Source organism: Streptomyces sp. JW3 (assembly GCF_052216785.1).
Lineage (GTDB): Bacteria > Actinomycetota > Actinomycetes > Streptomycetales > Streptomycetaceae > Streptomyces.
Map to the genome: position 1 here is coordinate 1 of NZ_JBQOUX010000023.1, position 82620 is coordinate 82620.

The window sequence follows — 82620 nt, forward strand, 5'->3', positions numbered from 1 at the left end:
GCAGATAGGCGGCGCCGGCCAGCAGCGCGGCGGTGATCAGCGCGGCGGCCCAGCCGGGCAGCCCGATCGCCAGCGCGAGACCCACGGCGAGTGCCACGGCCGCGCCCGCGTAGAGCGCGGCGGCGCCGGACGCCGCGTACAGCGTCGCCGTACGACGCTGCTTGCGGGTCTGCTCGCGCAGCTCGTCCCGGATGGTCTCCCGGGCCACCTGGGCCAGTTCGTCGACCAGGTGCTTGTCCAGATGCTCCAAGTGTGCCATTCGGTCGTCCATGGCTGCCGGGTACCCGCAACCCGGCGGTCCATGGGCGGGGCGCCGCCGACGCCAACTAGGCTTTTCCGCATGGACATTCTGGGAGCCACCCTGCGCATCTACGTCGACGACCTGGACAAGGCGATCCCCTTCTACGAGGGTCTCGCCGGCGGCCGAGCCATGCGGTTCGAGCGCGGCGGCGTCCAAGTGGCGGCGGTCGGCTGCTTCTTGCTGATGAGCGGCCCGGAGTCTCAGCTGGAGGTGTTGCGCAAGGTGGTCGCGACGATCGCCGTGACCGATGTGGAGGAGACGGCCCGGGTGCTGACCGAACTCGGCGGCGAGGTCGTCGCGGGCCCGCTGCCGACCCCCGCCGGCCGCAATCTGATCGCCCGTCATCCGGACGGCGCGGTGTACGAGTACGCCGACCGCCGGGCCTGACACGGCCCCTGCGCGGGACCGCCGGGCCTGACACAGTCCCCGCGCGGATCAGCCGGACGGGACCGTCTCGGCGGTGATCGCCCACCGCTGGTGGTCCCGCCAGGCCCCGTCCACGTGCAGCATCCGGGGTGAGAAGCCCTCCAGCCGGAAGCCGCAGGCGCGGGCCAGCGCGATGGAGGCGGCGTTGCCCGGCTGGACGTTGATCTCCAGCCGGTGCAGCCGCATCGGCCCGAAGGCGTACCGCACGACGAGGCCGAGCCCTTCGCGCATCAGCCCGCGCCCGGCGGCGTGCGCGAACGCCCCGTAGCCGAGCGCGCCGCTGAGGAAGCCGCCCTCGACGATGTTGTTGATGTTGATGAACCCGGCGATACCGCCGTCGCCCAGGTCGCACACCAGGAACCCGGCCTTGCTCGGGTCCTCGATCAGCCGGCCCGCGTACTGCGCGTACGCCTCGGCGCTGTCCGGCGGGAACAGCCAGGGGTGGTGCAGATCCTTGCTCTGTCGGGTCCGGGCGGTGAACTCGGCGCCGTCGCCGAGCGTGAAGTGACGTATGCCCACCCGGGGGCCCGCGGCGAGGTAACGGCACGTGTCGTACGGCATCCCGTCACCCTACGCCGCACCTCAGCGCAGTGCCGGTGCGGCCAGGACCAGCGTGCCCGCGTCCGCGTCCAGCTCGGCCCGCACCCCGAACGGCATGGTCAGCGCGCCTTCGCAGTGCCCGAACCCGAAGTCCTCGGCGATGGGCACGCCGAGGCCGCCGAGCCGGTCCAGGAGCAGTGCCCGGACCCGGCCGGGGCTCTCGCACCCCTCCCAGGAGCCGAGCAGCACCCCGCGCACACCGTCCAGCCAGCCGGCCCGCAGGAGTTGGGTGAGGTAGCGGTCGAGGCGGTACGTCTCCTCCCCCACGTCCTCCAGGCAGAGCAGTCCGCCGCGCGCGCCGGGCCGGGCGTGGGCGGTGCCCAGTTCGGCGGCGAGCAGGCAGAGGCAGCCGCCGAGGGTGACGCCCCGGGCCCGGCCGGAGACCAGCGGCGTCCCGCCGGAGGTGATCGTGCGGACCGTCTCCGGGGCGAACAGGGTGGCCTTCAGGTGCTCCTGGGCCCGGCCGTTCTTCAGGAAGTCGACGCCCGCCGCCATCGGCCCGTGCAGGGTGACCAGGCCGAGCCGGACGGCGAACGCCTCGTGCAGCGCGGTGATGTCGCTGAAGCCGACGAAGACCTTGGGTCCGGCGGCGCGCAGCGCGTCCCAGTCGAGCAGGTCGACGACGCGCTGGGCGCCGTAGCCGCCGCGGGCGCACAGCACCGCGTCGATGGACGGGTCGCACCAGGCGCTCTGGAGGTCGGCGGCCCGGTCGGCGTCGGCGCCGGCCAGGTAGTCGAAGGTGCCGTGCCGGTCCAGGACGTGCGGGGCGAGCACCGGGTCGAGGTCCCAGCCGCGCAGCACGTCCAGGCCGGCCTGGAGCCGCTCCTCGGGCACCGGTCCGCTGGGCGCGACGACGGCCACCCGGGCGCCGGGGGCCAGTCGCGCGGGCCGGGTCAGGTCGTTCACTCGGTCAGCTCCAGGGTGGGGATGCCGGGCACCTTCAGCCCGAACACCTGCGCGTACAGGGAGAGTTCCGCCTCCAGGGCGCGGACCAGGGTGGCCGCCTTGCGGAAGCCGTGCCCCTCGCCCTCGAAGGTGAGGTAGGCGTGCGGCACGCCGCGGCCGGCCACGCGGGCCAGGAACCGTTCGCACTGCGCGGGCGGGCAGATCACGTCGTCCAGCCCCTGGAGCAGCAGGAACGGCGCGGTGACCCGGTCGGCGTGGGCGGCGGGCGAGCGCTGCGCGTACCGGGCGGGCACCTCGGCGTACGGGCCGATCAGGGACTCCAGGTAGCGGGACTCGAAGTCGTGGGTGTCACCGGCGCCCCAGCTGGTCAGGTCCAGGACGGGGTACAGGATCGTGCCGCAGGCGTAGACGTCGGTGGTGGCCAGCGAGGCGGCGCCGGTCCAGCCGCCCGCGCTGCCGCCGCGCACGGCGAGCCGGCTGCGGTCGGCGGTGCCCTCGGCGGCGAGGGCGAGCGCGACGGCCGCGCAGTCCTCGACGTCGACCACGCCCCACTGCTCGCGCAGCCGCTCGCGGTACTGGCGGCCGTGTCCGGTGGAGCCGCCGTAGTTGACCTCGGCGACGCCGATGCCCCGGGAGGTGAAGTAGGCGATCTCCAGGTCGAGGACGAGCGGGGACCGGCTGGTGGGGCCGCCGTGCGCCCAGATGACGTACGGCGGGAGTTCGTCGGCGGGGGCGACGCAGCCGGGGTGGTGCGGCGGGTAGACGTGCGCGTGCACCTCGCGGCCGTCGGGTGCGGTGAAGGTGCGGATCTGCGGCTCGGGGTAGTGGGCGGGGTCCACGGCGTCGTCGTGCGCGGCGCCGATCACCCGGGCCCGGCCGGTCCGGGCGTCCAGTTCGACCACCTCGTAGGCGCTGCGCGGGCTGGCGCCGACCGCCGCGATCCTCCCCCACCCTACGGTCGGGGGGACCCCCATCTCGCTTCGCTCGCCGTACGCGGCGATCCCGGCGGCGAACTCGGTCCACGGGCCGGCCGCGTCGACCACCTCGCCGGTCTCCGGGTCGAGGACGCCGAGGGCGGTGGCGCCGCGCCCGTGCACGACGGCGACCAGGCCGTTGTCCAGCGGCGCGAACCAGCGCAGGCCCAGCTTCCACAGCGGCCCGCCGAACTCCTCCTCGCGGGGGCACAGCGGCCGGCCGTCGCGGTACAGGTTCCACCAGCCGGTGCGGTCACTGGAGTACAGCAGGTGGCCGTCGCGGTCCCAGTCGGCCTGCGCGATGGACTCCTCGGGGCCGCCCGCGACGGTCCGGGCCGGGCCGAAGGTGCCGTCGGCGGCGACCTCGGCGACCAGCAGTTCGGTGCCGTCCCAGGGCATCCGGGGGTGGTCCCAGGCCAGCCAGGCCGCCTGCCGTCCGTCCGGGGCGAGCCGGGGCCCGGTGACGAACCGGTGCCGCCCGTCGCTCAGTTCGCGTACGGCCGCGCGGTCCTCGGCGGCCGAGCCGTCCAGCGGTACGGCGGCCAGGACGCGGCGTACGTCGCCGGGTCCGGCGCCGGTGAACTCCTCCAGCACGCACCACACCTCGCCCCGCGCCGGCAGCGGCTGCGGCTCCGCCCAGCGCAGTCCGCCGCCGACCGCCGAGACGGGGGTGAGCGGGCGCGGCGGACCGCCGCCCGGCCGCCACCGGTACAGCCGCTGGTCGGCGAAGTTCACGAACACAACCAGCGGACCGTCACCGTCCGGCACCGCCGCCCAGGACCGGCCGCCGTACTCGATGACCCGGCTGCGCACGTTCCACGGGGCGGGCAGCAGGTCCTCCTCGGCGCCGTCCGCGCGCCGCCTCACCAGGGCCCGCCGGCCGCCCTCGGCGGGCCGGGGCTCGGTCCACCACACCTCCGCGCCGACGAAGCCCACCTCGTCGGGGCGCCCGTCGTGCGCGGCGGCGAGCGCCGCGTCGATGGGCGAGGGCCACGATCCGTACGCCAGGGTCCGCACTGTCTCCCCCACTCGCTAAGCCGTCCGCAGGAACCGGTCGAGCACCCGCACCCCGAAGTGCAGCGCGGCCACGGGGACCCGTTCGTCCACCCCGTGGAAGAGCGCCTGGTAGTCGTAGCCCTCGGGCAGCCGCAGCGGGGTGAAGCCGTAGCCGGTGATGCCGAGCCGCGAGAACTGCTTGGCGTCCGTGCCGCCCGACATGCAGTACGGCACCACGTGCCCCTCCGGCGCGAACTCCTCGACGGCGGCCCGCATCCGGGCGTACGTCGGGGAGTCGACCGGCGACTGGAGGGCGACCTCGCGGTGGGCGAACTCCCAGTCCACGTCGGGTCCGGTGAGCCGGTCCAGGGTGGCCCGGAACTCGTCCTCGCCGCCGGGCAGATAGCGTCCGTCGACGTAGGCGGTCGCCTCGCCCGGGATGACGTTGAGCTTGTAACCGGCGTCCAGCATGGTCGGGTTGGCGCTGTTGCGGACGGTCGCCTCGACCAGCTTGGCAGCCGGCCCGAGCTTGTCAAGGAGCGCGTCCACGTCGCCGAGGTCGGTCTCGATGCCGTACAGCGCGGCGAGTTCGGTGAGCGCGGCGCGGACCGTGGGGGTCGGCCGCAGCGGCCACTCGTGTTCACCGATCCGGGCGACGGCGGCGGCCAGCCGGGTGACCGCGTTCTCCCGGTTGACCTTGGAGCCGTGGCCGGCCCGGCCGCGCGCGGTGAGCTTCAGCCAGCCGGTGCCGCGTTCGCCGGCCGCGATCGGGTAGAGCTGCCGGCCGGCGCCGTCGTGGAAGGTGAACGCGCCGGACTCGCTGACCCCCTCGGTGCAGCCCACGAACAGCTCGGGATGGTGGTCGGCGAGGAACCCGGAGCCGTCCTCGGCGCTGGCCTCCTCGTCGGCGGTGAACGCGATCACCACGTCCCGCCGGGGCCGCACCCCGTGCCGGGCCCAGCCGCGCACGACGGCCAGGATCATCGCGTCCATGTTCTTCATGTCGACCGCGCCGCGCCCCCAGACGACGCCGTCGCGGACCTCGCCGGAGAACGGGTGCGTGCTCCAGTCGGCGGCCTCGGCCGGCACCACGTCCAGGTGGCCGTGGAGCAGCAGCGCGTCGGCCGCCGGGTCGGTGCCCTCGACCCGGGCCACCACGTTCGTACGGCCTTCGGTGCGCTCCAGCAGGACGGGTTCGAGGCCCGCCTCGGCGAGCCGCGCGGCGGCGTACTCGGCGGCCGGGCGCTCCCGGCAGTCGCCGCCGCCCCGGTTGGTGGTGTCGATCCGGATCAGGTCGGAGGTGAAGCGGACGACCTCGTCGAGGGCCTGTTCGTCAGCCATAGGTCTCCTCCACGGCGGCCGAGGCGATCGTGGTGACCGCCTTGAAGGTCCGGATGCCCTCGTACATGGTGCCGGTGGTGTACGCCACCTTGCGCTCACCGACCCGCTCGACGCCCGGCACCACGGTCGAGGCGGCCGCCAGGTGCTCGGCGTCGAACTCGACCGCGACGGTGAACGGGCCGCCGTCGACCGGCTCGTGCCGCACCGCGAGCGACGCCGCCTCCTTGGCCGCCGCCCGGATGTCGGCGGCGGTCCGGGCGGGCGTCCGGCACACCGCCGCGTACCGCGAGACATGGTCCTTGACCGCGACCTTCAGCGCCTCGGGCGCGTATCCGAGGGCGTCCTCGCAGGCCACGTCGTCCCCGGTGACCAGCACCACCGGGACGCCGTACTCCGCGACGACATGCGCGTTGAGCAGCCCCTCGCTGGCCCGTACGTCGTTCAGCCAGACGCCGGTGATCTGGTTGGCGAGGTAGGTGTGGGCGAGCACGCCCTCCATGCCCGCGCCCGCGTGGTAGCCGACGAAGGCGATGCCGTCCACGTCGCCGTGCTGCACGCCCTCCACCATGGACAGCGCCTTGTGACGGCCGGTGAGCATCTGCGCGCGTTCGTCCAGCCGTTCGAGGAGCAGGTTGCGCATGGTCCAGTGCGCCTCGTTGACGAGGACCTCGTCGGCGCCGCCGTCCAGGAAGCCGCGTACGGCGGCGTCGACGTCCGAGGTGAACATCGACCGGCACCGCTCCCACTGCGGCGTCCCCGGCAGCACGTCGGCCGGCCAGGTCACCCCGGTGGCGCCCTCCATGTCGGCGCTGATCAGGATCTTCATGCACAGGACGCTACAGGCCGCCGAATGGGGTGGCCAGGGCATCGGGGTTCAGCGTTGCCGCTCCGGGAGGCGGCGGACGAAGTCCAGCAGCAGGGCGCAGAACACCGTGGGCTGTTCCAGCGGCGCGAGGTGCCCGGCGGCGGGGATGACCACGGCCTGGCCCGCGCCGAGGTCGCGGGCCAGTCCCTCGCCGCCCTCGAAGAAGTCGGGCATGTCGTGTTCACCGACGCCGACCAGGGCGGGGACGGTCAGGGTGCGCAGCGCCGCCGTTCCTTCGCCGAGCGGGTCCGCCGCCAGTGGCGGCTCGCCGTGGGCGAGTTGTTCGCCGAGCCGGCGGCGGAGCATACGGGCGGTGTGCGCACGTACTTCGTCGCTCGCGCCGGCCGAGGTCCACGCCTCGACGCCGGCTGTCACCGCCGCGTCCAGGTCGCCGGCGGCGAGCGCCGTCCGTTCGGCGTCCCAGGCGGCTCGCAGCCGTGGGGAGGCCGGCTGGTCGTGCGGCCGGTATCCGACGAGCACCAGGCCCTCGACCCGCTCGGGTGCCGTGACGGCGGTCTGGAGCGCCACCAGGGCGCCGAGCGAGTTCCCGGCCAGGACGAAGCGGTCGGCGCCCAGGTGGTCGAGCGTGTCGAGGACGTCCGTCCAGGGGGCCACCGCACGGTCTTCGGGCACGAGCGCGTCGCCATGGCCGGGCAGGTCCAGGGCGATGGCCCGCACCCCGGCGCCGGCGAGCAGGGGCAGATGGGCGGCCCACATGGTGCGGTCGGTGGGACGAGCGTGCAGCAGGACGACGGGACGGCCTCGGCCCGCTTCCTCGGAGGGCAGCAGCATGGCAGCTCTTCTCTTCGGCAGGAAAAAACAGGAAAAAAGGGGGGGGACAGGAGGCGAAGGAGGCGGGAGGCCCGTCGCGCCCCCGGAACGGCCGTTACGCCGCGGCGGTCAGTTCGTCGGTCTCCGCGTCGGTCAGCCGCAGGGTCGCCGCCGCCAGGTTCTCCTCCAGGTGCGCGACCTTGGAGGTACCGGGGATGGGGAGGACGACCGGGGAGCGGGCCAGCAGCCAGGCCAGGGCCACCTGCGACGGGGCGGCGTGGTGGGCGGTCGCGATCCGGTCGACCGGGCCGCCGGGGCGGGCCAGTCCACCGGCGGCCACCGGCGCCCAGGGAATGAAGCCGATGCCGTGGCGGGCGCAGTACTCCAGGACGTCGGCGGAGCCGCGGTCGGTGAGGTTGTAGCGGTTCTGGACGGTGGCGATCTCCGCGATCGTGCGGGCCTGCTCGATCTGGCCGACGGTGACCTGGGACAGTCCGATCGCGACGATCCTGCCCTCGTCCTGGAGCTTCTTCAGCTCGCCGACCTGGTCCTCCAGCGGGACCCGCGGGTCGACGCGGTGCAGTTGGAACAGGTCGATGTGGTCCACGCCGAGCCGGCGCAGACTCATCAGGGCCTGCTGGCGCAGGTACTCCGGGCGGCCGACCGGCGGCCACGCCGCCGGACCGAGGCGCACCAGTCCCGCGTCCGTCCTGATCACATCGGGCCCGTTGCGGGTCAGCCCGGCCTTGGTCGCGATCAGCACGTCGTCGCGGTAGGGATGGACCGCCTCCCGGATGATCTCCTCGCTCACATACGGGCCGTAGGAGTCCGCGGTGTCGATCAGCCGCACGCCGGATTCGACGGCGCGGCGCACCACCCGGACGCACTCCTGACGGTCGTCGGGCTCACCCCACACCCCGAGTCCGGTCAGCCGCATGGCGCCGAAACCGAGCCGGGGGACCTGCTTGCCGGCTATCTCGAAGGTACCGGCGGCGTCGGACAGAGCGGCGGTCATGATCGGGACACTCCTTCCTCCGCGGCAGCGGCCCGGTCCGTCACGGCCGCTTCCCGCTCGGCCGGCCGGCGGAGCAGGACCAGGGCGTCGGCGTCGGCGCTGCCGGGTTCCGCGCTGTAGACGGACAGGTGCTGTCCGGGAGCGCTGGTGACGGCGAGCGCCTCGAAGTGCAGCCGCATCTCCCCGACCCGCGGGTGCCGGAAGTGCTTGTCCTCGTGGGTACGGGGGCGGACCTCGTAGCGCGCCCACAGGCCGGTGAACGCGGGGCTGCGCACGCTCAGTTCGCCGACCACCCGCTCGATCCGCTCGTCCTGCGGGAACTGCGAGGAGGAGGCCCGCAGGTTGCCCACCGCGATCCGGGCCGCGTGGTCCCAGTCGGCGTAGAACTCGCGCGCGAAGGGGTCCAGGAAGATCATCCGCAGCAGGTTGTCGTACCGGACGAAACCGCCGTACAGCTCCCGCGCCATCGCGTTGGCCGCCAGCACGTCCTGCGCGGCACCGACCACGAAAGCCGGCTCCTCGCGCATGCCGTCCATCATCCGCAGCAACTGCGGGGCGACAGTCGTCGCGGCGGCCGCCGTCCCGAAGGCGGACCGGCCCAGCCGGAAGAGATGGGCGGCCGCCGCGTCGTCCAGCCGCAGCGCCACGGCGATCGCCCGCAGCACCTGCTCGGACGGGTGCCGCTCACGGCCCTGCTCCAGTCGGATGTAGTAGTCCGTGCTCACCCCGCCCAGCAGCGCCACCTCGTCACGCCGCAGCCCCGGCACCCGCCGCGGCCCGTCGTCGGGTACCCCCACGTCTCCCGGCGCGAGGGCCGCCCGGCGGGCGCGCAGGTAGTCACCGAGTTCGTTCACGCTTTCCATGACCGCCACGCTAATCGCGGCCGGTCATCGGGGCGTGGGTGCGCCGCACCCACCCGGCGGGCTCAGGGTGCCGAGCGCAGGGTGACGGCGGCTTGCCGGACGAGCCAGTGCTCGGCCTGGTCGAAGGTCCAGCCGTTGTCGTCGACCAGCGTGAAGAAGCCCGCGTAGCCGAAGTAGAACCACAGCACGTCGGCCGCCTGCCGCACCGTGCGGCCGGGGTGCAGGCCGCCGACCTCGTGGAGCCGCTCGGCGAGGGCGAGGACCGCCTCCCGGTACCGCCCGGTCGCGACGCGCAGCCCCTCGGCGACCGCGGTGTGGTGCGGGGCGGTGGCCAGTGCCACCCGCATGATGTCCCCGTACTCCTCACGCATGCTCCGCACCGTGGCGGCCGCGTTTCGCAGGATCTCGTCCGGGTCGGTGAGTTCCGCCCCGCGGCGGCGGGTCTCCGCGACGATCGGGGCCTGGCTCCACAGGTCGACGAGCGTACCGATCAGCCCCTGCTTGCCGCCGCCGACCGCGTAGACGGTCGCGGGCGCGACCCGGGCGGCTTTGGCGATGTCCTCGACGGTGGTCGCGAAGTACCCCTGCTCGGCGAAGATCCGGCGGGCCGCGTCGACGATGGCGGCGCGGGTCGCTTCCGCGTACTCGGCGCGCCTGCTGGTGGGCGATGAAGTCATGGTCCGGCGAGCTTAGCCGGTGAGGTGCTTCCAGAGCTGTCAGCCATTGATCAGAGATTGACTCCAATGAGCCGAGCGATACTCTGAAACCCGTCAGCGACCGCTCTTCGAGGCGAAGGCAGCCCCCGTGACCACATCGACGAACGAACCGGCCGACAAACGGACGGCCCGGCTGGCCGACACCCTTCGCCGCACCGTCGACGTCGACCGGATCGTCACCTCCGGGCCCGCCTACGACGCCGGCGTGCACGTGTGGAACGGCGCGGTCGCACACCGCCCCGGCGTGGTCGTCCGCTGCGCCGGCGCCGCCGACGCCCGAGCGGCGGTGCTGGCCGCCCGGGAGCACGGTGTCGCGTTCTCGGTGCGCGGCGGCGGGCACGACTGGGCCGGCCGGGCGCTGCTCGACGGCGGCCTGACCATTGACCTGTCCGGCCTGCGCTCGGTGCGGGTGGACCCGGCCACAGGGGTGGCCGAGCTGGCCGGCGGCGCGACCGGCGCCGACCTCGCCCGCGCCGCCCAGCCCTTCGGCCTGACCGCGGTGACCGGCACGGTCGGCTCCGTCGGCATGGTGGGCCTGAGCCTCGGCGGCGGCTACGGGCCGTTGAGCGGCCGGTTCGGGCTCGCCCTGGACAACGTGCTGTCCGCGGACGTGGTGCTCGCCGACGGCTCACTGGTCACGGCCGACGCCGAGCACGAGCCGGAGCTGCTGTGGGCGCTGCGCGGCGGTGGCGGCAATTTCGGTCTGGTCACCGCGATGCGCGTCCAGCTCCACCGGCCCCCGACGCTGCTGTCCGGCCGCATCCTGTTCCCCTGGGCGCAGGCGTCCTCGGTGCTGGCCCGGCTCGCCGAGCTGGTGCCCGAGGGGCCCGACGAGCTGACCGTGCAGTGCGGCTTCCTCGCCGGCCCGGACGGGGCGCCCGTGGTGTTCGTCATACCTACGTGGAGCGGCGACGACGACCGGGCCGGCGAGGCGACGCTGGCCCGGCTCACCGCCCTCGGCGAGCCGCTGGTCGCCCGGCTCGGCCGCACCACCGGCCTGGACCTGCTGGCCGGCACCGACGCGATGTTCCCGTTCGGCAAGCACGTCGAGATCCGCCCGCGGACGGTCCCCGTCCTCACGCCCACCGTGCGGGCGGCCCTCGTCGACGCGGGCGACACCCTGACCTCGCCGCTGTCCGCCGTGTCCCTGCACAGCCTGCACGGCGCCGCGTCCCGGACGCCCGCGACCGACACGGCGTTCGCACACCGCGCCCCCCATCTCATGGTGGAGACCATCGCCCGCTGGGAACCAGGCGATCCCCGGGAACCGGAACACCGCGCGTGGGCCCGTGACCTGTCCACGGCACTGGCGGCCGAGGCCGCGCCGGGTGGTTACCCCAATCTGCTCGGCCCCGACGAGACCGAGCAGATCGCGCACGCCTACGGACCGAACACCGAACGACTGCTCGCGGCGAAGCGCCGATTCGACCCCGACGGGGTGTTTCACGCGACTCCCCTGCCGGTCCTGACCGGCAGGACCGAACCGGGTCCGGGTCATGACGTGACGAACAAGACGAACAAAGGGTGAGGCATGAACGACGACGTCGAGCAGAACGACGATCCGCTGGCCGTCCTGGAAGGGCAGGCATGGGCGTTCGCCGCGGCGGTCGCGACCTTGCGGGAGGCCGGCACGGGCTCGTTGGAGAAGGCGCTGGCGGCCGACCCGGCACGCACCGCGGTGCTGGAGGCCGCGGGTGTGGTGCGCCGCGAGGGGGGCGAGGCGGTCGCCGTGCCCGCGCTGCGGGTCGGCGCCGGCTCCTCCAACGCGGCGTCCGCCCGGCTCAGTTCCCTGCGGCAGGCGCTCGCCGCCGCCGACGGCGAGGCCGCGACGGGGTGGGCGGCGCAGAGCGACGACGTACTGCTCGATCAGGGGCGTGCCTCCGCGGCCACCGGGCACGCGCTCGCCACCCGTCTGGTGCCCGCGCTGCCGGGACTGGCCGAGCGGGTCGCCGGCGCGGGCAGCCGGGTACTGGACATCGGCACCGGGACCGGGGCGCTCGCCCTCGCGCTCGCCCAGGACCTTCCGCACGTACGGGTGACCGGGATCGACAGCCTTGAGCGGGCGATCCGGCTGGCCCGCCGAGCACTGGACGCGGCGGGACCCGGCGCCGACCGGGTCGAACTGCGGCACCAGAACGCCGTCGATCTGCGCGAACAGGATCTCTACGACCTGATCTGGCTGCCCGCGCCGTTCCTCTCCCCCGACACGTTGCGGGCCTGCCTGCCACGCGTGGCGGCCGCCCTCACCGAAGGGGGGTGGCTGGTGGCCGGCACCAACCCGGCACCGCGCGAGCCGCTGCTCGCGGCCGTCGCGGACTGGAACGCGGCGCGCAACGGCGGCAGCGCCCTGACCTCGCACCGGATGACCGAGCTACTGGACGACCTCGGGTTCCAGGACCTGCGCCAGATCCCCACCGTGCCCGGCGGCCCGGTACTCGTGGCCGGCCGCTGCCCCGACCGCACTGCCGCCCGGGTGGTCGAACCGAGCTGAGCCGGGCCGAAACCTCGGTCACCCCGCGCGCCCGGCGACCAGCCAGATCGACGGCAGTTCGATCCGGGTGCCGTCCGGCCGGTACTCCGTGGTGATCAGCGGCAGTTCGCCCTGTCTGAGCACCTCGAGGCCGGCCGCCCGCAACTGCTCCGGCACCGCGTCGTCGACGAGGGTGCCGGGCGCGATGCCGTGCCGCAGCACCGGCACCAGTTTGGGCGGTGGCCCGTCGGCGTCCTCGGCGAGCCCGGACAGCACGGTCACCGCCGCCTCGGACGGCTCGACCAGGAAGGCCCGGCCGCGTGTGCCGAGCAGGGCGGCGAGTCCGTCGGCCAGCGGCTGCCGGTCCTCGGGTTCGCACTGGTGCAGTACCCCGCGCAGATAGACGTTGGCGTCGCCCAGTTCGGCGTGCAGCGTCTGCACCTCGGTCTTGTCGGCGGCGTCCAGTTGCCGGTACCCGGCCTGCCCCGCCGGGTCGGCGCGCCGGGCATGGTCGAGCGCGGCGGCGGACAGGTCGGCGCCGACGACGTGCGCGAAGCGGTCGGCGAGGTAGCGGGTCTGGGTGCCGTTGCCGCAGCCGAGGTCCACCATCGGCAGGCCGGGATCGGTCAGGTGCGGTTCGAAGAGGGCGAGATGACGGCCGGCGGTCAGGGCCGGTTCCGCGTCCCAGAACACCGCGTGCGGCGCGTCGGGTGCCTCGCGCCAGAACCCCTCCCAGGCGTCCCGGTACCGTCTTGCCACGCTCATGCCCGACTCCCCAGGGTGCGACGGTCCGGCCCGTCCCGAGTGACGGACCAGTACGGTCTACCGCGCACCGGACCGGGCCACAAGCGGACCTCGGTTTCCTTCACGGGTCCTTCGACGTCGTTCACCGTCGGGAGGGACGGCGGGGCAGGGTCAGTTCACACCAGACGGTCTTGCCGGTGGCGGTGCGGCTGGTGCCCCACTCCCGGGCGAGGGTGCTCACCACCAGCAGCCCGCGCCCGCGCTCGTCGCCGGGGCCGGCGTCGAGCAGGGTCGGCAGTTCGTGGTCGTCGTCGTCCACCTCGCACAGCAGGGTGTCGCCGCACACCAGGCGCAGCACGACGGGGCGGTGGGCGTGCCGTACGGCGTTGGTGACCAGCTCGCCGACCAGCAGTTCGGCGTGGTCGACGAGCGGCGCCAGGTCCCAGGCGCGCAGCTGTTCGCGGACCGCCGCGCGGGCCCGGCGGACCTCGGCCGGCTCGCGCTGAAGGCGCCATTCGGCGACCGCGTCGGGGGCGATGCCGCCCAGCCGGACCATCAGCAGGGCCACGTCGTCCTTACGGCCGCCGCGCGAGGCGAGGGTGCGGGTGATGGTGTCGCAGGCGTCGTCCATGGCGGCGGCCGGGTGCGCGGCGGACGCGCAGAGCGTGGCCAGTCCGACGCCGATGTCCTCGCCGCGCACCTCCACCAGGCCGTCGGTGCACATCACCAGCCGGTCGCCGCTCGCCACCGGCACCCGGACCGCCTCGAACGCCACCCCGCCGACGCCGATCGGCGCCCCGGTGGGCAGGTCGATCAGCTCGCTGCGGCCGTCCGCGGCGCGCACCAGGACGGGCGGGATGTGTCCGGCGTTGGCGAGGTGCAGTTCGCCGGCGATCGGATCGTAGACGGCGTACAGGCAGGTGGCGAGGTAGGTGTCGCCGAGCCGCTGGGCGAGGTCGTCGAGGCCGCGCAGCAGTTGCGCGGGCGGCAGGTCGAGGCCGGCCATGGTCTGTACGGCGGTGCGCAACTGGCCCATCATGGCGGCGGAGTTGAGGCCGTGGCCCATGACGTCGCCGACCACCAGCGCGGTGCGGGCGCCGGGCAGTTTGACCGCGTCGAACCAGTCGCCGCCGACCCGGCCGAGCAGCGTGCCGGGCAGGTAGCGGGTGGCGATGTCGCAGCCCGTCATGCGGGCCGGGATGTGCGGCAGCATGCTGTCCTGGAGCGTCTCGGCGACGTTCTCCTGGTGGGTGTACATCCGCGCGTTGTCCAGGACCAGGCCGGCCCGGGCGGCGAGTTCGGCGCCGGTCACCCGGTCCATGTCGTTGAAGACGGTGCGGTCGGGGTGGCGCAGCAGGATCATGAAGCCGAGGACGACCTGCCGGGCCTTGAGCGGGACGACCAGCATGGACCGGCCGGTGATCAGCGGCCGGATGTCCCGCTTCTCGAACTGGGAGGCGACGGCGTGGCCCATCTCCTCGGTGATCCGGGGCACCAGGACGGGGTCGCCGCTGGTCATGCACTGGAAGAACGGGGTGTGCGCCGGGAACGGCATCGCCTCGCCGACCGGCACCACGTCGTCCCAGCGGCCCGGTTCGTCGGTGTGTTCGAGGGCGACCCGGTGCCACAGGGTGGTGGTGTCGGGCACACCGTCGGGGAAGCCCTCGCCGGCCACCACCTGTTCGCGCAGATAGGTACCGGCCACGTCGGTGAAGCGGGGCACGACGGCCCGGCTGACCTCGACGATGGTCTCGGCGAGGTCCAGGGAGGTGCCGATCCGGCCGCTGACGTCGTTGAGGAATTCAAGGCGCTCGCGGACGGCGGCGTACTCCAGGTCCTGCGTCTCGTCCAGCGGTTCGCCGGGCGGCGGTGGCTCGCCGGGGGACGGCGGCCGGGCGGTCCGCTGCCGGACGGCCCGCCGGGACACTCCCCAGTCGGGCGTGACGGGCACCCGGTGGTCCTGGCTGAACTCCAGCACGGGATAGCCGAGTTCGAGGATCTGGGCGACGATGCGGGCGCCTTCGCCGACGCTCATGCTGGGCAGGATCTCGGGCAGCCGGCGGGCCAGTTCGTCGGCGCCGGGGAAGTCGGTGTGCAGGGCGAAGCCGGGGGCGATCCGCTCCGCCACGGCCGCCGCGCCGCCGTCCGCCGGGCACAGCGCGCCCGCGTCGGCGGCGAGCACCAGCAGCCGCTCCCGCCCGGGGCCCACCAGCGGGTACGCCCACCACAGGACGTCGATGCGGCCCCGCTCGGGAACGGTGAGCCGGGCCCGGCCGGCGGACGGGTAGGACAGCCGTCCGCCGAGGGCGGAGGACTCCAGGTCGGGGCCCAGGGAGTCGTAGCCGGGGTGGCAGCCGAGCGGGAAGGGGTCGTCCGCCTCGGGCAGGGCGCCGGAGACGGGCAGCAGGTCGAGGGCCGGGCGGCCGATGGCCGCGTCCTTCGGGAGCGTGAACAGGCGCCGCGCGCCCCGGCTCCAGTGGGAGACCAGTCCGTCCCGGTCCACCACGGCCACGGCCAGCGGGATGCGGCCGGGCGCGGGCTGCTCGGTGCCACGGTCCATGGCGTCAGGCCCTCTCTCCCCGCGGCTCGGCAAGATCTGTGCACCGCCCTCACCACCGTAGAGCCGCGGCCTTGCGGGATGTGCGGGGAACCGGAAATCGGCGGCGCGGAAAAGCACCGGCGCGCGCCCCGCGCGCCGGTGGCACGGCGCGGTCCGCTCAGTCCTCGTGGCCGAGCTGGAGGTCGCGTTCGGTACGGCCGCCGCCGGCCACCTGGAGCACGGTGGCGACCGGCGGGTAGCCGGCGGCGATGACGGTGTACTCGCCGGACGACAGGTCGACGAACCGGAAGGTGCCGTCGGCCCCGGTGGTGAGGGTGTCGACGACGTTCCCGGCGGCGTCCAGCAGGGTCACCCGGGCGTCCTCGACGGGCCGTCCGCCGCCGGCCCGGACGGTGCCCTTGAGCACCGCGCCGCCCGCGAGTTCGATGTCCTGCCTGGTCTCCCGGGACGCCTGGACGGTGACCGGCAGCGCGGCCGGGCGGAAGGCGGGAGCGCTGCCGGCCAGGGTGTATTCGCCGGCGACCAGTTCGGTGATGACGTAGCCGCCCTCGCGGCCGCTGCGGGTCGAGGCGACCACCTCGCCGTGCACGTTGGTGAGGGTGACCATGGCGTCCCGCACCGGGGTGCCGTCGGCGGTGGTGACGGCGCCCGCGAGGCGTCCGGCGCCGCCGAGGACGACGTCGAGTTCGACCGGGCGTTCGCCGACGGTGACGGAGACGGCCTGCGGCTGGTGGCCGCCGGCCGCGGCGATCAGCACGTAGGACCCGGTGCCGGGGGTGGCCAGCGCGTACCGTCCGTCACCGCCGCTGGCGCCGCGCCCGATCTGCTGCCCGGCGGCATCGATGAGGGTGAGCGCCGCGCGGGGCACGACGGTGCCGTCGGGATGCTGCACCGTGCCGCAGACCGGGACGCCGCCGGGGTAGGGCGAGCGAAGCGAGGTGGGGGTCCCCCCGCCCGAAGGGTGGGGGAGGGCGGGCGGGACCGGAGCCATGGGCTGCGCGGTCTCCGTCGTCTCGGTCACGGGCGCGTTGTGGGACACGAGCGGTTTCTCCTTGAGGAAGAAGGCGAGGAACAGGCCGAGCACGAGCACCGGCACGAGGTACAGGAAGATCCGCGGCATGGCGTCGGCGTACGCCTGGATGTAGGCGTCGCGCAGCGCGGGCGGCAGCGAGTGGACGAGTTGCGGGGTGATGGCGTCGGCGTCCGGCAGCCCGGCACCGGCCGGCAGCCGCTCGGCGAGGGCGTCGGTGAGCCGGCCCGCGAACAGCGTGCCGAAGACCGCCGCGCCGACGCTGCCGCCGATCTGCCGGAAGTAGTTGTTGGCGCTGGTGGCGGTGCCCAGGTCGGCGGGGCGCACGGAGTTCTGCACGGCGAGCACCAGCACCGGCATCACCATGCCGATGCCGGCGCCGAGGACGAACATCCAGACGCTGTACTGGAGTCGGGGGGTGTCCACGTCGAGGCGGGAGAGCAGCCACATGCCGACGACGGAGAGGGCGCCGCCGAGGATCGGGTGGATCCGGTAGTGCCCGGTACGGCTGATCAGCTGTCCGGAGACGACCGAGGCGCCGACGATGCCGCCCATCATCGGCAGCATCAACAGCCCGGACTCGGTGGCGGAGGCGCCGTCGACCATCTGGAGGAAGGTCGGCAGATAGCTGGCGGCGCCGAACAGGGCGACGCCGACCACCAGGCCGACCAGTCCGGTGATGGTGAAGACGGAGTCACGGAACAGCCGCAGCGGGATGAGGGGTTCGGCGGCGAACCGCTCGGCGGCCAGGAAGAGCAGGGTGGCCGCGAGCGCCCCCGCGCCGAGCCCGAGGATGACCTCGGAGCCCCAGTCGTACTCGACCCCGCCCCAACTGGTCAGCAGCACCACACAGGTGGAGGCGGCGGCCAGCAGCAGCGCGCCGAGGACGTCGAGGCGGGCCCGGACGCGTGGCTTGGGCAGCTTCAGGACGACGGCGACGACGACCATGGTGAGCAGGCCGAAGGGGACGTTGATGTAGAAGCACCAGCGCCAGGAGAGGTGGTCGGTGAAGTAGCCGCCGAGCAGCGGTCCGGCGACCGAGGCGAGGCCGAAGGCGGCGCCGATCAGGCCCATGAACCGGGCGCGTTCGCGGGGCGGCACGATGTCCGCGATGATCGCCTGCACGCCGATCATCAGGCCGCCCGCGCCGACGCCCTGCACCGCGCGGTAGGCGATCAGCTGGTCCATGGTCTGGGCCCGGCCGGCCAGCGCGGAGCCGATGACGAAGACCAGGATGGCGAACTGGAAGACGCCCTTGCGGCCGAAGAGGTCGCCGAGCTTGCCGTAGATGGGCAGGCCCACGGTGGAGGTGAGCAGGTAGGCGGTGATCGCCCAGGACATCTTGTCCAGGCCGTGCAGCTCACCGACGATCTTCGGAAGCGCGGTGGCGACGATCATCTGCTCCAGCGCGGCGAGCAGCAGCGCGAGCATCAGGCCGATGAAGACCAGCCGGACCCGGCGCGGGCTGAGCGCGGCGGCCGGCGGCGGGGCGGTCGGGTCGGGGGGCGCGACGACGGCCGGCTCGTCCTGCACCAGAGTGATCCCGCCCACGTACCGCTCCCCTTAGTCGCAATTCGTCGCCTGAGCGCACCATTTCCGCTCAGGCGACAACTGCGAACACATGCGAGGGGTTACGGCGTCCGGCGCGGCCGCGCGCAGATCACTCGAACCGGTGAGGCGGCCGCCAACGGCCGCCCCACACGCGGCTCTTGGCTACTTCTCCACCTCGGCGGCGAGCTTGGCGAGCTCCGCGTCGTAGATCCGGGCCAGGCCCTTGGGGGCGAAGGTCTTCTCGAAGAAGCCGCCGATGCCGCCCGCGCCGTTCCACACCGTGGTGACGACGACGCGCGAGCGGCCCTCGCCGGACGGGGTGACCCGCCAGGTGGTGACCATCGAGGAGTTGCGGTCCTTCTCGACCAGTTCGCCGTCGGAGGGTTCGGTGACCTCCAGCAGGCAGTCGCGGATCCGCTTGCTGGTGGCCTGGAGCTTCCAGTGCACGACGGTGCCCTCGCCGTCACCACCCTCGCGGACCTCGTACTCGCTGAACTGCTCGGGCAGCAGTTTCGCGCGGGTGCCGCTGTAGTCGGCGAGCGCGTCGAACACCGTCTCCGCGTCGGCGGCGACGATCCGCTCGGTGGTGGCCTCGACCTGCGCCATCGGGTTCCTCCAGGGCCTGGTGCTGAGGGGTCGGGGCAAGCCAACCACCCCGCCGCCCGGCCACCAAATCGAAGGGCGTCCGGCGGCCAGGGGCGGCCCCCGGACCTCGGACCGCACGATCAAGGGAACGTATGTTCTATTCTGTGTTCCTGCACTACCGAGGAGGCACCATGCGCTGGGAGAACCTCTCCGAGTCCGGTCACGGCCGGGCGGCCGACGCCGCGCTGTTCGACGCGGACGCGGTCACCACCCGCACCTTCGAGGCGCCGGAGTTCCAGGGGATCACCTTCCACGAGGTGCGGGCCCGCTCGATCGTCAACCGGGTGCCGGGCGCCTCCCGGCTGCCGTTCGAATGGACGGTGAACCCCTACCGGGGGTGCACGCACGCGTGCGTCTACTGCTTCGCGCGCAAGACGCACAGCTATCTGGACCTCGACACGGGTCTGGGTTTCGACAGCCAGATCGTGGTGAAGGTGAACGCGCCCGAACTGCTGCGCCGCGCCCTGTCCTCGCCCTCCTGGCGGGGCGAGCACATCGCGATGGGCACCAACGTCGATTGTTACCAGCGGGCCGAGGGACGCTACCGGCTGATGCCGGGCATCATCGACGCCCTGACCGAGCGCGCGAACCCCTTCTCGATCCTCACCAAGGGCACGCTGATCCTGCGCGACCTGGACGCGCTGACCCGGGCCGCCCGAGTGACCGACGTCGGCATCTCCGTCTCGGTCGGCTTCACCGACGCCGCCCTGTGGCGCACCGTGGAGCCGGGCACGCCCGCGCCGGAGCGGCGCCTGGACGTCGTACGGGCGCTCGGGGCGCGCGGCATCGGCTGCGGGGTGCTGATGGCGCCGGTGATCCCGTTCCTCGGCGACGACCCCGGCCAACTGCGGGCGACGGTCCGGGCGATCGCGGCGGCCGGGGCGACCTCCGTGACGCCCCTCGTGCTGCATCTGCGGCCCGGCGCCCGGGAGTGGTTCATGGCCTGGCTCGGGCACCACCACCCGCACCTGGTGCGCCGCTACGAGCGGCTGTACGCGGAGGGCGCCTACGCCCCGAAGTGGTACCAGCGCCGGATCACCCGGCAGGTGCACGACCTCGCCCGGGAGTACGGCATCGGGCCGGCCCGCGCGGGAGCCTCCCGGCAGCTCACGGAACCGGCTGCTCCGGTACCGCCCGAGCCGACCCAGCTCACCCTGCTGTGAACTCTCACCCCGAGATCATTGGAGGGCAACAAGCGACCCGATTGGGTCAATTATTGGCAGGACATGTTCTGCAGGAGCGCTTGCTTTGTCGCGGACATGACCCCCCTGCCCGACACCTGTCTGTTGGCTTCGTCGGCCGTCCAGGTCACCGCATCGTGTCCGGCGTCCGGCGTCGTCCTCGTCCGCCCGGAGTTCCTGGTGACTCCTCCCCCTCATGAAGGAGGGGACTTCTCGCTAGGCCGGGTTGGCGTTGCGACGGACCAGCCCGGCCCGTAGGACGTTCAGGGCGCCCACTGTGTCCGCGTGCGCCTGGTGGCGGACTGTCGGACTGCCGGGCTGACGGGCCTGACGCCTCAGTTCCGTCGTGAGGGCAGCCGTTTCAGCGCCCGTACCGCCGCCGCCGCCAGGGCCGGGTGGGCCAGGGCCTCGTTGAGGACCGGGGCGGCCCGGGGGTCGGCGAGGGTGCCGAGGCCCTCGACGCAGGCGAGTGCCACCCGGCGGTACGGGTCGTGCGGGCGCAGCCGGCGGCGCAGGGTGGTGATCAGCGCGGGGACGGACTCGGGGGCGCGCAGTTCGGTCAGCAGGCGGACCGGGTGCAGGGCGTAGGCGACGCGCAGCTCGTTGGTGGCGAGCGCGGCGGCGGCGCGGGCGGTGCGGGGGTCGCCGAGCCGGGCGAGGGCGTACGCGGCGCTGGCACAGCGCGGCGGGTCGCGGTGGTTGAGCAGCAGTACGAGCGCCTCGAAGGCCCGCCGGTCGCCGGCCACGCCCAGCCGGAACGCGGCCAGTTCCCTGGCCCACAGCGGCTGTCCGGGCCCGGTGAGCACCTCGGCCAGTTCGCCGTGGTCGCCGGTCGCCACCAGCCGGCCGAAGGCCGGCGAGCCCCCCGACTCCGCCCGTAAACGCTCCGTGAGCGTACGCAACTCTTCGTCCATGGGACCGAGGCTAGAGGGGTCCTCGGCGGTATGGGACGTGGATCACCAACCCGGAGGTCTGGCGCGCTCGTTACCCGCAAGTTAGGCTCAGACGAGCGAGTGACCCACTCGTGTTCGTCTCGCGGCGGTCTGGTGACGCGGCCGCCGTGGGAGCAGTGCGACTCGGCCCGGGGACTGGGCCGGTCGGTCCGCCGGGCGTGCCCGCCAGTGAGCCCGGTGGCACCCAGTGCCGCGGTGTGGACGCTGTCGCAACGGCTGCCGCACCCCGCATGCCCCGCACCTCTCCCGTACGCCCCCGCGCGCCGTCCGGCGTGCCGGGCGCGTTTCCGTCGTCACCTTCCTGGAGTCCCGCGATGGCCGCTCCCCGCTCCGACGCTCCGCTCTCCGACACTTCCCGCGCCGCCACTCCCCCGTCCCCGCTCCGGACCGTCGCCGTGGTCGGCCTCGGCACCATGGGCACCGGCATCACCGATGTGCTGGCCCGGGCCGGCCGCGAGGTCGTCGGCATCGACATCGGCGAGGCCCAGGCCGCCAGGGCGGTCGCCGCGCTGGAGACCTCCACCGCCCGGTCCGTGGCCCGCGGCCGGCTGACCGAGCGGGAGCGCACGGACGCCCTCGCCCGGGTCCGGGTCGCCACCGACCTGCGGGCCGCCGCCGACGCCGACCTGGTGATCGAGGTGGCGCCGGAGTCGTACGAGGTCAAGCAGCGGATCTTCCGGGAACTGGACGGCATCGTGCGGCCCGGCACGATCCTGGCCACCGGCACCAACGCGCTGTCGGTGACCCGGCTGGCCGCCGACTCCGCGCACCCCGAGCGCGTGCTGGGCCTGCACTTCTTCAACCCGGCCCCGGCGATGAAGCTGGTCGAGATCGTCTCCTCGGTGCTCACCGCGCCCGGCGCCGTCGCGGCCGTCACCGACCTCGCGCTGGACCTCGGCAAGGAGCCGGTGGCGGTCGGCGACCGGCCCGGTTTCGTCGCCGACGGCCTGCTGTTCGGCTACCTCAACCAGGCGGCGGCGATGTACGAGGCGCGGTACGCCTCCCGGGAGGACATCGACGCGGCGATGCGGCTGGGCTGCGGCCTGCCGATGGGCCCGCTGGCCCTGCTCGACCTGATCGGCATCGACACCGCGCGCACCGTCCTGGAGGCCATGTACGCCGCCTCCCGCGACCGGCTGCACGCCCCCGCCCCGATCCTGCGCCAGCTCAGCGAGGCCGGCCTGACCGGCCGCAAGGCGGGCCGCGGCTTCTACACCTACGACGGTCCGGGCGGCACCACCGTCGTCCCCGACCCGCTCACCCCGAGCGAGAGCGCCGCCCCGGTCCCCGGCCGTGCGGTGCGCGCGGTGGGCGTGGCCGGTTCGGGCACGATGGCGTCCGGGATCGCCGAGGTGTTCGCGAAGGCCGGGTTCGAGGTGGTGCTCGCCGCCCGCAGCGCGGCGAAGGCCGAGGCCGCCCGGGCCCGGATCGGCAAGTCCCTGGCCCGGTCCGTCGACAAGGGCCGGCTGACCGCCGAGGCCGCCGCGCGCACGCTGGACCTGATCACGCCCACCGGCAGCTACGACGACTTCGCCGACGTCGACCTGGCGGTGGAGGCGGTCGCGGAGGACCTGGAGGTCAAGCGGCAGCTGTTCGCCACCCTGGACAAGGTCTGCAAGCCCGGCGCGGTGCTCGCCACCACCACCTCCTCCCTGCCGGTCGTCGCCTGCGCCCGCGCCACCTCGCGCCCGCAGGACGTGATCGGCATGCACTTCTTCAACCCGGCGCCGGCCATGAAGCTGGTCGAGGTGGTGCGCACGGTGCTGACCGCCGACGATGTGCACGCCACCGTCCGGGAGGTGTGCGCCAAGGTCCGCAAACACCCGGTGGACTGCGGCGACCGGGCCGGGTTCATCGTGAACGCGCTGCTGTTCCCGTACCTGAACAACGCGGTGAAGATGGTGCAGGAGCACTACGCGACCCTCGACGACATCGACGCGGCGATGAAGCTCGGCGGCGGCTATCCGATGGGCCCCTTCGAGCTGCTGGACGTGGTCGGTCTGGATGTCTCGCTGGCCATCGAGAAGGTGCTGCACCGCGAGTTCCGCGACCCGGGGCTGGCGCCGGCGCCGCTCCTGGAGCACCTGGTGGCCGCGGGCTGCCTGGGCCGGAAAACGGGCCGCGGTTTCCGCGAGTACGCCCGCTGACCGGGGCCGGCGCGGACCGGGGTTCTCCCGCCCGGGGGACCCCGGCCGTGCGCGGCGAGCTGGGCACATGCAGTACGTTCATGTTCATGTCCCAGCCCGCCAAGTCCACACGTACCCCAGCCGCGTCCGACGCGCCGGAGACCGCCGCCGGTGGCCGAGCCGCCGCCCAGCGGCTGAAAATGCGCCGGGAACTGGCGGCCGCCGCGATGGAACTGTTCGCGACGAAGGGGTACGAGGCCACCACCGTCGACGAGATCGCGGCCGCGGCCGGGGTCGCCCGCCGCACCTTCTTCCGGCACTTCCGGTCCAAGGAAGAGGCGATCTTCCCGGACCACGACGACACCCTGGTGCGGGCCGAGGCGGTGCTCAACGCCGCCCCCGCGCACGAACACCCGCTGGACACGGTGTGCCGCGGCATCAAGGAAGTCATGAAGATGTACGCGGCCCACCCGGACATCTCGGTGGCCCGCTACAAGCTGACCCGCGAGGTGCCCACCCTGCGCGAGGCGGAGATCGCGTCGGTGGCCCGCTACGAGCGCCTGTTCACCCGCTATCTGCTGGGCCACTTCGACGAGCACGTGCACGCCGACGACGCCAACGACGACCCGCTGCTCGCCGAGGTCGCCGCCTCCGCCGTGGTCACCGCCCACAACCACGTGCTGCGCCGCTGGCTGCGGGCGGCCGGGCAGGGCGACCTGGAGGCCCAGCTCGACCACGCCTTCGCCATCGTCCGCAAGACCTTCGGCACCGGCATCGGCGCCGGCCGCACCACCCCGCCCGCGGCGACCGCCTCCTCGGAGGGCGAGGTGCTGGTGACCGTCGCGCGCACCGACGCCCCGCTGGACGAGGTCATGCGCGCCATCGAACAGGCACTCAAGGAACGCTGACCGCTGGCATGAAAAAGGCGGCCACCCCTGCCGGGGTGGCCGCCTTTTTCATGCCCCCATTTTTCATGCCCCCATACCACCTTCTGATCGATCATCGCTCATCTGTTACGTAAAGATTTCATCTGAGAGCATTTTCTGGCACCGAGTGCCTTGCGGGGTGACACGGGGTGCCATACGTTGAAGTGGTCCGGGCAGTCCCCGCGGGGCCGTCGTCCCCGCGTCCCGGACGCCTGCGTCACAGGCACCCTTCCGACCCTCAGCAGCAGCACCGCACCGCCGGAGGCAACACCGTGACCGTGAAGGACATCCTGGACGCGATCCAGTCCCCCGAAGCGACCCCCGCCGACTTCGCCGCTCTGCCGCTCCCCGAGTCGTACCGCGCGATCACCGTGCACAAGGACGAGACCGAGATGTTCGCGGGCCTGGCCACCCGCGACAAGGACCCGCGCAAGTCGATCCACCTGGACGAGGTGCCGGTGCCCGAGCTGGGCCCGGGCGAGGCCCTGGTGGCCGTGATGGCCTCCTCGGTCAACTACAACTCGGTGTGGACCTCGATCTTCGAGCCGCTGTCCACCTTCGGCTTCCTGGAGCGCTACGGCCGGCTCAGCGAACTGACCCGCCGGCACGACCTGCCGTACCACGTCATCGGCTCCGACCTCGCGGGCGTGGTGCTGCGCACCGGACCCGGCGTCAACTCCTGGAAGCCGGGCGACGAGGTGGTCGCGCACTGCCTCTCCGTCGAGCTGGAGTCGAGCGACGGGCACAACGACACGATGCTCGACCCGGAGCAGCGGATCTGGGGCTTCGAGACCAACTTCGGCGGGCTGGCAGAGATCGCACTTGTCAAGTCCAACCAGCTGATGCCCAAGCCGGACCACCTAAGCTGGGAGGAGGCCGCCGCGCCGGGGCTGGTCAACTCCACCGCCTACCGGCAGCTCGTCTCCCGCAACGGCGCCGGCATGAAGCAGGGCGACAACGTGCTCATCTGGGGCGCGAGCGGCGGACTCGGCTCGTACGCCACGCAGTTCGCGCTGGCCGGCGGCGCCCACCCGGTCTGTGTCGTCTCCAGCGAGCAGAAGGCGGAGATCTGCCGTTCGATGGGCGCCGAGGCGATCATCGACCGCACCGCCGAGGGCTACAAGTTCTGGAAGGACGAGAACACCCAGGACCCCAAGGAGTGGAAGCGCTTCGGCAAGCGCATCCGCGAACTCACCGGTGGCGAGGACATCGACATCGTCTTCGAGCACCCCGGCCGGGAGACCTTCGGCGCCTCCGTCTTCGTCACCCGCAAGGGCGGCACCATCACCACCTGCGCCTCCACCTCGGGCTATATGCACGAGTACGACAACCGCTACCTGTGGATGTCCCTGAAGCGCATCATCGGCTCCCACTTCGCCAACTACCGCGAGGCGTGGGAGGCCAACCGCCTCATCGCCAAGGGCAAGATCCACCCGACCCTCTCCAAGGTGTACTCCCTCCAGGACACCGGCCAGGCGGCGTACGACGTGCACCGCAACCTGCACCAGGGCAAGGTCGGGGTGCTGTGCATGGCGCCCGAGGAGGGCCTCGGGGTGCGCGACGAGGAGAAGCGCGCCGTGCACGTCGACGCCATCAACCGCTTCCGGAACGTCTGAGGACACGCACATGAGCGACCGTCAGAAGGACCGGCCGTGGCTGATGCGGACGTACGCCGGCCACTCCACCGCCGAGGCGTCCAACGAGCTGTACCGGCGCAACCTCGCCAAGGGCCAGACCGGTCTGTCGGTGGCGTTCGACCTGCCGACCCAGACCGGCTACGACGCCGACCACGTGCTGGCCCGCGGCGAGGTGGGCCGGGTCGGGGTGCCGGTCGCGCACCTCGGTGACATGCGCCGGCTGTTCCAGGACATCCCGCTGGAGCAGATGAACACCTCGATGACCATCAACGCCACCGCCATGTGGCTGCTGGCGCTCTACCAGGTGGTCGCCGAGGAGCAGGGCGCCGACCTCACCAGGCTCAGTGGCACCACGCAGAACGACATCGTCAAGGAGTACCTGTCCCGGGGCACGCACGTCTTCCCCCCGGGCCCCTCGCTGCGCCTGACGACCGACCTGATCGCGTACACGGTCACCCACCTGCCCCGGTGGAACCCGATCAACATCTGCAGCTACCACCTCCAGGAGGCGGGCGCCACGCCGGTGCAGGAGATCGCGTACGCGATGTCGACGGCGATCGCCGTGCTGGACGCCGTACGCGACTCCGGGCAAGTGCCGCAGGAACGGATGGGCGATGTCGTCGGCCGGATCTCCTTCTTCGTCAACGCGGGGGTGCGCTTCGTCGAGGAGATGTGCAAGATGCGCGCGTTCGGCCGCATCTGGGACCGGATCACCCGTGAGCGGTACGGCATCGAGGACCCCAAGCACCGCCGCTTCCGCTACGGCGTCCAGGTCAACTCGCTCGGGCTGACCGAGGCGCAGCCGGAGAACAACGTCCAGCGGATCGTGCTGGAGATGCTGGCCGTCACCCTGTCCAAGGACGCCCGCGCGCGGGCCGTGCAGCTGCCCGCCTGGAACGAGGCGCTCGGCCTGCCCCGCCCCTGGGACCAGCAGTGGTCGCTGCGCATCCAGCAGGTGCTGGCGTACGAGAGCGATCTGCTGGAGTACGGCGACCTGTTCGAGGGCTCGACGGTGGTCGAGGCGAAGGTGTCCGAGCTGGTCGAGCAGGCCGGCGCCGAGATGGAGCGGATCGAGGAGATGGGCGGCGCGATGGCCGCCGTCGAGTCCGGCTATCTGAAGTCGCGGCTGGTCGCCTCGCACGCGGAGCGCCGGGCCCGGATCGAGTCCGGCGCGGAGAAGATCATCGGGGTCAACGCCTTCGAGTCCACCGAGCCCAACCCGCTCACCGCCGACCTGGACACCGCGATCCACACCGTCGACCCGGCGGTGGAGGAACGGGTCGTCACCGCCCTCCAGCACTGGCGGGACACCCGGTGGCAGCCGCCGTTCAACCATCCGCGGTGCAGTTCGGCGCTGGACCGGCTGAAGGAGGCGGCGCGCGGCACCGGCAACCTCATGGAGGCCACCTTGGAGTGTGCCCGCTGCGGGGTCACCACCGGCGAGTGGGCCGGGGCGCTGCGCGAGGTGTTCGGCGAGTTCCGGGCGCCGACGGGCGTGTCGGCGGCGCCGGTCGCGGTGGCCGCCGAGGCGGGCTCGGCGCTCGCGGAGGTCCGCCGCGAGGTCGAGGCGACCGCCCGTGACCTGGGCGTCGGCAAGCTGCGCTTCCTGGTCGGCAAGCCCGGTCTGGACGGGCATTCGAACGGCGCCGAGCAGATCGCCGTACGGGCCCGGGACGCCGGCTTCGAGGTGGTCTACCAGGGCATCCGGCTGACCCCGGAGCAGATCGTGGACGCCGCCCTCGCCGAGGACGTGCACGCGGTCGGCCTGTCGATCCTGTCCGGTTCGCACGCGCGGCTCGTTCCCGACGTGCTGGAGCGGCTGCGTGTGGCCGGTGCCACAGATGTCCCGGTGATCGCCGGTGGCATCATCCCCAGCAGTGACGCCGCGGCGCTGCGGGAGGCCGGAGTGGCTGCGGTCTTCACCCCGAAGGACTTCGACATCACCGGCATCATCGGCCGGATCGTGGACGAGATCCGCCGCGCGAACAAGCTCGACCCCCTGGAGGTCCCCGCATGACGACCGTCGACCGTCTCCGCCCCCGGCGCTCCTGCCTGGCGGTACCGGGCTCGAACCCGCGTTTCCTGGAGAAGGCCCAGGGCCTCCCGGCCGACCAGGTCTTCCTGGACCTGGAGGACGCCTGCGCGCCGCTGGCCAAGCCGGAGGCCCGGCACACCATCGTCAAGTTCCTCAACGAGGGCGACTGGACGGGCAAGACCCGGGTGGTGCGGGTCAACGACTGGACCACCGAGTGGACCTACCGGGATGTCGTCACGGTGGTCGAGGGCGCGGGCCCCAACCTGGACTGCATCATGCTGCCCAAGGTCCAGGACGCCCAGCAGATCGTCGCCCTCGACCTGCTCCTCACCCAGATCGAGAAGACGATGGGCTTCGAGGCCGGCCGGATCGGCATCGAGGCGCAGATCGAGAACGCCCGCGGCCTGAACAACGTCAACGCCATCGCCGAGGCGTCCGGGCGCATCGAGACGATCATCTTCGGCCCGGCCGACTTCATGGCGTCCATCAACATGAAGTCCCTGGTGGTGGGCGAGCAGCCGCCCGGCTACGACGCGGACGCCTACCACTACATCCTGATGAAGATCCTGATGGCCGCCCGCGCCAACGACCTCCAGGCGATCGACGGCCCCTACCTCCAGATCAAGAACGTGGACGGCTTCCGCACGGTGGCCGGCCGGGCCGCCGCCCTCGGCTTCGACGGCAAGTGGGTGCTGCACCCGGGCCAGGTGGAGGCGGCCAACGAGGTGTTCTCCCCGTCCCAGGAGGACTACGACCACGCCGAGCTGATCCTGGACGCGTACGAGTACTGCACCTCCGAGGCGGGCGGCAAGAAGGGCTCGGCGATGCTCGGCGACGAGATGATCGACGAGGCCAGCCGCAAGATGGCGCTGGTCATCTCGGGCAAGGGCCGGGCGGCGGGCATGCGGCGCACGTCGAAGTTCGAGATCCCGGAGGGCTGAGGGCGATGCAGTTCGGACGCACCTACGAGGAGTTCGAGGTCGGCGCGGTCTACAAGCACTGGCCCGGCAAGACGGTCACCGAGTACGACGACCACCTCTTCTGCCTGCTCACCATGAACCACCACCCGCTGCACATGGACGCCAACTACGCCGAGTCCACGACCGACTTCGGCAAGAACGTGGTGGTCGGCAACTACGTCTACTCCCTGCTGCTCGGCATGTCCGTCCCGGACGTCTCCGGCAAGGCGATCGCCAACCTGGAGATCGAGTCGCTGAAGCACGTGGCGCCCACCTTCCACGGCGACACGGTCTACGGCGAGACCACCGTGCTGGACAAGTGGCCGTCCCGGTCCAAGGACGACCGGGGGATCGTGCACGTGGAGACCAGGGGCTACAAGCAGGACGGCACGCTGGTGTGCGTGTTCCGCCGCAAGGTGATGGTGCCCACCGAGACGTACATCAAGGAGCGCGGCGGGGAGCAGCCGGGCCGCCCCGAGCCGAGGGAACAGGGGAAGAAGTAATGGCGCGACTCGCCCGGACGGCCGGTCTGACCGACGTCCAGCAGGAGATCCTGTCCACCGTCCGGGACTTCGTCGACAAGGAGATCCTCCCGGTCGCCACCGAGCTGGAGCACCGCGACGAGTATCCGCAGGCCATCGTCGACGGCCTGCGCGAACTGGGCCTGTTCGGCCTGATGATCCCCGAGGAGTACGGCGGTCTGGGCGAGTCCCTGCTGACGTACGCGCTGTGCGTCGAGGAGATCGCCCGGGGCTGGATGTCGGTGTCCGGCATCATCAACACGCACTTCATCGTGGCGTACATGCTCAAGCAGCACGGCACCCAGGAGCAGAAGGACCACTTCCTGCCCCGGATGGCCGCCGGTGACATCCGGGGCGCGTTCTCGATGTCGGAGCCGGCCCTCGGCTCGGACGTGTCGGCGATCACCTCGAAGGCGGTCAAGGACGGCGACGAGTACGTCCTGACCGGTCAGAAGATGTGGCTGACCAACGGCGGTACGTCGTCCCTGGTGGCGGTACTGGTCCGCAGTGACGAGGGTCACCCGGAGGGCACCGCCCCGCACAAGTCGATGACGACGTTCCTGGTGGAGAAGGAGCCCGGGTTCGGCGAGGTCCGCCCCGGGCTGACCATCCCCGGGAAGATCGACAAGATGGGCTACAAGGGCGTCGACACCACCGAGCTGATCATGGACGGACTGCGCATTCCGGCCGATCGGGTGCTCGGCGGCCGCACCGGCCGAGGTTTTTACCAAATGATGGACGGTGTCGAGGTGGGCCGCGTCAACGTGGCGGCTCGGGGCTGCGGCGTCGCCCAGCGCGCCTTCGAGCTCGGCATCGGCTACGCCCAGCAGCGGCACACCTTCGGCAAACAGATCGCCCAGCACCAGGCCATCCAGTTCAAGCTGGCCGAGATGGCTACCAAGGTGGAGGCCGCGCATGCGATGATGGTGAACGCTGCACGCAAAAAGGACTCCGGCGAACGAAACGACCTGGAAGCGGGGATGGCCAAGTACCTCGCGTCCGAGTACTGCAAGGAGGTCGTGGAGGACGCCTTCAGGATCCACGGCGGGTACGGCTTCTCCAAGGAGTACGAGATCGAGCGTCTCTACCGCGAGGCGCCGATGCTGCTGATCGGTGAAGGGACCGCCGAGATCCAGAAAATGATCATCGGTCGCAGGCTGCTCGAGGACTATCGATTCCAGGGCTAGATGTCCGGATACGGGGTGTTTTCTTGGAGAAGAAGATCACACCCCGTAGGCGTGTCTCGGCCTTCGACTCCACTTCCTGGCTTACCCAGTTGTGGCACGTACCCGCTACGATCGCGAGAAAGCCGCCGTCCCCCGTTTCCGAAGCGCGGCATCATCCGCTACGAAGGTCATCCATGCCCCACAGCCAAACCTCTGCACCCAGCGACCGCCTCGCCGGCGTACGCCTCGCGCGCGGAGCATCGCCGTGGCTCCTGCCGACCGTCGCGACCGCGGCCGTCAGCCTGGTCCGCGCCCGCCGCTCGGGTGTCGCCAAGGCCGTCGCCGTCCCCGCCACCGCGCTCGCGGCGGGGATGCTGTGGTTCTTCCGCGACCCCGAGCGCGAGATCGCCCCGGGCCGGGTCATCTCGCCCGCCGACGGCGTGGTGCAGAGCATCATGCCGTGGAAGGACGGCCGGACCCGCGTCGCCATCTTCATGAGCCCGCTCAACGTGCACGTGAACCGGGCCCCGCTGGCCGGCGCCGTGACCTCGGTCGAGCACGTGCCCGGTGGTTTCGTCCCCGCTTTCAACAAGGAGAGCGAGAACAACGAGCGCGTCGTCTGGCACTTCGACACCGAGCTCGGTGACATCGAGATGATCCAGATCGCCGGCGCGGTGGCCCGCCGCATCGTCCCCTACGTGCCGCAGGGCACCAAGGTCGAGCAGGGCGAGCGGATCGGCCTGATCCGGTTCGGCTCGCGCGTCGACCTCTATCTGCCGGAGGGTGTGGAGGTGGCGGTCGAGGTCGGTCAGAAGACCGTGGCTGGGGTGACTCGCATTGACCGTGATTGATCCGGATACCAAGGCCGGCTGGGTGCCGGAGGCCGCCGACGAGGTCGACGGGATCGACGAGGTGTTCGAAGAGGAGGAGATGCCGCTCTCGCTCCGTCTGTCGATAGCGGACACCCTCACCCTCGGCAACGCCACGTGCGGGTTCATGGCGGTGTACTTCACCACCACCGGCATCCTCATCCCGCACCTCCAGGGCAGCCAGGAGACCGGCATGGCGCGGCACAGCGCCGCGACCGCCGTGATCCTCATGCTCTGCGCGGCGGTCTTCGACCTCTTCGACGGCCTGGTCGCGCGCAAGCTGCGCTCCTCGCCGATGGGCGCGGAGCTGGACAACCTCTCCGACCTGATCAGCTTCGGCCTGGCGCCGGCGTACTTCGTCCTCGTCTACGGGATGGTCGCCGACGACGCGCATCAGCGGCTCGCGGCGGTCGGGGCGATCGTGGTGCTGCTCGCGGTGGTGCTGCGGCTGGCCAGATTCTCGTGTGTGACGGTGAAGGACGGCACGTTCCAGGGCATGCCGTCGCCGTTCGGGGCGCTGACCGTCGTGTCGATCGTGCTCCTTGAGCTGCCCTTCGTGGCGACCGTGCTGGCGATCGTCGGGACGGCCTGGCTGATGGTGAGCCGGGTGGAGTACCCGAAGCCGCGGGGGCGTCTCGCGGTGGCGATGCTGTCGTGGATCGTGCTGTCGATGGGGCTGCTGGCCGGGTGGGCGTTCGACGCGCCGAGCGGGCAGCTGCTGCTCCAGACGGGCTGTGCGTTGCAGCTGGTCATGGGTGCGGTGATTCCGCTGTTCGCCACCGCTCGGCGGGTGAACAACTTCCGGGACAATCGGCGGGAGGCGCGGGCGGCGCAACTGCCGTAGCGGCGCTTGGGGGGCCTTGGACCGGGGTTGGTCCGAGGCTCCTTTTTTGTGCGCGGCGTCTGCGCTGACGTGTCGTTTCCCACCCACCGCCCGACTCGGTCACCTGAGAGGGCACCCTTTCAGCCGACCGAGTCGGGCGGTGGGTGGGCATAGGTTCGGGGGCGGAGCCCCCGGGCAGGGCAGCTCAGGTCAGGAAGTCGCCGGCGATCCGCTCCGCGACCCGCTCCAGGATCGGCCCGGCATCGGAGATGCACGTCGCCACGTCCGGCTCCACCTCCGTCAGCGGATACGCCCGCCGGATCCCCGCCCGCCCCAGCACCTCCGGCGCCAGCGCCAGCCGCCCGCACACCGCGACGACCTCCTTGCCGGCCGCCCGCGCCGCCGCCGCGACCCCGGCCGGCGCCTTCCCGTGCAGGGTCTGCGGGTCCAGCGACCCCTCCCCGGTGATCACCAGCTCGGCCCGCTCCAGCGCCGGCGCGAAGCCGAGGACGTCGAGCATCACCTCGATGCCGGGCCGGAACGACGCCCCCAGCAGCAGCGCCCCGTATCCGATCCCGCCCGCCGCTCCCGCGCCGGGCGACCCGGCGTACGTACCGGCCCGCTCCCCCACCGCCCCCTCCAGCACCTTCGCGAAGTGCCCGAGTGCCGCGTCCAGCGTCTCCACGTCGTCCGGCGCGGCCCCCTTCTGCGGCCCGTAGACGGCGGCGGCTCCCGTCGGCCCGGTCAGCGGATTGTCCACGTCGCTGGCGAGGACCAGGTCCACGGCGGCGAGCCTCGGGTCGAGTCCGGACAGATCCGCCGAGGCCAGCCCGGCGAGGCCGCCGCCCCCCGGCGGCACCGGCTCGCCCTCCCCGTCCAGGAACCGCGCGCCCAGCGCCGACAGCATTCCCGCGCCGCCGTCCGTGGTCGCGCTGCCGCCGACCCCGAACACGATGGTCCGCGCGCCCGCGTCCAGCGCGGCCACCAGCAGTTCCCCGGAGCCGTACGTGGACGCCGTCAGCGGCGCGAAGACCCCGGCCGGCAGCCGCTGCAACCCGCTCGCCTCGGCCATCTCCACGACCGCCGTGCCGTCGCGCAGCGCGAACGCCGCCGTCACCTCCGCGCCCAGCGGCCCGGCGACCCGTATCTCCCGGCGTTCGAACCCGGCCGCGACCGCGGCGGCCACCGTGCCGTCCCCGCCGTCGGCCACCGGCAGCGACTCGACCCGCACGTCCGGCGCGACGCGCCGCAGCCCCGCCGTCACCCGCTCGGCGACCTCGACGGCCGTCAGCGACCCCTTGAACTTGTCCGCGGCCACCAGGACCCGCCGGATCCCGCCCACAGCAGCGTCAGCCACCTTGCTCTCCCCTTGCTCTTCCGGGCCTTGCGCACGTCAGCGCACGTCAAGGCAGTCGCGCCGCTGCGACCTTAACCGCAGCGCCCCCTCGGCGTCATGCCCCGGCGCCGCCCCGGCCGGTTACCCTGCGGTGGATGACCACAACTGATTACGCCACGTACATCGCCGGCCTGCCCCGCGTGCTGGCCGGCGCCGCCGCCCTGTTCCGGGACGCCGAGGGCCGGGTGCTGCTGGTCGAGCCCAACTACCGCGAGGGCTGGGCGCTGCCGGGCGGCACCGTCGAGTCCGACGACGGGGAGACGCCCCGCGAGGGCGCCCGGCGGGAGACGGCCGAGGAGATCGGCCTCGACGTCACCCTGGGCCGGCTGCTCGCGGTGGACTGGGTGGGCGGCACGGACCGGCCGCCGATCGTGGCCTACCTCTACGACGGCGGGGTGCTGACCGAGGAGGACTTCAAGGCCATCCGCCTCCAAGAGGAGGAACTTCTCTCCTGGCGTCTGGTGTCCCGCGAGGACCTGTCCGCTCATCTGCTGGGCGCCACCCATGGCCGGGTGCTGGCGGCGCTGGACGTGCTGGCGGACGGCTCGGGGACGGCGGAGCTGGAGAACGGGCGCCGGGTGGACCGATAACGGCTCGCGTCCGTCGCACGCGGCGCCCTACGCTCGCCGCATGCCCGGCAAACCCCTCGTCGCCCTGCTCACCGGCGCCGGTGTCTCCACCGACTCCGGCATCCCCGACTACCGCGGCCCGAACGGCCTGTGGCGGCGCGATCCCGAGGCCGAGAAGCTCGTGACGTACGAGTACTACATGGCCGATCCGGAGATCCGGCGGCGGGCCTGGCTGCTGCGGCGGGACAGCGGGGCGCCGGCCGCCCGGCCCAACGCGGCGCACCGGGCGGTCGCCGAGCTGGAGCGGGCCGGGGTGCCGGTGCGGGTGCTCACCCAGAACGTGGACGGACTGCACCAGCTCGCCGGGCTGTCCGCCCGCAAGGTGCTGGAACTGCACGGCACGGCCCGGAGCTACCGCTGCGCCGGGTGCGGTGTGCGGGGGCCGATGGCGGACGCTCTCGCGCGGGTCGCGGCCGGGGAGGACGATCCGCCGTGCCGGGCGTGCGGGGGCGTGCTGCGGCCGGCCACCGTGATGTTCGGTGAGCGGCTCGACCCGGTGGTGCTCGGCGAGGCCGCGGCCGTCGCCAAGGCGTGCCAGGTGTTCATCGCCGTCGGCAGCAGTCTCCAGGTGCGGCCCGCCGCCGGGCCGGCCGGGGTCGCCGCCGACCACGGCGCGCGGCTGGTGATCGTCAACGCCGAGCCGACGCCGTACGACGACCGGGCCGACGAGGTGGTCCGGGAGCCGATCGGTACGGCCTTGCCGGAACTGCTGCGCAAGATCGCCGGGTAGCCCAGAATCCCCCCATGACCTCAGCGATCCGGCACACGACCATCAGCAGCAACGACGCCTACCGGCTGGCCGCCTTCTGGGCCGAGGTGCTCGGGCAGCCGCTGCACGAGGACGACCACCCCGGCGATCCGGAGGCCCTCATCGAGGGCGCCGGTCTGCTGTTCGTCACCGTGCCCGAGGCCAAGGGCACCACCCGCAACCGGCTGCACCTCGACCTCCAGCCCCAGGACCGGACCCGGGACGAGGAGGTCGAGCGGCTGCTCGGCCTCGGCGCCACGCTGGTGGACGACCGCCGCCATCCGGACGGGACCGGATGGGCGGTGCTGGCCGATCCCGAGGGCAACGAGTTCTGCGTGGAGCGCAGCGCCGCCGAGCGGGCCGCCACGCGCTAGAAGAGGCCCGCGCCGCGTTCGAAGTCCAGCAGTTGCCGCTTGCGCGCCAGTCCGCCGCCGTAGCCGGTGAGGCTTCCGCTCGCGCCGATCACCCGGTGGCAGGGGACGATGATGCCGATGGGGTTGCGGCCGTTGGCGAGGCCGACCGCGCGGGAGGCGGCGGGGTTGCCGAGGGCGGCGGCGAGTTCGCCGTAGGTGCGGGTCTCGCCGTAGGGGATGGTGCGCAGGTGGTCCCAGACGGTGCGTTGGAACGGTGTTCCGTTCAGGTGCAGGGGGAGGGTGAACTCCTTCAGCTCGCCGGCGAAGTACGACTCCAGTTGGTCCAGGGCCGCGCCGAACGGTGTCTCGTCGCGGGCGCCGAACGTCTCCTCGGGCGGGCGGTGGCGCTGGTCGGTCATGTAGAGGCCGCACAGGGCGCCGTCCTCGGCGACCAGGGTGAGGGGGCCGTAGGGGCTGTCGGTGACGGTGTGCTGTCGCATCCGAGGGGTCCTCGTAGTCCTCATGTCCTCATGTCCTCATGGTCCTCATACGGGCAGGAAGTTGATCGGGTGGTCGTCGGTCGCCCACAGGTACTGGACGGCGTACGCCCGCCAGGGCCGCCAGCCGGCCGCGCGGGCGGTGAGGGCGGCCGGGGTCGAGGGCAGGCCGAGGTGCTGGGCGGCGCGGCGGATGCCGAGGTCGGTGGGGAGGAAGGCGTCGGGGTCGCCGAGGGCGCGCAGGGCGATGACGTCGGCGGTCCAGGGGCCGAAGCCGGGCAGTGCGAGCAGCCGTTCGCGGGTGGCCGGCCAGTCGCTGTCCACGCCGAGGGCCAGTGAGCCGTCGGCGAGGTGGCGAACCAGGGTGGTGAGGGTGGCGCGGCGGGTGCGGGGCATGGCGAGGGCCTCGGGGTCGACCTCCGCCAGTGCCTCGGGGGTGGGGAACAGGTGGGTCAGGCCGCCCTCGGGGTCGTCGACGGGGTCGCCGTGCGCGGTGACCAGGCGGGCCGCGTGGGTGCGGGCGGCGGCGGTGGAGACCTGTTGGCCGAGGACCGCGCGGACCGCGAACTCCGCCTCGTCGACGGTGCGCGGGACGCGGCGGCCGGGTGCCTTGTCGACCAGCGGGGCCAGCACCGGGTCGGTGCGCAGATGGCCGTCGACGGCGGCCGGGTCGGCGTCCAGGTCGAGGAGGCGGCGGCAGCGGCTGATGGCGACGGGCAGGTCGCGCAGGTCGGTGAGGGTGAGGCGGCAGGCGATGTGGTCGGGGGTGGGGGTCAGGGCGGTGATGCCGTGGCCGTGCGGGAGGCGCAACGTGCGGCGGTAGGAACCGTTCCGCCACTCCTCCACGCCGGGGACGGCGGTGGCGGCGAGGTGGCCGAAGAGGTTGTCGGGATTGAACGGGGTGCGGAACGGCAGCCGCAGGGTGAGGGCGCCGGCGCTCGCCCCGGGTTCCGGGGCGCGGGCGCGCAGCTCTTTGGGAGTGAGGGCGAAGACCTCGCGGACCGTGTCGTTGAAGGTGCGCACGGAGGAGAAGCCGGCCGCGAAGGCGAGGTCGGCCATCGGCAGCCGGGTGGTCTCGATGAGCAGCCGGGCGGTCTGGGCGCGTTGGGCGCGGGCCAGGGCGAGTGGGCCCGCGCCCAGTTCGGCCAGGAGCTGGCGTTCGATCTGCCGGGTGCTGTAGCCGAGCCGGGCGGCGAGGCCGGGCACGCCCTCGCGGTCGACCACGCCGTCGGCGATCAGCCGCATGGCGCGGGCGGTGAGGTCGGCCCGCCGGTTCCACTCCGGGGAGCCGGGGCTGGTGTCGGGGCGGCAGCGCTTGCAGGCCCGGAAGCCCGCCTGCTGGCAGGCCGCCGCGCTCGGGTGGAACACCATGTTCTCCGGCTTGGGCGGCACCACCGGGCAGCTCGGGCGGCAGTAGATGCCGGTGGTCAGGACGGCCGTGAAGAACCAGCCGTCGAACCGCGCGTCCTTGGACCGGACGGCGCGCAGGCAGCGCTCGGTGTCGGTGTGCATCCCCATCCGCATGCGTCCAGCATCCCGCACCGGGCCCCGTCGTTCCGGCGGGAATCCGACATCGTGTTCACGCTTCCTGCACGGTCCCGGATCGCCACGCGGACTCGCGCAGCAGCCGCAGCCCGTTCAGCCCGACCAGGACGGTGGAGCCCTCGTGGCCGGCGACGCCGAGCGGCAGCGGCAGGTGGCCGATCAGGTCCCACAGCACCAGGACGGTGATGAAGGTGCCCGCGATGACCAGGTTCTGCACCACCACGCGGCGGGCGGTGCGGGACAGGCGGACGACGGCGGGTACGGCGGTCAGCTCGTCGCGGACGATCACCGCGTCGGCGGTCTCCAGCGCCAGGTCGGAGCCGGCCCGGCCCATCGCGACACCCGCGTGGGCGATGGCCAGGGCGGGCGCGTCGTTGACGCCGTCCCCGACGAACAGCACCTTGCGGCCCGCGTCCTGTAGCCCCCGTACGGCGCTGACCTTGTCCTCGGGGAACAGGTCGGCGCGTACGTCGGTGAGACCGGTGGCCTCGGCGACGCGGGCGGCGGCGCGGGCGTTGTCGCCGGTCAGCAGGGTCGGCGGGGTGCCGTTGAGGGCGGTGAGCGCGGCGGTGGCGGCGGCGGCGTCGGGGCGCAGCCGGTCGGTGAGGACGAGGGTGCCGAGGGGAGTGCCGTCGCGGGTGACCTGGACGGTGGTGGCGGCGTCGGCGGCGGTGTCCGCGCGGCCGACGGTGACCGTGCTCCCCGCGACGGTGGCCGTCACGCCGTGGCCGGGGGTGGCGGTGAAGTCCTCGGCGGTGGCGAGCGGGAGGGAGCGGGTCCGGGCGGCGGTCACGACGGCGCGGCCGAGCGGGTGCTCGCTGGGCAGTTCGGCGGCGGCGGCGAGCGCGAGCAGGGCGTCCGCGTCGAGGCCGGAGCCGGGCAGCGGGCGTACGGCGGTGACCTCGGGGGTGCCTTCGGTGAGGGTGCCGGTCTTGTCCAGGGCGGCGGCGTCGATCTCGCCGAGCCGTTCCATCGCGACCGCCGACTTCACCAGGACGCCGTGCCGGCCGGCGCCCGCGATGGCGGACAGCAGCGGCGGCATGGTGGCCAGCACCACCGCGCAGGGCGAGGCGACGATCATGAAGGTCATGGCGCGCAGCAGGGCGCCGGTGAGGTCGGCGCCGAAGGCGAGCGGGATGCCGAAGACCGCGAGGGTGGCGACGACCACGCCGACCGCGTAGCGCTGCTCGATCTTCTCGATGAACAGCTGGGTCGGGGCCTTGGTGCGGGACGCCTCCTCGACCAGGGCGACGATCCGGGCGATCACCGAGTCGGCGGGGTCGCGGGCGACCCGGACGCGGAGCGCGCCGGTGCCGTTGAGGGTGCCGGCGAACACGTCGTCGCCGGGGGTCTTCAGGGCCGGGAGGGACTCGCCGGTGATGGTGGCCTGGTCGACCTCGCCGGTGCCGTCCAGCACCGTGCCGTCGGCGCCGATCCGCTCGCCGGGGCGGACCAGCAGCGCGTCGCCCACCGCCAGGTCGGCGGTCGGGACGGTCTCCTCGGTGCCGTCCGCGCGCACCCGGGTCGCGGTGGTGGGCGCGAGGTCGAGCAGGCCCCGTACCGAGTCGGCGGTGCGGGCGGTGGCCAGCGCCTCCAGGGCGCCGGAGGTGGCGAAGATGACGATCAGCAGGCCGCCGTCGAGGACCTGGCCGATGGCCGCCGCGCCGAGCGCCGCGACGATCATCAGCAGGTCGACGTCGAGGGTCTTCTCGCGCAGTGCGCGCAGCCCCTCCAGGGCGGGTTCCCAGCCGCCGGCCGCGTAGGCGACGGCGTACAGCGGGCCGTACGCCCAGGCCGGGGTGCCGGTCAGGTCGAGGGCGAGGGCGGCCAGGAAGGCGAGCAGGGCGACGAGCGCCCAGCGGGCCTCGGGCAGGGCGAGCACCCGGGTGCGGCGGCGGAGCGCCGGGCGGCGGGGGGTCGCCGTGGGCGTGGTCGGGGCAAGGGTGGTGGACACGCCGCACACCATACAGGAACACATGAAGACTCATTCATTTGTTCATGCGATCCGTTCATGTGAGGTGTTCCGGTGGGTGCGTAGGATGGCGGGCATGGGTCATGGAGCCGCCAGCAGGGCGCAGAACGCCGCACGGGTACGGCTGGACGCGGACAACGTCGCCAAGGTGGCCACCACCCTCCAGGCCCTGTCCACCCCGTCCCGGCTGCTGATCCTGGCCCGGCTGCGGGAAGGGCCGCTGCCCGCCACCGAGTTGGCGGCGGAGGTCGGCATGGAGCAGTCGGCGTGCTCGCACCAGTTGCGGCTGCTGCGCAACCTGGGTCTGGTGGTGGGCGAGCGGCGCGGCCGGTCGGTGGTCTACGCGCTGCACGACGACCACGTGGCCGAACTCCTCGACCAGGCCGTCTTCCACGTGGAGCACCTGCGCCTGGGCATCAGTGACGCGGAGCCGGCCGGCTGAGCAGGTCCCGCACGGTCTCGGCGGCGCGGACCGCCGCGTCGGCGCAGCAGTTGTTGAACAGCACGTGCAGTTCGTCGGCCTGTCCGGCGGCCCGCCGCAGCCGGGGCAGCCAGGCGGCGAGTTCGGGCACGTCGTAGGCGTACCGGAAGCGGTCCTCCTTGCTGCCGCTCCCCCAGGCCGGGCTGCGGCCATGGAACCGTACGACGGCCAGGGCGGGGCGGGTGACCGGCAGCACCGGCGGCAGCGAACCGGGCAGCCCCTGCGCCATGTCCACGCCGACCGCGCTCGCGCCGAGGGCGGTGAGCAGCGCGGCGGTGTCCTCGGCCCGGTCCGCCGCCCACCAGCCCGGGTGCCGGAACTCCACGGCGAGCGGCCAGCCGGTGGTGCGCCGGGCGGTGGCCGCGAGGGTCTCCTCGGCGGCGCTGCCCGGCGCGAACCAGGGCGGGTACTGGAACAGCACGGCGGCGAGCCGCCCGGCCTCGCGCAGCGGTTCGACGGCGTACGCGAACCGGTCCCACACCTCGTCCAGGAGCGCCGGGCCGCGCTCGGCGCCGCGCAGGTCGGCCGGGAGCGCCGCGGGCCGGGTGGGGTGCCCGGTCAGCAGCGAGAACGCCTTGACGTCGAAGCGGAAGCCCTCGGGGGTGCGGTCCACCCACAGCTCGCTGTTGCGGCGGCTGGGCAACGCGTAGTACCCGGCGTCCACTTCGACGACGGGCAGCCGGGAGGCGTAGTGCCGCAGCCGCCCCTCGGCGTCCCGCCGGCCACGCGGATACCAGCCGCTGGCGACCAGCTGCCGGTCCGTCCAGGAACACGCGCCGACCCGTACGTCACTCATGGGAGCCCGGTTACCCGGGCTCCCGGCACGTCACTCGGCGGCGGTGCGGCGCCGGGCCAGCTCCGGCGCCTTCCGTACGTCGCTGATCGGCCGCAGCCGATAGGTGTACGCGTAGTCCCGGTCGGCGAAGAGTTTGAACTCGTCGTGGGTGTGCGCGCCCCAGCTGTTGTCCCCGCCGACGCCCATCTGACGGTGGTTCAGGCGCAGGACGACCGTGTCCCTGGGGGTGAGCTGGTAGTCGTGCCGCACGCCGGTCGACAGGTCCTCGGGGGTGAAGTACGAGGCGTTGACCTCCAGCAGCGGTTCCCCGGTGGCGAGCAGCCCGGCGCCGCGCGCGTCGGTGAGCGCGACCCAGCGGACGTCGGTCTTGTTGCCGTTCTCCTGCGGGCGGATGTACGGCGTCCACTGCTCGGCGACGGTCCCGGAGTACCGGCCGACGTCGGTGCCGGTGTTGCGGTCCCAGTGGTTCTCCTCGGGGCCGCGCCCGTACCAGTGCAGCCGGTCCAGGCGGCGCGGCAGGAAGAGCAGGCTGCCGACCTCGGGAAGGTAGGGCAGGTTCGCGGCGCCCGGACGCAGGGTGTGGTCGACCTTGATCTCGCCGTTGCCGAACACCGTGTAGGTGGTGGAGTACGCGGACTCGGTGGTGGTGGGCAGGGTGCCGGTCACCTTGATCTCGACGGCCCGGTCGCCCAGCTCCCGCACCTCGACGCCGGTCACCTCGCGGCGGGCGCCCGCGTCCCGCCAGGTCTGGTTTCGGGTGTGCTGGCCGTTGCCGTGGTCGTTGTCGGTGGGCGCCCGCCAGTAGTTGGGCACCGGTCCGGCGCTGATCAGCGGGGTGCCGCCGGCCTTGTACGAGGTGATGGTGCCGGTGTTCTTGTCGACGGTGACGGAGAAGTCCTGGCCGGAGACGGTGATCTCGTCGTCGCGCTCGCGCGGGCGCAGGGCGGGGACGCGGGAAAGCGGTACGGGGGTCACGGCGGGGGTGTCGGCGTCGAGCGGGAGCTGGACCCGGGCCACCTCGAAGCCCGCCTTCGCCCAGGGGGCGGACTCCTTGGTGGTGAAGGAGAGCTGGAGGAAGTACTCGGTGCCGGGCGCGGGGTCGTCCGGCAGGGTCACCGGGAGGGTGATGTCCTTGCTGGACAGCGGGGCGACGGCCAGCTGGTCGCGGGTGAGCCTGCCGTGCCGGACGACCTCGCCGTCGGCGGCCAGTTCCCAGCGGGCGTCGAACTCTCTCAGGTCGGTGAACAGGTACTCGTTGACGAGGGTCACGGCACCCGGGCCGCCGGACCGGGCCCGTACGTCGACGGCCTGGTAGACGCGCTTGACCTCGGCGGCCTTGCCGGTGTGCCGGCGGTCGGCGATGAGCAGGCCGTCGGCGACGAAGGCGCCGTCGTTGGGGTTGTCGCCCCAGTCGCCGCCGTACGCGAGGAAGGTCTTCACGTCCGGCCGCTCCCGGTCGGTGTCGACGTCGTCGGCGTCGAACCAGAAGCGCACGCCGGCGTCGTCGGACTCGCGGTCGTCGTCGGCGAGTTCGGCGGCGGTGAGGGCGCGGGCGTAGACCCGGGCCCGGCGGATCGTGCCGCTGAACTCGCGGGTCTGGTTGTCGGCGTCGGTGGCGAGGGCGAGCGGCGCGGTGTTCACCTCGGGGCGCCGGGTGGTGGCGCGGGTGGCCCGGACCGTGCCGTCGACGTACAGGGTGAGAGTGCCGGTGTCGGCGTCGAAGACCCCGGCGAGGTGGTGCTCGCGGCCGGTCCAGTCGGCCGGCAGCGCCCAGGTCGCGGTGATCCACTGGCCGCCGGAGTAGAGGAAGAACTCCAGGCTCCGGCCGTTCTGCTTCAGCGCGTACTGGGTGTCGCCCTTGGCGATGATCGGCTGGTGGTAGCCCAGGTAGTGCGGGGTGACCCAGGCCTCCAGGGTGAGGGAGCCGGTGAGGTCCAGGCGCTCGTCGCGGGCGAACAGGGTGCCGCCGGACAGGCCCTGCTCCTCGTCGAAGGAGCCGCTGGGGTTGATGATCTCGCCGCGCAGCCGGGCCGGGCCGGACTCCCTGAGCAGGGTGCGGGCCGGGACCGGCCAGGTCAGCGACTGGTCGACGAAGTCCCAGATCCAGCCGCCCTGGAGCACGTCATGGGCGCGGACGACGTCCCAGTACTTCTTGAAGTTGCCGGTGGAGTTGCCCATCGAGTGGGCGTACTCGATCATCACGTACGGGCGGGTGTCCGAGGTGTCCTTCGCGCGCTGCTCGACCCGCTGCGGGGTGTCGTACATCTCGGAGCGGATGTCGCTGATGCCGGGGCGGTCGTCACCCTCGTACTGGATGACGCGGGTGGGGTCGTAGGAGCGGATCCAGTCGTGCATGGCGGTGAAGGTGGAGCCGGTGCCCGCCTCGTTGCCGAGCGACCAGATGACCACCGAGGGGTGGTTCTTGTCGCGGTGCACCATGTTCTGCGCGCGGGCCACACAGGCGGCGGTCCACTCGGGGTGGTCGCCGGGGTACTCGTCGCGGATGCCGTGCGTCTCCAGGTTGGTCTCGTCGACGAGGTAGAGACCGTACTCGTCGGCGAGTTCGTACCACAGCGGGTTGTTCGGGTAGTGCGAGGTGCGGACGCTGTTCATGTTCAGCCGCTTGATGAGGGTGATGTCCTCGACGAGGTCCGCGCGGCTGAGGGCGGTGCCCCGGTCCGGGTGCATCTCGTGGCGGTTGGTGCCGCGCAGCGAGACCGGCTTGCCGTTGATCCGCATCAGGCCGTCCTTGAGCGCGAACTCACGGAAGCCGACCCGGTGCGACAGGGTCTCGGTGACTTTTCCGGCGGGGTCGCGCAGGCGCAGCACGGCCGTGTAGAGGTGCGGGTGCTCGGCCGACCACAGCTTCGGCGCGGTCACGGCCCTGGTGGCGCGTACGGTGACGTCCTGGCCGGCGCCGACCGTGCCGAGGTCGGCGGTGGTGCGCAGCGGCCGGGACCAGACGGCGTGGCCGCGGGTGTCGTAGAGCTGGGTCTCCACGGTGCAGCGCCCGGCGTCGCCGCCGCCGTAGGCCCGCACGCTCGCGGTGACGGCCAGTTCGGCGTCGGTGTACGTGTCGTTGAGCGGGGTGTCCAGGCGGAAGTCGCGCAGGTGCACGGCCGGGGTGGAGTACAGGTAGACCGAGCGGAAGATGCCGCTCAGCCGGATCATGTCCTGGTCCTCCAGCCAGTCGCCGTCGGCGTAGCGGTACACCTCGACGGCGATGTGGTTGGTGGCGGGCTTCAGGTGGTCGGTGATGTCGTACTCGGAGGGGGTGCAGGAGTCCTCGTCGTAACCGACGAGTTCGCCGTTGATCCACACGTAGTGCGCCGACTTGACGCCCTCGAAGTGCAGGAAGGTGCGGCGGCCCGCCCAGTCCCCGGGGACGGTGAAGGTGCGGCGGTACTGGCCGACCGGGTTGCGGCGGGTGGGCGCGGCGGGCGGCTGCGGTTCCTCGCCCAGGCCGTTCGGGCCCCAGTAGGGGTAGGTGATGTTCAGGTAGATCGGCCGGTCGTGGCCGTGCAACTGCCAGACGGACGGCACCGGGATGGTGTCCCAGTCGCCGTCGTCGAGGTCGGGGCGGTGGAAGTCGGCGTCCCGGTCCTCGGGGCGGTCGGCGTAGGCGAACTTCCAGGTGCCGTCGAGGGAGCGACGGTACGGGGAGTCGGTGCGGTCGGCGGCCAGGGCCTGCCGGACGTCCGCGTACGGCATGAGGGTGGTGTGCGGCGGCTCGGTGCCGAGCCGGAAGACACCGAAGTCGTTCCACTGAGGCGGGCTGTCCTGGGCGGCCGCGTGGGCTCTGAGCGGGGGTGCGGACAGGGCGAGCGCGCCGAGGACGGCGGCGCCGCCCTCCAGGAGGCGGCGGCGGCTGACGACCGGGGGCACGACGGAGAAGAGAGGCGGGTGCGGCATGACCGTGGCCTTCCGTGGGATTCGGTGGGCGGCTCAACGCACGGTGCGCGGACGGCGGTTGCGGAGGGATGGGGTGGCAACTGCCGGTGAGGGGGCGACTACTGAAACACGGTCACCCTAGGACCCGAACACAACCGAATCAATCACCCCGTCGGACTTTGTGCGGTCCTGGGGGAGGCGGCCGGTCGACCGTGCGGTCGTGGCCGACGGCCGGCCGGCCGGTGCCGGTCCGGGCGCGGTACTACTCGACGCGGTGCGGCCCGCGCCGGCGAGGGTGCGGGCGGTGACGGGCGGGCCGGGGAAGAGCGTCGGCCGGCGCTGCCCGGCGAGTGGTCAGGCGGGCTCGGCGTTCAGGGTCGGTCCGGCGGGGCCCCGGGTGTGGGCCCAGGCGGGCAGGGCGGTCAGCGCGCCGACCGTCAGCAGGACGGCGAGCCCGGCGCCGAGCAGCCATGAACCCGGGGGCACGACGACGGTGCGGCTGAACAGGTTGTAGAGGACGAGTCCGACCGGGGTGCCCACCGCCACCCCGAGCCCGGCGGGCAGGATCTGGGCGGTGCACAGCGCCGTGACCACCTGGCCCGGCGTGGCGCCGAGGGTACGGGTGACGGCCAGGGCGCGCCGGGCCCGCACCGCCGCGCTCCAGCCGAGGAACACCGTGTTGAGCACCGACAGGGCCATCAGCACGTAGGTGACGCCGGTCACCGTCTGGACGGTCACGATGTCCCGCAGCCCGCCGGGGTTGGACACCCCGTAGGAGACCTTCACGTCGGGGATGGAGTGCAGGGTGAGCAGCGCGGTGACCATGACGCCGGTGGCTCCCGTGCCGACGGCGGTCAGGGCGGCGCGGCCGGGCCGGCGGGCCAGCAGCCGGACACCGACCAGCAGCGAGGTGGGCAGGTGCGCCGTCACGGCGTTCAGCCGCGGGCGGTGGACGAGCGGGTGCGCCGGGTCGACCAGGGTGTCGACGGTGCTGGTGCGGGCGGCCCGCACGGCCGGGCCGAGCGTCCCGGCGAGGGCGACCACGACGGCGAGGAAGACCGTGCCGATCACGGTGTCGGTGGCCGGCGGACCGGCGCTGTTGATCAACCCGGCGCTGGGGTCGGCCAGTTCGGGGGCGAGCAAGGACGCGGCGGTCAGTCCGAGAGCGGTGGCCACTAGGGTCAGCAGCAGGTGCTGCGCCAGCAGTACGGCGGCGACGGCGGCGGGCGTGGCACCGACCGCCTTGAGCAGTCCGGCCCGCCGGTTGTCGCGGCCGGCGCGGACGGCGGTGAGCGCGGCGAGGGTGACGATCGCGGCCGCGGCGAGCAGCCAGCCGCCGACGACCAGGGCGGGCCGGGCGAACATGATGAACTTGGCGTCCTGGTCGAGGACGTCCTGCCAGTAACGGACGTTGACCCAGGCGGCGCCCCGGTCCTCCTTCGGGAAGGCGGTGTCGATCCACTCGGCGGTCGCGGCGGGGTCCGCCAGCTTCAGGTGGATCAGGTGGACGCCGGGCGTGTCCCCGGCCGCCACGCGGGTGTCGGCGGTGGTGAGCCAGACCCTGCCGCCGTAGTCGGACGTGCCGGGCCCCTGCGCCCAGTCGCTCCCCGGGTACACGCCGGTGGCCACGCTGACGGCGATGCCGACCACCGGGTAGTCGCGGCCGCCGATGGTGACACGGTCGCCGACGGCCACGCCGAGCACCTGCGCGAAGCTGCGCTCGACCACCACGCCACCGGACCGCACCCAGCTGCCGGAGGTCACCAGCGGCCGGTCCACGGCGGACGGTTCGGCGTCCCGGCCCTCGACCGCCGACCGCGCGTCGCGGCCGTGCGCCCGGATGACGGTGTCGAAGGTGAAGACCGGGTCGGACTGCGCGACCACCCCGGGTGTCCGGGCCAGCCGTTCGGCCACGGCGGCCGGGTCGTCGGCCGTAGTGATCGCCGTGATGTCGGGACCGGCGGTGGCCGCGCGGGTCTTCAGGTAGGCGGTGCCCAGGGCGTCGTCGGCGGCCATGCCGAGGGCCAGGGAGGCGGTGGCGGCGGTGACGGCCAGCAGGAACATGACGGCCTCGCCGGGGCGGCGGCGCAGGTCGCGCGTGATCAGGCGGCAGAGCAGCAGCAGGCGTCCCATGTCAGTCCTCCCCCCAGTCCAGCAGCGCGCCGAGCCCCGGGCCGCCGGGGCGGAGGGCCGCGCTGCCGGGGGTGGTGGTGCGAGGGCTGGTGGTGGGGGAGTTGGCAGTACCGGAACCTATGGAGCCGGTGCCGGTGCCGGTGCCGTGGGTCAGACGGGTGTCGTCCGTCAGGGTCCCGTCGCGCAGGGAGACGACGCGGTCCGCCGTGGCGGCGACGCGCTCGTCGTGGGTGACGACGACCAACGTCTGTCCGGCGGCCCGGAGTTCGCCGAAGAGTCGGAGGATGTCGTGGGTCGCGGCGCTGTCCAGGTTTCCGGTGGGTTCGTCCGCGAGGACCACCAGCGGCTCGTTGACCAGGGCCCGGGCGATGGCGACCCGCTGCCGCTGCCCGCCGGACAGCTCCGCGGGCAGATGCCGGGCCCGGTCGGCGAGCCCGACCCGGTCGAGGAGGGCCTCGGCCCGGTCGCGGGCGGCGCGCGGCCCGGCGCCGGCGAGCAGCGCGGGCAGCTCGACGTTCTCCGCGGCCGTCAGCTCGTCCATGAGGTGGAACGCCTGGAAGACGAAGCCGACGGCCCGGCGGCGCAGCCTGGCCAGCGCGCGTTCGCCGAGGTCGTCGACGCGCCGCCCGCCGAGCCACACCTCGCCGTCGGTGGGCCGGTCCAGACCGCCGAGCAGTTGGAGGAGGGTCGACTTTCCGCAGCCGCTGGGGCCGGTGACGGCGAGCGTCTGCCCGGCGGGGACGTCGAGGTCGACCGCGTCGACGGCCCACACCAGGCTCTCGTCCCGCCCGTACGTCCGCGACAGGCCGACCGCCCGGAGCGCGGGCCCGGCCGCGGCGCCGTCGCCCTCATGTCCTCCCCGCCGCTCTCGCCGTCCTCTCCCCCGCGACCGGTTCCCGGTCCACCGACCGTCTCTCGTCATCCGGTCCCTCCGCCTTTCCCGTGTGGGGCGCGGGCGGACCAGGTTCGCACACACGCCTCCAGCCAGCGCAGATCGGCCTGCAGCCGGAGGGCGATGCCCTCCAGGAGCAGTCCGGCCTCCGAGTCGGTGTCGTGCGCGAGGACGGCGCGCTGGGTCTCGGCGAGGCGCCGCAACAGCTCGCGGCGCCGCGCGTCCACGAGTGCCAGCGGGTCGGCGCGGCGGGACTCGGCGGCGGCCACCAGCTTCAGATGGAACTCCGCCACGTCCGCGCGCGGCCCGGCGCCCTCCGCCAGCCACGCGGTCACCCGCTCGTGCCCGGCCGCGGTCGGCGCGTACACCTTGCGCCGCGGGCCGCGCACCGGCACGTCCTCGCGTTCCTGGACGACCAGGCCCGCTTTCTCGAGCCGGGTGAGCGTCACGTAGATCTGCCCCGCGTTCAACGACTCCCCCACCGGCCCGAGCGCCGCCGCCAGCCGTCGGCGCAGGTCGTACCCGTGCGACGGCTCCTTGACCAGCAGCGCCAGCACCACGTCCTGCACGGACCGCCCTCCTTCACGACCCGCCTATAGATAGCGGTTATCCAATGGCCCGTCAAACCCGGCGCCTGCGCACCTGTCACCTCCGCACCCGTCACCTCATCCCCCCGGCGAGAGGGCGTGGTCCCGGACATAGACGGTGATCCGCGCCCCGTTGACCCGGATCGTCCGGTACTCGTGGAAGTGGCGGCGCAGGGTGCTGGTCTTCGCCGCCTCCCGCGGGTCGGCCGGCCAGCGCACACCCACCGCGCGGACCGCGACGATCCGGTCGAAGTCCAGCATCCGGGCCGCGATGTCCTGGGCGGGCAGTTCGACCCCGGCCAGCGTGTTGGACGAGACGGGGTCCCGGGCCAGGGCGAGATCGGTCAGCCCGCGGGTGTCCTCGGGGTTGGCCGCGGTGAGGATGCGGTGCTGCCCGGAGAGATAGAGCAGCCCGTCGCCGGGGCGGCCCGCCTCGCGGACGGCGGCGCCGATGGCGGTGACGTCGTTGCTCCGGCTCTGCGGCGTCCGCAGCGCCAGGCTCGGCTGGACGAGCGCGGCCAGTGCGGCGGCCGCCGCGAGCCACGCGTAGCGCGAGGAGCGCCGCAGCCGGAGGAAGCAGTCCATCCAGGCGCCCAGCAGCAGGGCGGCGCCGATATTGCCGTAGAGCACGTACCGGTCGACGAAGAGCGGCTTGACGGGTGAGGTGATCAGCAGCAGCAGGCCGGGGAGCACCAGAAGAGGCAGGGCCAGCACGGCGAGCCGCACCGGCCCCCGCGTCCGCAGCGGCGCCCGGGCACACACCAGGCCCAGGACCGCCACCACCAGGAAGTAGCGGAACCGCACCGGTCCGACGATCCAGGACACCTGCTCCGACTGCCCCGCGCTGCGGATCGCCAGCGGCAGCAGCCCGGCCACGACGCCCGCCGCGGCCGCGCTCCATGCCGTCAGCACCGGTCGTGGCACCCGGGAGACGAGCAGGGTGACCCCGTGGGCGACCAGGGCGAGGACCGCGAACTCGTGGAGCAGACAGGCCAGCAGCATGGTGGCGCCGTAGACCGCCCACCGCCACCGGGCGCGCCGCGCCACGCCGGTCACGAGTGCGTAGCCGGCCCAGGTGACCAGGGCGCAGACCATGGCGTACGAGCGGCCTTCCTGCGCGTACTTCTGCACCTGGGGAAGGAGCGCGAACACCAGCCCGGCCAGCAGTCCGGCCCGGGGGCCGGCCAGCCGCAGTCCCAGCAGGCCGACGCCGCTCGCCGCCACGGACATGGCCAGCACGGACGGCAGCCGCAACGTCAGCAGCCCGGTGCCGAAGAGACCGAAGAGCTCATGCATCACGGCGTAGTGGAGGGCATGGACCAGGTCGATGTGCTGGGCGGTGTGCCATATCTGGGACAGGTCGCGGCGCGCGAGCTGAGCGGTGACGGACTCGTCTCCCCACATGGTGTTCCGCCTGCGGATGCCCCAAAGCCCCAGCGCCAGGGTGAGCAGCAGGGGGGCGATGACGACGGCGGTCCCGGCCGGGTTCGGGAATCGCCGGCGGGTGGCTGCGGGAGGGGGGACCGTCCTGGCCACGGTGGGGGCACGTTGGTCGAGGGACATCGGCGGCAGGGCCTTTCAGCGGGGGCGAGCAGACCGCGCCAGCGTGCCGGGACCTCGTTGACCGGATGCTGATCCAACCTGACCGGCCGATCAGGAAGGCGGGCCGGCGCTGTGCGAGGCTGCACCGCATGCGCGTCCTGGTGGTCGAAGACGAGGTGGACCTCGCCCATACCCTGCACACCGGCCTGACCGCCGAGGGCTACAGCGTCGACCTCGCCCATGACGGCCGGCAGGGCCTGTGGATGGCCCGGACCGGCGAATACGCCCTGGTCGTACTGGACTTGATGCTGCCCGGACTGAACGGCTACAAGGTCTGCGCCCAACTGCGCCGGGAGGGCAACGCGACCCCCATCCTGGTCCTGACCGCCAAGGACGGGGAGTGGGACCAGGCCGAGGCGCTGGACACGGGGGCCGACGACTACCTGGCCAAACCCTTCTCCTACGTGGTGCTCGTGGCCCGGCTGCGGGCCCTGGTCAGACGGGCCGCCGCCCTCGCCCCGCCGGTCCTCGCCGTGGGCGACCTCTCGCTGGACGTGGCCGGCCGGGTCTGCCGCCGGGCCGGGGCCCGGGTGGACCTCACCCCCCGGGAGTTCGCCGTGCTGGAGCTGCTGGCCCGCCGGGCGGGCCAGGCGGTCTCCAAGACGGACCTGCTCTACCACGCCTGGCCCGACGAGGCCCAGGACCCCAACCTGGTGGAGGCGCGGGTCAGCGCCCTGCGCAAGAAGGTGGACACCGCGTTCCACCGGCAGTCCCTGCAGACCGTACGGGGTACCGGCTACCGACTGGTGGACGACCGTGACCGCGACTGAGCCGCGACGCCGCTGGTGGCCGCGTTCGGTACGGGCCCGCACCGCCCTGGCCGCCGCCGCGGCCACCGCCGTCGTCCTGGCCGGCATCGGCTGGTGGGTGCACCACGACGTCTACCGTCAGGGCACCCGGATCGCCGAGAAGCAGGCCGAGACGCAGGTCTGGGCGCTCGCCGATCAGCTGAACGCGGGTGTGGTGCCCCGGCGCAGAGGCGGCGGTGCGCCGTTCGAGGTGGTCGCGACCGGCCGCCGCGGCGCGGTCTCCTTCGGCGGCGGCATGGAGGACTTCGATCCCGGCACCCGCCATGTGCTGCCCGCCCCGTCCGAGGCCACGCAGCCCGAGGTGCTGTTGATCCGCCCGCTGCGCATACCGGTGCGCCGCGACGACGGCTCCAGGGACAGGCTCCACATGGCCGGCGGGACCTACACCGTCCTGTCCACCGATATCGACGCCGGTCGACTGAGCGGCGACGAAGCCGCCGCGCTGGGCGTCGCCGCCGACGCCGGGCTGCGGGTCTACGTGGTGGTACTCCCGCACACGGCCGAGGCGATCACCGCGACCACCGACCGGGTGCTGCTGCGGGCCGGGCTCGTCGGCCTCCTGCTGATCGCCGTCGTCGCCTACTTCGCCGTCCGGATCGCGTTGCGGCCGGTCGAGGCCATCCGTGTCCTCACCGCCTCGGTCACCGCCGACGACCCGCGCGAACGCGTCACCGTCCCCGCCACGGGACACGAGATCACCGCCCTGGCCACCACCATCAACACCACCCTGCAGCGCCTCGACAACGCCGCCGCCCAGCAGCGCCGCTTCGTCGCGGACGCCGCCCACGAACTGCGCAGCCCCCTCACCACGCTGCTGGCCAGCCTGGAAGTCGCGCTCGCCTACCCGGACCGCACCGACTGGCCCGCCGCGGCCACCACCGCCGCACGGCAGACCCGCCGCCTCCAGGCCCTCACCGAGGACCTGCTGCTCCTGGCCCGCCTCGACACCCGCACCCCCGCGGCCGGCCCCGACACCGTCGACCTAACCGCCCTCGCCGCCCGGCTCGCCGAGCAATACCCGCTCACCGGGCGGCCGTTGGCCCTCACCTGCGACAGCACCGGCCCCGCCCCCGTGCACGGGAACGTCGACGCGTACGAACGGCTGCTGCGCAACCTCGTCGACAACGCCGTCCGGCACGCCGCACACCGCGTCCAGATCACCGTCCGCGGCGAGGACGGCTGGGTCGTCCTCACCGTGCACGACGACGGACCGGGCGTGCCCGCCGAGGACGCCGAGCGCGTCTTCGAACGCTTCGTCCGGCTCGACGACGCCCGCTCCCGCGACCACGGCGGCACCGGCCTGGGCCTCGCCATCGCCCGCGACCTGGCCCACCGCCACCAAGGCACCCTCACCCTCGCTCCCCGGACCCTCGGCGCGTGCTTCCGGCTACGCGTTCCCCGGGCCCCCGGCCGCTGAGCGCCCCGGCCGGCCGAGTTCGGCGGCGAACGCGGCGTGCGCCCGGTCGTCGAAGAGCACGAACCGGACCTCCGCCACCTCGGTGTCCGCGTCCCGCACCGCCGCCAGGGCGATCCGCGCCGCGTCCGGCACCGGCCAGCGGTACACACCGGTGGAGATGGCCGGGAACGCCACGGTACGGGCGCCCAGTTCGTCGGCGACCCGCAGGCACTGGCGGTGGCAGGAGGCGAGCAGGCCGGAGCGGTCCTCGGCGGCGGACCAGACCGGGCCGACGGTGTGGATCACCCAACGGGCGTCCAGCTCGCCCGCGGTGGTGGCGACCGCCTGCCCCGTGGGCAGACCGCTGCCGTACCGCGAGGCGCGCAGGTCGCGGCAGGCGTCGAGGATCGCCGGGCCGCCGCGGCGGTGGATGGCTCCGTCGACGCCGCCGCCGCCGAGCAGCGAGGAGTTGGCCGCGTTGACGATCGCGTCGGCGTGCTCGCGGGTGAGGTCGCCCCGGACCAGGGTGATGCGGGTCATGGCTGCCGCAGCCGGCGCCAGACGGCCTTCGCCGCGTTGTGCCCCGACATGCCGTGCACCCCGGGGCCGGGCGGGGTCGCCGAGGAGCAGATGAAGACGGCCGGGTGCGGGGTGGCGTACGGGAAGAGGGACAGCTTGGGGCGGAGCAGCGTCTGGAGGCCGGAGACCGCGCCGGAGGCGATGTCGCCGCCGACGTAGTTGGCGTTGCGGGCGGCCAGTTCGGGCGGGCCGGCGGTGGCGCGGGCCAGGACGCGGTCGCGGAAGCCGGGCGCGAACCGCTCCAGTTGGCGTTCGATCACGTCGGTGAGGTCGCCGGTCCAGCCGCTCGGGACATGGCCGTACGCCCAGAAGACGTGCTTGCCCCGCGGGGCGCGGGTGGGGTCGGCGACGCTCGGCTGCACGGTGATCAGGAACGGCCGCTCGGGGGCGCGGCCGGCCCGGGAGACGTCGTGCAGGGCGGTGCCGATCTCGGCGCAGTCCGCGCCGACCTGCACGGTCCCGGCGATCCGGGCCTCGGGCGCGGTCCACGGGACGGGGCCGTCCAGCGCGTAGTCGATCTTGAAGACGCCGGGGCCGTACCGGTAGCCGTCGTAGGCCCGGCCGAAGCCGGCGATGCGGGCCAGCGCGGTGGGCGAGGTGTCGAAGACGTAGGCGCGGGCGGGCGGCAGGTCGTCCAGCCGCTTGACCTCGTAGTCGGTGTGCACGGTGCCGCCGAGGTCGGTGAGGTGGGCGGTGAGGGCGTCGGAGATCGCCTGGGAGCCGCCGCGGGCCACCGGCCAGCCGCGGGCGTGGGCGGCGAGGAGGAAGACCAGGCCGATGGCGGAGGTGGCGAGGCCGCCGAGCGGTGCCATGACGTGTGCGACGAGCCCGGCCAGCAGGGTCTTGGCCTTCTCGTCGTGGAAACGGCGCATCAGCCAGGTCGACGGGGGCAGGCCGGTGAGGCCGAACCGGGCGAGCGTGACCGGGTCGCGGGGCAGCGCGGTCAGCGGCAGCGACATGAAGTCCCGGACCAGCGTGTCCCAGTGCGGCAGGAAGGGTTCGACCAGTCTGCGGTAGGTGCCCGCGTCGCGCGGCCCCAGGGAGGCGGCGGTCTCCCCCACCGAGCGGGAGAGCACGGCGGCCGAACCGTCCAGGGCCGGGTGGGCCATCGGCAGGCCGGCGTGCAGCCACTGGAGGCCGTAGCGGTCCAGCGGCAGGGCGCGGAAGGCCGGTGAGTTGATCGCGAGGGGGTGGGCCGCGGCGCAGGGGTCGTGCCGGAAGCCGGGCAGGGTCAGCTCCTCGGTGCGGGCACCGCCGCCCACGGTGCTCCGGGCCTCGAAGACGGCGACGGAGAAGCCGCGCCGGGCCAGCTCCACGGCAGCGGTCAGCCCGTTCGGCCCCGCACCCACCACGACCGCATCGAGCATCGACGGCACCTCGGACCCCATTCGTCAGCCGATGGCCACTCGGACCAGGATAGGCCCCGTGCCTTCACGGGCTCCGGCCACCGGTGCCCACTGCCCCGGGCCGACCGGCCCGAGCCCCGTCCCGACCGGCCCAAGCCTCGGGCCGACCGGGGCTCGGGCTACCGGGCCGACCGGGAGGTCGGGTCACCGGGCCGGTCAGGACGCAGGCCCACCGGGCCGGCCGGGGCGTTGTCCCGTCAGCCCGCGCCACCGGACAGCACCGCGATGATGCGGCGGGCCGTGGCCGCGTCACCGACCGCGGGCCCAGCCAGGGCTCGGACTACCGGGCCGATCAGGACACGGGCCACCGGGCCGATCCGGACACAGACCCACCGGGCCAACCGAGGCATTGTCCCGTCAGCCCGCGCCGCCGGACAGCACCGCGATGATGCGGCGGGCCGTGGCCGCGTCGCGGGCCGCGGTGAACGGCAGGTCGTTGCCGCCCGTGACGCGGAACGGCTCGCCGGTCAGGGTCAGGTGCGTGCCGCCGGCCTCCTCGACCAGCAGCAGCCCCGCCGCGTGGTCCCAGGCGGCCTCCCAGCCGAAGACGGTGGCGTCCAGTTCGCCGCGGGCGATGGCCAGGTACTCCAGACCGGCCGAGCCGCAGGGGCGCGGCGCCAGGCCCGGGGCGTCGAGGGCGCGCAGGACGCGCTTCTGCTCGTCGGTGGTGAAGTCCGGGTGGGAGGTGGCGATCCGCAGGTCCCGGCCGGGCTCGGGCGGACCGGCGGACAGCCGCTCGCCGTCCAGGAAGGCGCCCCGGCCGCGTATCGCCGTGGCGAACTGGTCGCGGGCGGGCGCGTGGGTCCAGGAGGCGAGCAGCTCGCCGTGCTGGGCGAGGGCGACCAGGGTGCAGAAGCCGCTGTCGCCATGGACGAACTGCCGGGTGCCGTCGACGGGGTCGACGATCCACACCGGCGCGTCGCCGCGCACCGCGTCGTAGCTGGCCGGGTTGGCGTGCACCGCCTCCTCGCCGACCACGACCGAGCCGGGGAGCAGGGCGATCAGGGCCTCGGTGAGGTACTGCTCGGCGTCGCGGTCGGCATCCGTCACCAGGTCGTGCGGTCCGGCCTTCTGGTCGACCTCGTGCGCGGCGAGCCGGCGCCAGCGCGGCATCACCTCCTGCGCGGCCGCCTTGCGGACGGCCTCCTCCACGTCGTCGGCGTGCCGGGCGAGAAACTCGTCGATGGTTTCGTTGTTCTCGATCATGCCTCCATGAGAGCACGCGGCACTGACAATCCCCTCCCGGGCGGTGTGCACCGGGTGGAATCGGGACGAACACCGGGTGCGCCCGGGAGCCCTCGGTGCCCGCCGGGCCGGTGTGCGGGCGAGTTACCGTTGATCGGGAAAACGGCACGTGGAGGAAAGATGCACGGGGAGTACAAGGTCCCGGGCGGCAAGCTGGTCGTCGTCGATCTCGACGTGGCCGACGGCGCGCTCCGTGACGTCCGGGTGTCGGGCGACTTCTTCCTGGAGCCGGACGAGGCCCTGCTCGCCATCGACCAGGCCCTCGAAGGCGCCCCGGCCGAGACCGACGCCGCCGGCCTCGCCGCCCGCGTCGACGCCGCCCTGCCCGAGGGCACCGTCATGTACGGCCTCACGTCTCAGGGCGTGGCCGTGGCGGTGCGCCGCGCCCTGGCCAGGGCGACGGACTGGACCGACTACGACTGGCAGCTCGTCCACGACGCCCCCCAGTCCCCCGCCCTGCACATGGCCCTCGACGAGGTCCTCACCGCCGAGGTCGCCGCCGGCCGCCGGGGCCCCACCCTGCGGGTCTGGGAATGGGGCGGGCCCGCGGTGATCATCGGCAGCTTCCAGTCGCTGCGCAACGAGGTCGACCCGGAGGGCGCCGCCCGGCACGGCATCACCGTCGTGCGCCGCGTCTCCGGTGGTGGTGCCATGTTCGTGGAGGTCGGGAACAGCATCACCTACTCGCTGTCCGTGCCCGCCCCGCTGGTCTCCGGCCTGTCCTTCGCCGAGTCCTACGCCTACCTGGACGACTGGGTGCTCGGCGCCTTCGCCGACATGGGCATCAAGGCCTGGTACCAGCCCCTCAACGACATCGCCACCGACGCCGGCAAGATCGGCGGCGCCGCCCAGAAGCGCATGGTCGCCACCGACGACGGCCCCGGCGCCGTCCTGCACCACGTCACCATGAGCTACGACATCGACGCCGACAAGATGCTGGAGGTCCTCCGCATCGGCAAGGAGAAGATGTCGGACAAGGGCACCAGGAGCGCCAAGAAGCGCGTCGACCCCCTGCGCCGCCAGACCGGCCTGCCCCGCGAAGCCGTCATCGACCGGATGCTGACCTCCTTCCGCAACCGCTACGGGCTGACCGAAGGCCACGTCACCGCCGAGGAGATGGCCCGCGCCAAGGAGCTCGCCGAGACCAAGTTCAGCAGTCCGGAGTGGACCGCCCGGGTGCCCTGACCGCCGGCACCTCAGTCGCTCGCGCCGAGAGCCCGCGCGAGTGCGTCGAGGGTCACGTCGACGACGGCGCGCAACTGCTCCGTACTGGTTCCGGCCCTGCTCATGACGGCGAGGGACTGGTTCACGGCCGCGAGGTGGGCCGCGAAGGACTCGGCCGCCGCGTCGGGCAGCCGGCCGGCCGTCAGCGCGGTGCGCAGCCGGGCGTGCTGGAAGCCGATCGCCTCCCGCGCCCGGGCCGCGACGCCCGCGCTCAGCACCGGGGTGGCCATGACGGTCTGGGCCACCAGGCAGCCGTCGGGCAGGCGGGGGTCCGCGATGCGTTCCAGGGTGATGTCGAAGAACGCCCGCGCGGCCGCCAGCGGCCGGTCGGCGGCGCAGGACAGCGCGGCGTCGTACTTGTCTCCGTAGCGCGTGGTGTACCGCTCCAGGCAGCGCAGGAAGAGCGTGTCCTTGTCGCCGAGGGAGGAGTAGATGGAGCTGCGGTTGAGCCCGGTCGCCCGGGACAGGTCGTCCACCGACGTGTCCGCGTAACCGGCCCGCCAGAACTGGACCATCGCGGCATCGAGCGCCGCGGCGACGTCGAACTGCTTCTTGCCCGCCATGCCGTGCCTCCCTCCTGTCGGCCTTCCCGGCTTACCCGGCCTTCCCGGCCTTCTCGGTGGAGACCACCATACCCATCTTGAACTAACCAGTTCAAGATGGGTTAGGGTGCAGCCATGCCCGCCGCGCTCGTGGGCCTCGCCCCCGGCCGGCCCCGGCGCACCGGATCGACCGGCACGCGCACGCACACCTGACACCAGTGGAGGAAAGTCATGGCCGACCCCGCGCACACCCCCCGCGTCCCCGGCAACCCGGTCCGCGGCCTGCCACTGCCCGACCTGGCCGGTTTCACCCACCGTTGGGTCGACGCGGGCGGCGTCCGGCTGCACGCGGTTGAGGGCGGCCGGCCGGACGGGCCGCCCGTCGTGCTGCTCGCCGGGTTCCCGCAGACCTGGTGGGCATGGCGCAAGGTGATGCCGAGCCTGGCCGGCCGGTTCCACGTGATCGCGATCGACCTGCCGGGCCAGGGCCACTCCGAACGCCCGGACATCAGCTACGACACGCACACGGTCGCCGCGCACGTGCACGCCGCGGTCGAGGCGCTCGGCGTCCCGGCCTACTGGCTGGTCGCCCACGACATCGGCGCCTGGGTCGCCTTCTCCCTCGCCCTGAAGTACCGGAGCCGGTTGCGCGGCCTGGCGCTGCTGGACGCCGGCATCCCGGGCATCACCCTCCCCGACGCCATTCCGACCGACCCGGCGCGGGCCTGGAAGACCTGGCACTTCGCCTTCCACCTGGTGCCCGAGCTGCCCGAGACACTGCTCGCCGGCCGCGAACGGGAGTACGTCGGCTGGTTCCTGAAGGCCAAGACCCTCGCCGCCGACACCTTCGACGACGCCGAGATCGAGCGGTACGCCGCGTCGGTGGCCGCCGACGGCGGTCTCCGTGCCTCGCTGGCCTACTACCGGGACGCCGCCGAGTCGGCACGGCGGAACCACGAAGCGCTGGAACGCCAGCGCCTGGAACTCCCGCTGCTCGGCATCTCCGGCAGCCACGGCTCCATCCCCGACATGGCGGCCTCCCTCGGGCCGTGGGCCGACCGCGCCACCGGGATCGTCGTGCCGGAATCGGGCCACTTCATCCCCGATGAACAACCCGCCGCCGTCGCCGCCGCGCTGACCGACTTCGTCACCGGAAACGACGCCGCCTGACCGGCCACTTGGACGAGTGATCAAGCACCCCTCCGGTCCGGTGGCACGGGGTGACCCGCCAGGAACGGGCGCAGGAGGGCGAGCAGCCGCCGCGGGCGGTGCAGCGGGATGATGTGGCCGCAGTCCTCGACGATCCGGCCGGTGAGGTCGTCGGTGACCGGACGGAGCTGGCGTTCCAGCGCGGCGCCGACCGGGTGCGCGCCGATCGCCAGGGTCGGCACGGTCAGCCGGGCGGTGGCGACGGCCTGTTCGATCTGGGCCGCGCTCTCGTCCAGCGCGCGGTAGGAGGAGAAGGCCCGGCGCAGCGCGTCGCGTCCGGTGTAGGCGTGCACGAAGCGGTCCCGTACGTCGGCCGGCACGCCGTCGCCGAGGGTGCCCGAGGTGAGGAAGAAGTCGACGTACCGGGCCTCGTTGCCCGCCAGGACCGCTTCCGCCAGTCCGGGCACGCGGTGGAAGCCGAACCACCACGGGGCGCCGTGCGCGAGGAAGTCCTCGGCGCCGGGCAGCCGGCCGATCAGGGACTCCATGAGGACCAGCCGGCGCACCAGGTCCGGGCGGCGCATGGCCAGCAGGAACGCCGGGGGCGCACCGGCGTCGATGCCGGCCACCGCGGCGCCGGTCGCGCCGAGTGCCGCCAGCAGGGCGGCGGCGTCCTCGGCCAGCGTGCCGGCGTCGTACCCGGCGGCGGCCGGGCCGCTGGCCCCGAAGCCCCGCAGGTCGGGCGCGATGACCGTGTACCGGTCGGCGAGGCCGGCCAGCACCTCCCGCCACAGCTCCCAGGTGTGCGGGAAGCCGTGCAGCAGCAGGACGGGCGGTCCGCTGCCGGCCAGGGCCACGTTCAGCTCCACTCCGTTGACGGTGATTCGGCGCAGCTCGGGCATGTCGGGCTCCAGGAAGTGAGAGGTGGCGGGCGGTAACCAAAGGAGACATGGCAACCGTAGGGAACTACCATCGGGTTTCCCAGACGGCACTTTCCCGACAGGTGGTGAGCCCGGCGTGACCACGTCCCGGCGCGGTGACCTCTTCGATCCGCTGTGCCCGACCCGGCAGTTGCTGGACCGCATCGGCACCAAGTGGACCTCGATGGCGATCAAGGTGCTCGCCGACGCGGCCCCCGGTGAGGTGCGTTTCGCGGACCTGCGGCGCCGGATGCCGGGCATCTCGCAGAAGATGCTCTCCGTCACCCTGCGCGGCCTGGTCGGCGACGGCCTGGTGGAACGCCGGGTGGAGCCGACCGTGCCGCCCGCCGTGCACTACCGGCTGACCGGCCTCGGCCGCTCCCTGGAGGAGCCGCTGTCCGCGCTGCGCGCCTGGGCCGAGCGGCACATGGCGACGATCGACGAGACACACCGCAGGCAGGAGGCGACGTCGAACGGGCCGGGCGGCAACGGGAGTTGACGTCGCGGGCGGCGGTCGCTCGTCGCCCCTGACGGTCCGTGCGGGGCTGTCTGCGTCACCGCGCGGGCACGGAGCGAGTTCACCCTTCCGCCCCACAGGGAGACGTGTGAGACTGGCGTCCCGTCCGCTGTGCGGACCCCTCCGCACCGTCCCCCACGAGAAGTGCGCCGTGTCCTCGCTCCCCCTGCCGCTCGCCCTCACCGCGCGCCTGGCCCCGGTCGCCGTGCTCGCCACGGCGGGCTGGGTGCTGTCGTCGCCGTCCGACACCACCTCGGCCGCCAAACCCGAGGCGACGGCGACCGCCTCCGGCACACCGACCGCCTCCGCGTCCGCCACCCGGGCGGCGACGAAGACGTACGCCAGTGCCCCCGATCCCTGCGCGAGCCTGGCCAAGAAGACGATCACCTCGCTGGTGCCGGGCGCCAAGACGGCCGGCAAGGAGATCGCCTCCACCGACGCCGAGGTGCGCCGCACCTGCTCGTGGAACGCGCTCAAGGGGTACGACTACCGCTGGCTCGACGTGTCCTTCGAGGTGACGGAGTCCGACGAGGCGGCCGCGAAGACGTACCAGGAGCGGATCACCGACAAGAGCGGCGGCGGCGCGGTCGAGGGGCTCGGCGACGCGGCGTACTCCGTCGTCAACCTCACCACCGAGGACAAGCAGCAGACCCGGGAGGGCACGGTGGTGGTCCGGGCCGCCAACGCGCTGGTGGTCATCACCTACAACGGCAGCGACTTCGAGTCGAAGAAGGCACCGGACACGGACACGATCAACAAGGGTGCCATCAAGGCCGCCAAGGAGGCCGTGGCCTCCTTGGCGGACGGTCAGGGCTGACCCGCCGCGCGCCGGCCGCCGGCCGTCAGCGCGAGGTAGACGGCGAGGGAGGTGCCGAGTCCGACGGCCCAGCCGTAGTCGGCGAGTGGCTGGAGGAACGGGATCAGGCCGTCCACGGGGAACGGGCCCGCCTTGTTCCCGGCCGCGTCCAGGGTCGAGTACGAGCCGCCCACGGCGAGCAGCCCGCCGGCCACGAACGCGGCGACGGCCCGCCAGTTCCAGCCGCCCGCGTACCAGTACCGTCCGTGCGCGACATACAGGTCGGCCAGGTGCAGTTCGGTGCGCCGGACGATCCAGTAGTCGGCGATCAGAATGCCGGCGACGGTGCCGAGCAGACCGCCGACCACACCGAGCCAGGTGAAGATGTACAGCTCGGGCGTCGAGGTCAGCTTCCACGGCATGACGACGACACCGAGCACCCCGGTGATGATCGCGCCGGTGCGGAAGGTGACGCGCTTCGGCGCGAGGTTGGCCAGGTCGTAGGCGGGTGAGACGACGTTGGCGGCGACGTTGACGGAGATCGTCGCCACGAACACGGTGATCAGCGCGAAGAGCAGACCGAACACGTTGTCGGTCTTGCCGGCCAGCTCGACCGGGTCCCAGATCGCCGCGCCGTACACCTGCTGCGAACCGGAGGTGACCAGCACCGACATCAGCGCGAACAGGGTCATGGTGGTGGGCAGGCCGAGGGTCTGCCCCCACACCTGCGCCCGCTGGCCCTTGCCGAAGCGGGTGAAGTCGGGGATGTTCAGGGACAGCGTCGACCAGAAGCCGATCATGCCCATCAGGCCGGGGAAGAAGACCTTCCAGAAGTCGGCGCCCCAACCGACCTTCGACGGCTCGTGCAGCAGCGGCCCGAAGCCGCCCGCCTTGCCGGCGATCCAGACCAGCAGCACCACCGCGCCGACCAGGACGAACGGGGCGGCCCAGTTCTCGAACCGGCGCAGCGTCTCCATTCCCCGGTAAATCAGGGCGAGTTCGATCACCCAGAAGACCAGGAAGCACAGCCACAGGGTCCACGGGTAGCCGCCGACCTTCCCGGCGTCCGCCCAGCCGCCGAAGATCTTGCCGAGCAGCACGAAGATGCCCTGGCCGCCGATCCAGGTCTGGATGCCGAACCAGCAGCAGGCCACCGCCGCCCGCAGCAGCGCGGGCAGATTGGCGCCCCGGACGCCGAACGAGGCGCGGGCCAGCACCGGGAAGGGGATGCCGTACTTCGGTCCGGCGTGGCCGGTCAGCAGCATCGGCAGCAGCACGATGACGTTGGCCAGCCCGATGGTCAGCACCGCCTGCTTCCAGTCCATGCCCAGCGCCACCAGCCCGGAGGCCAGCGTCCAGGACGGGATGCAGTGGGCCATGCCGATCCACAGGGCCACGAAGTTGTACGTGGTCCAGCGGCGCTCGGCGAGCGGGACGGGACGCAGGTCGTCGTTGGCGTAGCGGCTGCCGGCCGGGTAGGCGTCGGGCGGCAGTTCGACGGCGCCGGTGGGGACGGGGGCGGGTATGGGAGCGGTGTCGGTCATGGGCAGGCCAATCGGGCGAGGGGACGGGAGAGGCCGTGCGGGTGCGGGACCGGTGGTGGGGCGGTGGGGGGCAGGGCGGATACGGGGCCGGTGGGCCGGGGGAGGTCAGCCGTTGACGGCCGGGATCACCTGGGAGCCGTAGGCGTCGATGACGGATTCCCGGGCGTCGTGCATGGCGTAGAGGGCGAACTGGTCGACGCCGAGGGCGCGCAGCGCGGTCAGTTTCTCGATGTGCCGCTCGGCCGGTCCGATCAGGCAGAACCGGTCGACGATCTCGTCCGGCACGAAGGCGGTGTCCGGGTTGTCGCTGCGGCCGTGGTGGGCGTAGTCGTAGCCGTCGCGGGCCTTGATGTAGGCGGTGAGTTCGGCGGGTACGGCGGCGGAGTGCTCGCCGTACCTGGCGACCAGGTCGGCCACGTGGTTGCCGACCATGCCGCCGAACCAGCGGCACTGCTCGCGGGCGTGGGCGAGGGCGGCGGGCGAGTCGTCCGCGGTGACGTAGGCGGGCGCGGCGACGCACACGGTGACCTCGGCCGGGTCGCGGCCGGCCGCCACCGCCGCGGCCTTCACCGCCTTGACCAGGTACTCGGTGAGGTAGAGGTCGGCGAGCTGGAGAATGAAGCCGTCGGCCTCCTCGCCGGCCAGCTTCAGGGCCTTCGGCCCGTACCCGGCCATCCAGACCGGGAGTTCGGCGCCGGGCCCGATCCACGGGAACCGGACCACCGTGCCGCCGCCGAGGTCGGCCTCCGCTCCGCTGCCCAGCGCCCGGATCACCCGCATGGCGTCGCTGAGCCGGGCCAGGGTGTTCGGCGGGCGGCCGGCCACCCGCATCGCGGAGTCGCCGCGGCCGATGCCGCAGACGGTGCGGTTGCCGTACATGTCGTTGAGGGTGGCGAAGGTGGAGGCGGTCACCTCCCAGGTACGGGTGCCCGGGTTGGTGACCATCGGGCCGACCTTCAGCTTCTGGGTGTTGGCGAGGATCTGGCTGTAGATGACGAACGGCTCCTGCCACAGCACGGCGGAGTCGAAGGTCCAGCCGTAGCGGAAGCCATGGCGTTCCGCCCGTTTCATCAGGCTGATGACCCGGGCGGCCGGTGGGTCGGTCTGCAGGACGAGTCCGAAATCCATGGGCGCGGCTCCTAGTTCAGGTACTGGCAGGTGGAGCGCGGGGTGTAGACGCCGTGGCCCTTGCGTCCGGTGTACTCGCGCTCGGTGATGACCGGCTCGCCGCGCGAGAGGACGGTGTCGACCCGGCCGGTGATCCGCCTGCCCTCGTACGCCGAGTAGTCGACGTTCATGTGGTGGGTGGCGGCGGAGACGACCTGATCGGCGTCCGGGTCGTAGAGCACGATGTCGGCGTCCGCGCCCGGCGCGATGGTGCCCTTCCTGCCGTACAGGCCGAACATCCGGGCCGGCGCGGCGCAGGCGATCTCGATCCAGCGGCGGCGCGAGATGTGCCCGTCGACCACGGCCTGGTGCAGCAGGTCCATCCGGTTCTCCACGCCCGGCAGCCCGTTGGGGATCTTGGAGAAGTCGCCGCGGCCCCGTTCCTTCTGGCCGGTGAAGCAGAACGGGCAGTGGTCGGTGGAGACCACCTGGAGGTCGTCGGTGCGCAGCCCCCGCCACAGCGCCGCCTGGTGCTCGCGCGGCCGAAGCGGCGTACTGCACACGTACTTGGCGCCCTCGAAGTCCGGCTCGGCGAGGTTGTCGGTGGACAGGAAGAGGTACTGCGGGCAGGTCTCGCCGAAGACCGGCAGCCCCTCGTCGCGGGCCCGGGCCAGTTCCGCGACCGCCTCCACCGCCGAGACGTGCACGACGTACAGCGGTGCCCCGGCGACCTGGGCGAGGCGGATCGCGCGGTGGGTGGCCTCGGCTTCGAGGAGAGCCTTGCGGACCTCGCCGTGGAAGCGGGGGTCGGTCTCGCCGCGGGCCAGGGCCTGCTGCACCAGGACGTCGATGGCGATGCCGTTCTCGGCGTGCATCATGATCAGGCCGCCGTTGTCGGCGGCGCGCTGCATGGCGCGCAGGATCTGGCCGTCGTCGGAGTAGAAGACCCCCGGGTAGGCCATGAACTGCTTGAACGAGGTCACCCCCTCCCCCACCAGCAGGTCCATCTCCTTCAGCGTCTCCTCGTGCACATCGGAGACGATCATGTGGAAGCCGTAGTCGATCGCGCAGTTGCCCTCCGCCTTGGCGTGCCAGGCGTCCAGGCCCGCGCGCAGCGAGCCGCCCTTGGACTGGATGGCGAAGTCGACGATCGTGGTGGTGCCGCCCCAGGCGGCGGCCCGGGTGCCGGTCTCGAAGGTATCGGCGGCGAAGGTGCCGCCGAACGGCATCTCCATGTGGGTGTGGGCGTCGACGCCGCCCGGGATGACGTACTTGCCGGTGGCGTCCAGCACCCGGTCGGCGGTGAACGCCTCGGCGGCCGGGGTGCCGGTGGCGGCGAGGGCGGCGATCCGGCCGTCCTCGATCAGGACGTCGGCACGCACTTCGTCGGCGGCGGTGACGACGAGGCCGCCGCGGACGACGGTACGGCTGCTGCTGCTCATGCGGTTCCCTCTCGCAGGGCCGGGCGCTTACAGACTGCTGAGCGCGCGTTCCAGGATCGCGGCGCCCTCCTCGGCCTCCGCGACGGTCAGGGTGAGCGGCGGGGCGATGCGCAGCGCGCTGGTGTCGTGGCCGCCGCCCTTGCCGATCAGCAGTCCGCCGGCCCGGGCCTCCTCCAGTACCGCCGAGGCGGCCCGCGGGTCGGCCTCGTCGGTGCCGGGCCGGGTCAGCTCGACGCCGATCATCAGGCCCCGGCCGCGCACCTCGCGGACGTGCGGCACCCGGGCGGCGACGGCCCGCAGCCGCTCGATGAGCAGTCCGCCGACCCGGCGGGCGTTGCCCTGGAGGTCGTGTTCGAGGAGGTAGCCGAGGTTGGCGAGACCGGCCGCCATGGTGATCTGGGTGCCGCCGAAGGTGGAGATGCTGCCCGCGTCCAGACAGTTCATGATCTCGGCGCGGGCGATGACGCCACCGATGGACATGCCGTTGCCGATGCCCTTGGCGAACGTCACGAGGTCGGGCGGGCCGCTCCGGCCGTGCGCCTGCCAGCCCCAGAAGTGGTCGCCGGTGCGGCCCCAGCCGGTCTGCACCTCGTCGGAGATCCACAGGATGCCGCGCTCGCGCAGCACCTCGCGGAAGGCGGCGTACAGGCCGTCCGGCGGGGAGGTGAACCCGCCGACGCCCTGCACGGGTTCGGCGATCAGCGCGGCCGGCGGGCGGGTGTGGCCGAGCAGGTCCGTCAGGTCACCGACGCACGCGGCGATGAACTCCCGGTCGGCCAGGTGCGCGTAGGGGCCCCGGGTGCGGACGCCGCCGTGCACGTAGAGGGTCTGGAGCGGGGAGAGGGAGGTGGGTGACCAGCCGCGGTTGCCGGTGATGCCGACGGTGGCGAAGGACCGGCCGTGGTAGCTGTTGCGCATCGCCAGGACCGTGTCGCCGCGCCGGTACGCCGTCGCCAGCAGCAGGGCGGTGTCGTTGGCCTCGGTGCCGGAGGTGGTGAAGAAGACCCGGGCGTCGGGGATGCCGCTCACCTTGGCGATCCGCTCGGCGAGTTCGACCATCGGCCGGTTGAGGTAGAGGGTGGAGGAGTGCAGGAGCCGGCCGGCCTGTTCGGCGACCGCCTTGGTGACCTCGGGCAGGGCGTGCGCGGTCATGGTGGTGAGGATGCCGCCGAAGAAGTCCAGGTAGCGGTTGCCGGCCGCGTCCCACACGTGCCGGCCCTCGCCGTGGGTGATCTCCAGGGGGTCCTCGTAGTACAGGGCAAGCCAGTCGGGCAGCACGGCCCGGTGGCGGCCCAGCAGGTCGTGGGTCACGGCCGCACCAGCCCCTCGTAGGCGTCGGGGCGGCGGTCGCGGTAGAAGGCCCACTGCTGCCGCACCTGTTCGACAAGGCCGAAGTCGAGGTCGCGGACGACCAGTTCCTCCTTGCTGTCGCTGGCGGTGTCACCGACGAACTGGCCGCGCGGGTCGACGAAGTAGGAGGTGCCGTAGAAGTCGTTGTCGCCGTACTCCTCCTGGCCGACGCGGTTGATGGCGGCGACGAAGTACTCGTTGGCGACCGCCGCCGCGGGCTGCTCCAGCCGCCACAGGTGGGCCGAGAGGCCGCGGTGGGTGGCGGACGGGTTGTACACCAACTGGGCGCCGTTGAGGCCGAGTTGCCGCCAGCCCTCCGGGAAGTGCCGGTCGTAGCAGATGTAGACGCCGACCCGGCCCACGGCGGTGTCGAAGACCGGCCAGCCGAGGTTGCCGGGCCGGAAGTAGTACTTCTCCCAGAAGCCGTGCACCTGCGGGATGTGATGCTTGCGGTAGGTGCCGAGGACGGTGCCGTCGGCGTCGATCACGGCGGCGGTGTTGTAGTAGAAGCCGGACTGCTCGACCTCGAAGACGGGGGCGACGACGACCATGCCGGTCTCCCGGGCGAGATCCCGCATCCGGCGCACGGTGGGGCCGTCGGGGACGGGTTCGGCCCAGCGGTAGTGCTCGGGGTCCTGGACCTGGCAGAAGTAGGGGGCGTTGAAGACTTCCTGGAACCCGATGATCCGCGCGCCCCGGCGGGCCGCCTCGCGGGCGTGCTCCTCGTGTTTCGCCACCATGGACTCGGTGTCCCCGGTCCAGGTGGCCTGGACCAGAGCGGCACGTACGACGTTGGCCATGAGCTGCTCCTTCGACGCGACGTCAGAGCCTCTACGCCCGTAGAACAGGCCGTAGAAGGACGAAAGTAGGCCCCCTGGACGAGCTTGCCAAGACCATCGTCGTCAAGGCGTGATGTCGATCGGGTTTCACACTCCGGTGGACGAGCGGGCTCCCCGGCAGGTCAGCACGGTCCGGCCCGGTCAGCCCGCCAGTCCGGCCACCCGCAGGGCGTGGACGAGATCCCAGTGCCGTTCGTCGCCGACGCCGAGGGCGGCTTCGAGCAGCAGCGGGACCAGCCGCGGCGGGTCGGGGGCGACGCTGCGCGCGGCCTGTTCGGGGGTGCGGACCCGGACGTAGGCGCCGAGCAGCACCCGGGCCGCGCGGTGCCGGCCGGCGTCGACCAGGCCGAGGACGCCCCGGCCGATCTCGTCGGCCGGCCGTACGACGCCCTGCCGCAGCATCTGCTCGGCGTCGTGCTCGCGGCCCGCCCCGGCCAGCGCGTCGGCGGCATCGACCAGCCGGTCCGCGGGCAGCGCGGCGGCCTCCCAGAGCAGCGTGGCCCAGTCCGCGCCGAGCCCGGCGTCCCGCAGCGCGTCGGCGAACAGGGGCAGGCGTACGGCGGGCCACTGCGCGGCCTCGGCCAGCAGCCCGTGCGCCTCGCCGCTGCGTCCCGTGCGGCGCAGATACGCCAGCCGCCGCACCGCTTCGGCGACCGCGTGCCGGTCGGCCGCCCCGGGCCCTTCCCCGCCGGTCCCGCCGGGCTCCGCCGCGCCGGCCCCGGCGAAACGGGCGCCGCGGGGGGTGGGAGCGGGGGGCTCGTGGGGTCCGGGCGGTCCGGAGGCTTCGGGTGCGGTCGGTACGACGGGTACGGCGAGGGGGGCGGTGCCCTCCTCGGCCATCCCGGCGAAACGGGCACCGCCGCGCTTGCGTTTCCTGGTGTGGGGGGTGGGGGCGGAGGCGGCGCTGGGGGCGGCGGCGACGGGGCTGGGCGTGCCGGGGGCGGGCCCGGCGCCAGCAGGCCCGGTGGGGGCGGCAGCAGGGCCGTCGGCCTGCTGCCGTCCCGCGGCGCCCCGGTGCTCGTGCTCGTGCTCGCTCCAGGAAGGTTCCGCCCAGGACTCCGCGCCGGTCGGCCGGGTCACGCGGGCCAGCCGGCCGCGCAGTTCCGCCACCCGGGCGGTGGCCCGTTCCTGGTCGTCGCGGGTCCAGGCCAGCTCGCGGCGCAGGGCGTCGGCCGCCTCGCGGGTCGGGGCGGCGGCGAGGCGCCGGCTCAGTTCCGCCGCCCGGTCGGCGGCGTGCCGCTGCTCGCGGAGCATCAGGGCGAGCCGGTCGCCGAGCGCGTCCCGGCCCCCCGGCCGGGTGTCGTACGCGGCGAGCGCGGCGGTGTGCAGGGACTGGGCCCGGTTCCGCTCGGCGGCGGCGGTCGCCGGGGCGTACCGCGCGCCGAGGTCCCGCAGCAGCGCCTCCACCACGTCCCAGGGCGGCACCTCACGCCCGTCGAGACAGGCCCGCATCCCGTCGGGGTCGCGCTGCCAGAAGACGGCGTACCAGCCGCCGCCCCGGTCCAGCCGGGCCAGCAGCCCGGTCAGGTAGTGCGCGAACCGGCCCACCGCAGCGGGCAGTTGTTCCACGGCCATGCGTCGACTCCCCCCGGACTCCGACCGACTGGAGCACTCCGGTCCGGTCCGTAGGGAACACCAGCCGTGTTACGCCGCGACTACGGGGAGTTTTCCGCCGCCGTTCTCCGGGTGCCCGGTCGCCGCCGCGGCGGGCCCGCACCACTGGGCCAGGGTGTCCAGCGACAGGCCGAGCGCCCGGGCCAGCGCGGCGACCGTGAAGAAGGCCGGGGTCGGCGCCCGGCCGGTCTCGATCTTGCGCAGGGTCTCGGCGGAGACGCCGGCGGCGGCGGCGATCTCGGGCATGCTGCGACCGCCGCGCGCCTCCCGCAGCAGCCGCCCCAGCCGCTCGCCGCGTTCGCGCTCTTCGGGGGTGAGGGGAGTGCGTACCATGCCGTCATTCTAATACCGGTCCCGGCGGATGCGGCCGGTCCGTATTTGTTGGCCTTCGAAGCTGATCGCAGGTCGCGGGGGCGACGGTTCGGAGCGGGAGTACCGGTTCCGCAGCACCTCGGCGGAGTGGCTGCCCTGGGAGGCACCGGTGAGCGAGCTGGGCCGTGATGGACGCCTTCCTGGAGGAGGGGTACTCCTCGCCGAGCACTGGAGATGCCGCCCGCCGCGCGCCGTGCCAGGGTGGTCGCACAGCACGCCCCGGTGTGTGACCGGCGCCCCTCCGGGTTACCCGACCCCGGCACGTCGACCAGCGAAGGCGTCCCGGACCGGCGCGGGGACGCCGGATGGGAAGGCCATGACCAGCGGCTTCAGCGGACCGGAAGGGTACGACCCCTTCGCGGAGTTCTTCGCCCGTTTCTTCGGCGGCCCGCGCCAGGGTCCCCGCCAGATCGACATCGGCCGGCTGCTCAGCCAGCCCGCCCGTGAGCTGGTCCGGGGCGCGGCCCAGTACGCCGCCGAGCACGGCAGCCGGGATCTGGACACCGAGCATCTGCTGCGTTCCGCGCTCACCACCGAGCCGACCCGCAGTCTGCTCAGCCGGGCCGGTGCCGACCCCGACTCGATGGCGTCGCAGATCGACGAGCGGACCGGGCCGGTGCAGCACAAGCCCGGCGAGGCCCCGCCGCCCACGTCCCTCTCCCTGACCCCGGCGGTCAAGCGGGCCCTGCTGGACGCGCACGAGCTGGCCCGCGCCTCCGGCACCGGCTACATCGGCCCGGAGCACGTGCTCAGCGCGCTCGCCGCCAACCCGGACTCGGCGGCCGGGCACATCCTGAACGCGGCCCGCTTCGCGCCCTCCGCGCTGCCCCCGGAGACCCCGGAGGCCACCCAGACCCGGACCGCCGAGGGCCAGCGGACCGCCAACACCCCGACCCTCGACAAGTACGGCCGCGACCTCACCGAACTGGCCCAGCAGGGCCGGATCGACCCGGTGATCGGGCGGGACGACGAGATCGAGCAGACCGTGGAGGTGCTCTCCCGGCGGGGCAAGAACAACCCGGTGCTGATCGGTGACGCGGGCGTCGGCAAGACCGCCATCGTGGAGGGGCTGGCCCAGCGGATCGCCGACGGGGACGTCCCGGACGTGCTGATCGGCCGCCGGGTGGTCGCCCTGGACCTGACCGGCGTGGTGGCCGGCACCCGCTACCGGGGCGACTTCGAGGAGCGGCTGAACACCATCGTCGGCGAGATCCGCGCCAACTCCGACCACCTGATCATCTTCATCGACGAACTGCACACGGTGGTCGGCGCGGGCGGTGGCGGCGAGGGCGGCTCGATGGACGCCGGCAACATCCTCAAGCCGGCCCTGGCCCGCGGCGAGCTGCACATCGTGGGCGCCACGACTTTGGAGGAGTACCGCCGGATCGAGAAGGACGCGGCGCTGGCCCGCCGCTTCCAGCCGATCCTGGTGCCCGAGCCGACCCCGGCGGACGCCATCGAGATCCTGCGCGGCCTGCGCGACCGCTACGAGGCCCACCACCAGGTCCGTTACACCGACGAGGCGCTGGTGGCGGCGGTGGAGATGTCGGACCGCTACCTCACCGACCGGCGGCTGCCGGACAAGGCCATCGACCTGATCGACCAGGCCGGCGCCCGGGTCCGGCTGCGGGCCCGCACCAAGGGCACCGACGTACGCACGCTGGAGCGCGAGGTCGAGCAACTGGTGCGGGACAAGGACCAGGCGGTCGCGGACGAACAGTACGAGCAGGCCACGCAGTTGCGGGACCGGATCGTGGAGCTGAAGCAGCGGATCGCGGAGGCGGCCGGTGACGGCCAGGCCGACGAGGGCCAGAACCTGGTCGTCTGCACCGAGTCCATCGCCGAGGTGGTGTCCCGGCAGACCGGCATCCCGGTCAGCAGCCTCACCCAGGAGGAGAAGGACCGGCTGCTCGGCCTGGAGCAGCATCTGCACGAGCGGGTCGTCGGCCAGGACGAGGCGGTCCGGGTGGTGTCCGACGCGGTACTGCGCTCCCGCGCCGGCCTCGCCAGCCCGGACCGGCCGATCGGCAGTTTCCTCTTCCTCGGCCCGACCGGCGTCGGCAAGACCGAACTGGCCCGCGCGCTCGCCGAGGCCCTGTTCGGCAGCGAGGACCGGATGGTGCGCCTGGACATGAGCGAGTACCAGGAACGGCACACGGTCAGCCGCCTGGTCGGCGCCCCGCCCGGGTACGTCGGCCACGAGGAGGCCGGCCAGCTCACCGAGGTGGTCCGCCGCCACCCGTACTCACTGCTGCTGCTGGACGAGGTGGAGAAGGCGCACCCGGACGTCTTCAACATCCTCCTCCAGGTCCTGGACGACGGACGGCTGACCGACTCCCAGGGCCGCACGGTCGACTTCACCAACACCGTGGTCGTGATGACCAGCAACCTCGGCTCCGACGTGATCAACCGGCGCGGTGCCACCCTGGGGTTCGGCGCGGGCGGCTCCGAGGCCGACGAGGAGGCCCGGCGCGAACAAGTACTGCGGCCCCTGCGCGAGCACTTCCGGCCGGAGTTCCTCAACCGGATCGACGAGATCGTCGTCTTCCGCCAGCTCACCGGCGAGCAGCTGCGGCAGATCACCAGCCTGCTCCTGGACCAGACCCGGCGGATGGTCAGCGCCCAGGGCATCACGGTCGACTTCACCGACGCCGCGGTGGACTGGCTGGCCGCACGCGGCTACCAGCCCGAGTACGGCGCCCGCCCCCTGCGCCGCACCATCCAGCGCGAGGTGGACAACGAACTGTCCCGCCTGCTGCTGGACGGCCGGGTGGCGGAGGGCGGCCGGGTGACGGTGGACGCCGAGGCCGGCCACCTCACTTTCAGCACACCGGGAGCGACAGCTCCCTAGGGGCGCGGGGAACTGCGCGCCCAGCCACGACGGCGCCGCACCAAACCACTCACCCGGTGGGCCTCACCACCATCGCGGCTCCCCCACCACGGCGTTCCTTCTCCGCAGCCGCGAGCCACCGCCCGTCGGGCAACCGCTGCACCCCGGTAGCCGCGCCGATCTCGGCGTTCACCTTGAACGAATGCCCGAGCCCCTCAAGCTCCGCCCGGAGGGCACTGTCGTACAGCCCGGGTTCCAGTTCCGTCTGCGCGGCGTTGCGCTGACTGGCGCGCGGCGCGGCGATCGCGTCGACCAGCGGCAGGTCCCGGTCCAGGAAACCGGTCAGGGTCTGGAGCACGGTGGTGATGATGGTCGCGCCACCGGGTGAGCCGACCGCGACCACCGGCCGGTCGTGCCGGTCCAGCACGATGGTGGGCGCGATCGAGGACCGGGGCCGCTTGCCGGGACCGGGCAGGTTCGGGTCGGGCACCGCCGGGTCGGCGGCGGTGAAGGAGAAGTCCGTCAGCTCGTTGTTGAGCAGGAAGCCGCGGCCGGGCACGGTGATGCCGCTGCCGCCGGTCTGCTCGATGGTGAGCGTGTAGGCGACGACGTTGCCCCACTTGTCGGCGGTCGTCAGGTGGGTGGTGTTCTCGCCCTCGTACGTCGTCGGCGCCGCCGTGCCGCCCGTCGCGCAGGCCGCCGGGTCGCGCGGGTCGCCGGGCGCGAGCGGGCTGGTGAGTACCGCGTCGTCGCTGATCAGGCACTCCCGCGAGTCGGCGTACCGCTGCGAGAGCAGTTCCTTCGTCGGTACGTCCTCGACGGCGGGGTCGCCGACCCAGCGCCCCCGGTCGGCGAAGGCGATCCGGCTGGCCTCGATGAAGCGGTGCAGGTACTCGGCCTTGCTCGCCTTGGACAGGTCGGTGCGTTCCAGGATGTTGAGGGCCTCGCCGACCGTGGTGCCGCCGGAGGAGGACGGGGCGATGGAGTAGACGTCCAGGCCCCGGTAGGAGGTCTTGGTCGGCGGCTGGAGCTTGGCGCGGTAGGCGGCGAGGTCCCGCTTCGTCAGGTCGCCGGGGCGTGCGTGCCAGCCCGAGTCGGGGTCCACCGGCGGCTTGTTGACGGTGGCGAGGATGTCCTCGCCGAGGTCGCCGTGGTAGATCGCGCCGACGCCCTTACGGGCCAGTTCCCGGTAGGTGCGTGCCAGGTCGGGGTTCTTGAAGGTGGCGCCGACGGCCGGGAGTTCGCCGCCGGGCAGGAACAGCTCGGCGGTGTCGGGGAAGTAGCGGAACCGGGTCTCGTTGGCGGCGGTCTGGGAGCGGAAGGTCTCGTCGACGGTGAAGCCGTGCTGGGCCAGGCGCTCGGCCGGGGCCAGTACCGTGCCAAGGCTCCGGCTGCCCCACTTGTCGAGGGCCGTCTGCCAGGTGGCGGGGGTGCCCGGGGTGCCGACGGCCAGACCGCTGCTGACCGCGTCGGCGAACGGGATCGCCGCGCCGTCCTCCGTGAACAGGCCCGCGTCGGCGGTCAGCGGCGCGGTCTCCCGGCCGTCGATGGTGCGTACCGTACGGGACTTGGCGTCGTAGTAGACGAAGTAGCCGCCGCCGCCGACGCCGGCCGAGTAGGGCTCGGTGACGCCGAGCGCGGCGGCGGTGGCCACGGCGGCGTCGACCGCGTTGCCGCCCTTGCGCAGCACCTCGATGCCGACGGCGGTGGCGTCCGCGTCGACGCTGGCGACAGCGCCGCCGTAACCGGTGGCGACCGGCGTCTTCACCGGTTCCGCGCCGCTGTGCTGTCCGGTGGGCGGTGCCGCCGCCCCTACTGAGACGACGGCGGCCGAGACCGCCAGTACCGTGAGTTTCCGTGCGACCGGGTGACGCATCCGCACCTGCACCTCCTGAGAGAACCGTCCGGGCCAGTTGGTCGTCATGCCCCCGTCAGGGGCCAGTCGAACATTTCTCCCCCTGCGACCGCCAGCATGCGTGCTCGGGGCTGCGGATCTGCGCAACACCACGGGGATCGACCCACTTGTTCGGCCGCCGCGCATCCGTAGGCGGCCATTGAATAGACGCGCCGTCTGGTCTAGGCTCTCCAATAGACGCAACGGTAAGTCTTGTCATGAGCGTGCGCACACCGGCGCGCGCATTCGCACGTCTTGCCTGTGCCTCGTGATCGTTTCGCTCCTTCCGCTCTTCCATCGCTCATGAGAGGCCACCGCAGTGGGGAACTCGACCGTTCGCGCCGGCGACCGGACCGGCGCACCACCGACCGCACGTGGTGCCGGCCTCGCCGTGTTCAGCGTGGCCTTCGCCTTCTGGATCACCATGGCGGGCACCACCGCGCCCACCCCCCTGTACCCGCTCTACGGCGACGAGTTCGGCTTCACTCCGTTCACCGTGACCGTGGTCTTCGCCGTCTACGCGCTGGGCGTCGTCCTCGGACTGCTGGTCTTCGGCCGGCTCTCGGACCAGGTGGGACGCCGGCCCGTGCTGGTCGCCGCCACCCTGCTGTCCGTACTGGCGGCGGTGGTGTTCCTGCTGGCGCAGAACGTCGCCGCCATGATCGTCGCCCGGATCGTCTCCGGCTTCTCCGCCGCGCTGGTGACCGGCGCCGCGACGGCATCGCTCACCGAGCGGCTCGGGCAGCACAGCCGGGTGAAGCCGGCCACGGTCGCCCTGCTCGCGAACATGGGCGGGCTCGCCTGCGGCACCCTGCTGGCGGGCATCCTGGCGGACCTCGCGCCGTCCCCGCTGCGCACCCCCTGGATCGTCATGCTGGTCCTCGCCGCCGTCGCCGCCCTCGGCGTGCTGCTGAACGGCGAGAGTTCGGCCCACCGGTCCCGGTTCTCCCTCGAGTTGCAGCCGCTGCACGTCCCGGGCGAGATCCGGTCCGACTTCCTGCGGTCGGCGATGGCCGCGGGCGCCGGCTTCGCCGTGCTCGGTGTCCTGACCGCCGTGACGGGCCTGTTCCTGGGCACCGTTCTGCACGAGTCCAGCCATTCGCTGACCGGTCTGGTCGTCTTCGTCGCCTTCGCGTGCACCGCGCTCGGCCAGTTCCTCGTCCGCACCCTCAAGCCCGGCACCGCCCTGCCCGTGGCCTGTCTGGGCCTGATCGTCGCGGCCGGCCTGATCGCCGCCGCGATGGCCACCAGCACCCTGGCCCCGCTGCTCGCCGGCGCCACCGTCAACGGACTGGCCACCGGCATCGCCGTCGGCCACGGCATCGGCACCATCACCACCCGCAGCGCCCCGCAGCACCGCGGCGCGTCCGTGTCCACCTTCTTCGCCATCCTCTACTCGATGCTGGCGGTGCCCGCGATCGGCGTGGGCGTCCTGATCCGCGAGACCAGCCTGCGCCCCGCCGGCGAGACGTTCAGCGCGGTGGTCGCCGCGCTCTGCCTCGGGGTGCTGCTCAGCCTGGTACGGACGGGCCGCAGGGCCTCCTGAGCGGACCCCGCTGTGCCAGAATCACCGCGACGGACACGACGTGAAGGGTTGACGGAGCCATCGGTACCACGCGGAAACCACCACCGGCCGCGGCGAAGACCACGGTCATCAGCCGGACCGGTCCCCGCCGCAGCGAGAGCGTACGGCTGGCCGTGCTGAACGCCGCGGACGACCTGCTGGTCGAGCGGGGGTTCGCCGCCCTGACCATCGAGGGCATCGCCCAGCGCGCCGGCGTGGCCAAGCAGACGATCTACCGCTGGTGGAAGTCGAAGGTCGACATCCTCCTCGACACCCTCACCGACGACGCCCGCGACGCCCTGATGTGGCACGTGAGCGCGGGTGCCGACGCGGAGGAAGCGCTCGCGGCCCATCTGCGGCGGGTGGCCGACTTCTTCCAGGAGCCGGCCGGCCAGGTGCTCCAGGCCCTGCTCGGCCACGCCCAGCTCGACGACGACACCGCGGCGGCGCTGCGGGCCGGGTTCCTGCGGGAGCAGCGGGAGCGGGACGTCGCCGGACTGCGTGATCTCCTCGCCGGCGAGGAGATCAGGGTCGACGACCGCGGTCTCGATCACCTCGTCGACCTCGCGCTCGGCCCGCTGTACCTCCGGGTGCTGGTGTTCGGTGCGCCGATCGACAGGGAACTGCTGCACACCACGGCCCGGTTCACGCTCGCGCTGGCCCGCGAGCTGTCGGCCCGCCGCACGTGGTCAGTGCAGGGTGATGCAGCCGCTCCTTATCCCCTCGATGACAGCCTCGGTACGGGACTCCGCGCCCAACTTGATGAATATCGAATGCAGATGGACCTTGACGGTTCGCTCGGATATTCCCAGTAAGCGCGCCACCATCCTGTTCGAGTTCCCCTCCTTGATCCCGTCGAGGACTTGACGCTCCCGCGGGGTGAGCGTTGTCGGACGAGATGCGCTAACCATTTTCTTCCCCCTGCCATGCATGGCCATCACCCGCCAACGATTGCTCGTTGCGAAAACAGTATATGCATCGAAGGGGCAGTCGGAGATTAAACGTGAGTTACTTCGCAACGACAAGTTGCCTTTTGAACGAGTTCCGTCGCACATTTGGGGAAATCATTGATTCCGCTTCAAGCAAATGCATCCTGCAAGTATTTCACTGACCGGACAATCGCCTGCTCAGCGCGTTCTACCTGGTGAGCGCCCGGTCTTTTGATTCAGTCATTTATCATGACCAATTCGAAAGTCTTGCCCAAGAACGCCCCTTTTTCGCAGCCGGTCCGCAGGGATCGAGCCGCGGCATCCATATCGCAACGCCACTGAATGTGCCGAGCCGTTCGCATTTCTCTCCGGTGCCGCCGGCGGAAATGGCCGAGTACTGCTCCCGGCGGTCTTCGCGGCCGTACTGTGGCTGCGACCGAGGCACGACGACCACGGCACCACCAAGGGGAAGCATTGAGCGAGACCGGCGTCGACGGCCATCAGGACGGCTGGGCCGATGAACTGTCCGGCCGGCCCGGGACGAACGTGGACCTGCGGCTGCTGCCGGCCCTGGACGCGCTGTTGCAGGAGGGAAGTGTCACGGGCGCGGCGGAACGGCTGGCGCTGTCCCCGGCCGCCATGAGCCGGACGCTGGCCAGGATCCGCCGCGCCCTCGGCGACCCGGTCCTGGTCCGCGCCGGGCGGGGCCTGGTGCCCACCCCCCGGGCGCTGGAACTCCGGCCGAAGGTACGGGCGTTGATGTGGCAGGCGGAGTCACTGCTCAGCCCGAGCCGGCAGCAGGACCTGTCCCGGGTCAGCCGGACGCTGACCATCGTGGCGGACGAGGCGTACGCGGCGGTGCTGGCGCCGGCGCTGCTGAGCCGGGCGGGCGCGGAGGTGCCGCTGGCCCGGTTCGCGTTCACGGTGGAGAACACCCACGGCAGCGCGCCGCTGCGCGAGGGCGCCGTGGACATCGAGGTCGGCGTCATTGACGAACCCAGCCCGGAGCTGCGGATCGAGCCGCTGTTCGAGGATCGGTTCGTGGGCGTGGCGCGGGCCGGCCACCCGCTGCTGGCCGCGGAGGTGACCGCGGCGGCGTTCGCCTCGGTGCGGCACGTCAGCGTCTCCCGCAAGGGCCGGATGGCGGGGCCCATCGACACCGCGCTGCACGCCCTCGGGCTGCGCCGGGAGGTGATCGCGTCCGTGGCGAACTACGGCGAGGCGCTGCTGATGATCCCGACCGGCGACCTGGTGACCGCGATGCCCCGCTCGGTCGCCGCCGGCGCGCGACGGTCGGTGAACGTCGAGCTGTTCGACCTGCCGGTGGGCACCGAGCCCATCAGCGTCTGCCAGGCATGGCACCCGCGGCACGAGTCCGAGCCCGTGCACGGGTGGCTGCGCGGGGCCGTACGGGCCGCGCTCACCCGCCCGGCGTCCCCGTCCGCCGCGCCGCGCTCAGGTGCGCCGCGGGCCGGCCGGCTGCCGGAGCAGACCGCCGAGGAGGACGTCGAGCAGGCCGTCCAGGGGGACGTCGCGGGGGACGTCGTGGGGGACGTCGTGGGGGACGTCGTGGGGGACGTCGTGGGGGACGTCGACGGCCGGGGGTGACTCCCCGGCCCCTGCCCCCTCACCCTCCCCCTGGCCCTCCGCGTCCGCCGCCGTGCTGACGGCCATGCCGACGACCGCGCCCAGCAGCAGGTGCGCGGTGACCGCCGGATCGAGGTCGCGCGGTGTCTCGCCCCGGCCGGCCGCCCGCGCCAGCAACTGGGCCAGCCGGCCGGCCACAAGGGCCCGGCACCCGGCGTCCGCGGCGTCCGGGCTCGGGGTGCCGCCCACCCCCCAGAACACCGCGTGCCGGACCGGGTCGGCCGCCGCCGCCCGGGCCAACGCGTCCAGCAGGACGGTGAGTTCGGCCACCGGCGAGCGGCCGTCCCCGGCGGCGCTGACGGCCGGCAGCGACCGCAGGCGCGCGCGGACCGGACCGGTGACCTCGCGCAGCACCTCGGCCCGTCCCCGTACATGGCGGTACAGCGCCGCCTTGGTGACGCCGAGGCGGCCGGCGATGTCGCTCATGCTCGTCGCGTCGTGGCCCCGTTCGTGAAACAGGGCCGTCGCGGCCGCGAGGACATCCTCACGACCGCGACGCGGGCGGCGGGACGGGGCCGCCGTCCCCGGTGCCGGACTCACCGCGGTGACCGCCCCCGGCACATCTCCAGCAGCGCCTCGGCGAGGCCCGCCCCGCCCTCCCCCAGTTCCTCGGCGTACCGGCCCCGGATGGACCGCTCGCGTCCGGAGTCCAGCGGGGCGCCGCCCCCGCCGGTACGGATGCGCTGGATCTCCCGGGAGGTCTCCAGCCGCTGCTTCAGCGTGCCGATCAGGGAGCGGTCCAGGTCGTCGATCCGCTCCCGCAGCCGGTCGATGTCCCTGGGCGCGGCTTCGCCGGCGGTGGCGGTGGTCTCGCTGTGCATGGTCGTCGGTCTCCGTTCGTACGGCGGTGAGGCGGGGGGCGCCGAGGCGTACGACCCCAGGGACCGCAGTCCGGGCAGCCGCAGCCGCAGCAGTCCGACCGCGCGGGCGGTCGCGGGCTGTTCGGCGCTGCCCGGGCAGTCCGCGAACAGCACCGAGCCGCCGCGGCCGTCGGGCACGGTGTGCAGGGACACGCCCCGCAGGAAGGGGTGGCGCCGCAGGTCGTCCAGGAGGGCGCCGAGGGCGTCCGGCGGGCCCGGCAGCCGGCCGACCAGCGAGGTGCGGTCGGCCGGCCGCAACGGCGGGACGACGGATGTGCCGAAGCGCGCGCACAGCAGGAACCGGGTGACCGCGCCGGCGGTGTCCTGGATGCCGGCGGCCAGCGCCCGCAGGCCGTAGTGGGCGGCGGTGAAGGCACCGGCCACCGCGGCGTCGCACGCGCCGTCCCGGACCCGGCGCGCGGCCTCGGCGTTGGACGGCGCCGGCAGCCAGCGGGCCCGGGGCAGCCGGCCGGCCAGCCAGCGGCCGACCTGCGCCCCGGCGTGCGGGTGGCCGCTCACCGTGCGGACGGCGGCGAGCGGGGTGCCGGGACGGACCAGCAGGGCGAAGTCGATGGTGAGCACGGCCTCGCGCAGGACGGCCGGCGCGGGTGCCTCGGCGAGCGCGCGCACCGTGTCCCCGACCGGTCCGGCCACCGTGTTGTGCACGGGCAGCATCGCGGCGTCGGCGTCGCCCCGGTGCACCAGCTCCAGGGCTCGGGCGGCCGTGGCGGCCGGCAGCAGCCGGGAGCCGGCGGCCTCCGGGAGGGTGCGCAGCGCCCGTTCGGTGAAGGTGCCCTCCGGCCCCAGGTACGTCAGCCGCCACGGGCCCGGGACACGTCCCGGCGCGGGACGCGGGTGGGTGTCCGGTACCGGCGTCTTCATGTCACGCGGTGGCGAGCGCGGCGTCCACCGTACTCGCCACGGCGCTTTTGGCCCGGCGCAGTTCCTTGTCCTCCAGCAGTCCGGGAGCGAACGCGGCGGCGTCGACGGTGACACTGGCGGCGGCCCGGCCGGCCTGCTCGACCACCACCGTGGTGCGGACGGTGAGCCGGCTCGGCTCCGACAGGTCCGAGGCGTCCACGGTGAGCCGCAGGGTGGCGCCGACCGGGAAGAGGAAGTTGGAGAACGTGGTGTTCATCGAGTTCAGCACGATGTAGTAGCGCTGCTGCGGCCAGCGGGCCGTGAAGTAGCGCTCCACCACGGCGAGGAACATCTGGCGGGCCGCCTCGACGGCCACCATGCCCTGCACGTGCACGCGGTCCTGCACGTCGACGAGGAGTTCGTTGTGGTCGTGCAGCCGCAGCTGAGCCTCGTAGGTGGTGTCGTCGACCTGTGCGAGGCCGGCCACCAGCACGTTGTCCTCGCGGGCCTTGTGCAGTTCGTGGCGGCCCGCGGGTTCCCCGGCGGTGTGCACCAGGGCGACGCGGTCGGCCAGCCGCCGGCGGGCGATGGCGTCCTGGAGGCAGGAGACCTCGAACGGGCCGACGCCCTGGCCGGTGACCACGCGCACCGGTCCGTCGACGGCGTCCAGGTCGCCGGCGTCGAGCGCGCGGGTGAGCGAGGAGAAGGTGTCGGCGCCGACGGCCTCGGCGAAGTCGCGGAACCGGTCGCCGACGACGAGTCGGGACGTGGTCGTGCTGCTCATGGGGGAGCCTCCTGGCTGGCGGGGAGCCGCGGTCTGCGACACGGCGGACGTGACTTCAGCGTGGAGTCCGGGCCAGGGGGCCGCCAGTCGCCTGTTGGGAGTAGGTACGAGGTACTAGCCGTATCGGCCGACTGCCGTCGCCGCGTCCCGCCGCGAATGCTGGTGCGGAAGACGCCGGCTCCCGGTCGCGGGCGCGTGCCCGGGAGCCGCCGGCCCCAGTCCACCGGCCCAAGGAGCCCCGATTCCATGACCGTTCTCGATCCGCCGGGTGTCGGTGCGGCCGGGGCGGCGGCCATGCTGCCCGCCCTGGAACCGCTGACCCTCATCGACGACCCGGCCGGCACCCGCGACCTCGACGACGCGTTGCTGCTGGAGCTGTACCGGCAGTTGGTGCGCGGGCGCCGTTACAACCAGCAGGCGACCGCGCTGACCAAGCAGGGCAGGCTGGCGGTCTACCCGTCGACCACGGGGCAGGAGGCCTGCGAGGCCGGGGCCGTGCTGGCCCTCGACGAGCGGGACTGGGTCTTCCCCACCTACCGGGACACCCTGGCCCTGCTGGTGCGGGGCGTCGACCCGGTGGAGGTGCTGACCCTGCTGCGGGGCGACTGGCACAGCGGGTACGACCCGCACGAGCGGCGGGTGGCGCCGCTGTGCACGCCGCTGGCCACCCAGACGCTGCACGCGGTGGGGCTGGCCCACGCCGCCGCGCTGCGCGGTGACGCGCTGGCCGTCCTCGCACTGACCGGGGACGGGGGCACCAGCGAGGGCGACTTCCACGAGGCGCTGAACTTCGCGGCCGTGTACCGCGCGCCGGTGGTCTTCCTGGTGCAGAACAACGGGTACGCGATCTCCGTGCCGGTGGCCCGGCAGTCCGCGGCCCCGAGCCTGGCGCACAAGGCGGTCGGCTACGGCATGCCCGGGGTGCTGGTCGACGGCAACGACGCGGCGGCCGTCCACCGGACCGTGCGGCAGGCCGCGGACCGGGCCCGCGCGGGCGGTGGGCCGACCCTCGTCGAGGCGGTGACCTACCGCCTGGACGCGCACACCAACGCCGACGACGCCACCCGCTACCGCAACGCGGCCGAGGTGGAGTTCTGGCGCCGCCGGGACCCGGTGGACCGGATGGAACGGCATCTGCGCGAGCGCGGGCTGCTGGACGACGCCGGCGTCGACCGCGTCCGGCGGGAGGCCGAGGAGATGGCCGCGGAGCTGCGGGCCCGGCTCGCGAAGGAGCCGGCGCCCGACGCCCTGGACCTGTTCGCGCACGTCTACGCCCGGCGCACTCCCCAGCTGGAGGAGCAACGCGACATGCTGATCGCCGAGTTGGCGGCCGACGCCGCGGCCGAGGGGGCCGCGCAGTGACCGCCGCCGCGCCCGCCACGCGGTCCGCCGCCGGGGCGGGCATCGAGCAGGTGACGCTGTCCAAGGCCCTCAACCTGGCCCTGCACGACGCGCTGGCCGATGACGACCGGGTCCATCTGATGGGTGAGGACATCGGCCCGCTGGGCGGCGTGTTCCGGGTCACGGACGGTCTGGCCGCCGAGTTCGGCGACGCCCGGGTCGCCGACACCCCGCTCGCCGAGGCCGGCATCCTGGGCACCGCCGTCGGCATGGCCATGTACGGGCTGCGTCCCGTCGTGGAGATGCAGTTCGACGCCTTCGCGTACCCGGCGTTCGAGCAACTCGTCAGCCATGTCGCCAAGATGCGCAACCGCACCCGCGGCGCCCTGCCCATGCCGATCACCGTCCGCATCCCCTACGGCGGCGGGATCGGCGGCGTCGAGCACCACAGCGACGCCTCGGAGGCGTACTACGCGCACACCCCCGGGCTGCACGTGGTCACGCCGGCCACCGTGCCCGACGCCTACGGCCTGCTGCGCGCGGCGATCGCCTCGGACGACCCGGTCGTCTTCCTCGAACCCAAGCGCCTGTACTGGTCGAAGGGCGACGTCGACCGTTCGGCCGCCCTGCCCGGGCCGGGCCGGGCCGCGGTCCGGCGGGCCGGCACCTCGGCCACCCTGATCACGTACGGGCCTTCGCTGCCGGTCTGCCTGGCGGCCGCGGAGGCGGCGGCGGCCGAGGGCCGGCAGCTGGAGGTGGTGGACCTGCGCAGCCTGGTGCCCTTCGACGACGAGACGGTGTGCGCCAGTGTCCGGCGCACCGGCCGGGCCGTCGTCGTGCACGAGGCCCAGGGCTTCGCGGGCTTCGGCGCCGAAATCGCCGCGCGGGTCACCGAGCGCTGCTTCCACCACCTGGAGGCGCCGGTGCTGCGGGTCACCGGCTTCGACATCCCCTACCCGCCGCCGATGCTGGAGCGGCACCATCTGCCGGACGTCGACCGGGTGCTGGACGCCGTCGACCGGCTGCAGTGGCCGGACGGCACGCCCGGGGAGGGCGCATGACCACGACCACGCGCGAGTTCGTCCTGCCGGACCTGGGCGAGGGCCTCACGGAGGCGGAGATCGTACGGTGGCTGGTCGCCGAGGGGGACCAGGTCCACGTCGACCAGCCGGTGGTGGAGGTGGAGACCGCCAAGGCCGTGGTGGAGGTCCCGTGCCCGTACCCGGGGGTCGTGGTCCGGCTGTGGGGCCGGGCCGGTGACAGCCTGGACGTGGGGCAGCCGCTGGTGTCGGTCCGTGAGCGGCGGGGCGCCGAGGAGGAGGAGCCGGCCGCCGGGGACTCCGGCAGCGTGCTGGTCGGCTACGGGACGTCGGCGCCCGCGGCCCGGCGCCGGCGGATCCGCACCGGCCCGCCCGCGGCCGCGGCCGTCGTGGCGGTGCCCCGGCCGGACGGCGGGCCGGCCGGGCCGGTGCCGGTGATCTCCCCGCTGGTGCGCCGGCTGGCCCGGGAGCGCGGTCTCGACCTGCGGACGGTCCGGGGCAGCGGACCCGGCGGGCTCGTCCTGCGC

70 protein-coding genes and 2 pseudogenes are annotated in these 82620 nt (G+C 73.2%); 30 read left to right on the top strand and 42 right to left on the bottom strand.

Annotation, left to right across the window (positions count from 1 at the left end; translation table 11 throughout):
- Positions 1–259: phage holin family protein (locus tag ACTT8P_RS12460; RefSeq protein WP_442831663.1), on the bottom strand; the 259-nt coding region annotated here is incomplete at its 3' end.
- Between the two features lie 81 nt (positions 260–340).
- Here ACTT8P_RS12460 and ACTT8P_RS12465 point away from each other — a divergent pair.
- Positions 341–688: a VOC family protein gene (locus tag ACTT8P_RS12465; RefSeq protein WP_442831664.1), complete on the top strand. Its 348-nt coding sequence runs from the start codon at positions 341–343 to the stop codon at positions 686–688.
- Between the two features lie 48 nt (positions 689–736).
- Here ACTT8P_RS12465 and ACTT8P_RS12470 read toward each other — a convergent pair whose 3' ends face one another.
- The 9 genes from ACTT8P_RS12470 to ACTT8P_RS12510 form a co-directional block, all read right to left on the bottom strand.
- Positions 737–1288, bottom strand: coding sequence for a GNAT family N-acetyltransferase (locus ACTT8P_RS12470; protein WP_442831665.1), 552 nt, complete (start codon positions 1286–1288; stop codon positions 737–739).
- A gap of 21 nt (positions 1289–1309) precedes the next feature.
- On the bottom strand, positions 1310–2233 hold the full coding sequence (locus tag ACTT8P_RS12475) for a S66 peptidase family protein (RefSeq protein WP_442831666.1): 924 nt from the start codon (positions 2231–2233) through the stop codon (positions 1310–1312).
- Positions 2230–4236, bottom strand: a complete 2007-nt coding sequence (locus ACTT8P_RS12480) for a prolyl oligopeptidase family serine peptidase (RefSeq protein ID WP_442831667.1) — start codon at positions 4234–4236, stop codon at positions 2230–2232. The genes ACTT8P_RS12475 and ACTT8P_RS12480 overlap by 4 nt, the downstream gene beginning before the upstream one ends.
- Positions 4237–4239: 3 nt before the next feature.
- Positions 4240–5544 carry a M20/M25/M40 family metallo-hydrolase gene (locus tag ACTT8P_RS12485; RefSeq protein WP_442831668.1) on the bottom strand — a complete coding sequence of 435 codons (1305 nt, stop codon included), beginning with the start codon at positions 5542–5544 and terminating at the stop codon, positions 4240–4242.
- Positions 5537–6370: a M55 family metallopeptidase gene (locus ACTT8P_RS12490; protein ID WP_442831669.1), complete on the bottom strand. Its 834-nt coding sequence runs from the start codon at positions 6368–6370 to the stop codon at positions 5537–5539. The genes ACTT8P_RS12485 and ACTT8P_RS12490 overlap by 8 nt, the downstream gene beginning before the upstream one ends.
- A 48-nt stretch (positions 6371–6418) precedes the next feature.
- Positions 6419–7201: an alpha/beta fold hydrolase gene (locus ACTT8P_RS12495; RefSeq protein WP_442831670.1), complete on the bottom strand. Its 783-nt coding sequence runs from the start codon at positions 7199–7201 to the stop codon at positions 6419–6421.
- Positions 7202–7295: 94 nt separating this feature from the next.
- Positions 7296–8195 (bottom strand): aldo/keto reductase, encoded by a 900-nt coding sequence (locus tag ACTT8P_RS12500; protein WP_442831671.1) that lies wholly within the window; start codon positions 8193–8195, stop codon positions 7296–7298.
- Positions 8192–9058 carry a helix-turn-helix domain-containing protein gene (locus ACTT8P_RS12505; RefSeq protein WP_442831672.1) on the bottom strand — a complete coding sequence of 289 codons (867 nt, stop codon included), beginning with the start codon at positions 9056–9058 and terminating at the stop codon, positions 8192–8194. The genes ACTT8P_RS12500 and ACTT8P_RS12505 overlap by 4 nt, the downstream gene beginning before the upstream one ends.
- Positions 9059–9120: 62 nt before the next feature.
- Positions 9121–9735, bottom strand: coding sequence for a TetR/AcrR family transcriptional regulator (locus ACTT8P_RS12510; protein ID WP_442831673.1), 615 nt, complete (start codon positions 9733–9735; stop codon positions 9121–9123).
- 127 nt (positions 9736–9862) lie between these two features.
- Here ACTT8P_RS12510 and ACTT8P_RS12515 point away from each other — a divergent pair, with 127 nt between their 5' ends.
- Complete coding sequence (locus tag ACTT8P_RS12515) at positions 9863–11302, top strand: FAD-binding oxidoreductase (RefSeq protein WP_442831674.1); 1440 nt, start codon at positions 9863–9865, stop codon at positions 11300–11302.
- A gap of 3 nt (positions 11303–11305) precedes the next feature.
- A complete protein-coding gene (locus ACTT8P_RS12520; protein ID WP_442831675.1) occupies positions 11306–12265 on the top strand; it encodes an SAM-dependent methyltransferase in 960 nt (319 codons plus the stop codon).
- An 18-nt stretch (positions 12266–12283) separates the two neighbouring features.
- Here the strand turns inward: ACTT8P_RS12520 and ACTT8P_RS12525 are convergent, their stop codons facing one another.
- The 4 genes from ACTT8P_RS12525 to ACTT8P_RS12540 all read right to left on the bottom strand — a co-directional run bounded on the left by ACTT8P_RS12525 (position 12284) and on the right by ACTT8P_RS12540 (position 18735).
- Positions 12284–13009 (bottom strand): class I SAM-dependent methyltransferase, encoded by a 726-nt coding sequence (locus ACTT8P_RS12525; RefSeq protein ID WP_442831676.1) that lies wholly within the window; start codon positions 13007–13009, stop codon positions 12284–12286.
- A 121-nt stretch (positions 13010–13130) separates the two neighbouring features.
- Positions 13131–15548, bottom strand: coding sequence for a SpoIIE family protein phosphatase (locus ACTT8P_RS12530; protein WP_442831677.1), 2418 nt, complete (start codon positions 15546–15548; stop codon positions 13131–13133).
- 157 nt (positions 15549–15705) lie between these two features.
- Positions 15706–18129, bottom strand: coding sequence for an MFS transporter (locus tag ACTT8P_RS12535; RefSeq protein WP_442831678.1), 2424 nt, complete (start codon positions 18127–18129; stop codon positions 15706–15708).
- Between the two features lie 162 nt (positions 18130–18291).
- A complete protein-coding gene (locus ACTT8P_RS12540) occupies positions 18292–18735 on the bottom strand; it encodes an SRPBCC family protein (RefSeq protein ID WP_442831679.1) in 444 nt (147 codons plus the stop codon).
- A gap of 170 nt (positions 18736–18905) precedes the next feature.
- On the opposite strand from ACTT8P_RS12540, the gene ACTT8P_RS12545 reads away from it, so the two are divergent.
- Positions 18906–19937: an Rv2578c family radical SAM protein gene (locus ACTT8P_RS12545; RefSeq protein ID WP_442831727.1), complete on the top strand. Its 1032-nt coding sequence runs from the start codon at positions 18906–18908 to the stop codon at positions 19935–19937.
- 353 nt (positions 19938–20290) lie between these two features.
- Here ACTT8P_RS12545 and ACTT8P_RS12550 read toward each other — a convergent pair whose 3' ends face one another.
- Complete coding sequence (locus ACTT8P_RS12550; protein WP_442831680.1) at positions 20291–20869, bottom strand: adenylosuccinate lyase; 579 nt, start codon at positions 20867–20869, stop codon at positions 20291–20293.
- Between the two features lie 353 nt (positions 20870–21222).
- Between ACTT8P_RS12550 and ACTT8P_RS12555 the strand changes: the two genes are divergently transcribed.
- The 9 genes from ACTT8P_RS12555 (at position 21223) to pssA (ending at position 31991) form a co-directional block, all read left to right on the top strand.
- Positions 21223–23055 (top strand): 3-hydroxyacyl-CoA dehydrogenase family protein, encoded by a 1833-nt coding sequence (locus tag ACTT8P_RS12555; protein WP_442831681.1) that lies wholly within the window; start codon positions 21223–21225, stop codon positions 23053–23055.
- An 86-nt stretch (positions 23056–23141) separates the two neighbouring features.
- Complete coding sequence (locus ACTT8P_RS12560) at positions 23142–23942, top strand: TetR family transcriptional regulator (protein ID WP_442831682.1); 801 nt, start codon at positions 23142–23144, stop codon at positions 23940–23942.
- A 290-nt stretch (positions 23943–24232) separates the two neighbouring features.
- Positions 24233–25576: a crotonyl-CoA carboxylase/reductase gene (ccrA, locus tag ACTT8P_RS12565; RefSeq protein WP_442831683.1), complete on the top strand. Its 1344-nt coding sequence runs from the start codon at positions 24233–24235 to the stop codon at positions 25574–25576.
- 10 nt (positions 25577–25586) lie between these two features.
- Positions 25587–27614, top strand: coding sequence for a protein meaA (locus ACTT8P_RS12570; RefSeq protein ID WP_442831684.1), 2028 nt, complete (start codon positions 25587–25589; stop codon positions 27612–27614).
- Positions 27611–28573 carry an HpcH/HpaI aldolase/citrate lyase family protein gene (locus tag ACTT8P_RS12575; RefSeq protein ID WP_442831685.1) on the top strand — a complete coding sequence of 321 codons (963 nt, stop codon included), beginning with the start codon at positions 27611–27613 and terminating at the stop codon, positions 28571–28573. Before ACTT8P_RS12570 ends, ACTT8P_RS12575 begins: the two co-directional genes overlap by 4 nt.
- 5 nt (positions 28574–28578) lie before the next feature.
- The gene (locus ACTT8P_RS12580) at positions 28579–29094 is read left to right on the top strand and encodes a MaoC family dehydratase (RefSeq protein ID WP_442831686.1); all 516 of its coding nucleotides are present in this window, start codon (positions 28579–28581) and stop codon (positions 29092–29094) included.
- On the top strand, positions 29094–30299 hold the full coding sequence (locus ACTT8P_RS12585; protein ID WP_442831687.1) for an acyl-CoA dehydrogenase family protein: 1206 nt from the start codon (positions 29094–29096) through the stop codon (positions 30297–30299). The genes ACTT8P_RS12580 and ACTT8P_RS12585 overlap by 1 nt, the downstream gene beginning before the upstream one ends.
- Before the next feature lie 173 nt (positions 30300–30472).
- On the top strand, positions 30473–31129 hold the full coding sequence (locus tag ACTT8P_RS12590; RefSeq protein WP_442831688.1) for a phosphatidylserine decarboxylase: 657 nt from the start codon (positions 30473–30475) through the stop codon (positions 31127–31129).
- A 79-nt stretch (positions 31130–31208) separates the two neighbouring features.
- The gene (gene pssA, locus ACTT8P_RS12595; protein ID WP_189418541.1) at positions 31209–31991 is read left to right on the top strand and encodes a CDP-diacylglycerol--serine O-phosphatidyltransferase; all 783 of its coding nucleotides are present in this window, start codon (positions 31209–31211) and stop codon (positions 31989–31991) included.
- Positions 31992–32175: 184 nt separating this feature from the next.
- Here pssA and ACTT8P_RS12600 read toward each other — a convergent pair whose 3' ends face one another.
- Entirely contained in the window at positions 32176–33312 is a 1137-nt protein-coding gene (locus ACTT8P_RS12600; protein WP_442831728.1) for a glycerate kinase, read from the bottom strand.
- Between the two features lie 149 nt (positions 33313–33461).
- Between ACTT8P_RS12600 and ACTT8P_RS12605 the strand changes: the two genes are divergently transcribed.
- From ACTT8P_RS12605 to ACTT8P_RS12615, 3 genes are read left to right on the top strand one after another with little or no spacing between them, the layout of a single operon-like run.
- Positions 33462–33956: an NUDIX domain-containing protein gene (locus ACTT8P_RS12605; protein ID WP_442831689.1), complete on the top strand. Its 495-nt coding sequence runs from the start codon at positions 33462–33464 to the stop codon at positions 33954–33956.
- 40 nt (positions 33957–33996) lie between these two features.
- On the top strand, positions 33997–34725 hold the full coding sequence (locus ACTT8P_RS12610) for an SIR2 family NAD-dependent protein deacylase (protein ID WP_442831690.1): 729 nt from the start codon (positions 33997–33999) through the stop codon (positions 34723–34725).
- Positions 34726–34739: 14 nt separating this feature from the next.
- Complete coding sequence (locus ACTT8P_RS12615; protein WP_442831691.1) at positions 34740–35117, top strand: VOC family protein; 378 nt, start codon at positions 34740–34742, stop codon at positions 35115–35117.
- Here the strand turns inward: ACTT8P_RS12615 and ACTT8P_RS12620 are convergent.
- The 3 genes from ACTT8P_RS12620 to ACTT8P_RS12630 all read right to left on the bottom strand — a co-directional run bounded on the left by ACTT8P_RS12620 (position 35114) and on the right by ACTT8P_RS12630 (position 39104).
- On the bottom strand, positions 35114–35596 hold the full coding sequence (locus tag ACTT8P_RS12620; protein ID WP_442831692.1) for a methylated-DNA--[protein]-cysteine S-methyltransferase: 483 nt from the start codon (positions 35594–35596) through the stop codon (positions 35114–35116). The two genes, ACTT8P_RS12615 and ACTT8P_RS12620, sit on opposite strands and share 4 nt — an antisense overlap.
- A gap of 45 nt (positions 35597–35641) precedes the next feature.
- The gene (locus ACTT8P_RS12625; protein WP_442831729.1) at positions 35642–37105 is read right to left on the bottom strand and encodes an AlkA N-terminal domain-containing protein; all 1464 of its coding nucleotides are present in this window, start codon (positions 37103–37105) and stop codon (positions 35642–35644) included.
- Between the two features lie 67 nt (positions 37106–37172).
- Positions 37173–39104 carry a heavy metal translocating P-type ATPase gene (locus ACTT8P_RS12630; RefSeq protein WP_442831730.1) on the bottom strand — a complete coding sequence of 644 codons (1932 nt, stop codon included), beginning with the start codon at positions 39102–39104 and terminating at the stop codon, positions 37173–37175.
- Positions 39105–39186: 82 nt separating this feature from the next.
- On the opposite strand from ACTT8P_RS12630, the gene ACTT8P_RS12635 reads away from it, so the two are divergent.
- Complete coding sequence (locus ACTT8P_RS12635) at positions 39187–39552, top strand: ArsR/SmtB family transcription factor (RefSeq protein ID WP_442831693.1); 366 nt, start codon at positions 39187–39189, stop codon at positions 39550–39552.
- Here the strand turns inward: ACTT8P_RS12635 and ACTT8P_RS12640 are convergent.
- The 6 genes from ACTT8P_RS12640 to ACTT8P_RS12665 form a co-directional block, all read right to left on the bottom strand.
- Positions 39527–40387, bottom strand: a complete 861-nt coding sequence (locus tag ACTT8P_RS12640) for a DUF72 domain-containing protein (protein ID WP_442831694.1) — start codon at positions 40385–40387, stop codon at positions 39527–39529. The genes ACTT8P_RS12635 and ACTT8P_RS12640 overlap by 26 nt on opposite strands.
- Before the next feature lie 30 nt (positions 40388–40417).
- Positions 40418–44299, bottom strand: a complete 3882-nt coding sequence (locus ACTT8P_RS12645) for a glycoside hydrolase family 2 TIM barrel-domain containing protein (RefSeq protein ID WP_442831695.1) — start codon at positions 44297–44299, stop codon at positions 40418–40420.
- Positions 44300–44632: 333 nt separating this feature from the next.
- Positions 44633–46411, bottom strand: coding sequence for an FtsX-like permease family protein (locus tag ACTT8P_RS12650; protein ID WP_442831696.1), 1779 nt, complete (start codon positions 46409–46411; stop codon positions 44633–44635).
- 1 nt (position 46412) lies between these two features.
- Complete coding sequence (locus tag ACTT8P_RS12655; RefSeq protein ID WP_442831697.1) at positions 46413–47333, bottom strand: ABC transporter ATP-binding protein; 921 nt, start codon at positions 47331–47333, stop codon at positions 46413–46415.
- Complete coding sequence (locus ACTT8P_RS12660; protein WP_442831698.1) at positions 47330–47872, bottom strand: PadR family transcriptional regulator; 543 nt, start codon at positions 47870–47872, stop codon at positions 47330–47332. The genes ACTT8P_RS12655 and ACTT8P_RS12660 overlap by 4 nt, the downstream gene beginning before the upstream one ends.
- A 96-nt stretch (positions 47873–47968) precedes the next feature.
- Positions 47969–49453: a glycosyltransferase family 39 protein gene (locus tag ACTT8P_RS12665; protein ID WP_442831699.1), complete on the bottom strand. Its 1485-nt coding sequence runs from the start codon at positions 49451–49453 to the stop codon at positions 47969–47971.
- Between the two features lie 128 nt (positions 49454–49581).
- On the opposite strand from ACTT8P_RS12665, the gene ACTT8P_RS12670 reads away from it, so the two are divergent.
- The gene (locus ACTT8P_RS12670; RefSeq protein ID WP_442831700.1) at positions 49582–50262 is read left to right on the top strand and encodes a response regulator transcription factor; all 681 of its coding nucleotides are present in this window, start codon (positions 49582–49584) and stop codon (positions 50260–50262) included.
- Positions 50249–51718 carry a sensor histidine kinase gene (locus ACTT8P_RS12675; RefSeq protein WP_442831701.1) on the top strand — a complete coding sequence of 490 codons (1470 nt, stop codon included), beginning with the start codon at positions 50249–50251 and terminating at the stop codon, positions 51716–51718. Before ACTT8P_RS12670 ends, ACTT8P_RS12675 begins: the two co-directional genes overlap by 14 nt.
- Here ACTT8P_RS12675 and ACTT8P_RS12680 read toward each other — a convergent pair.
- From ACTT8P_RS12680 to ACTT8P_RS12690, 3 genes are all read right to left on the bottom strand, one after another.
- Positions 51689–52237 (bottom strand): O-acetyl-ADP-ribose deacetylase, encoded by a 549-nt coding sequence (locus tag ACTT8P_RS12680; RefSeq protein ID WP_442831702.1) that lies wholly within the window; start codon positions 52235–52237, stop codon positions 51689–51691. The genes ACTT8P_RS12675 and ACTT8P_RS12680 overlap by 30 nt on opposite strands.
- Positions 52234–53643: a phytoene desaturase family protein gene (locus ACTT8P_RS12685; protein ID WP_442831703.1), complete on the bottom strand. Its 1410-nt coding sequence runs from the start codon at positions 53641–53643 to the stop codon at positions 52234–52236. The genes ACTT8P_RS12680 and ACTT8P_RS12685 overlap by 4 nt, the downstream gene beginning before the upstream one ends.
- Before the next feature lie 396 nt (positions 53644–54039).
- On the bottom strand, positions 54040–54888 hold the full coding sequence (locus tag ACTT8P_RS12690) for an inositol monophosphatase family protein (RefSeq protein WP_442831704.1): 849 nt from the start codon (positions 54886–54888) through the stop codon (positions 54040–54042).
- A 159-nt stretch (positions 54889–55047) separates the two neighbouring features.
- On the opposite strand from ACTT8P_RS12690, the gene ACTT8P_RS12695 reads away from it, so the two are divergent.
- Positions 55048–56112 (top strand): lipoate--protein ligase family protein, encoded by a 1065-nt coding sequence (locus tag ACTT8P_RS12695; RefSeq protein WP_442831705.1) that lies wholly within the window; start codon positions 55048–55050, stop codon positions 56110–56112.
- Between the two features lie 11 nt (positions 56113–56123).
- On the opposite strand, the gene ACTT8P_RS12700 is transcribed toward ACTT8P_RS12695, so the two are convergent.
- On the bottom strand, positions 56124–56714 hold the full coding sequence (locus ACTT8P_RS12700; protein WP_442831706.1) for a TetR/AcrR family transcriptional regulator: 591 nt from the start codon (positions 56712–56714) through the stop codon (positions 56124–56126).
- A 210-nt stretch (positions 56715–56924) separates the two neighbouring features.
- Between ACTT8P_RS12700 and ACTT8P_RS12705 the strand changes: the two genes are divergently transcribed.
- Positions 56925–57863 carry an alpha/beta fold hydrolase gene (locus tag ACTT8P_RS12705; RefSeq protein WP_442831707.1) on the top strand — a complete coding sequence of 313 codons (939 nt, stop codon included), beginning with the start codon at positions 56925–56927 and terminating at the stop codon, positions 57861–57863.
- Positions 57864–57883: 20 nt separating this feature from the next.
- Here ACTT8P_RS12705 and ACTT8P_RS12710 read toward each other — a convergent pair whose 3' ends face one another.
- Entirely contained in the window at positions 57884–58744 is an 861-nt protein-coding gene (locus ACTT8P_RS12710; protein WP_442831708.1) for an alpha/beta fold hydrolase, read from the bottom strand.
- 115 nt (positions 58745–58859) lie between these two features.
- Here ACTT8P_RS12710 and ACTT8P_RS12715 point away from each other — a divergent pair, with 115 nt between their 5' ends.
- The gene (locus ACTT8P_RS12715) at positions 58860–59261 is read left to right on the top strand and encodes a winged helix-turn-helix transcriptional regulator (protein WP_442831709.1); all 402 of its coding nucleotides are present in this window, start codon (positions 58860–58862) and stop codon (positions 59259–59261) included.
- A 169-nt stretch (positions 59262–59430) separates the two neighbouring features.
- Entirely contained in the window at positions 59431–60096 is a 666-nt protein-coding gene (locus ACTT8P_RS12720; RefSeq protein ID WP_442831710.1) for a hypothetical protein, read from the top strand.
- On the opposite strand, the gene ACTT8P_RS12725 is transcribed toward ACTT8P_RS12720, so the two are convergent.
- The 7 genes from ACTT8P_RS12725 to ACTT8P_RS12755 form a co-directional block, all read right to left on the bottom strand.
- Positions 60087–61619 (bottom strand): NCS1 family nucleobase:cation symporter-1, encoded by a 1533-nt coding sequence (locus ACTT8P_RS12725; RefSeq protein WP_442831711.1) that lies wholly within the window; start codon positions 61617–61619, stop codon positions 60087–60089. The two genes, ACTT8P_RS12720 and ACTT8P_RS12725, sit on opposite strands and share 10 nt — an antisense overlap.
- A gap of 105 nt (positions 61620–61724) precedes the next feature.
- The gene (locus ACTT8P_RS12730; protein ID WP_442831712.1) at positions 61725–62747 is read right to left on the bottom strand and encodes a TIGR03842 family LLM class F420-dependent oxidoreductase; all 1023 of its coding nucleotides are present in this window, start codon (positions 62745–62747) and stop codon (positions 61725–61727) included.
- A gap of 11 nt (positions 62748–62758) precedes the next feature.
- Positions 62759–64168, bottom strand: a complete 1410-nt coding sequence (hydA, locus tag ACTT8P_RS12735; protein WP_442831713.1) for a dihydropyrimidinase — start codon at positions 64166–64168, stop codon at positions 62759–62761.
- 27 nt (positions 64169–64195) lie between these two features.
- Positions 64196–65479 carry an aspartate aminotransferase family protein gene (locus ACTT8P_RS12740; RefSeq protein ID WP_442831714.1) on the bottom strand — a complete coding sequence of 428 codons (1284 nt, stop codon included), beginning with the start codon at positions 65477–65479 and terminating at the stop codon, positions 64196–64198.
- Positions 65476–66318: a nitrilase-related carbon-nitrogen hydrolase gene (locus ACTT8P_RS12745; protein WP_442831715.1), complete on the bottom strand. Its 843-nt coding sequence runs from the start codon at positions 66316–66318 to the stop codon at positions 65476–65478. Before ACTT8P_RS12745 ends, ACTT8P_RS12740 begins: the two co-directional genes overlap by 4 nt.
- A gap of 180 nt (positions 66319–66498) precedes the next feature.
- Positions 66499–67932: a hypothetical protein gene (locus ACTT8P_RS12750; RefSeq protein WP_442831716.1), complete on the bottom strand. Its 1434-nt coding sequence runs from the start codon at positions 67930–67932 to the stop codon at positions 66499–66501.
- 69 nt (positions 67933–68001) lie between these two features.
- A complete protein-coding gene (locus tag ACTT8P_RS12755; RefSeq protein WP_442831717.1) occupies positions 68002–68304 on the bottom strand; it encodes a helix-turn-helix domain-containing protein in 303 nt (100 codons plus the stop codon).
- Between the two features lie 355 nt (positions 68305–68659).
- Between ACTT8P_RS12755 and ACTT8P_RS12760 the strand changes: the two genes are divergently transcribed.
- Positions 68660–71194, top strand: coding sequence for an ATP-dependent Clp protease ATP-binding subunit (locus tag ACTT8P_RS12760; RefSeq protein WP_442831718.1), 2535 nt, complete (start codon positions 68660–68662; stop codon positions 71192–71194).
- A gap of 49 nt (positions 71195–71243) precedes the next feature.
- On the opposite strand, the gene ggt is transcribed toward ACTT8P_RS12760, so the two are convergent.
- The gene (gene ggt / locus ACTT8P_RS12765; protein WP_442831719.1) at positions 71244–73049 is read right to left on the bottom strand and encodes a gamma-glutamyltransferase; all 1806 of its coding nucleotides are present in this window, start codon (positions 73047–73049) and stop codon (positions 71244–71246) included.
- A gap of 409 nt (positions 73050–73458) precedes the next feature.
- Here ggt and ACTT8P_RS12770 point away from each other — a divergent pair, with 409 nt between their 5' ends.
- Both ACTT8P_RS12770 and ACTT8P_RS12775 read left to right on the top strand, forming a co-directional pair.
- Complete coding sequence (locus tag ACTT8P_RS12770) at positions 73459–74613, top strand: MFS transporter (protein WP_442831720.1); 1155 nt, start codon at positions 73459–73461, stop codon at positions 74611–74613.
- Between the two features lie 152 nt (positions 74614–74765).
- Positions 74766–75446, top strand: a complete 681-nt coding sequence (locus tag ACTT8P_RS12775; RefSeq protein WP_442831721.1) for a TetR/AcrR family transcriptional regulator — start codon at positions 74766–74768, stop codon at positions 75444–75446.
- On the opposite strand, the pseudogene ACTT8P_RS12780 reads toward ACTT8P_RS12775, so the two are convergent.
- Positions 75417–75686: pseudogene (locus ACTT8P_RS12780) on the bottom strand (LuxR C-terminal-related transcriptional regulator); the annotation flags it as partial. The gene ACTT8P_RS12775 and the pseudogene ACTT8P_RS12780 overlap by 30 nt on opposite strands.
- Before the next feature lie 348 nt (positions 75687–76034).
- Between ACTT8P_RS12780 and ACTT8P_RS12785 the strand changes: the two are divergent.
- The gene (locus ACTT8P_RS12785; RefSeq protein ID WP_442831722.1) at positions 76035–77168 is read left to right on the top strand and encodes a LysR family transcriptional regulator; all 1134 of its coding nucleotides are present in this window, start codon (positions 76035–76037) and stop codon (positions 77166–77168) included.
- Between the two features lie 390 nt (positions 77169–77558).
- Here ACTT8P_RS12785 and ACTT8P_RS12790 read toward each other — a convergent pair.
- The 3 genes and pseudogenes from ACTT8P_RS12790 to ACTT8P_RS12800 form a co-directional block, all read right to left on the bottom strand.
- Positions 77559–77768, bottom strand: a pseudogene (locus ACTT8P_RS12790) (helix-turn-helix domain-containing protein); the annotation flags it as partial.
- Complete coding sequence (locus ACTT8P_RS12795) at positions 77744–78949, bottom strand: chorismate mutase (RefSeq protein WP_442831723.1); 1206 nt, start codon at positions 78947–78949, stop codon at positions 77744–77746. The pseudogene ACTT8P_RS12790 and the gene ACTT8P_RS12795, both read right to left, overlap by 25 nt.
- A 1-nt stretch (position 78950) precedes the next feature.
- The gene (locus ACTT8P_RS12800) at positions 78951–79712 is read right to left on the bottom strand and encodes an AfsA-related hotdog domain-containing protein (protein WP_442831724.1); all 762 of its coding nucleotides are present in this window, start codon (positions 79710–79712) and stop codon (positions 78951–78953) included.
- Positions 79713–79958: 246 nt separating this feature from the next.
- On the opposite strand from ACTT8P_RS12800, the gene pdhA reads away from it, so the two are divergent.
- From pdhA to ACTT8P_RS12815, 3 genes are all read left to right on the top strand, one after another.
- On the top strand, positions 79959–81074 hold the full coding sequence (gene pdhA, locus ACTT8P_RS12805; RefSeq protein ID WP_442831725.1) for a pyruvate dehydrogenase (acetyl-transferring) E1 component subunit alpha: 1116 nt from the start codon (positions 79959–79961) through the stop codon (positions 81072–81074).
- 41 nt (positions 81075–81115) lie between these two features.
- Positions 81116–82114, top strand: a complete 999-nt coding sequence (locus tag ACTT8P_RS12810; RefSeq protein ID WP_442831731.1) for an alpha-ketoacid dehydrogenase subunit beta — start codon at positions 81116–81118, stop codon at positions 82112–82114.
- The coding region (locus ACTT8P_RS12815) for a biotin/lipoyl-containing protein (protein WP_442831726.1) at positions 82111–82620 on the top strand (510 nt) is incomplete at its 3' end. The genes ACTT8P_RS12810 and ACTT8P_RS12815, both read left to right, overlap by 4 nt.

Coding starts and splice junctions, on each gene's coding strand:
- ACTT8P_RS12465 (WP_442831664.1), top strand. CDS start 341: ATGGACATTCTGGGAGCCACCCTGCGCATCTACGTCGACGACCTGGAC.
- ACTT8P_RS12470 (WP_442831665.1), bottom strand. CDS start 1,288: ATGCCGTACGACACGTGCCGTTACCTCGCCGCGGGCCCCCGGGTGGGC.
- ACTT8P_RS12485 (WP_442831668.1), bottom strand. CDS start 5,544: ATGGCTGACGAACAGGCCCTCGACGAGGTCGTCCGCTTCACCTCCGAC.
- ACTT8P_RS12490 (WP_442831669.1), bottom strand. CDS start 6,370: ATGAAGATCCTGATCAGCGCCGACATGGAGGGCGCCACCGGGGTGACC.
- ACTT8P_RS12495 (WP_442831670.1), bottom strand. CDS start 7,201: ATGCTGCTGCCCTCCGAGGAAGCGGGCCGAGGCCGTCCCGTCGTCCTG.
- ACTT8P_RS12500 (WP_442831671.1), bottom strand. CDS start 8,195: ATGACCGCCGCTCTGTCCGACGCCGCCGGTACCTTCGAGATAGCCGGC.
- ACTT8P_RS12505 (WP_442831672.1), bottom strand. CDS start 9,058: ATGGAAAGCGTGAACGAACTCGGTGACTACCTGCGCGCCCGCCGGGCG.
- ACTT8P_RS12510 (WP_442831673.1), bottom strand. CDS start 9,735: ATGACTTCATCGCCCACCAGCAGGCGCGCCGAGTACGCGGAAGCGACC.
- ACTT8P_RS12520 (WP_442831675.1), top strand. CDS start 11,306: ATGAACGACGACGTCGAGCAGAACGACGATCCGCTGGCCGTCCTGGAA.
- ACTT8P_RS12525 (WP_442831676.1), bottom strand. CDS start 13,009: ATGAGCGTGGCAAGACGGTACCGGGACGCCTGGGAGGGGTTCTGGCGC.
- ACTT8P_RS12530 (WP_442831677.1), bottom strand. CDS start 15,548: ATGGACCGTGGCACCGAGCAGCCCGCGCCCGGCCGCATCCCGCTGGCC.
- ACTT8P_RS12540 (WP_442831679.1), bottom strand. CDS start 18,735: ATGGCGCAGGTCGAGGCCACCACCGAGCGGATCGTCGCCGCCGACGCG.
- ACTT8P_RS12545 (WP_442831727.1), top strand. CDS start 18,906: ATGCGCTGGGAGAACCTCTCCGAGTCCGGTCACGGCCGGGCGGCCGAC.
- ACTT8P_RS12550 (WP_442831680.1), bottom strand. CDS start 20,869: ATGGACGAAGAGTTGCGTACGCTCACGGAGCGTTTACGGGCGGAGTCG.
- ACTT8P_RS12555 (WP_442831681.1), top strand. CDS start 21,223: ATGGCCGCTCCCCGCTCCGACGCTCCGCTCTCCGACACTTCCCGCGCC.
- ACTT8P_RS12560 (WP_442831682.1), top strand. CDS start 23,142: ATGTCCCAGCCCGCCAAGTCCACACGTACCCCAGCCGCGTCCGACGCG.
- ACTT8P_RS12570 (WP_442831684.1), top strand. CDS start 25,587: ATGAGCGACCGTCAGAAGGACCGGCCGTGGCTGATGCGGACGTACGCC.
- ACTT8P_RS12575 (WP_442831685.1), top strand. CDS start 27,611: ATGACGACCGTCGACCGTCTCCGCCCCCGGCGCTCCTGCCTGGCGGTA.
- ACTT8P_RS12580 (WP_442831686.1), top strand. CDS start 28,579: ATGCAGTTCGGACGCACCTACGAGGAGTTCGAGGTCGGCGCGGTCTAC.
- ACTT8P_RS12585 (WP_442831687.1), top strand. CDS start 29,094: ATGGCGCGACTCGCCCGGACGGCCGGTCTGACCGACGTCCAGCAGGAG.
- ACTT8P_RS12590 (WP_442831688.1), top strand. CDS start 30,473: ATGCCCCACAGCCAAACCTCTGCACCCAGCGACCGCCTCGCCGGCGTA.
- pssA (WP_189418541.1), top strand. CDS start 31,209: ATGCCGCTCTCGCTCCGTCTGTCGATAGCGGACACCCTCACCCTCGGC.
- ACTT8P_RS12605 (WP_442831689.1), top strand. CDS start 33,462: ATGACCACAACTGATTACGCCACGTACATCGCCGGCCTGCCCCGCGTG.
- ACTT8P_RS12610 (WP_442831690.1), top strand. CDS start 33,997: ATGCCCGGCAAACCCCTCGTCGCCCTGCTCACCGGCGCCGGTGTCTCC.
- ACTT8P_RS12615 (WP_442831691.1), top strand. CDS start 34,740: ATGACCTCAGCGATCCGGCACACGACCATCAGCAGCAACGACGCCTAC.
- ACTT8P_RS12620 (WP_442831692.1), bottom strand. CDS start 35,596: ATGCGACAGCACACCGTCACCGACAGCCCCTACGGCCCCCTCACCCTG.
- ACTT8P_RS12625 (WP_442831729.1), bottom strand. CDS start 37,105: ATGCACACCGACACCGAGCGCTGCCTGCGCGCCGTCCGGTCCAAGGAC.
- ACTT8P_RS12630 (WP_442831730.1), bottom strand. CDS start 39,104: ATGGTGTGCGGCGTGTCCACCACCCTTGCCCCGACCACGCCCACGGCG.
- ACTT8P_RS12635 (WP_442831693.1), top strand. CDS start 39,187: ATGGGTCATGGAGCCGCCAGCAGGGCGCAGAACGCCGCACGGGTACGG.
- ACTT8P_RS12640 (WP_442831694.1), bottom strand. CDS start 40,387: ATGAGTGACGTACGGGTCGGCGCGTGTTCCTGGACGGACCGGCAGCTG.
- ACTT8P_RS12645 (WP_442831695.1), bottom strand. CDS start 44,299: ATGCCGCACCCGCCTCTCTTCTCCGTCGTGCCCCCGGTCGTCAGCCGC.
- ACTT8P_RS12650 (WP_442831696.1), bottom strand. CDS start 46,411: ATGGGACGCCTGCTGCTGCTCTGCCGCCTGATCACGCGCGACCTGCGC.
- ACTT8P_RS12655 (WP_442831697.1), bottom strand. CDS start 47,333: ATGACGAGAGACGGTCGGTGGACCGGGAACCGGTCGCGGGGGAGAGGA.
- ACTT8P_RS12665 (WP_442831699.1), bottom strand. CDS start 49,453: ATGTCCCTCGACCAACGTGCCCCCACCGTGGCCAGGACGGTCCCCCCT.
- ACTT8P_RS12670 (WP_442831700.1), top strand. CDS start 49,582: ATGCGCGTCCTGGTGGTCGAAGACGAGGTGGACCTCGCCCATACCCTG.
- ACTT8P_RS12680 (WP_442831702.1), bottom strand. CDS start 52,237: ATGACCCGCATCACCCTGGTCCGGGGCGACCTCACCCGCGAGCACGCC.
- ACTT8P_RS12685 (WP_442831703.1), bottom strand. CDS start 53,643: ATGCTCGATGCGGTCGTGGTGGGTGCGGGGCCGAACGGGCTGACCGCT.
- ACTT8P_RS12690 (WP_442831704.1), bottom strand. CDS start 54,888: ATGATCGAGAACAACGAAACCATCGACGAGTTTCTCGCCCGGCACGCC.
- ACTT8P_RS12695 (WP_442831705.1), top strand. CDS start 55,048: ATGCACGGGGAGTACAAGGTCCCGGGCGGCAAGCTGGTCGTCGTCGAT.
- ACTT8P_RS12700 (WP_442831706.1), bottom strand. CDS start 56,714: ATGGCGGGCAAGAAGCAGTTCGACGTCGCCGCGGCGCTCGATGCCGCG.
- ACTT8P_RS12705 (WP_442831707.1), top strand. CDS start 56,925: ATGGCCGACCCCGCGCACACCCCCCGCGTCCCCGGCAACCCGGTCCGC.
- ACTT8P_RS12710 (WP_442831708.1), bottom strand. CDS start 58,744: ATGCCCGAGCTGCGCCGAATCACCGTCAACGGAGTGGAGCTGAACGTG.
- ACTT8P_RS12725 (WP_442831711.1), bottom strand. CDS start 61,619: ATGACCGACACCGCTCCCATACCCGCCCCCGTCCCCACCGGCGCCGTC.
- ACTT8P_RS12730 (WP_442831712.1), bottom strand. CDS start 62,747: ATGGATTTCGGACTCGTCCTGCAGACCGACCCACCGGCCGCCCGGGTC.
- hydA (WP_442831713.1), bottom strand. CDS start 64,168: ATGAGCAGCAGCAGCCGTACCGTCGTCCGCGGCGGCCTCGTCGTCACC.
- ACTT8P_RS12745 (WP_442831715.1), bottom strand. CDS start 66,318: ATGGCCAACGTCGTACGTGCCGCTCTGGTCCAGGCCACCTGGACCGGG.
- ACTT8P_RS12750 (WP_442831716.1), bottom strand. CDS start 67,932: ATGGCCGTGGAACAACTGCCCGCTGCGGTGGGCCGGTTCGCGCACTAC.
- ACTT8P_RS12755 (WP_442831717.1), bottom strand. CDS start 68,304: ATGGTACGCACTCCCCTCACCCCCGAAGAGCGCGAACGCGGCGAGCGG.
- ACTT8P_RS12760 (WP_442831718.1), top strand. CDS start 68,660: ATGACCAGCGGCTTCAGCGGACCGGAAGGGTACGACCCCTTCGCGGAG.
- ggt (WP_442831719.1), bottom strand. CDS start 73,049: ATGCGTCACCCGGTCGCACGGAAACTCACGGTACTGGCGGTCTCGGCC.
- ACTT8P_RS12795 (WP_442831723.1), bottom strand. CDS start 78,949: ATGAAGACGCCGGTACCGGACACCCACCCGCGTCCCGCGCCGGGACGT.
- ACTT8P_RS12800 (WP_442831724.1), bottom strand. CDS start 79,712: ATGAGCAGCACGACCACGTCCCGACTCGTCGTCGGCGACCGGTTCCGC.
- pdhA (WP_442831725.1), top strand. CDS start 79,959: ATGACCGTTCTCGATCCGCCGGGTGTCGGTGCGGCCGGGGCGGCGGCC.